Origin of the sequence: Pseudomonas sp. BSw22131, from assembly GCF_026810445.1 — a bacterium.
GTDB lineage: Bacteria > Pseudomonadota > Gammaproteobacteria > Pseudomonadales > Pseudomonadaceae > Aquipseudomonas > Aquipseudomonas huanghezhanensis.
This window is the reverse complement of record NZ_CP113949.1, coordinates 4,072,358-4,185,829: the sequence shown is the minus strand read 5'-3', so window position 1 is coordinate 4,185,829 and position 113,472 is coordinate 4,072,358. Positions and strand designations below refer to the sequence as shown.

The 113,472-nt window shown below is 59.2% G+C and carries 106 protein-coding genes, 5 pseudogenes and 1 riboswitch (2 of these 112 only partly in view); of the genes and pseudogenes, 81 read left to right on the top strand and 30 right to left on the bottom strand.

The genetic code is table 11. The annotated features are described in order from the left end of the window. Nucleotides 1–707, top strand: the 3' portion of a protein-coding gene (locus OYW20_RS18805; RefSeq protein WP_268797428.1) for a YihY/virulence factor BrkB family protein. Its footprint begins 280 nt before the window's first position; only the last 707 of its 987 coding nucleotides appear in the window; its start codon lies off the left edge, out of view; its stop codon occupies nt 705–707. A 78-nt stretch (nt 708–785) separates the two neighbouring features. Continuing rightward, entirely contained in the window at nt 786–1,325 is a 540-nt protein-coding gene (gene def, locus OYW20_RS18800) for a peptide deformylase (RefSeq protein ID WP_268797427.1), read from the top strand. A gap of 27 nt (nt 1,326–1,352) precedes the next feature. On the opposite strand, the gene OYW20_RS18795 is transcribed toward def, so the two are convergent. After that, nucleotides 1,353–1,754 carry a GNAT family N-acetyltransferase gene (locus OYW20_RS18795; protein WP_268797426.1) on the bottom strand — a complete coding sequence of 134 codons (402 nt, stop codon included), beginning with the start codon at nt 1,752–1,754 and terminating at the stop codon, nt 1,353–1,355. A 118-nt stretch (nt 1,755–1,872) separates the two neighbouring features. Here OYW20_RS18795 and OYW20_RS18790 point away from each other — a divergent pair. From OYW20_RS18790 to OYW20_RS18715, 16 genes and pseudogenes are all read left to right on the top strand, one after another. Continuing rightward, nucleotides 1,873–2,813: pseudogene (locus OYW20_RS18790) on the top strand (fatty acid desaturase). 16 nt (nt 2,814–2,829) lie between these two features. After that, nucleotides 2,830–3,609: a phosphate/phosphite/phosphonate ABC transporter substrate-binding protein gene (locus tag OYW20_RS18785; protein ID WP_268797425.1), complete on the top strand. Its 780-nt coding sequence runs from the start codon at nt 2,830–2,832 to the stop codon at nt 3,607–3,609. Nucleotides 3,610–3,685: 76 nt separating this feature from the next. Next, nucleotides 3,686–4,039, top strand: a pseudogene (locus tag OYW20_RS18780) (sigma factor-like helix-turn-helix DNA-binding protein); the annotation flags it as partial. Between the two features lie 77 nt (nt 4,040–4,116). Then, a complete protein-coding gene (locus OYW20_RS18775) occupies nt 4,117–5,130 on the top strand; it encodes an ABC transporter substrate-binding protein (protein WP_268797424.1) in 1,014 nt (337 codons plus the stop codon). Nucleotides 5,131–5,310: 180 nt separating this feature from the next. Continuing rightward, nucleotides 5,311–5,859: a GNAT family N-acetyltransferase gene (locus tag OYW20_RS18770; protein ID WP_268797423.1), complete on the top strand. Its 549-nt coding sequence runs from the start codon at nt 5,311–5,313 to the stop codon at nt 5,857–5,859. 105 nt (nt 5,860–5,964) lie between these two features. Further along, nucleotides 5,965–6,468: a hypothetical protein gene (locus tag OYW20_RS18765; RefSeq protein ID WP_268797422.1), complete on the top strand. Its 504-nt coding sequence runs from the start codon at nt 5,965–5,967 to the stop codon at nt 6,466–6,468. A 61-nt stretch (nt 6,469–6,529) separates the two neighbouring features. Further along, nucleotides 6,530–6,967: a nucleoside deaminase gene (locus OYW20_RS18760; protein ID WP_268797421.1), complete on the top strand. Its 438-nt coding sequence runs from the start codon at nt 6,530–6,532 to the stop codon at nt 6,965–6,967. A 174-nt stretch (nt 6,968–7,141) separates the two neighbouring features. After that, a complete protein-coding gene (locus OYW20_RS18755) occupies nt 7,142–8,356 on the top strand; it encodes a methyl-accepting chemotaxis protein (RefSeq protein ID WP_268797420.1) in 1,215 nt (404 codons plus the stop codon). A gap of 9 nt (nt 8,357–8,365) precedes the next feature. Next, nucleotides 8,366–8,734 carry a response regulator gene (locus tag OYW20_RS18750; RefSeq protein ID WP_268797419.1) on the top strand — a complete coding sequence of 123 codons (369 nt, stop codon included), beginning with the start codon at nt 8,366–8,368 and terminating at the stop codon, nt 8,732–8,734. Nucleotides 8,735–8,757: 23 nt separating this feature from the next. Next, nucleotides 8,758–9,042 carry an STAS domain-containing protein gene (locus OYW20_RS18745; RefSeq protein WP_268797418.1) on the top strand — a complete coding sequence of 95 codons (285 nt, stop codon included), beginning with the start codon at nt 8,758–8,760 and terminating at the stop codon, nt 9,040–9,042. Between the two features lie 43 nt (nt 9,043–9,085). Then, nucleotides 9,086–11,134 (top strand): annotated as a pseudogene (locus OYW20_RS18740) (chemotaxis protein CheA). A 29-nt stretch (nt 11,135–11,163) separates the two neighbouring features. Continuing rightward, nucleotides 11,164–12,822 carry a methyl-accepting chemotaxis protein gene (locus tag OYW20_RS18735; protein ID WP_268797417.1) on the top strand — a complete coding sequence of 553 codons (1,659 nt, stop codon included), beginning with the start codon at nt 11,164–11,166 and terminating at the stop codon, nt 12,820–12,822. Nucleotides 12,823–12,858: 36 nt separating this feature from the next. Next, nucleotides 12,859–13,398 (top strand): chemotaxis protein CheW, encoded by a 540-nt coding sequence (locus tag OYW20_RS18730; protein ID WP_268797416.1) that lies wholly within the window; start codon nt 12,859–12,861, stop codon nt 13,396–13,398. 9 nt (nt 13,399–13,407) lie between these two features. After that, nucleotides 13,408–14,217, top strand: a complete 810-nt coding sequence (locus tag OYW20_RS18725; protein ID WP_268797415.1) for a CheR family methyltransferase — start codon at nt 13,408–13,410, stop codon at nt 14,215–14,217. Further along, complete coding sequence (gene cheD / locus OYW20_RS18720) at nt 14,214–14,747, top strand: chemoreceptor glutamine deamidase CheD (protein ID WP_268797414.1); 534 nt, start codon at nt 14,214–14,216, stop codon at nt 14,745–14,747. Before OYW20_RS18725 ends, cheD begins: the two co-directional genes overlap by 4 nt. Next, nucleotides 14,710–15,792, top strand: a complete 1,083-nt coding sequence (locus tag OYW20_RS18715) for a protein-glutamate methylesterase/protein-glutamine glutaminase (RefSeq protein ID WP_268797413.1) — start codon at nt 14,710–14,712, stop codon at nt 15,790–15,792. The genes cheD and OYW20_RS18715 overlap by 38 nt, the downstream gene beginning before the upstream one ends. Nucleotides 15,793–15,823: 31 nt before the next feature. Here the strand turns inward: OYW20_RS18715 and OYW20_RS18710 are convergent, their stop codons facing one another. From OYW20_RS18710 to OYW20_RS18700, 3 genes are all read right to left on the bottom strand, one after another. Then, nucleotides 15,824–17,050: an MFS transporter gene (locus tag OYW20_RS18710; RefSeq protein ID WP_268797412.1), complete on the bottom strand. Its 1,227-nt coding sequence runs from the start codon at nt 17,048–17,050 to the stop codon at nt 15,824–15,826. Nucleotides 17,051–17,261: 211 nt separating this feature from the next. Beyond that, the gene (locus tag OYW20_RS18705; RefSeq protein ID WP_268801181.1) at nt 17,262–17,510 is read right to left on the bottom strand and encodes a hypothetical protein; all 249 of its coding nucleotides are present in this window, start codon (nt 17,508–17,510) and stop codon (nt 17,262–17,264) included. Nucleotides 17,511–17,620: 110 nt separating this feature from the next. Next, nucleotides 17,621–17,845, bottom strand: coding sequence for a DUF1203 domain-containing protein (locus OYW20_RS18700; protein WP_268797411.1), 225 nt, complete (start codon nt 17,843–17,845; stop codon nt 17,621–17,623). 212 nt (nt 17,846–18,057) lie between these two features. Here OYW20_RS18700 and OYW20_RS18695 point away from each other — a divergent pair, with 212 nt between their 5' ends. The 7 genes and pseudogenes from OYW20_RS18695 to OYW20_RS18665 all read left to right on the top strand — a co-directional run. Next, on the top strand, nt 18,058–18,678 hold the full coding sequence (locus OYW20_RS18695) for a polyribonucleotide nucleotidyltransferase (RefSeq protein ID WP_268797410.1): 621 nt from the start codon (nt 18,058–18,060) through the stop codon (nt 18,676–18,678). A gap of 339 nt (nt 18,679–19,017) precedes the next feature. Then, a complete protein-coding gene (locus OYW20_RS18690; RefSeq protein ID WP_268797409.1) occupies nt 19,018–19,686 on the top strand; it encodes a GntR family transcriptional regulator in 669 nt (222 codons plus the stop codon). 75 nt (nt 19,687–19,761) lie between these two features. Then, the gene (locus OYW20_RS18685; RefSeq protein ID WP_268797408.1) at nt 19,762–20,571 is read left to right on the top strand and encodes an ABC transporter substrate-binding protein; all 810 of its coding nucleotides are present in this window, start codon (nt 19,762–19,764) and stop codon (nt 20,569–20,571) included. A gap of 12 nt (nt 20,572–20,583) precedes the next feature. Then, nucleotides 20,584–21,360: an amino acid ABC transporter permease gene (locus tag OYW20_RS18680; protein WP_268797407.1), complete on the top strand. Its 777-nt coding sequence runs from the start codon at nt 20,584–20,586 to the stop codon at nt 21,358–21,360. A 2-nt stretch (nt 21,361–21,362) separates the two neighbouring features. Next, on the top strand, nt 21,363–22,142 hold the full coding sequence (locus OYW20_RS18675) for an amino acid ABC transporter ATP-binding protein (protein ID WP_268797406.1): 780 nt from the start codon (nt 21,363–21,365) through the stop codon (nt 22,140–22,142). A 22-nt stretch (nt 22,143–22,164) separates the two neighbouring features. Then, on the top strand, nt 22,165–23,775 hold the full coding sequence (locus tag OYW20_RS18670; RefSeq protein WP_268797405.1) for a gamma-glutamyltransferase family protein: 1,611 nt from the start codon (nt 22,165–22,167) through the stop codon (nt 23,773–23,775). Nucleotides 23,776–24,144: 369 nt separating this feature from the next. Continuing rightward, nucleotides 24,145–24,270: pseudogene (locus OYW20_RS18665) on the top strand (LysR family transcriptional regulator); the annotation flags it as partial. 155 nt (nt 24,271–24,425) lie between these two features. Here OYW20_RS18665 and OYW20_RS18660 read toward each other — a convergent pair. Then, entirely contained in the window at nt 24,426–25,103 is a 678-nt protein-coding gene (locus tag OYW20_RS18660) for a GntR family transcriptional regulator (RefSeq protein ID WP_268797404.1), read from the bottom strand. 265 nt (nt 25,104–25,368) lie between these two features. Between OYW20_RS18660 and OYW20_RS18655 the strand changes: the two genes are divergently transcribed. The 4 genes from OYW20_RS18655 to OYW20_RS18640 all read left to right on the top strand — a co-directional run bounded on the left by OYW20_RS18655 (nt 25,369) and on the right by OYW20_RS18640 (nt 30,148). After that, nucleotides 25,369–26,478 carry a phosphotransferase gene (locus OYW20_RS18655; protein ID WP_268797403.1) on the top strand — a complete coding sequence of 370 codons (1,110 nt, stop codon included), beginning with the start codon at nt 25,369–25,371 and terminating at the stop codon, nt 26,476–26,478. A 25-nt stretch (nt 26,479–26,503) separates the two neighbouring features. Beyond that, nucleotides 26,504–27,859, top strand: a complete 1,356-nt coding sequence (locus OYW20_RS18650; protein ID WP_268797402.1) for an aspartate aminotransferase family protein — start codon at nt 26,504–26,506, stop codon at nt 27,857–27,859. A 193-nt stretch (nt 27,860–28,052) separates the two neighbouring features. Beyond that, entirely contained in the window at nt 28,053–28,721 is a 669-nt protein-coding gene (locus OYW20_RS18645) for a haloacid dehalogenase type II (RefSeq protein ID WP_268797401.1), read from the top strand. 101 nt (nt 28,722–28,822) lie between these two features. Further along, complete coding sequence (locus OYW20_RS18640; RefSeq protein ID WP_268797400.1) at nt 28,823–30,148, top strand: NAD(P)/FAD-dependent oxidoreductase; 1,326 nt, start codon at nt 28,823–28,825, stop codon at nt 30,146–30,148. Between the two features lie 164 nt (nt 30,149–30,312). Here the strand turns inward: OYW20_RS18640 and OYW20_RS18635 are convergent, their stop codons facing one another. Then, complete coding sequence (locus OYW20_RS18635) at nt 30,313–31,218, bottom strand: LysR family transcriptional regulator (protein ID WP_268797399.1); 906 nt, start codon at nt 31,216–31,218, stop codon at nt 30,313–30,315. A 96-nt stretch (nt 31,219–31,314) separates the two neighbouring features. Between OYW20_RS18635 and OYW20_RS18630 the strand changes: the two genes are divergently transcribed. From OYW20_RS18630 to OYW20_RS18610, 5 genes are all read left to right on the top strand, one after another. After that, nucleotides 31,315–32,100, top strand: a complete 786-nt coding sequence (locus OYW20_RS18630; RefSeq protein ID WP_268797398.1) for an SDR family NAD(P)-dependent oxidoreductase — start codon at nt 31,315–31,317, stop codon at nt 32,098–32,100. Nucleotides 32,101–32,228: 128 nt separating this feature from the next. Further along, complete coding sequence (locus OYW20_RS18625) at nt 32,229–33,623, top strand: aspartate aminotransferase family protein (protein ID WP_268797397.1); 1,395 nt, start codon at nt 32,229–32,231, stop codon at nt 33,621–33,623. Between the two features lie 68 nt (nt 33,624–33,691). Beyond that, nucleotides 33,692–35,059 (top strand): glutamine synthetase family protein, encoded by a 1,368-nt coding sequence (locus OYW20_RS18620; RefSeq protein ID WP_268797396.1) that lies wholly within the window; start codon nt 33,692–33,694, stop codon nt 35,057–35,059. Between the two features lie 119 nt (nt 35,060–35,178). Further along, nucleotides 35,179–36,606 carry an aldehyde dehydrogenase family protein gene (locus OYW20_RS18615; protein WP_268797395.1) on the top strand — a complete coding sequence of 476 codons (1,428 nt, stop codon included), beginning with the start codon at nt 35,179–35,181 and terminating at the stop codon, nt 36,604–36,606. A gap of 106 nt (nt 36,607–36,712) precedes the next feature. After that, the gene (locus OYW20_RS18610; protein WP_268797394.1) at nt 36,713–37,627 is read left to right on the top strand and encodes an SGNH/GDSL hydrolase family protein; all 915 of its coding nucleotides are present in this window, start codon (nt 36,713–36,715) and stop codon (nt 37,625–37,627) included. 179 nt (nt 37,628–37,806) lie between these two features. Here OYW20_RS18610 and OYW20_RS18605 read toward each other — a convergent pair whose 3' ends face one another. The 4 genes and pseudogenes from OYW20_RS18605 to OYW20_RS18590 form a co-directional block, all read right to left on the bottom strand. Continuing rightward, a complete protein-coding gene (locus OYW20_RS18605) occupies nt 37,807–38,847 on the bottom strand; it encodes an alpha/beta fold hydrolase (protein ID WP_268797393.1) in 1,041 nt (346 codons plus the stop codon). Between the two features lie 216 nt (nt 38,848–39,063). Further along, nucleotides 39,064–39,465 (bottom strand): methyl-accepting chemotaxis protein, encoded by a 402-nt coding sequence (locus OYW20_RS18600; RefSeq protein WP_408005524.1) that lies wholly within the window; start codon nt 39,463–39,465, stop codon nt 39,064–39,066. A 207-nt stretch (nt 39,466–39,672) separates the two neighbouring features. Beyond that, the gene (locus OYW20_RS18595) at nt 39,673–40,335 is read right to left on the bottom strand and encodes a diaminopimelate epimerase (protein WP_328284790.1); all 663 of its coding nucleotides are present in this window, start codon (nt 40,333–40,335) and stop codon (nt 39,673–39,675) included. After that, nucleotides 40,280–41,011, bottom strand: a pseudogene (locus tag OYW20_RS18590) (hypothetical protein); the annotation flags it as partial. The gene OYW20_RS18595 and the pseudogene OYW20_RS18590, both read right to left, overlap by 56 nt. A gap of 249 nt (nt 41,012–41,260) precedes the next feature. Between OYW20_RS18590 and OYW20_RS18585 the strand changes: the two are divergent. Continuing rightward, nucleotides 41,261–41,635: a hypothetical protein gene (locus tag OYW20_RS18585; protein ID WP_268797392.1), complete on the top strand. Its 375-nt coding sequence runs from the start codon at nt 41,261–41,263 to the stop codon at nt 41,633–41,635. A 44-nt stretch (nt 41,636–41,679) separates the two neighbouring features. Further along, the gene (locus OYW20_RS18580) at nt 41,680–42,846 is read left to right on the top strand and encodes a PQQ-dependent sugar dehydrogenase (RefSeq protein WP_268797391.1); all 1,167 of its coding nucleotides are present in this window, start codon (nt 41,680–41,682) and stop codon (nt 42,844–42,846) included. Between the two features lie 605 nt (nt 42,847–43,451). Here the strand turns inward: OYW20_RS18580 and OYW20_RS18575 are convergent. After that, a complete protein-coding gene (locus OYW20_RS18575) occupies nt 43,452–44,090 on the bottom strand; it encodes a LysE family translocator (protein WP_268797390.1) in 639 nt (212 codons plus the stop codon). A 302-nt stretch (nt 44,091–44,392) separates the two neighbouring features. Between OYW20_RS18575 and OYW20_RS18570 the strand changes: the two genes are divergently transcribed. The 3 genes from OYW20_RS18570 (at nt 44,393) to OYW20_RS18560 (ending at nt 48,106) form a co-directional block, all read left to right on the top strand. Continuing rightward, nucleotides 44,393–46,567: a TonB-dependent siderophore receptor gene (locus OYW20_RS18570; RefSeq protein ID WP_268797389.1), complete on the top strand. Its 2,175-nt coding sequence runs from the start codon at nt 44,393–44,395 to the stop codon at nt 46,565–46,567. Between the two features lie 120 nt (nt 46,568–46,687). Beyond that, nucleotides 46,688–47,563, top strand: coding sequence for an NAD(P)-dependent oxidoreductase (locus OYW20_RS18565; RefSeq protein ID WP_268797388.1), 876 nt, complete (start codon nt 46,688–46,690; stop codon nt 47,561–47,563). A 60-nt stretch (nt 47,564–47,623) separates the two neighbouring features. Then, on the top strand, nt 47,624–48,106 hold the full coding sequence (locus tag OYW20_RS18560) for a GNAT family N-acetyltransferase (protein ID WP_268797387.1): 483 nt from the start codon (nt 47,624–47,626) through the stop codon (nt 48,104–48,106). Between the two features lie 289 nt (nt 48,107–48,395). Here OYW20_RS18560 and OYW20_RS18555 read toward each other — a convergent pair whose 3' ends face one another. Continuing rightward, entirely contained in the window at nt 48,396–51,149 is a 2,754-nt protein-coding gene (locus tag OYW20_RS18555; protein WP_268797386.1) for a response regulator, read from the bottom strand. Between the two features lie 233 nt (nt 51,150–51,382). Between OYW20_RS18555 and OYW20_RS18550 the strand changes: the two genes are divergently transcribed. From OYW20_RS18550 to OYW20_RS18520, 7 genes are all read left to right on the top strand, one after another. Then, the gene (locus OYW20_RS18550) at nt 51,383–52,651 is read left to right on the top strand and encodes a sensor histidine kinase (RefSeq protein ID WP_268797385.1); all 1,269 of its coding nucleotides are present in this window, start codon (nt 51,383–51,385) and stop codon (nt 52,649–52,651) included. A 206-nt stretch (nt 52,652–52,857) separates the two neighbouring features. Further along, nucleotides 52,858–53,319 (top strand): REP-associated tyrosine transposase, encoded by a 462-nt coding sequence (locus OYW20_RS18545; protein WP_268797384.1) that lies wholly within the window; start codon nt 52,858–52,860, stop codon nt 53,317–53,319. 273 nt (nt 53,320–53,592) lie between these two features. Then, nucleotides 53,593–54,495: a cysteine synthase CysM gene (gene cysM / locus OYW20_RS18540; protein WP_268797383.1), complete on the top strand. Its 903-nt coding sequence runs from the start codon at nt 53,593–53,595 to the stop codon at nt 54,493–54,495. Then, the gene (rlmD, locus tag OYW20_RS18535) at nt 54,495–55,850 is read left to right on the top strand and encodes a 23S rRNA (uracil(1939)-C(5))-methyltransferase RlmD (protein WP_268797382.1); all 1,356 of its coding nucleotides are present in this window, start codon (nt 54,495–54,497) and stop codon (nt 55,848–55,850) included. The genes cysM and rlmD overlap by 1 nt, the downstream gene beginning before the upstream one ends. Nucleotides 55,851–56,010: 160 nt before the next feature. Continuing rightward, entirely contained in the window at nt 56,011–58,254 is a 2,244-nt protein-coding gene (gene relA / locus OYW20_RS18530) for a GTP diphosphokinase (RefSeq protein ID WP_268797381.1), read from the top strand. Nucleotides 58,255–58,383: 129 nt separating this feature from the next. Next, nucleotides 58,384–59,217 (top strand): nucleoside triphosphate pyrophosphohydrolase, encoded by an 834-nt coding sequence (mazG, locus tag OYW20_RS18525; protein WP_268797380.1) that lies wholly within the window; start codon nt 58,384–58,386, stop codon nt 59,215–59,217. A 26-nt stretch (nt 59,218–59,243) separates the two neighbouring features. Beyond that, nucleotides 59,244–59,786: a DUF2058 domain-containing protein gene (locus tag OYW20_RS18520; RefSeq protein WP_268797379.1), complete on the top strand. Its 543-nt coding sequence runs from the start codon at nt 59,244–59,246 to the stop codon at nt 59,784–59,786. Nucleotides 59,787–59,923: 137 nt separating this feature from the next. On the opposite strand, the gene OYW20_RS18515 is transcribed toward OYW20_RS18520, so the two are convergent. From OYW20_RS18515 to purM, 4 genes are all read right to left on the bottom strand, one after another. Next, the gene (locus tag OYW20_RS18515; RefSeq protein ID WP_268797378.1) at nt 59,924–60,106 is read right to left on the bottom strand and encodes a DUF3110 domain-containing protein; all 183 of its coding nucleotides are present in this window, start codon (nt 60,104–60,106) and stop codon (nt 59,924–59,926) included. A 288-nt stretch (nt 60,107–60,394) separates the two neighbouring features. After that, nucleotides 60,395–61,111 carry a DUF3108 domain-containing protein gene (locus OYW20_RS18510; protein WP_268797377.1) on the bottom strand — a complete coding sequence of 239 codons (717 nt, stop codon included), beginning with the start codon at nt 61,109–61,111 and terminating at the stop codon, nt 60,395–60,397. 18 nt (nt 61,112–61,129) lie between these two features. Continuing rightward, nucleotides 61,130–61,783, bottom strand: a complete 654-nt coding sequence (purN, locus tag OYW20_RS18505; protein ID WP_268801180.1) for a phosphoribosylglycinamide formyltransferase — start codon at nt 61,781–61,783, stop codon at nt 61,130–61,132. Between the two features lie 11 nt (nt 61,784–61,794). Beyond that, nucleotides 61,795–62,853: a phosphoribosylformylglycinamidine cyclo-ligase gene (gene purM, locus OYW20_RS18500; RefSeq protein ID WP_268797376.1), complete on the bottom strand. Its 1,059-nt coding sequence runs from the start codon at nt 62,851–62,853 to the stop codon at nt 61,795–61,797. Between the two features lie 326 nt (nt 62,854–63,179). On the opposite strand from purM, the gene OYW20_RS18495 reads away from it, so the two are divergent. The 6 genes from OYW20_RS18495 to OYW20_RS18470 all read left to right on the top strand — a co-directional run bounded on the left by OYW20_RS18495 (nt 63,180) and on the right by OYW20_RS18470 (nt 68,470). Beyond that, nucleotides 63,180–64,235 (top strand): DUF2066 domain-containing protein, encoded by a 1,056-nt coding sequence (locus tag OYW20_RS18495; RefSeq protein ID WP_268801179.1) that lies wholly within the window; start codon nt 63,180–63,182, stop codon nt 64,233–64,235. 71 nt (nt 64,236–64,306) lie between these two features. Continuing rightward, nucleotides 64,307–65,380, top strand: coding sequence for an AI-2E family transporter (locus OYW20_RS18490; RefSeq protein WP_268797375.1), 1,074 nt, complete (start codon nt 64,307–64,309; stop codon nt 65,378–65,380). A 215-nt stretch (nt 65,381–65,595) separates the two neighbouring features. Beyond that, complete coding sequence (gene hda / locus OYW20_RS18485) at nt 65,596–66,300, top strand: DnaA regulatory inactivator Hda (RefSeq protein WP_268797374.1); 705 nt, start codon at nt 65,596–65,598, stop codon at nt 66,298–66,300. Continuing rightward, nucleotides 66,297–67,070: an NAD-dependent deacylase gene (locus tag OYW20_RS18480; RefSeq protein ID WP_268797373.1), complete on the top strand. Its 774-nt coding sequence runs from the start codon at nt 66,297–66,299 to the stop codon at nt 67,068–67,070. Before hda ends, OYW20_RS18480 begins: the two co-directional genes overlap by 4 nt. A 75-nt stretch (nt 67,071–67,145) precedes the next feature. After that, the gene (locus OYW20_RS18475) at nt 67,146–67,838 is read left to right on the top strand and encodes a C40 family peptidase (RefSeq protein WP_268797372.1); all 693 of its coding nucleotides are present in this window, start codon (nt 67,146–67,148) and stop codon (nt 67,836–67,838) included. Between the two features lie 95 nt (nt 67,839–67,933). Further along, a complete protein-coding gene (locus tag OYW20_RS18470; RefSeq protein WP_268797371.1) occupies nt 67,934–68,470 on the top strand; it encodes a C40 family peptidase in 537 nt (178 codons plus the stop codon). A gap of 120 nt (nt 68,471–68,590) precedes the next feature. On the opposite strand, the gene OYW20_RS18465 is transcribed toward OYW20_RS18470, so the two are convergent. After that, a complete protein-coding gene (locus tag OYW20_RS18465; RefSeq protein WP_268797370.1) occupies nt 68,591–69,937 on the bottom strand; it encodes a PQQ-dependent sugar dehydrogenase in 1,347 nt (448 codons plus the stop codon). Nucleotides 69,938–70,062: 125 nt separating this feature from the next. Further along, a riboswitch (cobalamin riboswitch) is annotated at nt 70,063–70,278 on the top strand. Between the two features lie 114 nt (nt 70,279–70,392). Here OYW20_RS18465 and cobO point away from each other — a divergent pair. From cobO to OYW20_RS18400, 13 genes are all read left to right on the top strand, one after another. Continuing rightward, entirely contained in the window at nt 70,393–71,004 is a 612-nt protein-coding gene (cobO, locus tag OYW20_RS18460) for a cob(I)yrinic acid a,c-diamide adenosyltransferase (RefSeq protein WP_268797369.1), read from the top strand. Between the two features lie 10 nt (nt 71,005–71,014). Then, nucleotides 71,015–72,310, top strand: a complete 1,296-nt coding sequence (locus OYW20_RS18455) for a cobyrinate a,c-diamide synthase (protein WP_268797368.1) — start codon at nt 71,015–71,017, stop codon at nt 72,308–72,310. Further along, nucleotides 72,307–72,957 (top strand): 5,6-dimethylbenzimidazole synthase, encoded by a 651-nt coding sequence (gene bluB / locus OYW20_RS18450; RefSeq protein WP_268797367.1) that lies wholly within the window; start codon nt 72,307–72,309, stop codon nt 72,955–72,957. Before OYW20_RS18455 ends, bluB begins: the two co-directional genes overlap by 4 nt. After that, on the top strand, nt 72,954–73,862 hold the full coding sequence (gene cbiB / locus OYW20_RS18445; RefSeq protein ID WP_268797366.1) for an adenosylcobinamide-phosphate synthase CbiB: 909 nt from the start codon (nt 72,954–72,956) through the stop codon (nt 73,860–73,862). Before bluB ends, cbiB begins: the two co-directional genes overlap by 4 nt. After that, nucleotides 73,855–74,865, top strand: a complete 1,011-nt coding sequence (gene cobD / locus OYW20_RS18440) for a threonine-phosphate decarboxylase CobD (RefSeq protein WP_268797365.1) — start codon at nt 73,855–73,857, stop codon at nt 74,863–74,865. Before cbiB ends, cobD begins: the two co-directional genes overlap by 8 nt. Further along, complete coding sequence (locus tag OYW20_RS18435) at nt 74,862–76,328, top strand: cobyric acid synthase (protein ID WP_268797364.1); 1,467 nt, start codon at nt 74,862–74,864, stop codon at nt 76,326–76,328. The genes cobD and OYW20_RS18435 overlap by 4 nt, the downstream gene beginning before the upstream one ends. After that, the gene (gene cobU / locus OYW20_RS18430; protein ID WP_268797363.1) at nt 76,328–76,849 is read left to right on the top strand and encodes a bifunctional adenosylcobinamide kinase/adenosylcobinamide-phosphate guanylyltransferase; all 522 of its coding nucleotides are present in this window, start codon (nt 76,328–76,330) and stop codon (nt 76,847–76,849) included. Before OYW20_RS18435 ends, cobU begins: the two co-directional genes overlap by 1 nt. After that, the gene (gene cobT / locus OYW20_RS18425) at nt 76,846–77,898 is read left to right on the top strand and encodes a nicotinate-nucleotide--dimethylbenzimidazole phosphoribosyltransferase (RefSeq protein ID WP_268797362.1); all 1,053 of its coding nucleotides are present in this window, start codon (nt 76,846–76,848) and stop codon (nt 77,896–77,898) included. The genes cobU and cobT overlap by 4 nt, the downstream gene beginning before the upstream one ends. Further along, nucleotides 77,895–78,467: an alpha-ribazole phosphatase family protein gene (cobC, locus tag OYW20_RS18420; RefSeq protein ID WP_268797361.1), complete on the top strand. Its 573-nt coding sequence runs from the start codon at nt 77,895–77,897 to the stop codon at nt 78,465–78,467. Before cobT ends, cobC begins: the two co-directional genes overlap by 4 nt. 1 nt (nt 78,468) lies before the next feature. Beyond that, the gene (locus tag OYW20_RS18415; protein ID WP_268797360.1) at nt 78,469–79,203 is read left to right on the top strand and encodes an adenosylcobinamide-GDP ribazoletransferase; all 735 of its coding nucleotides are present in this window, start codon (nt 78,469–78,471) and stop codon (nt 79,201–79,203) included. A 184-nt stretch (nt 79,204–79,387) separates the two neighbouring features. Next, nucleotides 79,388–80,596, top strand: coding sequence for an MFS transporter (locus OYW20_RS18410; RefSeq protein WP_268797359.1), 1,209 nt, complete (start codon nt 79,388–79,390; stop codon nt 80,594–80,596). Beyond that, nucleotides 80,593–80,715: a hypothetical protein gene (locus OYW20_RS18405; RefSeq protein WP_268801252.1), complete on the top strand. Its 123-nt coding sequence runs from the start codon at nt 80,593–80,595 to the stop codon at nt 80,713–80,715. The genes OYW20_RS18410 and OYW20_RS18405 overlap by 4 nt, the downstream gene beginning before the upstream one ends. Nucleotides 80,716–80,808: 93 nt before the next feature. Further along, nucleotides 80,809–81,360, top strand: coding sequence for a glutathione peroxidase (locus tag OYW20_RS18400; RefSeq protein ID WP_268797358.1), 552 nt, complete (start codon nt 80,809–80,811; stop codon nt 81,358–81,360). A gap of 183 nt (nt 81,361–81,543) precedes the next feature. Here the strand turns inward: OYW20_RS18400 and OYW20_RS18395 are convergent, their stop codons facing one another. From OYW20_RS18395 to OYW20_RS18385, 3 genes are all read right to left on the bottom strand, one after another. After that, nucleotides 81,544–82,824 (bottom strand): OmpP1/FadL family transporter, encoded by a 1,281-nt coding sequence (locus OYW20_RS18395; RefSeq protein WP_268797357.1) that lies wholly within the window; start codon nt 82,822–82,824, stop codon nt 81,544–81,546. 139 nt (nt 82,825–82,963) lie between these two features. Beyond that, nucleotides 82,964–83,455, bottom strand: a complete 492-nt coding sequence (locus OYW20_RS18390; RefSeq protein WP_268797356.1) for a hypothetical protein — start codon at nt 83,453–83,455, stop codon at nt 82,964–82,966. A gap of 276 nt (nt 83,456–83,731) precedes the next feature. Beyond that, nucleotides 83,732–83,956, bottom strand: a complete 225-nt coding sequence (locus OYW20_RS18385; protein ID WP_268797355.1) for a hypothetical protein — start codon at nt 83,954–83,956, stop codon at nt 83,732–83,734. A gap of 1,075 nt (nt 83,957–85,031) precedes the next feature. Here OYW20_RS18385 and rmuC point away from each other — a divergent pair. The 3 genes from rmuC to OYW20_RS18370 all read left to right on the top strand — a co-directional run bounded on the left by rmuC (nt 85,032) and on the right by OYW20_RS18370 (nt 88,489). After that, a complete protein-coding gene (gene rmuC, locus OYW20_RS18380; RefSeq protein WP_268801178.1) occupies nt 85,032–86,396 on the top strand; it encodes a DNA recombination protein RmuC in 1,365 nt (454 codons plus the stop codon). 333 nt (nt 86,397–86,729) lie between these two features. Next, nucleotides 86,730–88,181 carry an NCS1 family nucleobase:cation symporter-1 gene (locus tag OYW20_RS18375; RefSeq protein ID WP_268797354.1) on the top strand — a complete coding sequence of 484 codons (1,452 nt, stop codon included), beginning with the start codon at nt 86,730–86,732 and terminating at the stop codon, nt 88,179–88,181. A gap of 182 nt (nt 88,182–88,363) precedes the next feature. Continuing rightward, nucleotides 88,364–88,489, top strand: a complete 126-nt coding sequence (locus tag OYW20_RS18370; protein ID WP_268797353.1) for a PA1414 family protein — start codon at nt 88,364–88,366, stop codon at nt 88,487–88,489. 118 nt (nt 88,490–88,607) lie between these two features. On the opposite strand, the gene OYW20_RS18365 is transcribed toward OYW20_RS18370, so the two are convergent. Next, entirely contained in the window at nt 88,608–88,898 is a 291-nt protein-coding gene (locus OYW20_RS18365; protein ID WP_268797352.1) for a hypothetical protein, read from the bottom strand. A 351-nt stretch (nt 88,899–89,249) separates the two neighbouring features. Continuing rightward, nucleotides 89,250–90,200, bottom strand: a complete 951-nt coding sequence (gene speB, locus OYW20_RS18360) for an agmatinase (RefSeq protein ID WP_268797351.1) — start codon at nt 90,198–90,200, stop codon at nt 89,250–89,252. A gap of 286 nt (nt 90,201–90,486) precedes the next feature. On the opposite strand from speB, the gene OYW20_RS18355 reads away from it, so the two are divergent. Together OYW20_RS18355 and OYW20_RS18350 are read left to right on the top strand one after the other, a co-directional pair. Then, the gene (locus tag OYW20_RS18355) at nt 90,487–91,380 is read left to right on the top strand and encodes a LysR family transcriptional regulator (RefSeq protein WP_268797350.1); all 894 of its coding nucleotides are present in this window, start codon (nt 90,487–90,489) and stop codon (nt 91,378–91,380) included. 23 nt (nt 91,381–91,403) lie between these two features. Next, nucleotides 91,404–91,994, top strand: coding sequence for a tRNA-uridine aminocarboxypropyltransferase (locus OYW20_RS18350; RefSeq protein ID WP_268797349.1), 591 nt, complete (start codon nt 91,404–91,406; stop codon nt 91,992–91,994). A 32-nt stretch (nt 91,995–92,026) separates the two neighbouring features. On the opposite strand, the gene OYW20_RS18345 is transcribed toward OYW20_RS18350, so the two are convergent. Further along, complete coding sequence (locus OYW20_RS18345; protein WP_268797348.1) at nt 92,027–92,239, bottom strand: DUF6316 family protein; 213 nt, start codon at nt 92,237–92,239, stop codon at nt 92,027–92,029. Nucleotides 92,240–92,418: 179 nt separating this feature from the next. Between OYW20_RS18345 and OYW20_RS18340 the strand changes: the two genes are divergently transcribed. Beyond that, nucleotides 92,419–93,381 (top strand): DMT family transporter, encoded by a 963-nt coding sequence (locus tag OYW20_RS18340; RefSeq protein ID WP_268797347.1) that lies wholly within the window; start codon nt 92,419–92,421, stop codon nt 93,379–93,381. A 152-nt stretch (nt 93,382–93,533) separates the two neighbouring features. Here OYW20_RS18340 and OYW20_RS18335 read toward each other — a convergent pair whose 3' ends face one another. Continuing rightward, on the bottom strand, nt 93,534–94,148 hold the full coding sequence (locus OYW20_RS18335) for an NAD(P)H-dependent oxidoreductase (protein WP_268797346.1): 615 nt from the start codon (nt 94,146–94,148) through the stop codon (nt 93,534–93,536). After that, a complete protein-coding gene (locus OYW20_RS18330) occupies nt 94,141–95,535 on the bottom strand; it encodes a class II fumarate hydratase (RefSeq protein ID WP_268797345.1) in 1,395 nt (464 codons plus the stop codon). Before OYW20_RS18330 ends, OYW20_RS18335 begins: the two co-directional genes overlap by 8 nt. Nucleotides 95,536–95,783: 248 nt before the next feature. On the opposite strand from OYW20_RS18330, the gene OYW20_RS18325 reads away from it, so the two are divergent. The 7 genes from OYW20_RS18325 (at nt 95,784) to OYW20_RS18295 (ending at nt 103,912) form a co-directional block, all read left to right on the top strand. Beyond that, on the top strand, nt 95,784–96,317 hold the full coding sequence (locus OYW20_RS18325) for a DUF2059 domain-containing protein (RefSeq protein ID WP_268797344.1): 534 nt from the start codon (nt 95,784–95,786) through the stop codon (nt 96,315–96,317). Between the two features lie 15 nt (nt 96,318–96,332). After that, the gene (locus OYW20_RS18320) at nt 96,333–96,629 is read left to right on the top strand and encodes a BolA family protein (protein WP_268797343.1); all 297 of its coding nucleotides are present in this window, start codon (nt 96,333–96,335) and stop codon (nt 96,627–96,629) included. 255 nt (nt 96,630–96,884) lie between these two features. Further along, nucleotides 96,885–97,859, top strand: coding sequence for an oxygen-dependent tRNA uridine(34) hydroxylase TrhO (trhO, locus tag OYW20_RS18315; protein ID WP_268797342.1), 975 nt, complete (start codon nt 96,885–96,887; stop codon nt 97,857–97,859). Between the two features lie 3 nt (nt 97,860–97,862). Further along, entirely contained in the window at nt 97,863–98,498 is a 636-nt protein-coding gene (locus OYW20_RS18310) for a DsbA family protein (RefSeq protein ID WP_268797341.1), read from the top strand. 10 nt (nt 98,499–98,508) lie between these two features. Next, complete coding sequence (locus tag OYW20_RS18305; protein ID WP_268801177.1) at nt 98,509–100,323, top strand: ABC transporter ATP-binding protein; 1,815 nt, start codon at nt 98,509–98,511, stop codon at nt 100,321–100,323. A 284-nt stretch (nt 100,324–100,607) separates the two neighbouring features. After that, nucleotides 100,608–103,073 (top strand): EAL domain-containing protein, encoded by a 2,466-nt coding sequence (locus tag OYW20_RS18300; RefSeq protein ID WP_268797340.1) that lies wholly within the window; start codon nt 100,608–100,610, stop codon nt 103,071–103,073. Nucleotides 103,074–103,111: 38 nt separating this feature from the next. Continuing rightward, a complete protein-coding gene (locus OYW20_RS18295; RefSeq protein ID WP_268797339.1) occupies nt 103,112–103,912 on the top strand; it encodes a TenA family transcriptional regulator in 801 nt (266 codons plus the stop codon). A 4-nt stretch (nt 103,913–103,916) separates the two neighbouring features. Here OYW20_RS18295 and OYW20_RS18290 read toward each other — a convergent pair whose 3' ends face one another. The 5 genes from OYW20_RS18290 to OYW20_RS18270 all read right to left on the bottom strand — a co-directional run bounded on the left by OYW20_RS18290 (nt 103,917) and on the right by OYW20_RS18270 (nt 108,542). Then, complete coding sequence (locus tag OYW20_RS18290; protein WP_268797338.1) at nt 103,917–104,843, bottom strand: GGDEF domain-containing protein; 927 nt, start codon at nt 104,841–104,843, stop codon at nt 103,917–103,919. Nucleotides 104,844–104,989: 146 nt separating this feature from the next. After that, complete coding sequence (locus OYW20_RS18285) at nt 104,990–105,733, bottom strand: YciK family oxidoreductase (RefSeq protein WP_268797337.1); 744 nt, start codon at nt 105,731–105,733, stop codon at nt 104,990–104,992. 34 nt (nt 105,734–105,767) lie between these two features. Then, nucleotides 105,768–106,439 (bottom strand): N-acetylmuramic acid 6-phosphate phosphatase MupP, encoded by a 672-nt coding sequence (gene mupP, locus OYW20_RS18280; protein WP_268797336.1) that lies wholly within the window; start codon nt 106,437–106,439, stop codon nt 105,768–105,770. A 3-nt stretch (nt 106,440–106,442) separates the two neighbouring features. Further along, nucleotides 106,443–107,141 (bottom strand): bifunctional 2-polyprenyl-6-hydroxyphenol methylase/3-demethylubiquinol 3-O-methyltransferase UbiG, encoded by a 699-nt coding sequence (ubiG, locus tag OYW20_RS18275; RefSeq protein WP_268797335.1) that lies wholly within the window; start codon nt 107,139–107,141, stop codon nt 106,443–106,445. A gap of 63 nt (nt 107,142–107,204) precedes the next feature. Continuing rightward, complete coding sequence (locus OYW20_RS18270) at nt 107,205–108,542, bottom strand: TRZ/ATZ family hydrolase (protein ID WP_268797334.1); 1,338 nt, start codon at nt 108,540–108,542, stop codon at nt 107,205–107,207. 187 nt (nt 108,543–108,729) lie between these two features. Here OYW20_RS18270 and mtnA point away from each other — a divergent pair, with 187 nt between their 5' ends. The 3 genes from mtnA to serC all read left to right on the top strand — a co-directional run. Continuing rightward, nucleotides 108,730–109,806 carry an S-methyl-5-thioribose-1-phosphate isomerase gene (gene mtnA / locus OYW20_RS18265; RefSeq protein ID WP_268797333.1) on the top strand — a complete coding sequence of 359 codons (1,077 nt, stop codon included), beginning with the start codon at nt 108,730–108,732 and terminating at the stop codon, nt 109,804–109,806. A gap of 303 nt (nt 109,807–110,109) precedes the next feature. Continuing rightward, nucleotides 110,110–112,914: a DNA gyrase subunit A gene (gene gyrA / locus OYW20_RS18260; protein WP_268797332.1), complete on the top strand. Its 2,805-nt coding sequence runs from the start codon at nt 110,110–110,112 to the stop codon at nt 112,912–112,914. A gap of 72 nt (nt 112,915–112,986) precedes the next feature. Beyond that, nucleotides 112,987–113,472 carry the start of a 3-phosphoserine/phosphohydroxythreonine transaminase gene (gene serC / locus OYW20_RS18255; protein ID WP_268797331.1) on the top strand. 600 nt of this gene lie beyond the right edge of the window, so 486 of the gene's 1,086 nt are visible here — the first part of the coding sequence; the start codon lies at nt 112,987–112,989; its stop codon lies off the right edge, out of view.

Below are 113,472 nucleotides of genomic sequence, written 5' to 3'. Positions count from 1 at the left end.
GACTGCTGTCGATCGGTATCTTCATCGCGCTGTGGACCGCTTCGGCTGGCGTACGCTTGATGATGAGCGCAATGAACGCGGCCTACGACGTGGTCGAAGCTCGTCCGGTCTGGAAACGCATTCCCCTTTCTGTGCTTTACACCGTCGGCATCGCCGGCATGTTGCTCGCCGCCGCTGCGTTAATGGTCACCGGGCCGCAAGTCATGAGCTGGCTGGCCGCGCAGATCGGCATGGAAGATTTCATTGTCACGCTCTGGACGATCCTGCGGTGGCCGCTGATCATTCTGCTGCTCATGGTTTCGGTGGCATTGATGTATTACGTCATGCCCGACGTGCAGCAGGAGTTCCGCTTCATTACCGCCGGCTCGGTGCTTGCGGTCGTGGTGTGGATCATCGCCTCGCTGGGGTTTGCCTACTATGTGAAGACGTTCGCCGATTACAACGCCATGTACGGCAGCATTGGCGCGATCATCGTGCTGTTGCTGTACTTCTACATTTCAGCGGCGGTGTTGTTGCTGGGCGCTGAGATGAATGCCGTGATCGAGCACATGTCCAACGAAGGCAAGGACAAAGGCGAGAAGGTCGAAGGTGACGGTGGCGTCGATTCTTCGATCAACAAAAACGTATCCGGCCTTGGCCGCGATCACAGCCACGACCAGGACCACGACGCCGAACTGCATCCAGCACTCAAGGTCGAAAAAACCTGACAACTCTTGTGGCAGGATGGGCGCTCAACCGCAGCCGCCAGGCCGCGAAGCGCATCTTGACCACTGGTAAGGGCCACTATGATTCATGAAATTCTGAAGATGGGCGATGAGCGTTTGCTGCGCATCGCGCCGCCGGTGCCCGAGTCGATGTTCGGCTCGCCCGAGCTGAAAACGCTGATCGCCGACATGTTCGAAACCATGGAGAGCGTTGGCGGGGTTGGCCTCGCTGCTCCGCAGATCGGCGTCGATCTGCAACTGGTCATCTTTGGCTTCGAGCGCAGCGAACGCTACCCCGATGCCGAAGCCGTCCCTCAGACCATTCTGCTCAATCCATTGATCACGCCGCTGGAACAAACCGTTGAAGAGGGTTGGGAAGGCTGCCTTTCCGTCCCGGGTTTGCGCGGTGTGGTGGATCGCTACGAACACATCCGTTACGAAGGTTTTGACCCTGATGGCCAGCGCATTCAGCGAATCGCTCGGGGCTTTCATGCGCGGGTGGTCCAGCACGAATGCGATCATTTGATCGGCCGTCTGTACCCCTCGCGCGTGACCGATTTCAGCCGGTTCGGTTACATCGACGTCCTGTTCCCGGGCATGGACCCAAACTCAGACGAATAGTCTCGGGTTCCATCATTCTGAGCGACCTCAAAGCTGACGGCGTAGCGCGACCAGTGACTTGGTTCTGGTGTAACGCGCGAGCCGTCCTGCCAGCGCCTGCGGTAAATCCGATACGGATTCAAACCTCAGGCCTGCATAAAAGTCAGTCAACTGCGGATCGCAGAAGAGCCAGACGCTTCCACTCGCCTTAGCCACGGCTGCCTCCACCAAGCCCTTGGCGATCCCCTGTCCACGTCGATCCGGCGCAACGAAGAGCCCCGTAAGCCAATGCCCTTGCGCAACGGGCGTCAGGCACAGCGCCGCAATGATGTCGACATCTCTAGCCACCCACGCCTTCGCCTCGCCTTTGGCACGCATGGGCGATTGATGAGCGCGGTAGAACTTGTCCAGCAGCGGCCGGGAGATATCGGGCAATACACACATTTGCATGGGGAGACCGGTGCGCCTGGTATTTTGGGATTTCGTTCTACCGCCATAACCAATCGGTCCACAAGATTTTCCTGCATCAGGTCACAAGCCGGTATCGGCCCTGACGCAGGAACGCGCAATGCCCAACTACCTCGACGACCTCCAGCGGCAGGACATTGTGCGCCTGCGCGCCAGTTTCACCGGACGCACCGAGTGGCCAACGTGGTTGCTGCTGGCCGGCGTTTATGGCGGCTGGTTCGGGCTGTTGCTGTTGAGCCCCGGCATCGGTGTATGGCCAACCACGGTGCTGATGGTTCCGTTACTGGTGCTGTGGATGTCGTTGCAGCACGAATTGCTCCACGGTCATCCGACTCGTCATCTGTGGTTGAACAAGGCGCTGGGCTACGCGCCGTTCGCCGTCTGGTATCCCTACACGCTGTATCGCGACACTCATCTTGAGCATCACCGCGACGAGGACTTGACTGTCCCGGGCCGCGATCCAGAGAGCCGTTATCCGAGCCAGTCGCATTGGCTGGGCAGCCACGGCTTGACCCGACTGCTGCGCTGGCTCGACAAAACCCTACCCGGTCGGGTGCTGTTCGGTGCGCCGCTGGCGCTGGCCAGTCTGCTGGCGGGCGAGTCGAAACGGCTGCTGCGCGGGGAACGCCAGGCTTGGTCGATGTGGGTGACGCATGGCGCGATTGCGGCGTTGATGTTCGGGTTCATCGAGCATTACAGCGCGCTGTCGACGCTGCATTACCTGCTGTTGATAGCGCTGCCTGCGCTGGCTGTGTCGATGGTCCGCTCTTATTACGAGCATCGACCGAGCGAGTTACCGGAGCAGCGCACGGTGATCAATGAAGCTTCGTGGCCCTGGAGCTGGCTGTTCCTGCACCTCAATCTGCACCTGGTGCATCATGATCTGCCGGGGCTTTCTTGGTACCACATGCCAACGGTCTATCGCGCTCGCCGAGAGCAATGGCTGGCGCGCAGCGGCGGTTTTCTGGTGCAGGGGTAGGGGAACTGTTTCGTCTGCACAGCCTCAATCCTATCGACAGCCCACAACATCCCTTCGTCTGATCCGGAAAACGCCTACATGCACCAAGGTCTTGCAGAACTCCAGATGTACGTCGCGCCGCGTCGGGTGAGCGACGCGCAACAACGCTGGCTGGCGAGCATCCTTGAACGTCTGTCGGTCACACGTTTGCAGGCCTCTTTGGATCTTGAAATGCTGTGGCTCTCCGACGATTTGCTGCTGGCGCAAACCTGCGGTTATCCGCTGATGACCCGCTTGCGCGGGCGCGTGCAAGTGGTTGGGCGGCCTGTTTACCAGTTGCCACACAGTGGCGATGGCTCGCATTGCAGCCTGATTCTGGCGCGTGCTGACGACCCTCGTCGCGAGCTGATCGATTTTCGGGGCAGTCACGGCTTGATCAACAACGAGGATTCGAACTCGGGAATGAATCTGTTTCGCCACACGCTGGCGCCGTTGCAGCGCGACGGGCGATTTTTCGGGCGCGTGTCGATCACCGGTGGACACCGTGACAGCCTGCGCTGGTTGAAGGAGGGCCGGGGTGATCTGGCCGCCGTCGACAGCGTGACGTTCGATTACCTGGCGCGAGATGACAGCGAGGAGATCGCAGGTCTGAAGATCATCACTCAGACCGCGCTCAGCCCTTGTTTACCCTACATCACAAGGCCTGGAGTGGATGTCGAAAGCCTTCGTGGGGCCATGAATGAAACGCTTCGTGAAATGCCCGAGGTCGCCCGCGTGCTGGCGATTTCCGAAGTGGTCGCGGCCCGTGAAGACGATTACCGCGTGCTGCTGGATTACGAGCAGCACGCCAAGGATTTCGGATTGCCCATGCTGCTGTAGGCGGATCGGGAGCGCTGCCTGACACTGCCATCGCGAGCAAGCTCCCTCACACAGGATTTGCATCTGGCGTGATGTCGGGTTGTGGCAGATCAGCGTGGGAGGGAGCTTGCTCACGACCATCGCCCAGCGCTTGATTTACCAGCGCTGGCGGCGGCGCGATCTGGAACGCAGTCATTTCAATGAACCGAGCGTCATCGACGACAGTCAGAATCGGTCACCCGAGCGATTGGCCCAGACCATTGAAACCCTGAGCCGGATCGACCGGCGCCTTGACTGCTTGCCGGCCAAGGTCAAAGCGACGTTCCTGCTATCGCGTCGCAATGGCCTGACCTATCCGCAAATCGTTGCGCAACTTGGCATCTCCCAGCGTTCGGTCAGTGTTTATATGGATCAGGCTGAAACCTGCTGCAAACGCGCTTGTCTGGAATGACTGCGCTGCGCTGTAATGACCGGGATGCTGTGCTAAACCCATTGAGCCCTTTACGCTCTGAGCCACGAGAAACGACCATGACTTCAATCAAAAAATTGCTGGGCGGCTCGCTGCTGGCATTGGCTGTGCTGACTCAGTCGGCGCATGCGGCTGATAAAACGGCGCCAATCCTGTTTGGCGACATCACGTGGGAAAGTGGCAGCCTGATCACTGAAATTCTGCGCACCATCGTCGAGAAGGGCTACGGCTACCCGACCGACAAATTGCCCGGCAGCACCGTCAGCCTGGAAGCGGCGCTGGCCAAAAACGACATTCAGGTGATCGGTGAAGAATGGGCAGGGCGCAGTCCGGCATGGGTCAAGGCAGAATCGGAGGGCAAGGTCTACGGGCTCGGTAACATCGTAAAAGGCGCGACAGAAGGCTGGTACGTCCCTGAGTTCGTGATCAAGGGCGACGCCGCCCGCGGGATCAAGCCGCTGGCACCAGACCTCAAATCGGTCGCGGATCTGCCCAAATATAAAGACGTTTTCAAAGATCCGGAGTCGCCCAACCAAGGGCGCTTCCTGAACAGCCCGTCCGGCTGGACCTCGGAAATCGTCAACACGCAGAAGCTCAAGGCTTACAAACTGACCGACAGCTACGTCAACTTCCGGACCGGTTCCGGCGCGGCGCTGGACGCAGAAGTCAGCTCGTCGATTCGTCGCGGTCAGCCGGTGTTGTTCTATTACTGGTCGCCAACCCCGCTGCTGGGGCGTTTCAAGCTGATCAAATTGCAGGAGCCGCCGTTCAACGAGGCCGCCTGGAAAAGCCTGTCCGACGCGAGCAATCCGAATCCCATCGGCAGCGCGTCACTGGCAGCTCATCTGGCGATTGGTGTGTCCGAGCCGTTTCATAAGCAGTACCCCGAGCTGGTGGCGTTTTTCGAAAAGGTCGATCTGCCCATCGATCAGTTGAACAAAACCTTGGGTGAGATGAGCGAGAAGCGTCAGGAGCCAGCCGCAGTCGCCAAAAGCTTCCTGAAGGACCATCCGGAAATCTGGAGCGCGTGGGTGCCGGCCGATGTGGCCAAAAAGGTGACGGCAGGCCTGTAACTCACCGACCTGTAGCAGCCAGCTTGTTGGCGAAGCGGTTCTAGTCTGATGGACTGAAAAACCGCAAACGCTCGCCAACGAGTGGCTGCTCCCGCAACGCCCTCCAATCCCCGCTGGCAACACCGCGCGCCCTGCGCCATGATCGAGCCTGTCAATTCGACTGACGCCGAGGCGACTATCATGAGCATTCATCATCATGCGCTGCGCACCGATCGCCTGATCCTGCGCGAGCTCACCACCGACGACACGCCTGCACTTGCTGCGATTCTTGGGGATTCCGAGGTCATGCGGCATTCCGTGCGCGGGGTCATGTCAGAAAAATCCACGGGCGAGTTCATCGAATGGTGCCGACAGTCCTACCGCGAACATGGCTTCGGCCCGATGGCACTGGTGGATAAATCCACTTTAACGTTGGCCGGTTTCTGCGGTCTCAACGCTGAGCGTGTAGACGATGCCGACGAAGTGGAAATCGGCTATCGCCTGGCAACCGCGTGGTGGGGAAGGGGGCTGGCGACCGAAGCCGCCCGGGCAACCCTGACACATGCCTTTGGCCGTCTGGGCATCGATTCACTGATTGCCATCGTCGAGCCCACCAACGCGGCATCGGTCAAAGTGATTCAGAAGCTCGGGTTCAGTGGTTACGTGCACAGCCAGTATCACCGGCGCAGCGTAAGGATTTACCGGATGACCGAGCAACAATGGTCTTCGGCACGTGCACCGCTGGACTGACTTGGCGCATCAGAATGACCGATTAATGGGAAAACCCTTGCTCAGCTGCTAGGTTTCAGCGAGCAATCACTGGATTTGGCCCATGAAAAATCCCGGGGAGAGGACATGAGGTATCGCAGATCATCGGCGCTTAAGTTGATGAACGTGACGTGGAGTGCGTTGTTTTGCCTGGCGCTGAACGTGCCAGGCCAAGTCTTGGCCGAGGACTCAGTGCCAGAGCCTGCGTTAGTGTTCGTGCAGGACCATCATCTGGGCGAAAGCCTGGGCTGGCTTGGCTATCAGGTTGCCTCGCGCACCGTCACGTTCGCCACCATCGTCGACGCCGTTGGTCGCACTCAGGCGCAGACACTGGTGCAGGACGAGCTGCAAAGCCTGCAACCTCGCTATCAGCCTGAGTGGGACCGCAACCTGGCCGCCGCGTATGCGCAATCGTTTACGCCAGAAGAGTTGAAGCAACTCGACGTTGGGGAACCTGCGCAACCGCTGGCCAACAAATTTCGAACCAAACAACGCGATGTCGGCATGGACATGAAAGGGCGCTCCAGCGAGCTGCTCAAAGTGTACGTGTCGACTGCGCTGGACAGTGCGCTGAAGAAAGCCAAACCTTGAGCCGCCGCGCTGTGCAGCGCGGCCAAGACATATTTTTTTGAAGTAACGGGGAATCGAAACCATGGATGCATTCATGCAGGCGGCCATCGACGAAGCTAAAAAAGGACTGGCCGAGGGCGGCATACCGATTGGCTCGGTGATCGTGCACGACGGCAAGATCATCGGCCGCGGCCACAACCGCCGCGTGCAGGAGGGCAGTGCGATCAAGCATGGCGAAATGGACGCCTTCGAAAACGCCGGACGCCAGCCAGCCAGGGTTTACCGGGAGGCCACGCTCTACACCACCCTGTCGCCCTGTGCGATGTGCAGCGGCGCCATCCTGCTGTACGGCATTCGCAAAATCATCGTCGGCGAAAACCAGACATTCATGGGCGAAGAAGAGTTACTGCGCTCGCGCGGCGTGCAAGTGGACGTGGTGCACGACGCCAGCTGCGTGGAACTCATGACCCGCTTCATCGCCCAGAAGCCTGAACTGTGGAATGAAGACATCGGCGAGTGAGCTGTGTGGGTCCTCCTGCCCCCCGCCAACAGGATGGGAGGACCTAATACACTCGCCGGTAACACGCCTGTTATAAACCGGACAGAAGGCAACGGGAGTGACTAAAGTTGCGACGTGATGGGCAGATAACTCCTATGTCGTCTACATCAGCAACAGTGTTCAAGGATCGGACCCATGGCCCAGCCGCAAACCCCCCGCATTCCCCTTTCCGGTCATCCGCGCTTTCTCTGGTTCGCTTTCATTCCGGTTGTGCCCGCCGTTACATGGACACTTGTTCAGTCAACCTCTACGTCCAACCTCATTGTCTGCTCTGTACTGGTGCTGATCGGTCTCGGTGCTGGTGCCTGGAACGCTGTTTCGCAGCGTGACGCGGTGCTGCGAGCAACTGCTTGGGCACAGGCGGATCAGTCAGACGCGGACGCGGCGCACAACGCCATTGCCTCCCGGGCACAACTCGATGAAGTGTTGCTGGGCGCCATGCCGATCTGGGCCCGGCAAGTGGAAAGCTCGCGCCATCAGACCGAAGAAGCGATTGTGAGCCTGGCCAACCGTTTCACCGGGATCGCCGCGCGATTGCAGGAAACGGTTCAGGCTTCGCAGCACGCAGCCGGCGAACTCGACGGGCAGGCCGCCGACGGCGCGCCTGAGGTGCTGGCGCGCAGCGACAGTGAGCTGAGCCAGGTGATCAATTCGCTCAAGGCCACTCAAACCAGCCGTGACCAGACCCTGGCGCAAGTCCGTGGCCTGACCGCCTACACCGGTGAACTGCGCACCATGGCCGCCGACGTGGCGGCGATTGCCGCGCAAACAAACCTGCTGGCGCTCAACGCCGCCATCGAAGCTGCGCGTGCCGGTGAAGCCGGTCGTGGTTTCGCGGTTGTGGCCGATGCAGTGCGCAGCCTGTCGAGCAAATCCAGCGAAACCGGTCAGCAGATGTCGGCCAAGGTCGACATCATCAATAACGCCATCACCCAACTGGTGCACGCCGCCTCCAGCAGCGCCGACCAGGACAGTCACTCCGTGGCCGCGTCTGAGAACAGCATCCAAATGGTGCTTGAGCGCTTCCAGAACATCACCGGGCGCCTGGCCGAATCTGCTGACCTGCTCAAGCAGGAAAGCTACGGCATTCGGGATGAGATGACCGACGTGCTGGTCAACCTCCAATTTCAGGACCGTGTCAGTCAAATCCTCAGCCACGTGCGGGACAACATCCACGCTTTGCATGACCACCTCCTGCAGGCCAGTCAGTCGCCGGACCAGGCGGTGGCGATTGACGCCCGGCAGTGGCTGGCGCGCATGGACGCCACCTATGCCACCGATGAGCAACGGCGCACCCATAACGGAGAAGCGGCGGTGCAGCAGAGCTCTCAGGACATCACCTTCTTTTAGGAGTACAACATGGCGAAGAATGTATTAGTGGTCGACGACTCCAGCAGCGTGCGACAAGTGGTGGGCATTGCCTTGAAAAGCGCCGGTTACGACGTGATCGAGGCGTGCGACGGCAAGGATGCGCTGGGCAAGCTTACCGGGCAGAAAGTGCACCTGATCATCAGCGACGTGAACATGCCAAACATGGACGGCATCACCTTCGTCAAGGAGGTCAAGAAGCTGGCCAACTACAAGTTCACGCCGATCATCATGCTGACCACCGAGTCCCAGGAATCGAAGAAGGCCGAAGGTCAGGCGGCTGGCGCCAAGGCGTGGGTGGTCAAGCCGTTCCAGCCTGCGCAGATGCTGGCAGCAGTTTCTAAACTGATTCTGCCCTGAGCCCCGGCGCCAAGGAGGCCCCCATGCCGATAACCGCCGAAACACTCGACGACACTGCCCGCGTGTGCATTGACGGCGAGCTCACGATCTACACCGTTGCTGAACTGGCGGGGTCGCTGCTGCCGCAGATGGGCGCGGCGCCACGTCTGATGCTGGACCTCTCGCAGGTCACGGAAATGGATGGCGCCGGGCTGCAGTTGCTCGCAGTCATCCAGCGTGCAGCCGACAACACCGGCACAGTGTTGAGCGTGACCGGCCAGAGCCTGGCGGTTACGCAGGCACTGCAGCTGTGTCGCAGAACGGCCTGATACTCAGCGCCACCCCGTTCATTGATCGACAAGGAAAGTTCAGGTGAGCATCAATCTCGATCAGGCACAGCAGACATTCATCGTCGAGGCGCGCGAACTGTTGCAAGTCATGGAGCAATCCCTGCTGCAACTGGAAAGCGAGCCCGGAGACCAGGATGCCATCGGCGCGATTTTCCGCGCCGCACATACCATCAAGGGTTCCGCCGGCCTGTTCGGTCTCAAGCCTGTCGTAAGCTTTACGCATATCGTCGAGGACGTACTCGACCGTCTGCGCGATAGCAGTGTGGCCGTAGACGCCACGCTGATCGCGGTGCTGCTCAAGTGCGGCGATCATATGCTCGAGTTGATCGAGGTCGTCGCCAGTCGGGGGGAAGCGCTCCAGCCCGCAGCCCTTGAGCGTGAAGCTGCATTGCGTGAGGCGCTGAGTGCCTATCAGGCGCCGGACCAGGTGGCGGACACCGCCGCTCAACGCACAGAAGCTGCCGCCTGCACAGACACGCCCGCCGAGGTGCTGTGGCACATCTCCCTGCGCTTCGGTGTGGACGTGTTTCGTAATGGTATGGATCCGCTGTCATTTCTGCGCTACCTCGAGACCTTGGGGCAGATGACGCAGGTCACTACCCTGACCGACAGCATCCCGGCTCTGGACAGCTGGGACCCGGAAAGCTGCTACCTGGGTTTCGAGATCGACCTGCGCTCGACGGCCAGCCACGCCACCCTCAACGAAGTGTTCGATTTCGTGCGTGACGACTGTGAAGTGCGCATCGATGCAATCGACGTAGCGCTCGACAGCGCTGCGGCCATCGGTAGCGAGTTGGTCACCCAGACCGATCAAAGCCCGGTGACGGCTTCGCCGCAGCGTCTGCCGGCGGCCGGTGATGCGAAACCTCGGGACGGCAATTACGTGCGGGTCAACGCCGACAAGCTCGACTAACTGATCAACCTGGTCGGCGAACTGGTGATTGCCAGCGCCGGCGCGAGCCTGCTGGCCCGTTCCTGCAACAACGACCCGCTGCAAGAGGCGACCTCGACGGTATCGGGACTGGTGGAAGAGATCCTCGATGGCGCTCTGCACTTGCGCATGATCCCCATCGGAGACACGTTCAACCGCTTCCGCCGTGTGGTGCGCGACATCAGTCAGGAGCTGGGCAAGGACATCGAACTGACCATCAGCGGCGCGGAAACCGAACTGGACAAGACCGTCGTCGAGAAGATCGGCGACCCGCTGATGCACCTGCTGCGCAACGCCATGGACCACGGTATCGAAAGCGCCGGGGCCCGTCGTGCAGCCGGCAAGTCGGTCAAGGGGCATCTGAGCCTCAATGCCTACCACGACTCGGGAAGTATCGTGATCGAAATCGCCGACGACGGCGCCGGACTCAACCGCGAACGTATCCTGGAAAAGGCTCAGGAACGCGGTTTGGTGTCCAGCGGTGCGGTGCTCACCGATCAGGAGATTTACAACCTGATCTTCGAAGCGGGGTTCTCTACCGCCGAGGCGGTAACCAATCTGTCCGGGCGTGGCGTCGGCATGGACGTGGTCAAGCGCAACATCACTCTGTTGCGCGGGACCGTCGATCTGGACAGCCGCCCCGGCCAAGGCACCGTGGTACGCATTCGCTTGCCGCTGACCCTGGCGATCATCAATGGGTTTCTGGTCGGCATCGATAAATCCACCTACGTGATTCCGCTGGACATGGTCCAGGAATGCATCGAGCTGGACGAACACCAGCGCCAGTCCAGCCGCGACAAGGGCTATCTGGATCTACGTGGCGAGGTGTTGCCGCTGGTGTACCTGCGCGACCACTTCAGCCATGAAGGCAGTGCCGCTCGACGCCAGAATGTAGTGGTGGTGCGCTACGCCGAGCACAAGGCCGGGTTGGTAGTGGATGACCTGCTCGGTGAGTTCCAGACCGTGATCAAGCCCTTGGGCAAGTTGTTCGGCGCTCTGCGTGGCATCAGCGGCTCGACCATTTTGGGCAGCGGCGCGGTGGCCCTGATCCTCGATATACCGGCATTGCTCAACCAAATCGTACAACTGGAAGCCCGCACGCCCCAGGCGCCTTACTCGCCACCCGTCGTCGCTCGCTGACGTATTTGCAACACCATGGAGGTTCCACGATGAAATGGTTCTACGATCTTAAAATTTCCACCAAGTTGATCAGCTCATTCCTGGTGGTCCTGGCCCTCACTGCTGCGATGGGCGTCTTCGCCATCCACCAGCTCGGCGCCGTCAACCACGCGGCCCAGGACATCAGGGGTAACTGGATGCCCTCCATGCGCGCAGCGGCAGGCATGCGTTTTTTTGCCGCCAACTATCGCTTGAAAGAAAACCGCTACATCAGTACCGATATCGCCGAGGAAAAGGCCCTGGCCGGGCGTGATGCCGTCGAAGTCCGTCAACAGTTCGAAACCCGCATGGGCACCTATGAGCAGTTGCTGTCGAACGATGAAGATCGTCAGCTCCTGGCTGGTGCGAAAAGCGCCTGGGCAGGCTACCTGGCGATCAGCAATCAGCTGCTTGAACTTTCCCGGCAGAATCAGGAAGACCAGGCACGCGCCTTGCTCAGGGGGGAGTCCAAAACGCGTTTTGATGATTTGACCAACCGCCTGCAGAAAATGGTCGAGCTCGATGACGCCGGCGCCACCGTTGCAGGTGACCAAGGCTCGGCGTTGTATGAAAGCGCACGCCTGGCGATCATCGTTGCGCTGGTCGCTTCCCTGTTGATCGGCCTGGGCCTAGCAGTCTTCATCGCTCGGATCATTTCCCGCCCGCTGAGACAAGCCGCAACCGCCGCCGAGCAATTGGCCGAAGGCAACCTCAATGCCCACATCGAGCCGGGCACGAAAGATGAAACCGGCATGGTGCTCAACGCCATGCGCAATATGGTCGGCAAGTTGGGGCACATTATCGGCGAAGTGCGCAACGCTGCCGACAACCTGGCCAGCGCTTCCGAGCAGGTCAGCGCCACCGCTCAATCGATGAGCCAGGCCACCAGTGAGCAGGCGGCCAGCGTCGAGGAAACGAGCGCGTCGATCGAGCAGATGAGCGCCAGCATCAACCAGAACACTGAAAACGCCAAAGTCACCGATGGCATGGCCAGCAAAGCCGCCAAGGAAGCCACCGAGGGCGGCGAATCGGTACAGCAGACCGTGGTGGCGATGAAGAAAATCGCCCAACGCATCAGCATCATCGATGACATTGCCTACCAGACCAATCTGCTGGCCCTCAATGCCGCCATCGAGGCCGCTCGGGCCGGCGAGCATGGGAAGGGGTTCGCGGTGGTGGCAGCCGAAGTGCGCAAGCTCGCCGAGCGCAGCCAAGTGGCGGCCCAGGAAATCGGCGAGCTGTCTTCGAGCAGCGTCGACATGGCCGAGAAGGCCGGCAAGTTGCTCGGCGAAATGGTGCCCTCGATCAACAAGACTTCAGATCTTGTGCAGGAAATCAGCGCTGCATCCGAGGAACAGGCCGCAGGTGTGGCGCAGATCAATACGGCGATGACCCAGCTCAATCAGGTGACCCAGCAGAATGCCTCCAGCAGCGAGGAACTGGCCGCCACAGCCGAAGAAATGAGTAGCCAGGCAGAGCAGCTGCAACAGGCCATGAGCTTCTTCGTGCTTGATGCAACGCCCAGAGCCGCCGTTAAAAGCAGCAGCGTGGACAGCCCGGGCAGCAAGCCCGGCCGTCAGCCGCCACGGCCGATGCCGCAGGCGCCGCGCAAAGCGTTCGCGTACAGCATGGCCAGTGCCCCGGACGAATCCGAATTCACCCGCTTCTGATCACAAGAATCGATGCGGGCCTACAGGGAGAACGACATGGGCGCAGTGATGACGACTCGGCATACCGCAGTTGCGGTGGATGAGGACGCGCAGTACCTGACCTTCATGCTCGGCGGCGAAATGTTCGCCATCGGCATTCTGGGGATCAAGGAAATTATCGAATACGGCAGCCTGACCGTTGTGCCGATGATGCCCGCCTTCGTGCGCGGCGTGATCAATCTGCGCGGTGCGGTGGTGCCGGTGGTCGATCTGTCGGCGCGCTTTGGTCGTGCCAACTCGGCGATCACCCGGCGCTCCTGCGTGATCATCATTGAGGCGAGTACCGAAGAGGGGCAGGCGCAGGACATTGGTTTGCTGGTGGATACAGTGTCTGCCGTGCAGGAGATTCCGGCCGCTGAGATCGAGCCGCCGCCCAGCTTCGGCGCGCGGATTCGATCCGACTTCATCAGCGGCATGGCCAAGGTCGTCGGCAAGTTCGTGATCGTGCTGGACGTGGACAAAGTGCTGTCCATCGATGAGATGTCCAGCCTCGCCGAAGCCGGCCAGGCGCCGTCCCTCGACATCGAACCGCGTTGAGGTCTGAACATGCCAAACACCGCTTCCATCGATGATCGTGAGTTCAGTCAGTTCCAGAGCTGGCTGTACCGTGCGGCGGGCATCAACCTGTCGCCCGCCAAGAAAGCCCTGGTGGCCGGGCGCCTGTTCAAGCGCCTCAAGCACTACGAGCTGCAAAGCTATGGTGAGTATTTCAAGCTGATCATGAATGACCAGCGCAAGGGCGAGCTGCAAGTTGCCCTGGATTTGCTGACCACCAACGAAACCTATTTTTTTCGCGAGCCCAAGCACTTCGACTTCCTGCGCCAGCAGGTGCTGCCCAAGGCTTCGCCGGGCAAGGTGTTTCGGGTCTGGAGCGCGGCCAGCTCCTCAGGTGAAGAACCCTACAGCCTGGCGATGACCCTGGCCGAGAGCCTTGGCACTACCCCTTGGGAAGTGGTCGGCTCGGACATCAGCACCCAAGTGCTGGCCAAGGCGCGCAGCGGTCATTACGCCATGGAGCGTGCCGAGACATTGCCCCAGCCGCTGCTGGTCAAGTATTGCCTGAAGGGCATCGGCCGCCAGGAGGGCACCTTCCTGGTCGATAAGGCTTTGCGTAACCGCGTCAATTTTGTCCAGGTCAATCTCAACGAAGCGCTGCCCGCCCTTGGCGAGTTCGAGGTGATCTTCCTGCGCAACGTGATGATTTATTTCGATCAGCCGACCAAGACCCAGGTCGTCGCACGAATGCTGCCCCTGCTCAAGCCTGGCGGTTATTTGATCATCAGCCACTCGGAAAGTCTCAACGGTGTAAATGACACCTTGAAGCTGGTGGCACCCTCGATTTACCGCAAGCCATGAAAAAGCCTGTCGGCGCGGCCGAAGTGATATTGGCTCCCGGCCAGGTCAGTTTTGCTACGCGGCCGACGCGTTTGCGCACGTTGCTCGGCTCCTGCGTGGCGATCACCTTTTGGCACCCGCAACGGCGGATCGGCGGCATGTGTCACTTCATGCTGCCAGGGCGCCAGCGTAACGACCAGCCGCTGGACGGCCGATATGGCGATGAGGCGATGGAGCTGCTGCTTGGGCACGTCCTCGCCAATGGCACGCATGCACAGGATTACCAGGTCAAGCTGTTCGGCGGCGGCAGGATGTTTCCCGATCAGTCGCGCGATCTGCGCACGCGGGACGTAGCGAGCCTGAATATTAGCGCGGCGCTGGCCCTGGCCGAGCGCTACCACCTGCACCTGACTGCTCAGGACATGGGCAGCACCGGTCACCGCACGATCATGTTCGACGTGTGGAACGGCAATGTCTGGGTTCGGCACCAACCAATGGGAACACTTCAACAAGATGCCTACCAAAAAAATCAGTGTGCTACTAGTCGATGACTCGGCAGTGGTGCGGCAGGTGCTGCTGGCGATTCTCAGCGACACGCCGGATATTCACGTGATGGGCGCCGCTTCCGATCCGATTTTTGCCATGGACAAGCTCGCCCGGGAATGGCCGGATGTGATCGTACTGGACGTGGAAATGCCGCGAATGGATGGCATTACCTTTCTCAAAAAAATCATGAGCGAGCGGCCGACGCCGGTGGTGATCTGTTCCTCGCTGACCCAGAAAGGCGCGGAAACCTCCCTGCAGGCGCTGTCGGCGGGCGCTGTGGAAATCATCACCAAACCCACGACCGGGCTGAAGAATTTCCTGATTGAATCGGCCGCCGAGTTGGTCGCAGCGATACGCGCTGCGGCGAACTCCAACGTCAGAAACCTGGGAAAGCGCAGCGCCAGCCCCGCGCCGTTACGTGCCCCGGCCGGCAAGCTCAGCGCGGATGCGATTCTGCCTGCCGCCAATGGCCAGGCCATGGCTCAGACCACTGAACGTATCGTCGCCATCGGCACTTCCACGGGTGGTACTCAGGCGCTGGAAGCAGTGCTGACGGCGCTGCCGAGGGTCTGCCCCGGCATGGTGATCGTGCAGCACATGCCAGAGAAATTCACCGCCTCCTTTGCCGAGCGCCTCAACAGCATCTGTGAGATCGAGGTGCGTGAAGCGCGCAGCAACGACCGCATCCTGCCCGGCCTGGCGCTGATCGCCCCCGGTGGCAAGCACCTGATGGTCACCCGCAGCGGCGCCTACTATCACGCCCAGGTTATCGACGGTCCGCTGGTCAACCGGCATCGGCCTTCAGTGGATGTGTTGTTTCGCTCGGTGGCCAAGTTCGCCGGCAAGAACGCCACCGGCATCATCATGACCGGCATGGGCGACGATGGCGCGCGCGGGCTCAAGGAGATGCTGGATGCCGGAGCTGCCACCGTTGCCCAGGACGAGGCCAGTTGCGTGGTGTTCGGCATGCCCAAGGAGGCAATCAAACTCAATGCCGCCCAGCGCATCATGGCGCTGGAGAACATTCATCAGGCGATCTTGTACAAGTGAAGTGGAGCGCCAGCCTGCAAGAACTACCTGGTTAGCAGGATTGGGCGGCCAGGTGATTGCTGACATTACGCCCCAACACAAGCACCGTGACAAAGCCGCAGCCCACCAAGACCGTGGCCAGACTCAACAGCACCGAGCTGCCCAGTTGGTCGACGATCTGCCCGCCGAAGAACGAGCCCAACGCAATGATCACTTGGAATAAGGCGACGAACAGCGGCATGCCGCGTTCGACGTCCTTGGGCGCTACGACGAACATCCAGATACTGGCGCATGCCGGGAAGGCGCCGAACGCGAAGCCCCAGAGCGCGATCAACATCGCTGCGCCGGTCATGCCGGTGGCGAAATAGGGGAACAGCGCGGTGCTGATGCCGATCATCAGTGCGACCAGTAGCAGGGTGTTGCGCACGCTTCGGTTGGCGGCGAAACCGGCAAAGACATTGCCCATCACCCCGGCGATCCCGTAGAGCAGCAGCAGTGAGCCAATCGTCGGCCCATCGAAGCCGGCGCTTTGTTTGAAAAAGGGCGCGACATAGGTGTACGCGGCAAAGTGCGCAAGACCAATCAGCAACACCGCGATCAATCCCACCCGGGCTTGTGGATTGATGAACAAGGCCGGCAGGTCACTGATGCGAATGGCTTTGTCCGGGGTAAGCCGCGGCAGCAGGAAGATCTGCGCCAGCAGCACCGGTATGCCCACGATCGCGGTTACCAGAAAGGTCATGCGCCAGCCCATCAGGCCACTCAGCCAAGTGCCGACGGGCACGCCCAACACAGTCGCGAGGGTCACACCGACCATGATGATCGAGGTAGCCTGTGCGACACCCACGCCCTTGGGCGCCAGTCGGCCACTGAGGGCAATGGCCGTGGCCCAGAACCCGCCGATGCTGATGCCCAGCAGTACACGGCCGAACAGCAGCAGACTGAAGTCACTGGCGTAAGCCACCACCGAGTTGGCGATGATCATGAGCAGCGTCAAGGCAATAAGCAGATAACGTCGGTCCATGGCGCCAATGCCCACAGACAGCAAAGGGGCGGCGAGGGCGGCCATGATGCCGGGCAGGGTAATCATCAGCCCGGCGTGGCCTGCGCTGATGCCCAGATCGCTGGCGACATCGTTGAGCACGCCTACCGGGAGAAACTCACTGGTCACCAGGGCGAAGGCACCCACGGCGACCGAAAGAATCGCCAGCCACTGCTGTTTGACGCTCTGTTGACTGTGCTCGGGGGGGCTGTGAGGGGCTTGGCTGGCGCTGGGCATAAGTCTGGGTTCCAGAGGAGAATGTCGCCTGAAGGCAGGCGGAGAGAGCGGGGACAAATCGGGGGGCGATTATAGGAGGCGGCTCTGGCAACCACACAGGGGGGTATTTCGATAGTAATCATCAGTGCAATCGATGAGACGGGTCAGGCAGCGCTCCCGATCCGGGCAGCGTGTGGACGCTAGGGCGTAGAGCCCTAGCATACAGAAGATGTCACTTCTTCTTTTTCGCAGGCTTTTCTGCTTTCTCGGACTTCTTGGCCTTTTCTGGCTTGCTGTCCGCTTTCTTTTCAGACTTCTTTGGCTCAGCGTCTTTTTTCTTGTCTTTCTTTTCGGAAGATTTTGAAAGCGCTGAAGCGGCGGCTGATTTCTTTGCCGGGGATGCGTTTTTATCCTTCAAATCCTTGCTGGCTTTCGAAGCTTCACCTTTGCTTTTCTTGTCGTCTTTAGCCACGTGAACCACCTCTCGGAGTGTGCCGTCATTGGCACATGGCATGTGGGAATATCCACAAGCTGATCATTAGGCGAACGCGTTTAAAAGCGGTTCAATCTTTTTGATGCGTCAGGTGAGGACTAAGCCCTATCTATCCGTACGGCGTAACATCCTTGCCTGGCATGGTGAACGTGAAGGTGACTGACATTCGGATCGGCAAGCATTCGGACGACTACATGTTCTATTTCTGTCCCGGCGACAACCTCCGCATCAAGCATCATGCCGCTCCGGTTATAAGTGCGCCGTGAGAGGAGGCGAATTCGCATGGATTCAGGAACCTGACCGACTGCGTCATATTTTTGCATCGCGCGTTCCCGTAAGAAGATCGCGTGCGAGGCGCGGTAAGGCGTATCGGCCGGCTGGCACCAACCAGCACAATAGGGCCCGGGTCGCTGCAGACTCAGCGCTAACGTGAACGAACGTACAGAGCGCATGTCAGCTAATTCGCAAGCGCGGCTCTTACCGGCGTTTTGAATCGTGCGCGTCTTACCGTCATTATTTTTCCAGGAATTGAACGATGTTGAATAAATGGAATTTGCCTGCCATGACGAACCGACCTCTTAAAAACGCTGCATTGGGCTTGGCCCTGAGCTTTGCTGTATCCGTTAGCCTTGGTGCCTCGATAGCCCATGCCGCCTCGTCGCCTCCGGAGGCCAGTAGCAGCTACACCGCAGAACAGGCCTCGATGCTGGGGGGCAAGTTCTCGTTCAACATACCTGCCGGATATGCCAAAGACCCTAATCCACTGGACCCCAGAGCCATAGCGATGGGGGCAAAAGGTGCAAGCTACCTCAGCACTGCAGAAAAAAGTTTGCTGATCACCGCACAGATGCCGCTATTGGTGGACGCTGACTCCGACGATGACGACTTCACATTGAGCGCTATTGTGAAGGGCACAGAATTGGAGCAGAGCTCAAGCTACAAAGACTTTAAAAAACTAGGAGAAAAGAGCGTCTTAAAAGCCAATGGGCTGGGCTTGCGTCAGCTAGACACCTCTTTCAATCTGGGTGGTAAGCAGATGCTCGCGACCTCGGTTGTGGCAGCCTCCAGCACACAGTCTGCTGTGGTGACGGTGCTGACCAACGCAGACAACCCCAAAGCCCACGCCGCGCTGGTCAATACCGTTATCGGCGAATAGATACGGCTGAGTGAGTCAGGCATGACTGGCTCGCTCGCCCGACCCGTACTCGCTATCAGGGTCAATTCAGCATCAGCGATAACAACTCGGTCGATTAGGTAACTGCGGTAGTCCGGCAAAGCCAACATCTATCGCAACTCGCTACTTCCCTGCACAGAAACGGGCCGGCGCTGTGCCATCTGGTAGCACACGGCTCTATTTTCTTGCGACATCTCTCCCGCGTATCAACCAAAAATTGCATTTGAATCAGTCAGTTAACCTTCAACAAGGGTTATTGGCACGCACCATGCTTTGTTGCATTCATGGATAATTGGATACAAAAATACAAAGAGGCTGCCAATGCAATTTGCCCCCGCTTACGTTGACCGCCAGCCTCTCACTGCAGAAGAAGAGGCCTACAACTTCCTCCTCGATGCCATCTGCGGCGGCCGTTTCCGCAAAGGCGATCGCCTGATTGCCGAGGATATTGCCGGCGAAATCGGCATGAGTCGCATGCCGGTGCGCGAAGCATTCCGCCGCCTGGATGCTCAGGGCCTGGTAACGCTGCGGCCCAATCGCGGTGCCATCGTCAGCGGTCTGGATATCGATGAGCTGCAAGAGGTGTTCGAGATGCGTAGTGCACTTGAAGGCCTGGCGGTGCGCGTCGCGGTCAGCCGCATTGGGGAGCGCCAGATGGCGGCTCTGGAGCGGCTGTTGGACGAGATGGATGATTACCGCGACGAGAGCGCAGCGTGGGTCCGTCGCCACCGCGCCTTTCACGAATACCTGTGCGGGCTCAGCGGCCGGCCGCGCTTGCTGAAGCAGATTTCGGCGTTGTATTCGCTGGTAGAGGCTCCCATGCGCTTGTGGCTGCAGCACAGCGAAAAACCCCTCAGCGCGCGCCAGGAACACGCGGTAATCCTCGACGCGATCCGCGCCGGTGACGCCGCCCGCGCCGAAGCCGTGGTGTGCGAACACATCGAAAGCACCGTACCGCTGCTGATTCAATTTCTGCAATTGGAAAAATAAGAGAGGCGGGTCTGAACCCGCCCATGTTTCGACGTCGATCCTGCCCCGTTATTCAACGAAGTGGAGTGTCTGGTCATGCATAAACAACACCGCGCCTTGCTGGTGGCTGTAACCCTTGGCCTCTGCACACAATGGGCGTTTGCCGCGCCCCTGGTGCCGGAGCGTCTGCAAAAGGTCGACAAGCTCACATACTGCTCGGGGATGGATTCACCGCCGCTGGTTTCCTTCGACGAATCCCAGAAACCGCGTGGGCTCACGGTTGACCTGGGCCTGGAAATCGCCAAGCGCCTGGGCAATAAAAACGTGCAGTGGCGGGTCATTCCGTTTTCCGGCCTGGTGCCGGCGCTGCTTGCCCAGCAGTGCGACATGATCGTCGACCAGTTGTTCGACAAGCCCGAGCGCCGTCAGGTGATCGACATCGTCAACTACATGTACTCCAGCCAGGCGGTGGTGGTACCCAAGGGCAACCCCAAAGGCCTAAAGACCCTGGATGACCTGTCCGCGCATAAGGTGGCGGTGCTCAACGGTTCCACCATCAAGACCCTTCTGGACACCCAGAACGAAAGCCTCGCCAAGGCCGGCAAGCCACCGATGAAGATGGTGGTCTACAACACCGACACCGATGCCTTCCAGGCGCTGCGCATCAGCCAGGTCGACGCCTATGGCACCACCGTTGAAACCGCCGGTTACTACGCTGCGATGGCCCCGGATCTGTTCCAGGAAGGGGTGCCTGCATTCAGCCGCATCCTCACTGGCTTGGGCATGCGCAAGGACGACCCGCAACTGACCGCCGCCGTGCAGCAGATCATCAGCGACATGCGCAGCGACGGGAGCTATGCGCAATTGCTCAACAAATGGCATGTCAGCAGCGACACACTCGACTGAGGTTCTAAAACGATGAATTTCAATTGGGATGTGTTCTGGCAATACCTGCTGCAGCCCAGTGGGGTCTACCTCACCGGGTTGTGGCTGACTTGCCTGATCAGCGTGCTGGCGATGCTGCTCGGCTGTGCGCTGGGCTTGGCGGCGGCGCTGTTGCGCCTGTCGAAGAACCCGCTGCTGCATTTGCCGGTACGCCTTTACGTGTGGCTGATGCGCGGCACGCCGCTGCTGGTGCAGATCGTGTTTTTGTACACCGCACTGGCAGCGGGCGGGATCTTCCGCTTCGAGGACATCGAGCTGTTTGGGCTGATCATCCCCGGCAATATCCAGGCGGCGATCATCGCCCTTGGGCTGAATGAAGGCGCGTACATGGCCGAAATCATCCGCGCCGGCATCGGCGCGGTGGACAAGGGCCAGTACGAAGCCGGGCGTTCCCTGGGCATGGGGTTCGGCAAGCTGATGCGGCGCATTGTGCTGCCCCAGGCGTTTCGGGTGATCGTGCCGCCGCTGGGCAATGAGTTCAATGTGATGCTCAAGAACACCACGCTGGTCAGTGTGATCGGGGTGCAAGAGTTGTTGCTCAGCACGCAGATGGTGACCTCGGCGACGTTTCGCGTATTCGAGTTGTACCTGGTTGTCGCGATTTACTTCCTGACGTTGACCACCCTGTGGGGCTTTTTCCAGCGCTGGCTCGAAAACCGCTTCGGCCAGTCCGATCGACCTTCGTCGCCACCTCCGGCCGCCAGCCGAATGTTCGGTCGCAGCACCCTGAAACTGCTGAGGGGACGTTAACCATGGCGCACCAAAGTGAAGAGCTGATCATTGACGCACAGGATATCCAGAAGTCGTTCGGCGAGTTGCAGATCCTCAAGGGCATCTCCCTGCAAGTACGGCGCGGCGAAGTGGTGGTGCTGATCGGCGCCTCCGGCTCCGGCAAGACCACCTTTATCCGCTGCATCAACCTGCTTGAAGACATCCAGGGCGGGCGCATTCGCGTCAACGGCCGCGACATGGGTTATCGCGAACGCGCCGATGGCAGCCTGGTGCGCGATTCGGAGCGCAACATCGCCCGCCAGCGCCGCGACATCGGCATGGTGTTCCAGCGCTTCAATCTGTTCCCGCACATGACCGCGTTGGAGAACATCATCGAAGCGCCGATTCAGGTACTCGGCGTACCGCGTGCCGCGGCGCTGGAACAGGCTCGCGGCTTACTGGCGCGGGTCGGCCTGGCGGACAAGGCCAGCCATTATCCGTCGATGCTCTCCGGCGGCCAGCAGCAACGGGTGGCGATTGCTCGTGCGCTGGCGATGAAACCCCAGGCGATGCTGTTCGACGAACCTACCAGCGCCCTCGACCCGGAAACCGTCGGCGAGGTCCTGCAGGTTATGAAGGAACTGGCCGAGGAGGGCATGACCATGGTGGTAGTCACCCATGAAATGGGCTTTGCCCGTGAAGTGGCCGATCGCGTGGTGGTGCTTGATCAGGGCGAGCTGATCGAACAAGGACCGCCGGAGCAGATTTTCAGCCACCCCAGCCATCCGCGTACCCGGGCGTTTCTCAGCCGCGTGTTATGACCTTTTTTGAAGAGCCTTTGCCATGTTGAAATTTTCCGCTCACGAATACCCTTACCCGTCACAACGCCAGAGCGTATTTGCGCGTCGGGGCATGGTCGCGGCATCCCAGCCGCTGGCGGCCCAGGCCGGTATCCAGATCATGCAAAAAGGCGGCAACGCCATTGATGCCGCCATCGCCACAGCGGCGGCGCTCACCGTCGTCGAGCCCACTGGCTGCGGCATAGGCGGCGATGCGTTTGCCCTTGTGTGGTGCAGGGGTCAGTTGCATGGCCTGAACGGCAACGGCCATGCGCCGGCCGCCTTGAGTATCGAGGCGGTCAAGGCGGCGGGGCATCAACAGATGCCGCTATACGGCTGGACCCCGGTCACTGTGCCGGGCTGCCCATCGGCCTGGGCCGAGCTGTCTCAACGCTTCGGCAAGTTGCCGTTTGCCGATTTGCTGCAGCCGGCCATCAGCCTGGCACGCGACGGTTTTCCGTTGTCGCCGGTGGTTGCCCATCAATGGCAGATATCCTTGAACGAATTCAGCCCGCACCGCGACGAAGTGCTGCAAGCCTGGTTCGACACGTTCCTCATTGATGGACGCGCGCCCCAAGCGGGCGAGATTTTCCGCAACCCGGCCCAGGCCCGAACCCTGGAAGAACTCGCCGCCACTGGCTGCGAAAGCCTTTATCGCGGCGCTCTGGCTGAGCGCCTGGATGCACATTCGCGCGCCAGCGGTGGCTACCTGCGCGCCAGCGACCTCAAGGGTTACCGAGCGCAGTGGGTGGAGCCGATCCACATCAATTACCGTGGCGTGGATGTCTGGGAAATCCCGCCCAGCGGCCAGGGCCTGGTCGCACTGATGGCGCTGAAGATTCTCGAAGGCTTCAGCTTCGATCACCGCGACAGCCAGCAAACCTGGCATCGCCAGCTGGAAGCCATGAAGCTGGCCTACAGCGACGGCCTGCACTACATCACCGACCCAGCGCACATGCGCGTGGCGGTGGCCGACCTGCTGAGCGACGACTACAGCACCCGTCGCCGTGACCAGATCGGCGAGCAGGCCCAGCCGCCCAAACCCGGCGACCCCCACGCCAGCGGCACGGTTTACCTGGCGACCGCCGACGCCGAAGGCAATATGGTCTCGTTCATCCAGAGCAACTACCACGGCTTCGGCTCCGGGGTGGTGCTGCCCGGCAGTGGCATCGCCCTGCAGAATCGCGGGCAGGAATTCAGCCTCGATGAGGGGCATGCCAACTGCCTGGCGCCGGGCAAGAAAACCTTCCACACCATCATCCCGGGTTTTCTCAGCAAGGACGGCGAGGCCCTTGGACCGTTCGGCGTGATGGGCGGCTACATGCAGCCCCAGGGCCATGTGCAGATGGTGATGAACCTGGTGGACTTCGGCCTCAACCCCCAGGCGGCCCTCGACGCACCGCGCTGGCAATGGCTGGGCGACATAAAGGTCGGCATCGAACACGGTGCGTCCCGCGACTTGGTCAATGCGCTGACGCGGCGCGGGCATAAGGTGCAGACCGACAGCGACCTCACCGACTACGGGCGTGGGCAGATCATCCTGCGTGACCCGGTCACCGGCGTGTTGTGCGGGGGCACTGAGCCACGGGCGGATTCGCATATCGCGGCTTGGTAGCGGCTGCGCAAGCGATGAGCCCGACGGATGATATTGAGGGAGCAGTTCAGGGGCGGTGCCATAAGCATCAGTGATGAGTTGTTTGATCTTCGCGATGGTGGGTTGGCGTACGTTGATACAGGTATTGAAAGCGCCAACCCGGGCCTCCGTGCATCCGTTATTTGATCTTTCGACGTACTTGCTCGTGCAGCGTACGCCAAGAAAAAACGCCGACATAGTGACTGGTGCTTGGGTAATGCAGATCCTCTGCAGGCCAGCCTACATATTGAGCACTTACACCCCTTCACAACTGCCAGGGAAAGGCTCATCTCGGGACTTGCATAATGCTCAAAAAAACTAAGTATTTCGCAAAGCTATATCTCAGTTTCTTCGTTGATGAGCGTCCCGTTGATAGAGCCGGTTGTGAATCGCTCTTTGGGCTTGGTCTACCGTCGGGGATCATCGCTTTCGCCAGCGGCGAAAAACTTCGTCTCAATACTGCTTGAGCAATGGCCGCAATCAGCGGTTGATCGTCGGGTGAAACCAAATCGACACGCCGCTTCAGAACCCTTGGGGCCGGCCTGTTTGCGATCACGCGTACCTTTTCGAATCGATGCTTTCCCTGGGTAGGCCGCCTTTTTGTTGGGTCAAAAACCGGACCGCGATGATGCTCATCGCCGGCTGTCGAAGTTCGCGCGTAAGAGCTTCGTACTCAAATCCTCCCAGTGCTCGACAAACGCAGCTCGAGCCGTCTCGAAATCCCTGCTGCGCAAGCACTCTATCAAGTGCTCATGGTCGGCAACGATATCCTTTGGATCTTCATAGCAGGGCTGTTGCAGCACCAGCAGTAATTCGATCTCGCTCTCCAGCATCGCGTAGCTTCGCTGTAATCGCGGGCTGCCACTGGCACGGATAATTGCCCGGTGGAAGTCACCATCGGCGGTCACAACCTCCGAGCGGGGAGCGTCGGCAGGTGTATTGCGCAGTTTTGCCACGGCACTGAGTGCGTCCGCTGGAATAACCCCGCTCAGAATAATCATACGCACCGCTTCAGTTTCCAGCACGCCTCGCAACCTGGCGATATCCACGATTTCGTTCGGCCCGAACTCGGGTATGCAAAAGCCACGATGCGGCACCTTCAGCAGCAAGCCGAATGAAACAAGCAGCTGCGCGGCACTGCGGAACGTATTGCGTGCGACCTCGTATTCCTCCGCCATTTTGAGGTCCCTCAGGAATTCACCGGGCTCGAAGTCACCGTTCAAAATCCGGGCCTTGAGCTTTTTAGCCAGTACCTCGACCGCCGACAGGCTGGCTGAATGAGTGTCGATATTCGCGCTGGGAAAGGTCATTTATACAACACCAGGGTAGGGGCTCGGCTGAGGGGGAACTCTAATACGTTCGGTGAAAATTCACCAGTGACGTCATAGGGGATCTCAGGTTATTGTTCAACAATATCTAAAAACCATAAATATTTTTATCTAATTCAAATTCTTAAAAATCAATTATTTATGATTATTTTGTTTTTTTATTTCGTATTTTTGTCAAATATTCCCATTGTTATCTCTTACAATTTATAAGGTTGTAGCACAATCTTTGACTCATCAAACGCTTGCAATGGATGGTTTCAAGGCCTGGAGTTCAGTGATGCGACAGATGCGGAAAGACGAGGTCAGCCTTGCGACATTACAGTGCGATCTGGAGGCCACCTTTACCCCCGTTACACTGGAGGAGGGCGGGCGGATTCTGCTGGACCAGTTTGGTATCGAAGCCCATCTGACGCGCTTCGCGACAGAAAAAGACGATACATTTCGATGCGACAGTGCAAGCGGCACCTCCTACGTTCTCAAAATCGCCAACCCCCAGGAGGCGCCGATTGAGCTTTCGCTGCAAATTGAGGTCATGCGACATATTGCCCGCACGGCCCCCCAGCTTCCGATTCCCAAGGTTTATCAGTCGCTCGAGGGCCAATACCTGACGCCCATTGCGACAAACAATGGCGATTCAAGGCAAGTGCGGCTGATGAGCTTCATTCCGGGCACGCCATTGGATAAAACCAGTGTGAGCGCTCAAGGGCGTGAGCAAATTGGTGAATTGCTCGCTCGTCTCAGGCTGGCCACCGCCAATTTCTCTCACCCGGGGGATTTTCGAAAAGTGTGCTGGGACGTTCAAAACCTGCGCACGCTTGAACCCTTGCTTGAACACGTGTCCGAGCCCGCACGCCGACAATTGCTGGAAAGAGCGCTCGAACGATTCCTCGACGTCGAGGGCCGAATCGCCGGGTGTCGCACGCAGTTGCTGCATAACGACTTCAATACTTCAAATATCGTCGTTGACCCGCTCAACCCGACGCTGATCAGCGGCATCATTGACTTCGGCGACACCGTCAAAACAGCCATTGCCATTGATGTGTCCACGGCAATGATGAACCAGCTAGGCGTGGTTGGAGCAGGCAACGAAATAGATATCTTCGCTCCGGCAAAAGATGTTCTGACGGGGTATTTGCGTGTTGCCGATCTAACCGCCGAAGAACTCTCCCTTATCCCGCATCTTGCCATGGCGCGGTTGCTCGCGAGGGCATTGATAACCACCTGGCGATCACAGCTTTTTCCGCAGAACAGCGCGTATATCTTGAGGAATGCTGCGCCAGGCTGGGCACAGCTTGAATGGATACTCAGCCGATCACCGTCACACATGTCAGAGCTTCTGATGTCCTTCGCCGATTGATTCATCCTTGTTAGTGGGGATTTAAATGAGCAATTCAAAAATCGAGGCGGTCCGCGGTGACATGCCTAACGGCTTCAACCCTGCCAATACCGATCACCTGGACCCCTCGGCGCGCGAGCATATTCAGCGCCGCATCAACTTACTGGGGCCTGGTTATCGGCTGTTCTATAACGAGCCGGTCGGTGTGGTCCGCGCCAAAGGTGCATACCTGTACGACAAGGAGGGTAATGAGTACCTGGATGCTTACAATAATGTGGTGTCGGTGGGGCATTGCCACCCTCGAGTGGCCGCTGCGATTACCGAACAATTGAATACCCTGTGCAGCCATACCCGGTACATGCAGGAAGGGATTCTTGATTACGCCGAACAACTTCGTGCCACTACAGACGGTGAGATGGCGGTTGAGGGGCAGATGATGTTCACGTGCAGCGGTTCGGAAGCCAACGACCTGGCAATCCGCATTGCACGCCATCACACGGGTAACACCGGCGTCATCGTTACCGCCGAGGCTTACCACGGCAACTCGGCAACCGTGGCTGCTTTTTCACCGTCGCTGGGTGCCAATGCCAAGCTTGATCCCTTTGTTCGTTGCGTGCCCGCTCCAGATTCCTACCGTATCCCGCGTGAAGCAATGGGCCGCTATATGGCAGACCAGGTTTGCGCGCAGATTCAGGATATTCAGCGCCATGGTGGCGGCATCGCGGCATTTATCGCTGACTGCCTGTTTTCGTCCGATGGCGTGTTCTGTGATCCGGTGGACGTTTTCGGGCCGATTGCCGACGTGGTGCGCAAGGCCGGCGGCTTGTTTATTGCCGATGAGGTTCAGTCGGGTTTTGGCCGCAGCGGCACGCATTTCTGGGGCCATCAGCGTCATGGCGTAGAGCCCGACATCATCACCATGGGTAAACCCATGGGCAACGGCTACCCCGTTGCAGGGCTAATGGTACGGCCGGAGGTGGTTGCAAGCTTTGGGCGTGACATGCGTTATTTCAACACTTTTGGTGGCAACAGCGTCGCCATTGCCGCCGCCCAGGCAACCCTCGACGTCATCCAGCAAGAGCAACTCATGCCTAATGCCCGCCGCGTTGGGGGGCTGATCATGGCGGGTCTTCAAGACTTGGCCACCCGTTATGAGCAGATAGGTGATGTGCGCGGCACGGGTATGTACTTCGCCGTTGAGCTGGTCACTGACAGGGCCACGAAAACCCCTGATATGAAGACCGCGCTCCGTGTGGTCAACCACCTGCGTGAACAGCGTGTGCTCATTTCCGCAACGGGGCCGGATGCAAGCATTCTGAAAATTCGACCGCCATTGATCTGGACTGAAAGGGAGGCGGGGCGCCTGCTTGGTGCATTGGAAAGCGCTTTTGCCGACTTGTAAAAACACGCTCGCCTCGTTGGCAAATTCTGCCGAGGCGGGCCACTAATAAAGTGGTTTGTTTCAGATTGCCGATAGATTTAACCGTTTGTACGCGGCGTCTTGCTGTCCTAATAAACACATGAGGCCCCAATGCCTCAGCACCCAGTAACTGCTTGAACCGTCGTGACCTCATTACTCATTCAGGACTGCATTCATGAGCTTTCTTCGCCCCAAGTACATTACCTTCGACTGCTATGGCACGTTGACCAACTTCAAGACTGCTGCCCTGACGCGCGAGTTTTTCACCGATCGCGTTCCTGCCGAGCGCATGGATCAGTTCATCAAGGATTTTGCCGCCTATCGACTGGACCAAGTGATGGGTGATTGGCGGCCGTATGACGAGATTCTCAAGACGGCCCTGGCACGTAATTGCAAAAGGTGGGGTATCGAATACCGGGAAGAAGGTCAGCTGTACTACGACGCAGTGCCGAGCTGGGGCCCGCATCCTGATGTACCGGCTGGACTGGCAAAAATCGCTGACAAGATCCCCTTGGTGATCTTCTCCAACGCCATGGACGAGCAGATCATGTCCAACGTCGAAAAGCTCGGCGCGCCATTCCATAAAGTCTTCACCGCACAGCAGGCTCAAGCCTATAAGCCACGCCTGGCTGCGTTCGAATTCATGCTCGATAACCTGAACTGCGGGCCGGAGGATGTTTTGCATGTGTCCTCGAGCTTTCGTTACGACCTGATGTCTGCCCACGACATGAAGATCAAGCACAAGGCTTTCGTCGCCCGTGGGCATGAACAGCCGGCGAATGCCGCGTTCGGCTACCACCAGATCCCGGATATCGGAGGGCTGGCTGGGTTGGTCGGACTCTAGTCCCTTGACGCGCTTGCACCAAAAAACGGCCAGGCCAGGTTGAGACTGGCCTGACTTGATCTGATCTGTGCCATTCACGATGCTAAACGGGTACCCAAAACATGCCAGCTCCTTTAATTTTCGTAGAAACCTCACCTGATCTGCCGACAGAGGCTGATGCGGTCGTCATTGGCGGCGGCATTATCGGCGCGTTTACCGCCTACTACCTGGCTAAGCGCGGTATGAAGGTCGCCTTGGTGGAAAAGGGCCGTATAGGGGCGGAGCAGTCGAGTCGCAACTGGGGCTGGTGTCGTCAGCAAAATCGTGATGCGCGCGAGCTGCCAATGTCCACTAAAAGCTTGGAGTTGTGGGAGCAATTCAGTGCGCAAACGGGGCAGGACACAGGCTTTACTCGTTGCGGCTTGCTCTATCTGAGCAACAACGAGAATGAGCTTGATGGGTGGGCGCGCTGGGGCGAGTTTGCCAGGACCCTCAATGTTGAGACCCATATGCTCTCCCCGCAGCAAGCCGCAGAGCGTGGCAAGGCGACAGGCAAGCAGTGGAAAGGCGGGGTCTTTGCGCCCACCGATGGCATCGCCGACCCGTCCCGCGCAGCCCCGGCAGTCGCTCGCGCCATTATGGCCTTGGGCAGTACGGTGCATCAGGGCTGCGCCGTCCGTGGCGTCGAAACGGAGGGGGGGCGATTGTCTGCGGTGGTTACCGAGAAAGGCACTATCCGCACCCAGCTTGCGGTCCTCGCTGCGGGCGCCTGGGCCTCCTCGTTCTGTCGCCAATATGGCATTCGCTTTCCCCAGGCCACTATCCGTCAGACCGTGCTCTCGGTCTGCGCCCCCACTCAGCAAATTCCCAGTGCGCTTCACACGGCCGGCGCTTCCATGACGCGCCGCTCCGATGGCAGCTACACGCTGGCGATCAGTGGGCGAGGGCGTGTAGATCTCACGCCACAACTGCTGAATTTCGCCCATCAGTTCCTGCCGATGTTCCAGCGCAGATGGCGCAACCTTGCACCCGGTGGACTGGAGGGCCTGCGTTGCGGCCACGAGAGCCTCAAACGCTGGCGCCTGGACCAGCCGACGCCGATGGAGAGGATGCGTATCCTCGATCCGAAAGCAGACGGCTCGGCTGTTGCGCTGACCTACAAGCGCGCGGTGGAATTGGTGCCAGCGTTGAAAGATTCGAAGGTCACTGCCGCCTGGGCAGGTTATGTGGACAGTACGCCCGACGGCGTTCCAGGCATTGGTGAAATGGACAACCTACCGGGTTTGGTGTTGGCAGCAGGTTTCAGCGGACATGGCTTCGGTATTGGTCCAGGAGCGGGTCATTTGATTGCTGACATTGTCAGCGGCATGACGCCAATCGTTGATCCACGGCCCTATCACCCTGATCGCTTTCAGACGTCGGCCTGGGGCAAGGTTTCGAACTTCTGAGCGGGCACACAGTTTGAATGGCAGGAGGCTGAAACACCTTGACCAGGCTGCCCCTGCCGAGCCCCCGGCGGGCGGTCTTGTCATCAGTTTTGGATATGTAAACCCGCCGCGACGGCGCTGCCTTGTGATCGTCCGTTTCAAGCATTGCCAGTCATTTTTATTCCTCAAACACGACGCGGCTCGGCCTCGACTATCTTGCGTATCAGACTCAGGTAGCGACTCGCTGCAAGCCCCAGGGGGCGGTTCTTTACCCAGATGATATCGACCCATAACCGCATCTGACTCGGCATGTTGTCAAACACCACCTCCGTCAATGCGCCCGAAGTGATTAGAGGTTGTACCAGCGGTTGTGGAAGATAAGCCCAGCCCAATCCCTGCTGGACCAGATCCAGGGTTGCCAGGTAGCTGTCGCTGAGCCAAATCCGCCGCGACAGCACAACACGTGGGTCAGAGTCTGTAGGTCCTCCAGTAGCGACTATGATCTGTCGAACATTCACCAGCTGCTCTTCACTTAAAGGGCTTTTCTTGCCAGCGGCTGCAGGATGATCTGGAGAGGCAACGGCTACTAACAACTGGCTTCCCGCTTCAAGAAACGTTTCCCGCTCGTCAAGCCCTGGTCGTTCAAACCCAAGTGCCAATTGCACACGCCCTTCATGGAGCATGCGAATCGCCTCCGGATGGGAAGCGGAGCGAATCTCGATTTCAAGCGTGGGGAACTCGCTGGCAATAATGGACAGTGGACGACTCCATACGCCTGTTTGCAACTCCGGCGCCATCGCAAGGATCAAGCGCCGCTCCAACCCCTGATGAAGCTGGAGGGCATGGGCGTCCAGCAGGTTTATCTGGCTCGCGACCTGTCGTGCCTGGGGCTCAAGTGCTTTGGCAGCGGGGGTAGGAATGGCTTTGCGGGTTGATCGGTCAAAAAGCAATAAATCCAGCTCTGCTTCAAGCTGCGACACCGCCATGTTGATGGCCGAGGGTACCCGGCCCAATTTCCGTGCGGCGGCAGAAAAGGAGCCGCTGTCGACAACCGCAAGGAAAACTTTCAGTGACTCACTGGTAAACGCCATGGTGTTGTCAGATTTTCTGATGATGATCGTCTTTGTCTATCAGATTTATTAGCCTAATTTCCACTCCTATTACAAATTAGGTACGTGGGGAACACCATGTTAAATACTGATTTTAGGGGACATGTGGCACTTGTCAGTGGTGCCGGAAGTGAAGCAGGTATTGGTATGGCGATTGCTCGCAGGCTAGGTGCAGCGGGTGCGAGATTGATCATCACCGCTAGCAGCAACCGCATCGAGGATCGAATTAAAGAGCTACTCGCAGAAGGGTTTGAAGTTGAAGGTCGGCCAGCTGACCTCACTGATGAAAGTCAGGTGCGTGAATTCAGCCTGTGGGCCGAGTCGGTCTGGGGACGGGTCGATGTACTGGTAAATAATGCCGGTATGGCCATGCAAGGAAGCCCTGAGGTTTTCTCGGAGTTGGCGAGTATGGAGCTGCATGAGTGGGATCTTTCACTGGCCAGAAACTTAACGACCGCTTTTCTTCTGACTCGGGCTGTTTTGCCCGGTATGACGGCGCGCAATTACGGACGCATTGTCAATATTAGTTCCACCACGGGCACCCGGGGGAGCAATCCGGGCGAAGCCGCTTATAGCGCTGCCAAGGCCGCAATGGTTGGCATGAACATGGGACTTGCACTTGAAGTCGCCAAGCAGGGGATTACCGTCAACAGCGTGGCTCCCGGATGGATCACGACCGGGTCAACCACGCCCGTTGAAGCCGAGGCTGGGCGCTTTACCCCAATGGGCCGGGCAGGCAGTCCCCACGAAGTGGCTGCGGCGGTTGCATTTCTGGCGTCGCCTGAATCGAGTTACATCACCGGTGAAGTTATCGTGGTGGATGGCGGGAACTGTCTGATCGAGAACAAGGCTCCTCGATCCTGAGGTCAAGAAAGGAGGCGGTTTGTTCCCTATCCAGGAACCCATACAGCGTTAGTGCTGCGGCGGATAGTTACTGTCCGAGCGGCAAGGACTTTTAACCAGTTTTTGTAATTAACATAGGTTGTTTGATCATGTCGAAAAGTGGAATTAGTGAATCAGCGATTGCTGTTTTTACCGCCTCCGAGCGTGCCCGTTTTATAGAAAACAACCCAACTTCGATGGCGCTGGCCAAGCGTGCCAGGGCGAATCTGTTCAACGGGGTTCCCATGCACTGGATGAGCGACTGGTCGATGCCTTCGCCGCTCTTCGTCCAGCGCGCCAAAGGCGCACGCTTCACCGATGTTGACGATCATGAATACATTGATTTTTGTCTGGGCGACACCGGCACGATGTTCGGCCATTCACCTGATCCTGTTGCCCGCGCCATAGCCGAGCAGGCGAACAATGGTTTGACCACGATGCTGCCTGGCGAAGACGCGGTGGTTTGCGGCGAGTTGCTGGCCCAGCGATTTGATTTGCCTTACTGGCAGGTGACGGCCAATGCGACTGACGCCAACCGTTATGTGTTGCGCTGGGCGCGCGCCATCACCAAGCGCAATGTCTTGCTGGTATTCGACGGCTGCTATCACGGCACCGTGGATGACGTGATGGTGCGCTACCGCGACGGCAAGACAGTGCACCGTCCAGGTCTTGTGGGCCAGGCCTACGACTTGAGCCAGTACAGTCGATCCATCCCGTTCAACGATGTCGATGCACTGGAGGCTGCTTTGGCCCAGGGCGATGTCTGCGCGCTGATGTGCGAGCCGGCGATGACGAACATCGGCATGGTCCTGCCCGATCCTGGGTTCATGCAAAAGTGCCGAGAGTTGACCCGCCAATATGGCAGCCTGCTGGTCATTGATGAGACCCACACGATTTCCACGGGACTGGGTGGATGCACGCGCCAATGGGCGTTGGAACCCGACTTTTTCGTGGTGGGTAAACCGATCGCGGGGGGGATGCCTTGCGCTGTGTTTGGCGTGACCGAGGAAGTTGCTCAGGCCATGCGCGACGTGCAGATGAGCGCAGACGGCGGCGGCCATGGGCACAGCGGTATGGGAACAACGCTGTCTGCCAACTCGCTGGCGATGCGTTGCATGCGCGCCAGCCTTGAAGAGGTCATGACGGACTCTGCCTACGAGCACATGCTGTCCGTCGCCTCAAGATTGGCGCAGGGATTTCGAACGTTGTTCAAGCGGCACCAACTGAACTGGTCTGTCACAGAGTTGGGGGCTCGTTGTGAGTTTCAATTCTGCGCCACCTCGCCCAGAACCGGTGCGCAAGCCGAGGCGGCTTTTCATGACAGCCTTCAAATGGCGCTGCACCTCTACCTGATCAATCGCGGCATCCTGATCACGCCTTTTCACAACATGACTCTGTGCTGTCCGCAAACAAGTGATGCGGATATCGACAGGCTGATCGAGGAGTTGGATAGCGCGCTGACTACGTTGCTTGCTCTACCTGGCGCTCGGGTCATCCCTTCATGAATGGACGTCTGAAGCCCCCCACCCTTCTCAAATACTGCCAAGTCGCTGAATGAGCCAAGAGGTTTGACATGCAATTTGCCGATAAAAAAGAGGCCCGGGATTATCTGGCCGCTCACCCTGAAGTGCTGAGCATCGAGTTGTTCCTTATCGACGCGAATGGTGTTCCACGGGGCAAACTGTTGCATCGTGACGAGCTACTGGCGATCTACGAAAATGGTCGGCCACTGCCAAGTTCCATTCTGGCCTTGACCGTGCAGGGTGAGGACGTAGACGAGACTGGCCTGGTCTGGGATGTCGCTGACGCGGATTGCTGGACCTATCCCTTGCCGGGGAGCCTGACCCTGCAACCCTGGCGCACCAAACCCACCGGTCAAGTGCAGGTGAGCATGCACCCGACCCAAGGTCTTCCCGCCGCGCCCGTCGACCCGCGCCATGTACTGGTGAATACAATCGAGCGGCTGAAAGCCGATGGGTTCCATCCGGTAATGGCCGTTGAGTTGGAGTTCTATCTGCTGGACCAACAGCGCGACGTCAACGGTCGACCGCAGCCGGCGCTGCAAACCAATGGCGTACGTCCGGTTGCTCCGCAGGTGTATGGCGTATATGAACTCGAACAGGTTCAACCGTTTCTGGATGACCTCTACGCAGCGTGCGCGCTGCAGGGGTTACCGGTGCGTACGGCGATATCCGAGTACGCGCCCGGCCAGCTCGAGTTGACGCTGGAGCATCGTTTCGACGCACTCCAGGCCATCGATGAAGGCGTACGTTACAAGCGCCTGGTCAAAGGCGTGGCCAACAAACACGGGCTGCAAGCGTGCTTCATGGCCAAGCCATTCAGCGATCAAGCGGGTAGCGGTATGCATCTGCACGTCAGTCTGGCCGACGTGCAGGGCAACAACCTGTATGCGAGCGAAGACCCACAGGGCACGCCGCTGTTGCGTCACTCCATTGGAGGGATGATGGCAACCTTGTTTGACTCGCTGGCGATATTTTGCCCCCATGCCAACTCCTATCGCAGGTTCCAGACCGGCAGTTACGCGCCGCTGGCCAAAAGCTGGGGCGTCAACAATCGTACGGTGTCGTTCCGCGTGCCCGGCGGACCTGCGATCAGTCGGCACATCGAACACCGCATTTGCGGTGCCGATGCCAACCCCTATCTCGCTGCTGCTGCAGTACTTGCGGGCATTCACCACGGCATCACTCATCAAACCGATCCTGGCGCTGCGATTGTGGGTAATGGCTATGAACAGGCGACCGACTTTCTACCCACCGACTGGCTGACAGCGTTAAAGGCACTTGAACGTTCCACCTGGGCACGCGAGGCGCTGGGCGCTGAATTCCTGAAGGTGTTCCTGGCGATCAAGTGGCGCGAGTTCCGTACATTCAATGCTGAAGTCGGAGAGCAGGACTGGCGCTGGTACCTTACTCACGCATGAGTGTTGGCCCGTCAGGATGCCTTTAAATGGCCCGCTGACGGCAGCGACTTCTGAGTCATTTAGCTAATCGTGTGGGGGCCGAGGCTGCCACTCGGTCTCCAGTCAACGAGAGATCAACCATGAATAATGCGCTCAAGTTCTACATCGATGGCCAGTGGGTCGACACCCAGTCGGGAAACACGCTGGAGGTGATCGACCCTTCCACCGAGCAAGCCTTCATCAGCATCGCGGTGGGCAACGCGGCGGACGTGGACAGCGCGGTAAACGCTGCTGCCAAGGCGTTTCCCGCGTTTTCGGTGACCCGTGTCAGCGAACGCCTGGCGCTGCTCAAAAACATTCTGCGGGTCTACAACCTGCGCTACGAAGATTTGGTCAAGGCCGTCAGCCAGGAGATGGGCGCGCCGCTGCATTTCGCCCGTGACTCGCAAGTCTGGAGCGGTCGCGCGCACCTGGAATCGACCATCAGCGCTTTGGAGACATTTCAGTTCAGCGAAGTGCACGGCACCACTCAGGTGATGCGTGAAGCCATCGGCGTCTGCGCCCTCATCACGCCGTGGAACTGGCCGCTGAACCAGATCGTCTGCAAGGTCGCGCCCGCGATTGCCGCCGGTTGCACCGTGGTGCTCAAGCCCAGTGAAATTGCGCCGTTGACCGGAATCATCTTCGCCGAAATCATGCATGAGGCGGGTGTGCCAGCCGGGGTGTTCAACCTGCTTAACGGCACCGGGCCGGATGTGGGCCAATACATGGCCAGCCACCCGAAAGTCGACATGGTCTCGTTCACCGGTTCCACCCGCGCAGGCATCCTTGTCGCCAAGTCGGCTGCTGACACGGTTAAACGCGTGGCCCAGGAGCTGGGCGGTAAATCGGCCAATATCCTGCTGGAAGACGCGGACTTTGAAGTGGCGGTGGCTAAAGGGGTGAAGGGCTGCTTCTCGAACTCCGGACAATCCTGCAATGCGCCGACACGTATGCTGGTGCCTCGAGCGCAGCTTGCCCGGGCCATGCAAATTGCCAAAGCAACCGCCGAGCAGTTGGTGACCGGCAGCCCGCAGGATGCCAGCACGAATCTCGGTCCGGTCATCAGCGACACACAGTTCGCCAAGATTCAGAGCCTGATCGCTATCGGTATCGAAGAGGGCGCTACGCTGGTGACTGGCGGTCTGGGCCGTCCTGAAGGCCTGGACAAGGGCTACTACGTGCGCCCCACCGTGTTTGGCGACGTGACGGGGCAGATGACCATTGCCCGCGAAGAAATCTTCGGGCCCGTGCTGTCGATCATTGCCTATGACAGCGAAACGCAGGCTATCGAAATGGCCAACGACACCGTTTACGGCCTGGCGGCCTACGTACAGTCCGGCAATATCGAGCGTGCCCGCGCCGTTGCCAAACAGATGCGTGCCGGCTCGGTGTACCTGAACTACCCGAGCTGGGACACGTTCGCGCCGTTTGGTGGCTACAAACAATCCGGCAATGGCCGCGAGTACGCGGGCTGGGGCATTCACGACTTTCTGGAAATCAAGGGCGTGGTCGGTTGGAGCGAGTGACAACTGAACGGGCAACAGTTACGGCCTGAGCTAAGCCCGGGTCGTAACTGTTGCAAGGGAACACTTTATTTTCGGTAGTCTCGGCTCATCACTCAGGAGACTCACAATGATTAGACGCGCTTGCTTGACCGCTCTGTTGACACTGACTGTATCAAGTGCGTTTGGCGCCTCCCGCTACGATCATCTCTATGCCTTCGGTGACAGCTACTCCGACAATGGTGCGGGTGAACACTTTACGAAAGTATTGAGCCAGCAGAAGGTCAAGGACGCGCAAGAGCTACCCGGCCCTCTATATTGGAAGGGCCGCTGGAGCAATGGCCCCACAGCGGTAGAGGACTTGGCCCTCGCCCTGAAAGTGCCCTTGACCGATTACGCGATTGGCGGCGCCAAGAGCGGTAACGGGAATTACTATGCCTGGATGGCGCCCTCTCGCGACACCGGTGTTTTCGGGCAAATCGCCGAACATCTGGAAGCCGCTGAAGCACACAAAGCGGATCCGAATGCGCTCTATTTCATTTTCGTCTCAGCCAACGATTTTTTTGAATGGGCCGATTTGTCGCACCCGGAGTCGATTGAGGTGCTCAGCCAGAACAGCGTAGCGAACATACAGAAGGCGACTGAAATGCTCATTACAGCTGGCGCGAAGCATGTAATGGTTGTTGGAAGCACGGATTTGAGCCATGTGCCGGCCGTGGTGCAGGGCAGTCAAGTCAAGAGTGCGGCGCGATACCAACGCATACTCGAACAGAAACTGCCGGATGTGCTTACAAAAATGGCTAACACCCGTCACGTCAGTCTCATTTATTTTGACCACCTGGCCTTCAGCAACAAGCTGCGCGCGTCACCCGACAGTGCGGGGCTCAAGAATCTGGATTCCCCTTGCCAGACCACCTACCCGGATGTCGAACCGGTGTGTGCAGATCCAGATACTCATTATTACTGGGATGAGTGGCACCCAACTCGAAAAGTCCATTCCCTGGCCGCTGAAGCGATGCTTGAAACACTAAAAGCCAGCCGTTGAAATTCTTCATCAGGCCTAGCCGGAAAGCACGCGCTGGGCTGCGCGTGCAAACACTGTCAAGACAGTTGAGCACAATGGGTTGCCAGTCCTTAACTAGCACCTTACAAGCGCCACGATGAACGTCCGTGGTCCGCTGGCCCCAGCGAGACTGGCCGACGCTAATTACGTGCCCAATCTGGCTATTTTTTCAGTTTCCGCTGCAGGAATTCGCGGATGTGCTCCGCCACCTCAGGGGCATGGGTCTCCAGTGCGAAATGGCCTGCATCCAGAAGATGCACTTCAGCAGCCGGAATGTCCTTACGGTACGCCAGCGCACCAGGCGGGATAAAAGCCGGATCGTGTTTGCCCCAGACCGCCAGCAATGGCGGTTGGTGTTTGCGTAGATATGCTTGGAATGCGGGATAAGCGGCAACGTTAGTGCGGTAGTCCAGGATCAGATCCAGCTGGATTTCTTCTGCGCCTGGCCGTGACATGTACAGAATGTCCAGGTTGTAGCCGTCGGGCGAGAGCTTCTCAGGGTCAGAACCCGTGGCGTACTGCCAGTCACGGATCGTCTCTGGCGACAAAGAGGCGCGACAGGCTTCGCGATTGGCCGCGGAAGGATCGCGCCAGTAGGCCTGCCATGAATCCCATTGATCACTAAAGCCTTCCAGATAAGCGTTACCGTTCTGGGTGATGATTGCAGTCACCTTCTCCGGATTCGCCGCAGCAAGCCGCAAGCCGACAGGTGCACCGTAGTCGAATATGTAAAGAGCGTATGTCTTCAACCCCAAGGCCTCGGTAAAGCCCTTGATCACCTTATAAAGATTTTCAAATGTGTAGGCGAACTTCCCGCGCGGCGGCGCTTTGGTGTTGCCAAAACCCGGTAAGTCGGGCGCGATCAGGCGGTACTGGCTTGCCAATAAAGGCATCAGGTTGCGGAACATATGGCTGGATGTCGGGAACCCGTGAAGCAGCAGGAGCACCGGGGCATCCTTGGGCCCTACTTCGCGATAGAACACGTCCACATCGCCGACTTTCTGGGTGTGGAACGTGATATGGAACGAATCGTCGAAGACCGTGGCATTTTCCTGTGTTGAAGCAGTCTTGGTAGAGGAGGCAGCGCTTACGAGCGAAGCACCCAGAGCAGCGGCTGCACCGACGACAGAGGCTTGTAAAATCTTGCGCCGACTAACAGGTGAAATGGGCTCGTGAGTGATTGCTGGATCGAAATTGTTCATGGCAGAACTCGGGTTGGCAGAATTGGCACCCACTCTATTTGTTGCGTTTGCTAATCAGAATAACCAATAAACGCTATTCACCATTTCTGGTTATGCAACGCTGGCACCGTTCCCTCAGCAACCCATCACCCCATCTGCAACGTCGAATTAAACCGACTAATCGCATCCAGCACATGCCGTGCGCCTTGCTGAATCTCCAGAATCACGCCCCCAGCCTCATTCGCCAGCGCAACCCCTGTGCTGGTGCGTTCCAGACTCGACCAGCATGCTGGACACGGCGCTTTTCGCCAGTTCGTTGTTTTGCCGGACTACATCCACAATTTCCAGCGTCGCCTTGCTGGTTCTGGCCGCCAGGCCTCTGACGTCATCGGCGACTACAGCAAACCCGCGCCCGTGTTCACCCGCCCGGGCGGCTTCGATGGCGGCGTTCAGCGCCAGCAGGTTGGTCTGGTCGGCGATCCCGCGGATGGTTTGCACGATGATGCCAATGATTTCCGACTGCTTGTTCACCGCATCGATGCTGCGCGCGGCCTCGTCGAGGTCCGTCGAGATCAGCTTGATCACTGCCACCGTTTGCTGCACGACGCCGGAGCATCGACATGCTTGAACGAGGGTCATCGAAGCGACAGGCGGCAGCGAGGGGATGAGGTTAGCCTGACGGTCCATACGGTCCATACGGTCCATACGGTCCATACGGTCCATACGGCTCATGCGCGTTCCTTGCGGCGATTGCCGCTCGCCAATCAATATCCATATGGATGGTTTGGGGCGGGGTGTTGAGAGCATAAACAAAGAAGGGTCGGTTGCAACGGCGTGCTGGCACTTTCAGTCGGTTCTGCCATATGCCGCTTGCCTGCGGGCCGTCCCGAACAGCCGAACCTGCACCAATCGACCCTCTGCCTCATGCAACTCCAGCGGCGCCGTGCCGCCAGGCATTACGACCTCCACTCGGCCAGCCTTGACCCAGCCACTGAGCCAGGCCGCTGACGCGACTGCGCTGGCACTGGTCCCTGAAGAGGCTGTCGGGCCTTCGCCGCGTTCGAAGACTCGGGCCACGATCCGATTGCCCGACAGGTGAGCCGCCCATTGCAAATTGATCCCCTCCGGGCACGGATCGCCGCGGCCTTGATCACCGAAGGCAAACGCGATAGCCGTCAGGGCTTCATTGAGTGGTGATTCGTGCAGTTGCGAAAAACCTGGCAGCGCATCGACAGAAGGCACCAGCGTCACGCAGTGCGGGTTGCCCACCCGCACAACTACACTGCGATTCCAGTCAGGGTGCAGCTCGGACAAGCGCTCGACGCGGTGGGCGTGGGCACTCCCGAGATTCAACCTTGTCACGTTGGGGCCAACGACTCCGACTGTTTCCGGGCCAAAACCTGGCGTTCCGATATCCAGCCAGAACCCCGACACGCCCTCTACTTGGGCAGGATCAATGTGCGTGACAACGGGAGACGGTGAATCCCCGTGGTAATGATGAACGCGCAACGCGAAGCCCTCGGCGCTGTGGGTGCCGGCCCGCGTAATGCACGCGAGTGGTGAAGTTGCGGATCTGTTGTGCCCGGGTGATCGTGATGCTTGCGCCGGCCGCCAGTTCCAGGGTTTTAAGCTTGAACACCTTGGCTGACGTACCCCCTTATTTTTTAACGTAGTGAATCGCGTAATCGACGATCAGCTTCTGGCGTGAGCTGGCCGTCGAGGTCAGGGTGAACGACAGGCTGATTCGCTCGCCCAGACTGATGCGTGCAGGCGCGACGCTGAACCCATCGATACGCACCTGAGCTTTCTCGCCCGCGCCCATGATGGTCATCGCTCGGCTGTCGCCTTTTTTGATCAGAGAGCGTAAGGCGTGGCGGGCAATCCAGGCGGTATCGGAGTTGTCGAGCCGCCACGCTTCTATCGGGTCTAGCCCCCAGCCCGGATTGTCTTTGGTGATGTCGCTCAGGTGATTAGGCACCGACTTGCGCACGTAAGGGCTGTCATCGGGTTTGAGGTTGTCGAGAATCGCCAGCACGGGCGAGGGGTCCGCTACCCGTTTTTCCAGGCGAAACGACCACGGCAGGCGAGGCCTGCAGCCCTCACTGGCCAGACGCCGGAAGCGCGGGTCGTTGTCCAGCGACCAGTCGTGCATCAGCGCGAGCCCTTGATCCATATCGTTGCGCAGAATTAGCAACGAAGCTTGCAATCTCGTTGGAGGCTTGCCCGCGAAGCTGACGATGAGGAGTGTCAGGTAAAACCGAGGTGTCACCTTCGCGGGCAAGTCGGAATGCCGCCCACTCCAACAGGCTGCTTCCGACGATCCTTGTTACAAACGGAATCGTCCTACAGTTGCTCATCCGCCCGGCCTACGCGAACCTAGCTGCTCAATCGCTATCAAACACCCGAATCGTTACCGAATCACTTGAGGTACGAAATGAACAGTGTTCTGCGAAGTCTTGCGACCCTGACCCTTGGCAGTTTGCTGAGTGTCGGGCCTGCCTATGCCAGTGATCCTGGCGATCATCAGGCCCCCAATTTCAGCTCTGGGCAAGCGGCCTTAACGCTCGCCGCCGCCACGTATCCAAATGGCGCAGCCCGCAACAATTCCCCCGACAACGGCGCCATCCGCCGCGCAAACCCCAATAGCCGTCAAGGCACTCAGTCGATCAGCCCATCGGTACGTGGCCCTGCGACCGGGGTCAATCCTCGGCCTCCCACCCTGGAAAACGGCGGCATAGGTAATGGTTATCCGACACGCCAGCAAGCGCCCCGATCCTCCAGCGGCAGCGAACGGCGTAGTACCGATTGACGTTTCAGCACCAGAACTTTCCCGCTCTCGATAAGGAATCGTCCATGTTGCGCCACATCCACTTTCGTAAATCCCTGATCGCAACGTTCTGCGCCAGCCTTTTGCTTGGCTTGCCGTTCGCCGCCTCGGCGGCCAGCACGACTTACAAAACCGAAGAGGGCACGCTGACCGTCGATGAGGTCGCCAAGGGGCTTCAACACCCTTGGGCGCTGGCGTTTTTGCCAGACAAGCAAGGCATGCTCGTGACCGAAAAGCCGGGCAACCTGCGCATCGTGTCGGCCGACGGCAAGTTGTCGCAACCGCTGGGTGGCGTCCCTAAAGTCTGGGCGCAAGGGCAGGGCGGTCTGCTCGATGTGGTGCTGTCGCCTGATTTCAAGAAAGACCGCATGGTTTACCTGACCTACGCCGAGGACAGCGGCGATGGCGAAACCGGCGGCACCGCAGCAGGCCGCGGGCGTCTGTCGGACGACATGACGCGTCTGGAAAACTTCACGCGGATCTTCCAGCAGCAGCCCAAGCTGTCAGTGGGCAATCACTTCGGCTCACGAATTGTGTTTGATCGCGACGGTTACCTGTTCATCGCGCTGGGTGAGAACAACAACCGACCCACCGCGCAGGACCTCGACAAGCTGCAAGGCAAGATCGTGCGGCTCTATCCGGATGGCACCATCCCCCAGGACAACCCTTTTGTCGGCCAGAAAGACGTGCGCCCGGAGATCTGGAGTTTCGGTCATCGCAATCAACAGGGCGCAGCGCTGAACCCCTGGACCGGCACGCTCTGGACCAACGAACACGGGCCGATGGGCGGCGACGAAATCAACATCATCGAGCGCGCCGGCAATTACGGCTGGCCGATTGCGACCTTTGGCCTGGATTACTCCGGCAAACCGATTTCGGAGGCCAAGGGCAAAGTGGTTGAAGGCATGAAGACGCCATTCCACGTGTGGGAAAAATCACCGGGGATTAGCGGGATGGCGTTTTACGATTCCAGCACGTTCAAGCAGTGGGACCACAACCTGTTCATTGGTGCGTTGGCCTCCAAGGAGCTGATTCGTCTTGAGCTTAAAGACGACAAAGTGGTGCACGAAGAGCGCCTGCTGGGCGACTTGAATGCGCGCATTCGCGACGTGCGCCAAGGACCGGACGGTTACGTGTACGTGCTGACCGATGAAGATGACGGCAAGTTGTTTAAAGTCGGCCTGGCGCAGTAAATCCGCTTTCTGCAGGGGCCAACTTGTCGGCGAGGCGGCGTGATGGGTTGAATCAATTCCGCCGCCACGCGGATGAATTCGCGTCTACAGAGGCACACTTCGGTTCTGTAGGGGCAACTTGTTGGCGAGGCGGCGTAATGGGTTGAATCAATCCCGCCGCCACGCGAATGAATTCGCGTCTACAGAGGCACACTGCGGTTCTGTAGGAGCCAACTTGTTGGCGAGGCGGCGTAATGGGTTGAATCAATCCCGCCGCCACGCGAATGAATTCGCGTCTACAGAGGCACACTGCGGTTCTGTAGGAGCCAACTCGTTGGCGAGGCGATGTCATGGGTTAAACCAGTCCCGCCGCCACGCGAATGAATTCGCGTCTACAGAGGCACACTGCGGTTCTGTAGGAGCCAACTCGTTGGCGAGGCGATGTCATGGGTTAAACCAGTCCCGCCGCCACGCGAATGAATTCGCGTCTACAGAGGCACATTGCGGTTCTGTAGGAGCCAACTTGTTGGCGAGGCGGGGTGATGGGTTGAATCAATCCCGCCGCCACGCGAATGAATTCGCGTCTACAGATCGCCGGCGTTCAGGGCGTCGCTGATCGGTCCAGTCTACGGGCGGCGCGGCAGCAAACCCGGCACCGCATGCACCAGCGCATTGATCGCAAAGCCGATGAACATCACCCCGCAAATCCGCGTGATGGTCAGCTCATGGCGCTGATACAACCGGCGCACATGGCGTGCGCCGACCACGCTGACGATGATCGTGTAAGCGACGATTCCGCCCAGGGTGCTGACCAGAATCAACAGCGGCAGCATCGACCAGTTGAGCAGTTCGGCCCGGCTTGAAAGCAGGGCCGTGAAGGTCGCGACCGCCACCGGGTAGGCCTTTGGATTGGTCAGCCCGAACATGATGCCGTGCCAGAGTGGGTTGCGCGCCGACACGTTCTGATCGTCGCCGTTGCTGCGTTTTGCGGTGATCGCGCGAAAACCCAGCCAGAACAGAAACAGTCCGCTCATCACCCCGAGAATGTTGAACGTCGTGCTGCCAAAGACCTTGGCACCGATGATCGCGGCCAACGCCACGCTGCACCAGATCACATCCCCCAACAAATGGCCGCACAGAAACAACGCCCCGGCCCGACGCCCGCGAGCAGCCCCAATGCCGAACACCGCCAGTACGCCAGGCCCTGGAGAAATCCCGTAGATAAAGCCTGAGGCCAGCACCGCAATAAAAAGCGAAAGCGTCATTGATGATGTCCTTTTGGGGTCTGCGCACGCCAATGCGTTGGCGAACGGTGTGACGCAGTGTGCCGAGGTTGTAAAAAACCGGCAACAAACGTAAAAGATCCGCCGCCGGGGAGGTATTAGCTCGATAACAAGTTGGCGTTGCAACTGACGCTATCGCGAGCAAGCGCCCTCCCACAATGAGTCAGCGTCTTACGCCATTTCAGGCCTCACCCAGCTTCTGTGGGAAGAGCTTGCTCGCGATGACACTCGTTGAGCCGCCACTGAAACATGACTTTCACTATAAATCCGGGAATCGCTGCCCCATGACCATCCAACGCCGCCCCGCACCCGGCTTCACCCGACGTCTGCTGCCTTTAAGCATTGCCTTCGCTTCACCGCTGTTCGCCGCGCAGGAGACGGAGCCGTTGACGCTGGACGCGGTCCGGGTGTCGGGCGAGCAAGCGTCGGTGTATCAGGCAAACAGTGCATCGGTGGGCGGTTTGGGTGAATCACCGTTGCTGGACACGCCCGCGTCGATCAGCGTGTTCAGCAGCGAAATGCTCAAGAACCAGCAATCGAAACTGCTTAGCGACGTGCTGAAAAACGATGCTTCGGTGGGCGACAGTTATGCACCGGTTGGCTATTACGAGAACTTCGTGGTGCGCGGGTTCTCGCTGAACGCTGCCAGCAGCTATCGCATCAATGGCCGGACCATCACCGGCGAGCAAAACGTTGCGCTGGAAAACAAGCAACAGGTCGAGTTGCTCAAAGGACTGTCGGGCCTGCAAAGCGGCGTTTCCGAACCCGGTGGCTTGATCAACTACGTCACCAAACGCCCGGAAGACGTGCGCTCGGTCACGGTATCGACCAACGAACACGGCGAGCGCTACCTCGCCACTGACGTGGGCGGCTGGTTCGGCAGCGAGAAACAACTGGGCCTGCGGGTCAACCTGGCCCACGAAGACATTCGCTCCTACGTCGAACACGCCGACGGCCAGCGCGACTTTGCCTCGGTGGCGTTCGACTGGAACATCAACGAGCAATCGACGCTGCAACTGGACGTTGAATACCAGACCAAAGAGCAGCGCTCGGTCCCCGGTTATCAGTTGCTCAACGGCACTGAGCTGCCCCATGACGCCTCGCCGCGCAAGCTGTTGGGCTACCAGAGTGGGTCGAATCCGGTGGGCATCGACTCGCTGAACATGAATGGCCGCTACCAATTGCGCTTCAACGACGACTGGAAGGCCAGCCTCAGCGCCTCGCGCAGCCGCGTGGTGATCGATGACTACAGCGCGTTTGCCTACGGCTGCTACTTCCAGGCCGCCAATTGCCCGGCGGAACCGGTCACGGGGCATTTCAGCTCAGACGGCAACTACGACATCTACGACTTCCGCAGCCCCGACGACACCAAGCGTAACGATGAAGTCGAGGCGGCCATGACCGGGCTGTTCAATACCGGCTGGCTCAAACATGAGCTCACGTTTGGCACCAGCGCGTTTCGGCGCACGGTGGACACGCGGCCGTATTTCAGCGAGTACATCGGCTCCGGCAACATTCACGCGCCGGTCGAGACGTTCGCACCGTCTGATCTGTCTGTCGGGCACACAGAACGGCGCCTCGACAGTCGCCAGTACGGGCTGTTCGCCACCGACCGCATCAGTTTCAACGAGCACTGGCAGACTATCATCGGCGGGCGTCAGGTGCGTCTGGACGAATACGCGTACAACGAAGATGGCAGCGACAATCGACACACTCAGCGCTCGATTTTCCTGCCCCAGGCCGCGCTGATTTATAAGCCGGTAGACAACGTTTCGCTGTACACGAGTTACAGCAAGGGCCTGTCGCTGGGCGGCACAGCGTCGGTGTTCGACACCAACGTCGGGGAAATCCTCGCGCCGACGCTCTCTCGCCAGCTGGAGGCCGGGGTCAAGTACGACTGGCGCCGCATGAGCTTTGCTGCCGCGGTGTTTCAGACTCGGCAGGCGTACCAGTATTCCAGACCCAACGACGACGGCACGCTGACGTACGTGCAGCAGGGGCAGCAGAAAAATACCGGTATCGAACTCAGCGCCAACGGCTGGTTGACGTCGCAGTTGCAGATTTCCGCCAGCGCTGCCGTGATTCGCGCCCGTGTCGAGGACAGCGGCACTACTGCCTACGAAGACCACCAGCCGATCAACGTGCCTAAATTCCGGGCCAGTGTTTATGCCGACTACAGCCTGCCGGTTCCGGGACTCGCGCTGCTGGGTGGCGTGCAGTACAGCGCCAGTAAATACGCCAATCGCGAGGGCACGGTGAAGGTGGACGATTACGCAGTGTTCAACGCGGGCAGCCGCTACAGCACACGCCTTGATGGCTACGACACGGTGTTTCGTTTCACCGTCGACAACCTGTTCGATAAGCGTTACTGGCGCGATGCCGGGGAATACCTGGGCGACGATTATGTGTTCCTTGGCGCACCCCGCACCGCCCGCGTGACAGCGACGGTGAATTTTTAATACACCATCCCAGCGTGCTTGAGCGGCAGGGCGTCGGCGTTCGGCCCTTCATGCTTTCCATGTTCAGTTGCAAAAGTGCATCCTAAGGGCCTTTGTTTTTCGCTGCGGGAGCACTGATCCATGAAAATCGGTTTTGTCGGACTGGGCAATATGGGGCGGGCCATGGCCAGCAACCTGTTGAAGGGCGGTCACCAGTTGGTGGTCTGGAACCGCTCTCCTGACCCGGTGCAGGCGTTGGTCGAACAGGGCGCAGTCGCGGCGGCCGATCCCGCCGAGGCATTCGGCGCCGAGGTGGTGTTCAGCATGTTGGCCGACGACAAGGCGTTGCGTGAAGTACTGCTGGAGTCCGGCCTGATCAACGGCCTTAAAGGGCCGCTGATTCACATCAACATGGCGACCATCGCAGTCGATTTCGCTGATGACCTGACCGTCCGGCATCAGGAAAAAGGTATTCATTACATCGCCGCTCCGGTCCTCGGGCGGCCCAACTTCGCGGCCAGCGGCGAGCTGCAGATCCTCGCGGCAGGCCCCGGTGATGCCATTGACACCGTCCAGCCGCTGTTTGACCTCATTGGTCGCAAGACCTGGCGCATGGGCGATAAACCTTCCCAGGCCAACGTCATGAAGCTGGCGGTTAACTTCATGCTCGCCAGCGCCATTGAATCCATGGCCGAAGCTTCGGTGCTGGTCGGCGCGTATGGCCTGCAATCAAGCCAACTGATCGACCTCATTTCCAATAGCGTTTTCCCAGGTCCTGTGTATTCCGGGTACGGCAAGATGATCGCTGAGCGCAGCTATGAGCCGGCGGCGTTCAAGGCGTCGCTGGGGCTCAAAGACGTCGGCCTGGCGCTGGCTGCCGCAGAGCGCGAGCAAGTGCCGATGCCGCTCGCCGAACTGGTACGCGGCAACCTGCTGGACGCCACCGCTCACGACGAAGGCCACATGGACCTTGCTGTACTGGGTCGAGTGGCCGAGCGCAATGCCGGGCGCAACTGAAGCCATCATGCAGTGCGCGAACAGGTGTGTTCGCGCTTAACGAGGACAGGAAATAGCGCCGTGATCGAATACAAACCGGCAGTTATCGCCGACATTCCGAGGCTTTGGGCGCTGAGAACCCGGGCAGTGAGATTGACATGCGCCACTCACTACTCTTCAGAGCAGATTGATGTCTGGAGTGAATCTGCTGTGCCGCAGTCCTACACGCAGCTGGTCGTCGCCCAATGCGCCGTTTTGGCAGAGGAAGACGACCAGCTGTTGGGCTACGCGATTCTTGATCGGCAGAATGGTGAGGTCGTTGCGATTTTCGTCGAGCCGCACCAACATGGCAGGGGCATCGGCAAACAGCTGATGCGTCGGCTTGAGGCGATGGCAGTTATAGAGCACTTCACTCGCTTGCACCTGTTCTCTTCGCTCAACGCAGCGGACTTTTATAGAGCGATGGGCTTCATCGCCCTTCGCGAAGAAGCCTACGGACACCCCAGCGGCATCAGTTTGCGCAGCTTGTACATGGAGAAAACATTGGCCGGGCAGGCGCGTTAAATCCGATCAATGCGGTGTGTCAGATTTAACCGGAGAGGCTGATGTCAGGGCCGCTGCGCGTCCCATCGCGGCCTCGCCCAGGCTCGTCAACGGCTACAGATTTTTGCGGCGTTCGCTCGGCTCGGCGCCTAGCCTATCCCAGCGACTGGGCTGCGCCTTGGCGACGGGGCGACCCTTGCAGAATTTGAGCAGCGTTCACTTCCGAGCAAAATCAAACCTCACGAACCCCGCAAATCACTGTAGGAGCGCACGAGCAGCGCGAGGCCGCGATGGGCTGCGCAGCGGCCCCTCACGCATTCACCCGCGCTTCCATCGACACGCGGGCGATGGCTTTGTCCAGTTCGTCCAGCGCGGCGTCGATTTCCGGCGCGTCTTGTTTGAGCAGCGTCTCGCTGCGTTGGCAGGCTGCGCGCAACTGGGGAACGCCGCAGTAGCGGGTCGCGCCATGCAGGCGGTGGACGCGTTCAATCAGTGCAATGTGATCATCCACGTCACGTGCTGCACGAATCGCCTCGCGGTCGGTGTCCAGTGACGCCAGCAACATGGCGAGCATGTCCGCCGCCAAGTCGGCCTTGCCCGCTGCCAGCCGCAAGCCTTCTTCGTGATCGAGCACTTGCAGGTTGCCGCTGCCGCTGCTGATCTCCAGGTGACGCTCCGGCGCCTGATTACGCAACGCAAGGCCGGTCCACTTGAGCACCACTTGCGCCAGCTGCCGCTCGCTGATGGGCTTGGTCAGGTAATCGTCCATCCCGCTTTGCAGCAACGCACGTTTTTCGTTGGCCATCGCGTGTGCAGTCAGCGCCACGATCGGCAGCGATGTACTGTGTCGCTCCGCTTCCCAGGCACGAATCGCCTCGGTTGCCTGACGGCCGTCCATTCCCGGCATTTGCACGTCCATCAACACCAGATCGAACGCCTCGTCCTGCACGGCCTGCACGGCGGCATATCCGCTGTCGACCGCCATGACCTTGGCGCCCATATCCTCCAGCAGCGTTTGTACCAGCAACAGATTCGCCGGATTGTCGTCCACACACAGCAGGCGCGGCGGTCGGCTGTTCAGTGGCTCGGCAAGCTCGTTGCGCTGTTGTTTGGGTTGAATCAGCTCCGACAGGCTGCGTCGCAGCTTGCGCGTGCAGGCGGGCTTGGCCTGCAACTGGTTATAAGCGTCTGGCACCGACAATTGGTAGAGCGCTTGCTCGGTAGTCGGACACAGAACCAGCACCTTGCAGTCCAGATTTTCGAGGTCCCATATTTGCTGGCGCAGCCGCTCCGGTGGCAACTCATGAGCGGTTACGCCCAGCACTGCCAGATCAATCGCGTGTGGCGTCTGATGCACCACCGTTACCCCGTTGATCAGGTTCTCCAGATTGTTGAACACCATCGGTTGCAGCCCGCAATCTTCCAGCTGATGTTCCAGTGCCTGGCGTGCGAGGTCGTGGTATTCCAGCACCGCGACGCGGCGGCCCAGCAGCGGCGGGGCGGGCAGGTCTTCAATGTCGTCGCGGGTCTTGGGCAGGCTAAGGCTGATCCAGAATTCCGAGCCTTCACCCGGGGTGCTGTCGACACCGATTTCGCCGCCCATCTGCTCGATCAGCCGTTTGGAAATTACCAGCCCCAACCCGGTGCCGCCCGGCTGGCGGGACAGCGAATTGTCGGCCTGACTGAACGCCTGGAACAGCGCGCGCACGTCCTGATTGGACAGACCGATGCCGGTGTCCTGCACGCTGATGCGCAGTTGCACGTAATCGTCCTGATCGTCCTCGATCATCGCCCGGGCAACGATGGTGCCCTCGCGGGTGAACTTGATCGCGTTACTTACCAGATTTGTGAGGATCTGCTTGAGCCGCAACGGATCTCCCACCAGCGCCAGCGGCGTGTCGCGATACACCAGGCTCACCAGTTCAAGCTGCTTGGCGTGTGCAGCGGGGGCGAGGATGGTCAGTGTGTCCTGCAGCAAATCGCGCAGGTTGAACGGGATGGTGTCCAGCACCAGCTTGCCTGCCTCGATCTTCGAGAAGTCGAGAATCTCGTTGATGATGCTCAACAGGCTGTCGGCCGATTTTTCGATGGTGCCCAGGTAATCGTGCTGACGGGGCGTCAACTGGCTTTTCTGAAGTAAATGGGTGAAACCGAGAATACCGTTGAGCGGGGTGCGGATTTCATGGCTCATGTTGGCCAGAAACTCCGATTTGATCCGGCTCGCTTCCAGCGCCTCCTTGCGCGCCAGGTCGAGTTCGATGTTCTGGATCTCGATGGTTTCCAGGTTCTGCCGCACATCTTCCGTGGCCTGCTCGATGCTGTGTTGCAGTTCTTCCTGGGCGTTCTGCAGCGTGGCCGCCATTCGGTTGATGCCCGACGCAAGCTGATCCAGCTCATGACTGCCCATCGGCAGCAGCCGCGCTTCCAGATTGCCGTCCTTTAACTGCGCCACCACATGCTTGATCTGAGTGATCGGGCCGTTGATGGTGCGGCTCATGCGGATGGCGAGCAGGGCGGTCACGGCCAGTCCGGTCATGATCAGCAGCAAACTGGCGAACAGGCTGCGATAACCTCGCAGCAGAGTGCCGCTGTGCGACACCTCCAGTTCGACCCAGCCCAGCAGTCGATCTGCTTCTTCGGGCACGATGTCGCCGGTGAGATGGCGCTGGCGTCCGAACACCGGCATCAAATAGCGGGTGGCGTCGTTTTCCGAGCGCTGCAGCAAATGCGTGCCACCGCCCACGGGCGCCTGGTTGATCATGCTTGGGCCAGCATGGGTCAGGACGTTGCGGTCGGGGTCCAGAAAGGACACCGCGCGCACATCGGCCTGCTCCAGCGTCTGACCGGCAATGCGCTCCAGCAACGGTTTGTCGGCGCGGGCGAGGGCGCCGGCGGACAGTGGACCAAGCTCAGTGGCGATCATTTCGCCACGCTTGAGCAATTGAGCCTGCAACTCCGAGAGCTGCATCCAGGTGAAATAACCCCCCAGCAACGCCGCCATCAGGCAGGCGGGCACGAGGGTTAACAGCATGACGCGGCTTTTGATGCCAAGTTTGTTCAGCACACACTCTCTCCGGCAATCCTTGCACACAGGTAAGCAAACGCTGCGCCACCCGTGCTGATAACTGCGCAGTGTAGACAGTTGGAAGAGGGTAATCCCGGCAAATTAACCGCTGCTCAGGTTTGCTGCGCAGCGTGGCCGTCAGTCGCCTTGCTCATGGCGGGGCAATCTTGAATAATTGTCGCCTGAGAATCAGTCGCAGAAGCTAATGAATCCCGAATCCATCCACCGCCCGAGTGTGCTCGCGATCGAAGACGATCCCGTGCTCGGCGCCTGCGCGCACGACGCTCGCAGACTATGCCGCGCAGGCTGAGCACGCCTGGCAGCCAGGTGGCACACGCGGGATCGACGAATGGCTGGGTGAAGTCAGGCGCCGGGAGCCCGGTTGGGTGGGCGTGATCGGCAGCCATTTACAGTCGCTGGGCAGCACGCCGCTAAGCGAGGAACAGTATCAGCGGCTGACGTTTCTGCGCGGGCTGGACTGGCCGATGAGCCGTCGCCAGCACACGGCGCCCTGGCTGAAAATTCCGTTTCCACAGACGCCGGGCGCTGGCAGCCTGGTGACCGAATTGCCAGAGCGGTTCAAGCGCGGGCGTTACCTCATGGTTTGGCGACTGCTGACCAATGTGCTGATTCCCGCGCTGTTCACTTTCCTGCTGTGCGTGGGCTTGTACCGGTTGCTGATTCGCCCGCTCAATCAATTGCGCGAACAGGCCAACGACTGGCGCGGTGATCGCCTGTCGAACCGGCTCTCGCCACAGATGGTCAAGCGTCAGGAAGAACTGGGCGAACTGAACCGGGCGTTCGACCACATGGCCGAGCGGCTGCATTCAACGGTGCTGATTCAACAACAGTTGCTGCGCGATATGTCCCACGAGCTGCGCACGCCTCTGAGCCGATTGCGCGTGGCCTGCGACAGCGAACACGACGTGCGCCAGTTGCGCGAACGCCTCAGCCGCGAAATCGAAAGCATGCAGCGGCTGGTGGACGACACGCTGCAACTTGCCTGGCTCGACACCGAGCGTGAGGCATTGCCCGGCGAAGACATTCAGATCGTCGCGCTGTGGGAAATGCTGGTGGAAAACGCCTGTTTCGAGAGCGGCTGGTCGCCTGAGCAGTTGCCGTGTGATGTCGAGGCAGCATGTTGGGTTCGCGGCCACCTCAACACCTTGGCCCAAGCGCTGGAAAATATCCTGCGCAACGCCATACGACACTCCTCGGCCGGCGCGATGGTGCGCTTGAGCGGGTATCGGCAAGGCGAAAACTGGTTGCTGTGTCTGCAGGATCAGGGTGGGGGTGTGGAGGGACAGGATCTGGAACGCATCTTCGCGCCCTTCATCCGCCTCGACGGCGCCCGCCCCGGCAACGACGGTTTCGGCCTGGGCCTGAGCATCGCCCGCAACGCGCTGCGCCTACAGGGCGGCGACCTGTGGGCCGAAAACCGTGAACAAGGGCTGTGCATGAAAATGCGGCTGAGGGCGCGAGAAGCGAAAGGGCCTTACTGACACACCTCAGTGGGATGGTTTTTCAGGACTGCTGCGCAGCCCATCGCCTGCAAGCAGGGCTCCCACGCCCTTCGGGCAGAAGCGCGGTTATGGTGTTAACGCCGCTGAGCGCCAGCAGACCGGCCACATCTGGCAAAACTGTTCGTCGGCAGCCGTTGCCGATGTTCTCTACCGTTTGCTTCAGGGTAAATACCAGGAGCAACGGAATGCTTGAAGTCTCGCCACACTCTGCCCACCTGCGCACCGGAAGGTTTTCCGGTGAGCATCAACTGTATCTCCTGACGACGATCGTCAATAACCGGGAACCGCTGTTCCGCGATTGGCGCATGGGGCGCCTGGTGGTCGATGAGTTCAGGCTCGCGGAAGAGGAGGGTGCCGCCAGGTCCTTGGCTTGGGTGGTGATGCCCGATCATTTTCATTGGCTGGTCGAACTGCGAAGGGGTGACTTGCCACGCCTGATGCGACGAGCAAAATCCAGAAGTGCGCACAGCATCAATCGGGTACGAGGTAAAACCTGTCAGGTCTGGCAGAAAGGGTTTCACGATAGGGCTTTACGTAAAGAAGAGGACCTGAAGAACATCGCCCGTTGCGTTGTTGCCAACCCACTGCGGGCCGGTCTGGTGGAGCGCCTCGGCGACTATCCGCTTTGGGACGCTGTGTGGTTGTGATCATCACTTCGATAGGCAATCCATCCCTTGGAATGGAAGATTGATCCTTCTGCCATGAGATCGTTGCGGGGGATGGGGCATAGGCAAACCTGCTTCTGCCGAAGGCGTGGGAGCCCTGCTTGCAGGCGATGGGCTGCGCAGCGGCCCTGACATGGCTCAACCGAGCTCAGATGCTTATTCCTTTTTGCGCTATAGACCTCACTTTGCGTGATATGGGCTCGCGTCGATTGCCGGTATGATAGCGGCCCCCGCAGTCTGGATTGCGAAGACGCCATGACCCTGCAGTATCAAACCATCGCCGATTGCGTCGGCAACACACCGCTGGTGCGTCTGCAACGCATGGGCGGGAACACCACCAACACTCTGCTCTTGAAGCTCGAAGGCAATAACCCGGCCGGGTCCGTCAAGGATCGTCCGGCGCTGTCGATGATTACCCGAGCAGAGCTGCGCGGTCAGATTCACGCTGGCGACACGCTGATCGAAGCCACATCGGGTAATACCGGCATCGCCCTGGCCATGGCTGCGGCGATCAAGGGCTACAAAATGATCCTGATCATGCCGGACAACTCCAGCGCTGAGCGCAAGGCGGCGATGACCGCGTATGGCGCCGAGCTGATTCTGGTCAGCAAGGAAGACGGCATGGAAGGCGCTCGTGATCAGGCCGAGCGTATGCAGGCTGAAGGTCGCGGCAAGGTGCTCGATCAGTTCGCCAACGGCGACAACCCGCAAGCGCATTACGTCGGCACCGGCCCGGAAATCTGGCGGCAGACCGACGGCACCGTCACTCACTTCGTCAGCTCTATGGGCACCACGGGGACCATCATGGGCACCTCGCGCTACCTCAAGGAGCAAAATCCCGCTATTCAGATCGTCGGCCTGCAACCCATGGATGGCGCTTCTATTCCGGGTATTCGCCGCTGGCCGCAGGAATACCTGCCGAAGATTTATCAGGCCGACCGCGTCGACCGCATCATGGACATGGCCCAGCAAGAGGCTGAGGACGTGATGCGTCGACTGGCTCGTGAAGAAGGTGTTTTCTGTGGCGTCTCATCAGGCGGTTCAGTCGCCGGGATGTTGCGTTTGTCCCAGGAAGTCGAAAACGCGGTGATAGTCGCGATCATTTGTGACCGCGGCGACCGTTACCTGTCGACCGGCGTCTACGACGCGCCCAACTGATGGCCAAGCATGAGCGAGGCCTGCGCTTCCAGCCTACCGGCGGGACCAAGGCAACACAGATTCCGACCGGCAAGAAACAGCGCCTGACTATCGAGCGGCTGGCCAACGACGGACGCGGAATCGCGTTTGTCGAAGGCCGGACCTGGTTCGTCGCGGGCAGCCTGGCGGGCGAAGAAGTCGAAGCGCGTGTGCTCGGTGCTCACGGCAAAATCGTCGAAGCGCGCACCGAGCGCGTGTTCACTCCCAGCGCCATGCGCCGCCCTGCACCGTGCGTGCATTTCGGGCGTTGCGGGGGTTGCAGTGTTCAGCAGATGCCCCACGACGAACAGCTTGCCCTGAAACAGCGCATGCTCGCCGAGCAACTGCGCCGTGTCGCCGGCATCGAACCCGAAGAGTGGGCCGAGCCGCTGAGCGGGCCGGAATTCGCCTACCGCCGACGCGCTCGGGTCGCCGTGCGCTGGGACGTCAAGGCAAAACGGCTGGACGTCGGTTTCCGCGCTGCGTCCAGCCAGGACATCATCGGCATCAACGAATGTCCGGTGCTGGTACAGGCCTTGCAGCCAATCATGACAGCACTGCCCGAGATGCTCCGTCGTCTCGGCACGCCAAAAGCCCTCGGGCATGTGGAGTTGTTCAGCGGGTCATCCACGGCGATTCTGCTGCGGCACATGGCGCCGTTGGCCGAAAGTGATATAGCGATTTTGCAGGGGTTCTGTGAAGCTCATGACGCGCAACTCTGGTTGCACGGCGAGGAGGGGCCACAACCTTTTGATCCGTCCCAGACGTTGGGTTACCACTTGGCGCCGTGGGATTTGCGGCTCGCCTACCGTCCCGGCGACTTCGTGCAGGTCAATGAAGCGGTCAACACCGCCATGATTGAGCAAGCGCTGGAGTGGTTGGCGCCGCGTGAAGACGAACGAGTGCTGGACTTGTTCTGCGGGCTTGGTAACTTCGCCCTGCCACTGGCACAACGCACGCGTGAGGTGGTGGCAATCGAGGGCGTTGCGACGATGGTCGAGCGCGCTGCCGGGAACGCAGCCAGCAACAATCTGCACAATGTGAAGTTCTACCAGGCGGACCTTTCTCAGCCGCTCGACAAGGCTGAATGGGCCACAGAAGGTTTTTCTGCCGCGCTCCTCGATCCCCCGCGTGACGGCGCGTTCGAGGTGGTGGGCAAGCTCAAGTCTTTGGGCGCCGAAAGGTTGCTTTATGTGTCATGCAATCCGGCAACTTTGGCGCGTGATAGTGTCGAATTGATCCAACAGGGCTACCGATTAAAACGGGCCGGAATCCTCGATATGTTCCCGCAAACAGCGCATGTCGAGGCAATGGCGTTATTTGAAGCGAGTAAGTGAGGCGCGGCTTCAGGATTCACGCCGCATCTCACAGGGATTCTCGTTTAATCCGACTGGCCCTCGCACGTTAAGCGCTTGCTTTTGCCCTGCAGGCAACGTGCCCTCAAGAAGGCCAGCGACAGATGGCGCATTTCATCGCGCCGTAGGGAAGGTAAGCAGCATGGTACAGGTGAGAGCACACCAGCCGATCAACATAGACGGCAGTATCAATCTCGACGCGTGGCTGGACCACGTCGTCAGCGTCGATCTCGCGGTGGATCGACAAGCATTGAAAGAAGCCTGCGAATTCGTTCGACAGGCCGAGCAGCAGGACAACGCCGCCAAGAATCTCTGGGCGGAGGGCACGTCGAGTTTTCAGACGGGCCTGGAAATGGCTGAAATCCTGGCCGACCTCAAGCTCGATCAGGACTCGCTGATTGCCGCGGTTATCTACCGCAGTGTGCGTGAAGGCAAGATCCCGTTGCCTGACGTCAGCCAGCGTTTCGGCGCGACTGTCAGCAAGCTGATCGACGGCGTGCTGCGCATGGCGGCGATCAGTGCCAGCCTCAGCCCGCGACAATCGCTGGTGTTGGGCACCCAGGCGCAGGTCGAGAACCTGCGCAAGATGCTCGTCGCCATGGTCGATGATGTGCGGGTGGCCCTTATCAAGCTGGCCGAACGCACCTGTGCGATCCGCGCTGTAAAAAATACCGACGACGAAAAGCGCAACCGCGTTGCCCGGGAAGTCTTCGACATCTACGCGCCGCTTGCCCACCGCCTGGGGATCGGACACATCAAATGGGAGCTGGAGGACCTGTCCTTTCGCTACCTCGAACCCGAACAGTACAAACAGATCGCCAAGCTGCTGCACGAGCGTCGGCTAGACCGCGAGCGCTTCATCACCGACGTGATGTCGCAGCTGGAAAACGAGTTGCTGGCCACCGGCGTCAAAGCCGACATCAGTGGCCGGGCGAAGCACATCTATTCCATCTGGCGAAAGATGCAGCGCAAAGGTCTGGAATTCAGCCAGATCTACGACGTACGTGCTGTGCGTGTGCTGGTCCCGGAAATGCGCGATTGCTACACCGCGCTCGGCATCGTCCATACCTTGTGGCGGCACATTCCCAAGGAGTTCGACGACTACATCGCCAACCCCAAGGAAAACGGCTACCGCTCGCTGCACACCGCCGTCATCGGACCGGAAGGCAAGGTGCTGGAGGTGCAGATCCGCACTCACGCCATGCACGAAGAAGCCGAACTGGGCGTCTGCGCGCACTGGCGTTACAAGGGCACTGACGTCAAGGCCAGCTCCAGTCACTACGAAGAGAAAATCTCGTGGCTGCGTCAGGTCCTGGAGTGGCATGAAGAGCTCGGTGATATCGGCGGCCTGGCTGAACAGCTGCGCGTCGACATCGAGCCGGACCGGGTTTACGTCTTCACCCCTGACGGCCACGCCATTGACTTGCCCAAGGGCTCGACGCCGCTGGATTTCGCCTACCGCGTGCATACCGAGATTGGTCACAACTGCCGTGGGGCCAAGATCAACGGGCGCATCGTGCCGCTCAACTACAGCCTGCAGACCGGCGAACAGGTCGAGATCATCACCAGCAAGCACGGCACGCCGAGCCGCGACTGGCTGAACTCCAACCTGGGTTACATCACCACCTCGCGGGCCCGTGCGAAGATTGTTCACTGGTTCAAATTGCAGGCGCGCGACCAGAACGTCGCAGCCGGTAGAACGCTCATCGAGCGTGAATTGGCGCGCCTGGCGCTGCCGCAGGTGGACTTCGACAAGTTGGCGGAAAAAGCCAATTTCAAGATAGCCGAAGACATGTTCGCGGCCTTGGGTGCGGGCGACCTGCGCCTGGCGCAACTGGTCAATCTGGCGCAGCAACTGGTCGAGCCTGAGCGTGGCAACGAGCAGCTTGAGCTGATCCCGCGCAAAGCCACTGGCTACAAGCCTGGCAAGCGCGGCGATATCCAGATTCAGGGTGTCGGTAATCTGATGACGCAAATGGCCGGCTGCTGCCAGCCGCTGCCAGGCGATGCGATTGTCGGTTACATCACCCAAGGGCGTGGCGTGAGCATTCACCGCCAGGATTGTGCCTCGGTGTTGCAGCTGGGTGGGCGCGAGCCAGAGCGGATCATTCAGGTCAGTTGGGGCCCGGTGCCGGTGCTCACCTACCCGGTGGACATCATCATTCGCGCGTACGACCGTTCCGGCTTGCTGCGTGACGTCTCGCAGATCCTGCTCAACGAACGGATCAACGTGCTGGCGGTCAACACTCGCTCGAACAAGGAAGACAACACCGCGTTGATGTCGCTGACCATCGAAATCCCCGGGCTGGACGCGCTGGGACGGTTGTTGGGCAGAATTTCCCAGCTGCCGAATATCATCGAAACGCGGCGTAATCGGACGCCTTGAGGCGTAGCTACAAGCTTTAAGCTACAAGCTACAAGCCAGGAGATAGCCGTTGCTTTTTAGCTTGAGGCTTGAGGCTTGCAGCTCAAAGCTCAAAGCTCAAAGCTCAAAGCTGTGACCGAAGGTAACCCCATGTACACACTACTAGACCTGCTGCATCTCATGGCCCGCTTGCGCGACCCGGAATTCGGTTGCCCGTGGGACGTGAAGCAGAACTACGCGACCATCGTTCCTCACACCTTGGAAGAGGCCTACGAAGTAGCCGACGCTATCGAGCGCGGCGATTTTGATGACTTGCGCGGCGAGTTGGGCGATCTGCTGTTTCAAGTGGTGTATTACAGCCAGTTGGCACGCGAGGAAGGGCGTTTTGAGTTTGATGGCGTGGTCGATGGCATCACCCGCAAATTGATTCGTCGCCACCCCCATGTATTCCCCACGGGCGATTTGTACGCGCCGCTGGAAACCCCGCGTCTGAGCGAAGACCAGGTCAAGCAACGCTGGGAAGAGATCAAGGCAGAGGAGCGTGCAGCCAAGGCTCATGCGCCTGAACAGCTGTCGCTACTCGATGATGTGCCAGCGGTATTACCCGCCTTGTCGCGCGCGGCCAAATTGCAGAAGCGCGCCGCGCAGGTTGGTTTCGACTGGCCGGACGCGTTGCCCGTGGTGGACAAGGTTCGCGAGGAGCTGGACGAGGTACTTGAGGCGATGGCCGATAACGACCGCGAAGGGATTGCCGAAGAAGTCGGCGACCTGCTGTTTGTAGTGGTCAATCTTGCGCGTCATTTGAAAGTCGACCCCGAAAACGCTTTACGCGCAGCGAACGGCAAATTCGAGCGTCGCTTCCGTTTCATCGAACAGGCATTGCGCGACACCCGGCGTCCCATAGAAGATTGCACCCTCGAAGAAATGGACGCGCTCTGGGGCGAAGCCAAACGTCAGGAAAAGAACACGCCCAGTTGCGGCTGAGTGGTTGCTAAAGAGAGAGAGAAAAGATGGCGGGTATTTCACTTCGCGACCAGTTGCTCAAGGCAGGTCTGGTCAACGAAAAGCAGGCCAAACAGGTCTCCAAGAGCAAACAGAAGGAGCAACGCCTGGTCCATAAAGGCCAGGCGGTGGCGGACGACACTCAAAAGCGTGCGGCGCAGGAAGCGATGGCAGAAAAGGCTAAACGCGATCAGGAGCTTAACCGCCAGCAGCAGGAAAAGGCTGAGCTCAAGGCCCGTACCGCGCAGGTCAAGCAATTGATCGAGGCCACGCGGTTGCCGAAGCTGACCACTGAGGATTACTACAACTTCGTTGATGACAAGAAGGTCAAGCGCCTGTCGGTCAACCCGCTGATGCGCAGCAAGTTGAGCAATGGCTCGCTGGCGATCGTGCATCACGGTGGCGGATATGAGGTCATCCCGCGCGAGGCTGCGCTGAAGATTCAGGAGCGCGACCCACGGCGCATCGTCATGCTCAGTGAGCCTACGGAAGAGGTCGATGGCGATGATCCGTACGCGGCTTACAAGATCCCTGATGATTTGATGTGGTGAGTGCAGTTGCAGGCTGATGGGATAGGGATTCTGGCCGGAGGCCAAGCTCCCACGCCCTCCGGGCAGAAGCTGAACGTTGCCATAAAACAAAACCCGCCGAGGCGGGTTTTGTTTTGGCAGCAATTCGCAAAAGTGTTTTATACAGATAGACGTTTCTTTTCCTGCTCTTCCAGCTCTGCTGCGTAACGCTGTGCGTCCGATTCGTGGTGGAACATCCCTACCAGCTGGTCTTGTTGGCGTACGTCCCAGATCTGAATGCTATCTGCAATGGTTTCATGGGAGATATGGGCGTCGTCGCGTTCACTCACAGTTACCGTCATATTGAAAACTCCTGAATCTCTTTGAAATCTGCGGCAGGGCGTCGCAGGACTCTTTTATAGAATTTGGTAGCTTCCTAAGTAAACGGTCGGTTTTGGTAAAGGTTAATTGCTCAGAATGCAAGAGTCGCTGAAAGGCTTACATTTGAAGGGTGTGCGGCGTTTTGTCACACTCAGTTGAGGGCAATGAAGAAAGTTTCATGTTGCTTTCGGGAACATGACGCCCGGCATTTGCCCATAAAAAACCCCGCCATTGGCGGGGTTCTTGTACGGCTAAAAGGCGAGTCTGAATCAGCTGCCCTTGACCGTTTTGCCGTTGACGTTGCCGTCTTGCAGCATGATGTTGTATTCCTTGCCGTCGGTTTCGACCTGTTGCAGGCGAACCAGCAGGTAATCCCAGTCTTTGGCGAACCACATCACTGTGATGCGTTTGTTCTGCGTTGGATCACGCACGCGCTCGACCTTGATGGCATCGACCGAGCCGACTTTGGTCTCGACCTTTTCCGGACCCAGCACGCGGAAGTCGTAGGTATCAACCTCGTCACCATCGACTACCTGATAACTCATGCTCTTCTTGCCGGCAGCCACGTCATGCTGCAGCGCGAGCTGGTAGGTGGACTTGTCGAGAACGCCGGTGTTGAGCGGGATTTTCACCGCATCGCCACGATCCGTCCCGGTGATGAACTTGGTGGGCCAGTCGAACACCAGATCAACCGTTTTGCTTTTGCCCAAGCCGCCACGTTCGAAGTGGTAGGTCTGTGGCATCAGCGTGTCCTTGTCGACCTTAATGGTGCTGACTTCGGTGAGGCTGGCAATCATCATCGATGCCTTGAAGCTCAGGCTCCAGGTGCCGTTGGCATTCTTTTCGAGGCTACGCGAGGCGCTGCCGCCACTCATCGGCAGCTGTTTCCAGTCGGCGGTGTAGCTGGCGGAGAAGGGTTGAAGGTCTGCCGCGTTGACCGCAGGAAGTGCGAGCAGAGCGAAAGCGAAGAGCAAAGCGCGACGCATAATATCTCCCGTTTTAAGTTAAATAGCCGGAATCAAGTGGCCGTTAGGCCCTAACAGCTGACCGTCCAATAATGCACCTTGTTCGCCAAGACTCAACCGGCCTTCTGCGAACCAGCGTACGGCCAGTGGATAAATCCGGTGTTCCAGGGCATGAACCCGTTGCGCCAAGGTGCCGGGCGAGTCGCTCGACTGTACACAAACAATAGCCTGTACGACCAGAGGCCCACCGTCGAGTTCCTCGGTGACAAAGTGCACGCTGCAGCCGTGCTCTGCATCGCCGGCCTCCAGCACGCGTTGATGCGTGTGCAAGCCTTTATACAGCGGAAGCAGTGAAGGGTGGATGTTCAGCAGGCGACCCTGATAGTGGCGAACGAAGTTCGCGCTGAGGATCCGCATGAAGCCGGCAAGGACAACCAGTTCAGGTTTGAACGCGTCGATCTGGTCGATCAACGCTGCGTCGAAGGCCTCGCGACCTTCGTACGCCGTGTGATCCAGCACTCGGGTGTCGATCCCCGCGTTGCGTGCGCGCTCAAGCCCGTAGGCATCAGCGCGGTTGGAGATCACTGCACGGATGCGGGCAGGGCTGGCGGCACTCTGAAAGCTGTCGATCATCGCTTGCAGGTTGCCGCCGGTGCCGGATAACAGCACCACGACATTACAGGTGTCGTGCATCGGCTCAGGCATCAATGAGCCTTGATGTTTTTCAGCTCTACTTGCGCAGCGCCTGCCGCGGCAGTGCCGATCTGGCCGATGACCCAAGGCTGCTCGCCCGCGTCACGCAGCGACTGGAGGGCCACTTCAACGTGTTCCTGGGCTACGCAGATGACCATGCCGACGCCGCAGTTGAGCACGCGGTGCATCTCGTGTTCGTCGACGTTGCCTTGGGCCTGCAGCCAGTCGAACACAGCAGGACGGGTCCAGCTGGCCACGTCGACCACTGCCTGAGCGCCTTCTGGCAATACACGCGGAATGTTGTCCAGCAGACCGCCGCCGGTGATATGGGCCATCGCCTTGACGGCGCCGGTGTCCTTGATCAGCTTGAGCAGTTGCTTGACGTAGATGCGGGTCGGGGCCATCAGCAGTTCGGTCAGCGGTTTGCCGTCGAGCTGGATGTTTTCGATGTCGGCGCCTGCCACTTCGATGATTTTGCGAATCAGCGAGTAGCCGTTGGAGTGCGGGCCGGAAGACGGGAGGGCGATGAGCGCATCGCCAGCCATGACTTTGGAGCCGTCGATGATCTCGGCTTTTTCAACGACGCCGACGCAGAAACCTGCCAGGTCGTAATCTTCGCCTTCGTACATGCCAGGCATTTCAGCGGTTTCGCCGCCAACCAGCGAGCAGCCTGCCAGTTCGCAGCCTGCGCCGATGCCGGTTACAACCTGGGCGGCCGTGTCGACATTCAGCTTGCCGGTGGCGTAGTAGTCGAGGAAGAACAGCGGCTCGGCGCCGCATACCACCAGATCGTTGACGCACATGGCGACCAGGTCGATGCCGATGGTGTCGTGTTTGTTGAGGTTCAGTGCAAGGCGCAGCTTGGTGCCAACGCCGTCAGTACCGGATACCAGCACCGGCTGTTTGTAACCGGCCGGAATCTCGCAGAGCGCGCCGAAGCCCCCAAGGCCGCCCATCACTTCCGGGCGCTTGGTGCGCTTGGCAACGCTCTTGATGCGTTCGACCAATGCTTCACCGGCGTCGATGTCTACACCGGCGTCTTTGTAGCTCAGGGAGGGTTGCTTGCTCATGATCCAGGCCTTTAGGGGGGATTCGGGGAACGACCGAAGTGGGTACGGCTCGTGGCCGTTGTCACAGCCGGTCTGCGAAGGCGCGCGATTTTATCAGGCTTGGGCCGCAGCGGCCATCCTTGGGCCGACAGGCAGGGCATGATGAAGAAAAAATAACCGCCATTCACGAGGCTGGCCCGTTCGTCGACAGCTATATAAGGTGTAACTTTGTCGCCAGCGGGAGTGATTCACGCTCCGGTGCGGTCTGAATCTCGCCATTCATTTTTACGCGGCTGTTTATGCGGCTGTTTGCCCTTCGGGAATTTTTCATGCGTCTACCCCCTTCCATGCGTCTGACCCGCTTTCTGTTCGCAGGCTGCCTTTCTGTATTCAGCTTGCCCGGCTTTGCCGAAACGGTGAGCAATCTCTATCAGGTCCGCGAGCCAGTGAGCGGGCAATCTCCTGACGAGAAAGCCCGCGCCACTCAAGCCGCGCTCGAAACCCTGGTCATCCGTCTTACGGGCGATGCCAAGGCCGCGCAAGGTTCCGGGTTGGCGGCGGTTCGCACCGATCCGCAAAAAATCATCAGCCAGTACGGTTATGAGGCAGGCCCGCCAGAGTCATTGTTGGTGGACTTCGATCCATCGAGCACCGACCGCACGCTGCGCGCCGCAGGTTTGTCGCTGTGGGGCAGTAACCGCCCGGTGATCCTCGCCTGGTGGTTGAACGACACCACCGACGGCTCCAATCTGGTGGGTGATGGTCAATCTTCCGCCGACCCTCTGCGACGTGCTGCGCAACACCGGGGCTTGCCGCTGCGGCTGCCGTTGGCGGACCTTGGCGAACAAGGCATGGGCAACGCCAAAGCGCTGGAAAGCAATGACGTAGGACCGTTGAAAGAGGCCTCCGAGCGCTACGGTTCCGACGCGATTCTGGCGGTGCACGCGGTCGAAAACGGCGGTCAGTGGCAAGGTAAGTGGCACTTGTGGCTGGGCGATCAACGCGAACAGGGTACGGCTACGGGCACCAGTTCCGAGACCTTGGCCGATGCTGTTCTCTTGGGCGTAAGCCAGCGGCTCGCGCCAAGGTTTGTAGTCAAGCCCGGCGCATCGTCAGGCATGGCGATTGAGGTTCAGGGCATGACCCTTGAGCATTATGCGCAACTGACACGATTGCTGGAGCCATTTGGTGGACGTTTGAATTCCGCCAGCGGCGACCGTGTGGTGTTCGACGTGTCCGGGAGTCCTGATCAGGTGCGTTCCCAGTTGTCGCTGGCCAAGTTGCAGGAAGTGCCTGCCGACCCGGTTCCAGCGGAACCGGTCGCGGGCGATCAACCGCCGGTTCCGGGCGCTGCTCCAACTGTTCAACCGGTTTCAACGCCGCAGTTGCACTTTCGCTGGTAGCGGCGTTCATAACGACGTTGTAAAAAAGGCATTCATTTTGGGCCACGGTATGAGTGGCGGTAGAGGCGGTAATGACTGATACGCGTCGTTGGTTCTGGATCGGTGGGATTGTCCTGCTGTGCCTGTTCGTATTTTTGCTCCACTCGATCCTGACGCCGTTTCTAGTGGCGCTGCTGTTGGCATACATGGGGGATCCGCTGGCGGATCGTCTCGAGAAACTCGGGTTGTCGCGCAGTGTGAGCGTGGTGTCGGTGTTTTTGGTGTTCACCCTGATTCTGCTGGGTTTGCTGCTGGTGCTGGTGCCCATGCTCGCCAAGCAGTTGTACCGCTTATACGAACTGGCGCCGCAGATTCTCGACTGGTTGCAACACACGGCAATGCCGTTGACGCAAGCAAAGCTGGGGCTGGCGGACGGGTTCTGGAAGTTTGACAAGGTCAAGGCGGCGATCTCGGAGCACATGGGTCAGACGGGCGACATCGTCGGCATCGTCCTCGCGCAAGCCACCACTTCGACGCTGGCGTTGATTGGCTGGTTGACCAACCTGGTGCTGATTCCGGTGGTGTGCTTCTACTTGCTGCGCGACTGGGACGTGATGATGGCCAAGCTTCGCAGTCTGCTGCCGCGTCACCGCGAGGGCAAAATCGTCGCGCTGGCAGGTGAATGCCATGAGGTTCTGGGCGCTTTCATTCGTGGGCAGCTGCTGGTGATGGTGGCGCTGGGTGTGATTTACGCTGCTGGCCTGATGCTGGTGGGCCTGGAGTTGGGGCTGTTGATCGGCGTAATTGCGGGTCTCGCGGCGATCGTGCCGTACATGGGGTTTGTGATCGGCATCGGGGCGGCGATCATCGCCGGTTTCTTCCAGTTCGGCGGCGACCTGTATCCGATGTTGGGCATTGTCGCGGTGTTCATGGTGGGTCAGGCGCTGGAAGGCATGGTCCTGACGCCGTTGCTGGTGGGTGATCGCATCGGGCTGCACCCGGTGGCGGTGATTTTCGCCATCCTGGCGGGCGGCGAGTTGTTCGGGTTCACCGGCATTCTGTTGGCGCTTCCGGTGGCTGCGGTGATCATGGTTCTCGTGCGTCACGTGCATGACCTTTATAAGGACTCGGACATTTACGGCGGCTCGGAAGACCTGAAGTTGTAAACGCTTAAAAAGTGAAGGGCGTCTGGCGTTTGAAGCGCCAGACGCCTTTTTTATGGCTGTGTTTTGACCCGCAAACCGAGGCCCGCCGGGGAGCCTGCGCAAGCCTTTGATTTTGCAGGGGGTCTGCTGCATTGTGCGGCCCGGCTCACCGGTATAAACTTTGCGCACTTTACATAGAGGCCCCTTGGCGGCTCTTCACTAGCCGTTCAGCCAGCATGAAACCTATTCAGCTGCCCCTGAGTGTGCGTCTGCGTGATGACGCCACCTTCGTCAATTACTATCCAGGCGCCAATGCCGCAGCACTCGGCTATGTCGAGCGGCTGTGCGAAGCCGACGCCGGCTGGACTGAAAGCCTCATTTACCTCTGGGGCAAGCATGGGGTAGGGCGCACTCATTTGTTGCAGGCCGCTTGCTTGCGTTTCGAGCAACTGGGTGAGCCTGCGGTCTATCTCCCGCTGGCTGAAGTGATTGATGAGGGCATCGAGCTGTTCGACCATCTGGAACAATACGAGCTGGTGTGTCTGGATGATATTCAGGCCATCGTCGGCAAGCCTGAATGGGAAGAAGCCTTGTTTCACCTGTTCAACCGCCTGCGCGACAGCGGCCGGCGGTTGCTGATTGCTGCTTCATGCTCACCCCGTGAACTGCCGGTGAAGCTCGCCGATTTAAAGTCCCGTCTGACCATGGCGCTGGTGTTCCAGATGCGCTTGCTTTCGGATGAGGAAAAACTCCGCGCCCTGCAACTGCGTGCTTCGCGTCGCGGCCTGCACCTGACCGATGAGGTCGGGCACTTCATCCTCACCCGCGGCACCCGCAGCATGAGTGCATTGTTCGACTTGCTCGAACAGCTCGATCAGGCCTCGTTACAGGCCCAGCGCAAATTGACCATCCCCTTCCTTAAAGAGACCCTCGGCTGGTGAACCCCAGTGTCGACCGGTCGTTGGTGCTGCAAACCGCGGCAGCATTGCGCCACGCCAATCGCATCCTGATCATTACCGGGGCCGGACTTTCGGCAGACTCGGGATTGCCGACGTACCGTGGCGTTGGCGGGCTTTACAACGGGCGTACCGACGACGGCTTACCGATCGAAGTCGCGCTGTCCGGGCCTATGCTGCGCCGTGACCCTGCCTTGTGCTGGAAGTACATTGCCCAATTAGGCAGCGCCTGCCTGGGTGGACAGCCCAATGAGGGGCACTATGCTATCGCCGAGTTGCAGCGTCGCAAGCCTGGTTGCTGGGTGCTGACGCAAAACGTAGATGGCTATCATCGTGCGGCGGGCAGCCCACCGGAACGGCTGATAGAAATCCATGGGCAGCTCGCACCGCTCTACTGTCAGTCTTGTGGCGCCATAGATCCGCAACTGCGTGAGCATTTGCAGCGGACGCTGCCGCCTTTGTGCGGCAAATGCCAAGGCGTGCTGCGACCACCGGTGGTGTTGTTCGAAGAAATGTTGCCAGAGCTGGCACTGAATATGCTGTACGAAGAGATGGCAAAAGGCTTCGATGCTGTTTTAAGTATTGGCACCACCGCCAGCTTTCCGTATATTCACGAGCCGATCTTTCGGGTGAGGGTATCGGGAGGCTTTACCGCCGAGATAAACCCTTCGCAAACCGATCATTCTGCGCAAATGGACGTGTTCCTGAAGTGCAGGGCCTTAGATGTGATGGGGGACCTCCTAAGTCACATTTGATTCGATTGAATTTGCAAATGAGGATGATTGAGGGCATAGTCTCGGCTTCTTTACACATCCGCCACGGTCGTGCCCATGCTAAATCGCTTCGCACCCCTCGTGCCCCTCGCACTGGTTACCCTGTTGTTCGGCTGCGCGGCCCAGATGCCAGCGTCGCAACAGCAGGCTCAGAATCAGCACATGCAGAATTCTGTTACCGCCCAATCCGCTGCACACAGAGCCGACTACGCCTCCGTGCTGCAGGACGAAATCGCCACCGAAGATGAACTGGCACAGTTTGCAGACAGCAAGCCGTATCAGCTGCCAGCGTTGGCCGACAGCATCCTTGAGCGTGGCAAAGCCCTGATCGGTACGCGCTACCGTTTCGGCGGCACTTCGACTTCCTCGGGTTTTGATTGCAGTGGCTTTATCGGTTATCTCTTCCGCGAAGAGGCCGGCATGAGTCTTCCGCGCTCAACGCGTGAAATGATCAACGTCGATGCACCCCTCGTTAAGCGTAACGACCTCAAACCAGGCGATCTGCTGTTTTTCAGCACTGCCGGTCGCGGTCGCGTCAGCCATGCGGGTATCTATCTGGGTGATGATCAGTTCATCCACTCAAGCAGCCGCCGCAGCGGGGGTGTTCGTGTAGACAGCCTCGACGATGCCTACTGGTCGAGGACTTTCATTGAAGCCAAACGCGCGTTGGCGATGGCACCTGCCCAGACTCAGGTTGCAGAAACAACGACAGCGTTGAATTCGACTACACTCAAGCGCCAACATCGTTGAATACCGGGCGCGCAACAGGTTAATCCTGATTGTGCGCAGTTCCAGCTCCTCTCAGGCAGGGGCTTAGGCCGCATCCGTTGCAGGTTGTTGTATCCATGTCGCTACCGGTTCGCCTGATTGTCGTATCAATGGCCGTATTGCTGGCGGCGTGTGCCAGCACTCCACCGCCTGCCCCTAAACGGGTTGCCCCCAAGCCCATCGTTTCCGCTCCTTCCGACTTTACCTCCCCCGTTGCAGACGACGTGCTCGTCCGCGCCATCGGGCTTGTGGGCACACCTTATCGCTGGGGCGGCAACACACCGGATTCCGGGTTCGATTGCAGTGGCTTGATCGGCTACGTGTACCGTAATGCGACGGGCATCAGCTTGCCGCGTTCGACCCGCGAGATGATTACCCTGCGCGGCCCGGACATCAATCGCAGTCAACTGCAGACGGGTGATCTGGTGTTCTTTGCTACGTCGGGCGGTTCCAACGTCAGTCACGCCGGGATTTACGTCGGGGAAGGGCGTTTTGTGCATGCACCGGCCACCGGTGGCACGGTCAAACTGGACAGCCTCGACAAGCCCTATTGGCAGAAAGCCTGGCTCAACGCCAAGCGCGTCATCCAGCCTTCGAGCCTCGCGCGGCAGTAGCACGTTGAGTGTGTTGCTGCGGGAGGGAGCTTGCTCGCGATTGCAGTGTGTCAGTTGGCACATTCAGCACTGACATTCCCCCATCGCGAGCAAGCTTCCTCCCACAGATTTATCGACGAATCATTTTGCCGCGTTAGAAGCCTGTGCGGTTTTCGCTGCCGTCACTCGCCATATCTTGTTGCCGACGTCATCGGCGACCAACAGCCCGCCGTTATTGTCATTGATCACGCCCACTGGACGGCCTTGCGCCTTCTCATCCGAATTCAGGAAGCCCGTCAACAGGTCGACAGGGGTTCCGCTCGGCTTGCCATCCTTGAACGGTACGAACAGCACCTTGTAGCCACTGTGGGGTTTGCGGTTCCAGGAGCCGTGTTGCCCGATGAACAGGCCCTCAGTAAACGGAGCAGGCAGTGTTTTGCCGTCTGCGAATGCCAGGCCGAGGGACGCGGTGTGCGGGCCAACCGCGAAATCGGGCGCAATCGCCTTGGCCACCAGTTCCGGATTTTGTGGTGTGACTCGAACATCGACGTGTTGCCCGTAATAGCTGAAGGGCCAGCCGTAGAAAGCGCCGTCCTTGACCGACGTCACATAGTCCGGCACGAGGTCGCTGCCGATTTCGTCACGTTCGTTGACTGCCGTCCAGAGCGCGCCGGTGTGTGGTTCCCAATCCATGCCGTTGGGGTTGCGCAGGCCCGAGGCAAAAATGCGATGTGCTCCGGTGGCGGGATCAACTTCCCAGATGGCTGCACGGTCTTTTTCCTGATCCAGGCCGTTCTCGCCGACGTTGGAGTTGGAGCCGACGGTGACGTAGAGCTTCTTGCCGTCTTTGCTGGCAATGACGTTTTTGGTCCAGTGATGGTTGAGCGTACCGCCCGGCAGATCGACGACTTTGGTCGGCTGGCCGGTGATCGACGTCTGGCCGGGCTCGTAGTTGAAGCTGATTAACCGATCAGTGTCAGCCACGTAAAACTTGTTGCCGACCAGCGCCATGCCGAACGGCGAATTGAGGTTTTCCAGAAACACGGTGCGGGTTTCTGCCACGCCATCGTGGTCCTTGTCGCGCAGCAGGGTGATGCGGTTCGGGCTGGGCACGCCGGCACCTGCGCGGCCCATCACCTTTTCCATGACCCAGCCGCGGATGCCCTTGCTGTCGTCAGGTTTTGGCGGCGAATTGGTCTCGGCCACCAGTACATCGCCGTTCGGCAAGACGTACAGCCAGCGCGGGTGGTCGAGGTTCTCGGCGAACGCAGCGACCTGCGTGCCCGGCGCGGCGACAGGTTTGGCGCCGGCGGCCCAGCCGACTGCCGGAGCGATGTTCACAGTAGGGATCAGCGTTTTATTGGGTTCAGGCAGCTTGGGCGATGCCCCCATGCCGTCACTGACTTGCAAGGTGGAAGACTCGCCGCAAGCAGCAAGGCCACCGGTAACCAACAGCAGCAGGACAAATTGAGGTCTGAGCTTGAACATCGTCGATCTCCATTTCGGGTGCAGTTTGTATTTTTGTGTATCTAGGTAGAGGCACCTGAGCCTTCTTAGGTTCAACCGGCGGATCAGACGCTGCGTTGATTGACGCTCAAACCCCAACCCTCTACCCTTCGCCACTTGTTTCAGGTGCCCATCGAGCAAGGCTCGACAGGGTGAAACAGGGAAGCCGGTGAGAATGCCTCGCGCTTTGATCCCGGCACTGCCTCCGCAACGGTAAATGAGAAGGCCGCGCACGATGCCACTGTGTTCATTGAGCATGGGAAGGCGCGTGGCCAGAAAGTTCGCTCATGAGTCCGGAGACCGGCCTGATCCAATTCAACAGCATCACGGAGGGCGATGCTCTGCGCAGCGGCCCGGGTCTTTGATCTGCGTCGTGCTGCCAGTGCCTGCCTTTGCTCTTCGTCTGCGTTTACCTGCCCCTCAAGCGGAGAGCCGAGATGAGCGAATCCCCCGAACGTGACGAACGCCATCTGGCGCGCATGCTGCGCAAAAAAGCCGTGATGGACGAGCGTATCGCCAGTTCACCCAACGAATGCGGCCTGCTGCTGGTGCTGACCGGCAACGGCAAAGGCAAAAGCAGCTCGGCATTCGGCATGTTGGCCCGCGCCATGGGCCACGACATCCAGTGTGGCGTGGTGCAGTTCATCAAGGGCCGTAACAGCACCGGCGAGGAGATGTTTTTCCGTCGTTTCCCGGAACAAGTCCGCTACCACGTCATGGGCGAAGGGTTCACCTGGGAAACCCAGGACCGTCAGCGCGACATCGCTGCTGCAGAATCCGCCTGGGCCGTCACGCAAGAGATGCTCCGTAATCCCGAGATTGGCCTGGTGATCCTCGACGAGCTGAACATCGCGCTCAAGCATGGCTATCTCGATCTTGAGCAAGTGCTCAGCGACTTGCAGGCGCGCCCGCCGATGCAGCACGTCGTCGTGACCGGTCGCGGCGCCAAACAGGAATTGCTCGACCTGTCGGACACTGCTTCCGACATCAGCGTGATCAAGCATGCGTTCCAGTCCGGTATCCGCGCGCAAAAGGGTATTGAGCTGTGAGTAAGCGTTCATGAGCGAGGCAAGGCACTGCCCGGCGGTATTGATCGCCGCACCCGCCTCCGGACAGGGCAAAACCACCGTGACCGCCGCGCTCGCCCGATTGCACCGCAATCAAGGGCGCAAGGTCCGCGTGTTCAAGTGCGGCCCTGACTTCCTCGATCCGATGATCCTCGAGCGCGCCAGCGGCAACCCGGTGTACCAACTGGACATGTGGATGGTGGGCGAGGACGAAAGCCGACGCCTGTTGTGGGAAGCTGCCGCCGACGCTGACCTGATCCTGATCGAAGGTGTGATGGGGCTGTTCGATGGCACCCCATCCAGCGCAGATCTGGCACGACGTTTTGGCGTGTCGGTGCTGGGCGTCATCGACGGCACCGCCATGGCCCAGACGTTTGGCGCCTTGGCGCTGGGGCTCGCGCGTTATCAGCCGGACCTGCCTTTTGCCGGCGTACTCGCCAACCGGGTGGGCACGGTCCGTCATGCGCAGTTGCTGGAGGACAGCCTCACTGAAGGCATGCGCTGGTACGGCGCATTGTCCCGCGAGACCGGTATCGAACTGCCCAGCCGCCATCTGGGGCTGGTGCAGGCCAGCGAGCTGAATGATCTTGACGTGCGACTCGACGCAGCAGCGAACTCGCTGGCCAGTACCTGTGAAGTGGCGCTGCCGCCGGTCGTGACGTTTGAAGCGCCTGACGTCGTGCCCGCCGAGCGCTTGCTCGAAGGGGTTCGGATTGCCATCGCCCATGACGAAGCATTTGCGTTCATCTATGGCGCGAGCCTTGATTTGCTGCGGGCGATGGGCGCCGAGTTGTCGTTCTTTTCGCCCATTCGCGACCAGCAATTGCCGGAAGCAGACAGCTTGTACCTTCCTGGCGGTTATCCGGAGCTTCACCACGTGGCTCTGGGCGAAAACACCCCGATGCTCGACGCGATCCGTCAGCATCACGCCGCCGGTAAACCGCTGTTGGCGGAGTGTGGCGGCATGCTGTATCTGCTGGACGCTTTGACCGATGTCGACGGCGTGCGCGCGGACCTGGTCGGACTGCTCAGCGGCGAGGCCGTCATGCAAAAGCGTCTCGCCGCCCTGGCGCTGCAAAATGTCGAGCTGCCGGAAGGCACGTTGCGTGGCCACACCTATCACCATTCGCTGACCAGCACTGAGCTGCAACCGATCACCCGTGGCATCAGCCCCAATGGCGGGCGAGGCGCCGAAGCGGTCTACCGCGAAGGCCGGATGACGGCTTCCTATGTGCACTTCTATTTCCCTTCCAACCCCCAGGCGGTGGCGGCGCTGTTTTTGCCATGAGCGACCAGGCTTTCAGTGACGCCGAGCGCGCTGCGGTTTATCGGGCGATAGCAGAACGACGGGACATGCGTCACTTCAGCGGCGGCTCAGTTGAGCCTGCGTTGTTGGCGCGTTTGCTTGAAGCGGCCCATCACGCGCCCAGCGTCGGGCTCATGCAGCCCTGGCGTTTCATTCGTGTCACGGACCGGCAGTTGCGTGCACGTATCCGCGCCCACGTTGAGCTTGAGCGCATCCAGACCGCAGAGGCCTTGGGCGAACGTTCCGATCACTTCATGAAGCTCAAAGTCGAGGGCATCGAGCAGTGCGCCGAAGTGCTGGTCGCAGCGTTGATGGATGATCGTGAAAAGCACATTTTTGGCCGCCGGACGTTGCCGGAAATGGACATGGCGTCGTTGTCCTGCGCAATCCAGAACCTGTGGCTGGCCGCCCGCGCCGAAGGGCTGGGCATGGGCTGGGTTTCGATGTTCGAGCCTCAGGCGCTGGCCGAGGTGCTGGGCATGCCGGTCGGGGCCAAGCCGCTGGCCATCTTGTGTCTGGGGCCGGTCGCCGAATTTTATCCACAGCCGATGCTGGTGATGGAAGGCTGGGCGCAGGCCCGCCCGCTCAGCGAGCTGGTTTACGAAAATACCTGGGGAGTGCATCCATGAGCGTGGCGTTGTTGAGCATCGCCGGGGTTGCGCTGGACGCGCTGCTTGGCGAGCCAAAACGAAACCACCCGCTGGTGGCCTTCGGTCGTTTCGCTGATCGTCTCGAACAACGCTTCAACCCCGGTGGACGCGGCTGGCGCAGTCATGGCGTGACGGCATGGTTCATCGCTGTCATTCCGCTCACCGTGCTGGCTATGTTGCTGAGCGGGCTGCCTTACATCGGCTGGCTGATCGAAATTGCCGCGTTGTACTGCGCGCTGGGCATGCGCAGTCTTGGCGAGCATGTTCAGCCAGTGGCGCAAGCGCTGCGCACCGGCGATCTGGACGAAGCACGGCGCCGCGTCGGATATCTGGTCAGCCGACAGACCACTGAGCTGGATTCAACCGAAGTGGCGCGCGCCGCGACCGAGTCCGTTCTGGAAAACGGCAGTGATGCGGTGTTTGCTGCGATTTTCTGGTTCGTGCTGCTGGGTGCGCCCGGCGTGGTGTTGTATCGCTTGAGCAACACGCTGGACGCTATGTGGGGGTATCGCAATGCCCGCTTTGAACGCTTCGGCTGGGCGGCGGCAAAAATCGATGACGTGCTGAATTACATACCGGCGCGGCTGGTGGCGTTGACCTACGCGCTGCTGGGGAAAACCCGACTGGCCTTGCGCTGCTGGCGCACGCAGGCACCGAAGTGGGACAGCCCCAACGCAGGGCCGGTGATGGCGGCAGGTGCAGGTGCCTTGGGTGTTGAGTTGGGAGGCCCGGCGATTTATCACGGCGAGCTGCACGAACGTCCGCAGTTGGGTGAGGGCACGCCTGCCGATGCCGATGCCATTGATCGTGGCTGGCAATTAGTGCAGCGTGGCGTCTGGCTTTGGTTGCTGATCTTGTGCGCAGGGGCTCAATTCTATGCTTGAACACGGCGGCCGATTGCGCGGCGCGATCAGAGATTACGGTATCCCCGAAGTGGAATGGCTCGACTTGTCCAGCGGCATTTCCCCGTGGCCGTGGCCCATCCCGCAGATCCCTTTGACTGCCTGGGCGCGTCTGCCCGAGACCGATGACGGCCTTGAACTCGCTGCCAGTGATTACTACGGTGCGCCCCACGTGTTACCCGTCTCGGGTTCGCAAGCGGCGATTCAGGCGTTGCCGCGGCTGCGTCACGCCGGCAAGGTCGGCGTGCTGTCGCCCTGTTATGCCGAGCACGCAGAAGCGTGGCGCAGCAACGGGTTCCTGGTGCGCGAGGTGCTTGAGCATGAAGTCGATTGCTTCATCAATGCGCTCGACGTGCTGGTGGTCGTCAACCCCAACAATCCAACAGGTTTGAGTCTACCGCCGCAGCGCTTGCTGGCATGGCACGCCCGACTTGCTGAGCGCGGCGGCTGGCTGGTGGTGGACGAAGCGTTCATGGATAACACGCAGGCGTTGAGCCTCGCGTCGCATACTGATCGCGTTGGCCTGATCGTGCTCCGCTCGTTCGGCAAGTTCTTTGGGCTGGCAGGCGTCCGGCTCGGTTTCGTACTGGCCGAACCGCGGTTTCTGGCTTCCATGGCCCAACAGATCGGGCCGTGGGCAGTCAACGGGCCTACGCGGGTGTTGGGGCAAATCTGCCTCAATGATGCAGAAGGCCAACGCGTGCAACGTGAACGTACAGAACGCGCCAGCCAGCGCCTTGCCGCGCTGCTAAGCCGGCACAATTTGGCCCCGCTGGGCGGTTGCGCGCTGTTCCAGTGGCTGATCACACCCTACGCCGTCGCGCTGCATGACTTCTGCGCCCGGCGAGGGATTTTGCTGCGACTGTTCATGAACAACGGCCCTCATAACAGCAGCCTGCGCTTTGGCTTGCCGCGTCAAGAGGCAGACTGGACGCGCTTGAACGCAGCCCTCGAAGCCTTCTTTCTGGAAGCGAAACCCGCATGAACAGCAAAACCCTGATGATTCAGGGCACGACGTCCGACGCGGGCAAAAGCACGCTGGTGACCGCCGTGTGCCGATGGTTGACCCGGCAAGGCGTGCGTACCGTGCCGTTCAAGCCGCAGAACATGGCGCTCAACAGCGCGGTGACGGCGGACGGCGGCGAGATTGGCCGTGCCCAGGCGGTGCAAGCCCAGGCCTGTGGTCTGGCGCCGCACACCGACATGAACCCTGTGTTGCTCAAGCCCAACAGCGACACCGGTTCGCAAGTGATCATCCATGGTCGCGCCGTCACCACCATGAACGCCGTCGCGTACCACGACTACAAATCCATCGCCATGCGGGCGGTGCTTGAGTCGCATCGGCGCCTGAGTGATGCCTATTCGGTGGTGATGGTCGAGGGCGCAGGGTCGCCTGCCGAGATCAACCTGCGTGCAGGCGACATCGCCAACATGGGCTTTGCCGAAGCAGTGGATTGCCCGGTGTTGCTGGTGGCGGACATCAACCGTGGTGGCGTGTTTGCTCATCTGGTGGGGACGCTGGAATTGCTGTCGACCAGTGAGCAGGCGCGCGTGAAAGGCTTCATCATCAACCGGTTTCGGGGCGACATCGCTTTGCTGCAACCCGGTCTGGACTGGCTTGAGCAGCGCACCGGCAAGCCGGTCGTGGGCGTTTTGCCGTACGTGATGGACCTGCACCTTGAGGCAGAAGACGGTCTTGATCAGCGCCAGACTGATAAGGTTGAGCGCGTACTTAACGTGATCGTTCCGGTGCTGCCGCGCATCAGCAATCACACCGATTTCGACCCGCTACGCCTGCATCCTCAGGTCAATCTGCAGTTTGTGGGGCCGGGTCAGGTGATCCCTGCCGCAGATCTGATTATTTTGCCCGGCTCGAAAAGTGTCCGCAGCGACCTCGCTTATCTGCGCAAAAACGGCTGGGACGGCGCCATCAGCCGGCATTTGCGCTACGGCGGCAAGGTCATCGGTATCTGCGGCGGCTTGCAGATGCTGGGTACCCAACTGCACGATCCGCTGGGGCTTGAGGGCGACGCCGGGTCCAGTGCTGGCCTGGGTTTGCTCGACATGAGCACCATGCTCGAACAGGAAAAACAGCTGCGCAATGTGCGTGGACGTCTGACGCTTGAGGGCGCTGAAGTCGCCGGTTACGAGATTCACGCGGGCGTGACCACCGGCCCCGCGCTGGAGCTTGCCGCCGTGCAATTAGACGATGGCCGTTGCGACGGCGCGCAAAGTGCCGATGGGCAGGTCCTTGGCACTTACCTGCACGGCCTCTTCGAAAGTCCGGCCGCTTGCAGTGCCTTGCTGCGCTGGGCAGGTCTTGAAAACGTCGAGCCGGTGGATTACCACGCCCTGCGTGAGCGGGATATCGAGCGTTTGGCCGATCTGGTGGAAAACCATCTGGACCGCGCGCTGTTACGCACACTTTGCGGTCTGGAGAACGTCTGATGCAGCAATTGATCCTCGGCGGTGCGCGCTCCGGTAAAAGCCGTCTGGCAGAAAAACTGGCGACTGATAGCGGCCTCGACGTGGTTTATATCGCCACCAGCCAACCCTTGGATGGCGAGATGAATCAGCGCGTGGCGTTGCACCGCAAACGGCGACCCGAAGAGTGGGGGCTGGTCGAAGAACCCCTCGAACTGGCTCGCGTCTTGAAAGAACACGCGCAGCCCGAACGCTGCCTGTTGGTGGATTGCCTGACCTTATGGCTGACCAATCTGCTGATGCTTGAAGATTCCCAGCGCCTGAGCCACGAGCGTGATGCCTTGCTGGAAGGCCTGGCAGCGTTGCCGGGCGAGATTATTTTTGTCAGCAACGAAACCGGGATGGGTGTGGTGCCCCTCGGTGAGCTGACCCGCCGTTATGTCGATGAAGCCGGTTGGCTGCATCAAGCGCTGGCAGAGCAATGCCAGCGCGTGGTGCTGACCGTGGCCGGTTTGCCGATGACCCTTAAAGGATCCGCGTTATGAGTAATGTCTGGTGGCTCGCGCCTGCCGTCGAAATCGACCCGCACAGCCTTGAGCAGGCGCAGGCCCGGCAGCAGCAATTAACCAAGCCGGCGGGCTCGCTCGGACGGCTTGAGGGCACGGCCGTGCAGTTGGCGGCGTTGCAGGGGCGCGTCAAACCGCACGTCGACAACGTCTGGATCGCTATCTTTGCGGGCGATCACGGGGTTGTGGCCGAGGGTGTTTCAGCGTTCCCTCAGGAAGTTACCGGGCAAATGCTCCACAACTTTGTTATGGGGGGCGCTGCCATTAGCGTCCTGGCCCGACAATTGTCCGCGCAGTTGGACGTTGTCGACCTGGGGACTGTTTCACCCCTGAATTTGCCGGGCGTGGTGCATTTGAACATTGCCGCGGGCACGGCAAACTTTGCCAAGGGGCCGGCGATGACCCATGAGCAGGGTCTGCTGGCGCTGCAAGGCGGCCGCGACAGCGTGCTGCGGGCCAAGGCGAGTGGCGCGCAGTTGTTTGTCGGCGGCGAGATGGGCATCGGTAATACCACGGCAGCGAGCGCCATGGCGTGTGCGTTGTTGAGTTGCCCGGCGACGTTGCTGGTGGGGCCGGGTACTGGTCTCGATCCGCATGGCGTCAGTCATAAGGCCCAGGTGATCGAGCGGGCGCTCGCGCTGCACGCTGATCAGAAGGACGATCCGTTGGGCATTCTGTTTTGCCTGGGAGGCTTTGAAATCGCCGCGCTGGTCGGGGCCTATCTGGCGTGCGCGCAGGAAGGCATTGCAGTGCTGGTGGACGGTTTTATCTGCTCCGTGGCCGCGTTGGTCGCGGTTCGCTTGAACCCTGCTTGTCGCCCCTGGCTGTTTTTCGCTCACAGTGGTGCGGAACCGGGTCACCGGCATGTGCTGGAGGCACTGCAGGCCGAACCGTTGCTGGATCTGGGCTTGCGCCTGGGTGAGGGCAGTGGTGCGGCGCTGGCGGTGCCGCTGTTGCGGTTGGCGTGCGAACTGCACAACGGCATGGCGACCTTTGCCGAAGCGGCTGTGGCGGACCGACCTGCATGAGCCTGCGACTGGATTTGTTGCGTCACGGCGAAACCGAACTCGGCGGCGGCTTGCGTGGCAGCCTCGACGATGCCCTGACGGATCTCGGCTGGCAGCAGATGCGTGCGGCGGTAGCCGGGGCGGGGCCTTGGGACCGGATCGTCAGCTCGCCCTTACAGCGTTGTGCCCGGTTCGCCGAAGAATTGGCCGCACGTCTTGAGTTGCCGATGCACTTGGAGCGCGACCTGCAAGAATTGCATTTCGGGGACTGGGAAGGGCACAGCGCGGCTCAATTGATGGAGACCGATGCTGAAGGGCTCGGACTGTTCTGGGACGATCCTTATGCATTTACGCCGCCCAACGGTGAACCCGTGACTGCGTTTTCGCAGCGCGTACTCGGGGCTGTTGAGCGTTTGCAGGAAACCTGGGCAGGCGAGCGCGTGTTGCTGATCAGTCACGGGGGCGTCATGCGATTGCTGCTCGCCCACGCGCGTGGTCTGCCTCGTGCGCAGTTGCTGCAGGTTGAAGTGAGCCATGGTGCGTTGTTCGCGCTGGAAGTGGACGCGGGCAGCGTGTTGAAGGAGATTTAGCGTGTTGCCGTTCTGGATCGCCCTGCAGTTTCTCTCTAGCTTTCCGGTACGTCTGCCGGGCATGCCCACCCCTGAGCAATCGGGTCGCTCGCTGTTGTTTTATCCGTTGGTAGGGCTGCTGTTCGGCATCGTATTGACCGCGTTGAGCACCATTTTGCAGGGCGCGCCCTTGCTGCTGCACGCCGCCTTGGTGTTGGCGGCGTGGGTGCTGCTCAGCGGCGGTTTGCACCTGGACGGCCTGGCTGACAGCGCAGATGCATGGCTGGGCGGCTTTGGTGATCGCGAACGCACGCTGACTATCATGAAAGACCCGCGCAGCGGCCCCATCGCGGTGGTCACGCTGGTGATGTCATTGCTGCTCAAGTTCGCCGCGATTGTCGCATTGATTGATCAGCATCACAGCTCCGGTCTGTTGCTTGCGCCGGTGATCGGCCGCGCTGCGATGCTTGGCTTGTTTCTCAATACGCCTTACGTGCGCAAGGGCGGCTTGGGGCAGGCGTTGTCAGATCATCTACCCCGTCGCTTGAGCCAGCAGGTCTTGCTTACGGTGTTCGTCGGTTGCGCGGTGTTTGCAGGCTGGGCGGGCTTCGTCGCGCTGATGGCAGCTGTAGCAGGGTTTTACTGGCTGCGGCACTTGATGGTCCGTCGTCTGGGCGGCACCACTGGCGATACGGCCGGTGCGATGCTTGAGCTGCTTGAAATGGCCGTGCTGGTGACGCTGGCGCTGCTTCTGTAGCCGCCAACGCGTTCGAGTCTGACAGGACGCAAGATCCCCCCGCCACATAGCCCCTCCACATACCCTGGCCACATCCCGTTACATTCGTTGACACCGCAAACCCTCGGGCGTAGTTTCCGACGATTCTGAGATACGGGCATATCCGCCTATTCGCGTGCACGGTGACCGAGCCGGGGGAAAAACGATGACGTCAGTTTGGCGAAGCAGCGGGTGGATACTGTTGGGCGCCGCGCTGATCCTTGCGTTGTCGCTTGGAACGCGTCACGGCTTTGGGTTGTTTCTGCCGCCCATGAGTGCGCAATTTGGCTGGGGCCGTGAAGTCTTCGCTTTCGCCATCGCGTTTCAAAACCTGATCTGGGGCCTGGCGCAGCCGTTTGCCGGTGCGCTGGCCGACCGTTTCGGTGCGGCTCGGGTGGTGTTCATCGGCGGCATTCTCTACGCCGCTGGTTTGATCTGCATGAGCATGGCCGACTCGCCGCTGAGCCTGTCGCTGAGCGCCGGATTACTGATTGGCATTGGCCTGTCGGGCACCAGTTTCTCCGTCATTCTGGGTGTGGTCGGCCGGGTCTTGCCCGCCGAGAAGCGCAGCATGGGGATGGGGATCGCCAGCGCCGCAGGCTCATTTGGTCAGTTTGCGATGCTGCCCGGCACCCTCGGCCTGATCGGCTGGCTGGGTTGGTCGATGGCCCTGTTGGTGCTCGGCGTGCTAGTGGCGTTCATTTTGCCGCTGGTGGGCATGCTCAAAGACAAACCGCTGCCGCTAAACGGTGGCGAACAGACGTTGCGCGAGGCGCTGCATGAGGCGTGTACGCACTCAGGTTTCTGGCTGCTGGCATTCGGGTTTTTCGTCTGTGGGTTCCAGGTGGTGTTTATCGGCGTTCACTTGCCGGCCTATCTTGTGGATCAGCATCTGCCAGCCAAGGTCGGAACCACTGTGCTGGCGTTGATTGGTCTGTTCAACATCTTTGGCACCTACACAGCGGGCTGGCTTGGCGGACGCCTGTCAAAACCCCGGTTGCTTACCGCGTTGTACCTGATGCGTGCCGTGGTCATCAGCCTCTTCCTGTGGGTTCCACTGTCCGAAACCACTGCTTATTTATTCGGCGTGGCGATGGGTCTGTTGTGGCTCTCAACCGTGCCGTTGACCAATGGAACCGTCGCGACGCTGTTTGGCGTGCGTAACTTGTCCATGCTGGGCGGCATCGTGTTTCTGTTTCATCAGTTGGGTGCATTTCTGGGCGGTTGGCTCGGCGGTCTGGTTTACGACCGTACGGGCAGCTACGACTTGATCTGGCAGGTTTCCATCGTCCTGAGCCTGGTAGCTGCGGCGCTTAACTGGCCGGTGCGTGAGCGGCCGGTGGCGCGGTTGCAGGCGTTGAGTGCAGCGCTGTGATCAGAGTGCTTGCGTGGGTGGGCGCGGCAATGCTTGTCGTCGCGCTGCTGGCCGCTGCGTGGTGGGGCTGGCAGCACGTTGGGCTGCGGGCGTTGCAGCTCGGCATGAGTGCCTGCTGAGACGCGGTCATGGCTGCGTCTAGGCATTCGTGGGCTCATGGAGTAGCGTATCGTCAGACACTAACTGCTGCGCGTGAAGCGATGGATGCCGTCATGAGAGTTCGCTGGATAGCTGTGCCAACCCTGTTTCTTGCCATGACCGGCACCGTGCTGGCTGCCGATTGCCCCCCGCTGTTACAGGGAGATCTGCCCAAGCTGCGGGCCAAGCAGAATATCGACCTGTGCAAGCAGTTTGCAGGCAAGCCGCTGGTGGTGGTCAATACGGCCAGTTTTTGCGGTTTCGCGCCTCAATTCAAAGGCCTTGAGGCGCTGAATCAGCGGTTCAAAGGTCAGGGGCTTGAAGTGCTCGGCGTTCCCTCGGACGACTTCAAACAGGAGTCCAATGATGCCGCAGAAACCGCCAAGGTGTGTTACGTCAACTACGGCGTGACCTTCACCATGACCGAGCCGCAACCGGTTCGGGGCGACGACGCCACGCATCTGTTCAAAGTCCTGGCGGAGCAAAGCAATCCACCGCGCTGGAATTTCTACAAATACGTGGTGGACCGTAAAGGCAACGTCATCGCCAGTTTTGCGAGCACCACCAAACCGGATGACCCTGAATTGATTGCTGCCGTGGAGAAGGCCATAGCGTCCAAACCCTGAGCACAGTTGTAAGAGCGAACCTGTTCGCGAGCCGGCGTGCTGAAACATCGCGCCATGCTTATAGCCAATAAGTTGGCTCCTACAGAAAGGCTAACCGATTAAACGAAAAACCCCCGCCTCCATTGCTGGAGGCGGGGTTTTTGTTTTCGGCTAACCTGCTTGAAGCCCGATGTGCCTACTGCATCAGAAGCGGTAGGTCATGCCCAGGCCGAAACCGTTGGCGCTGTTGTCGTAGGTCGCCGCGTAGGATTGGCGCAAAGCGTTGGTCCGGTTAACGGTGACTTTTTCTTCGTCAAGGTAGGAATACGCCACATCGATCGTGAGGTCTTCCGTTGGGCTCCAGCCAGCGCCAACACTGAAGATCGTACGGTCACCGGTAGGGATGCGTGGCGAACGATCAGTGTTGTTGGTAGGCGACTGGTCCCAGGTCAGACCGGTGCGCAATACCCACTGCTTGTTGAGCTGGTAGGAGGTGCCGACGGCGTACGCCCAGGTGTCGTGCCAGTTTTGTTCTTCGGTGATAGTGCTGACCAGCGGCGTGGAGATAGCCCCTGTAACGCCGGAGTTACGCACGGTGATGTCTTTCAGACGGCTCCAGCGCGTCCAGGTGGTGCCACCGTAAAGCTTCCAGTCGTCGGTCAGCTTCTGAGTCACCGAGAAGTCCACCGATTCAGGGGTGTCGATACTCAACTCGGCGTCATAACGTCCGCCCAGTGCTAGTGCAGGAACACCTGCGCCACGGGTCACTTCAGTGTGACCTTCAAGGTTGTAGCTGACTTTCGAATGGTAGGTCAGACCCAGGTTGGTGGTCTCGGTCGCTTGGACCATCAAACCGATGTTGTAGCCATAGCCAACGTCATCGCCCTTTACCTGAACACGCCCGTCACCGGTCGGTCTGCCAAGCGCGCCACTGACGTTCAGCGCCGATTCCAGCACGCCGGAGATGCGGTTGATGGTCGGACCAAAACCGATCGACACCTTGTCGTTGAAGGCATAGCTGACGGTTGGCTGGAAGGTGACAACCTTCACTTGGCTCTTGCTGCCGAAGTTGCGGCCCTGGAAGCCATTTTCGTAGTCGGTCACCAGACCGAAGGGTGCATAGACGCCCAGACCAAACGCCCAGTGATCATCGATAGGGTTGACGTAGAAACCCATCGGCACCGCAGTGAAAGGCACCATGTCGCCTTTATTGGTACCGGCTGCAGTGCCGCGAGTATCGGAGAGATCAGTTTTTGCATCGATTGCCGCTACACCAACGGTGACTTGTTGGCGCTTGATCCGCGACATGCCCGCAGGGTTGCCGAACACGATGCTTGCATCATCGACTGAAGAGGAACGGCCCGCAAAACCGGTCCCCATGCCGCTGATACTTTGTTCATTGAGGGCGAAGCCCGATGCGAAGAGTTGGGTAGATGCAAGTGTAACGGCGAGACTTAGGCTGGTTTTGATCATTACTTTTTTCATTATTAGAACTCCTTGTTGATCACCGCGCGGAAATTACCAACATTTTCCACAACGCGCTATAGGCCGCATCACCCGAGCTAGAGCTGTTTTTGTAGGACAATCTGTAAAATTCGTTGCCATCTACTGCAAAACCGTTTGGTCACGAAATGGCTGTCGAGACTTGATACAGGGGGCGAACCGAAGTTTGCCAGGCAGTGGCGAAATCTTTCAGTTGGCCTTGCGGCTGAAATATTTGGCGCCATATTCGCGCCATACCCAGCAAATCATGCTCTGCGGGCAGCTCAAGTCGGCTGGCCTCCACCATCAGCCATGCAATGGCTGTTGAGTAACGCAGGTTTACCGTGAGTTCCACATTGGGGCCTGTGAGAAACGCATGCTGGCTGGCCAGGCCACGAACCAGGCTGGCCAGGTCGGGATCCTTGGCCAGAAACTCGTCCCATAGCCGACAGTGCCGGTTGCCGTTGATGCTGTAAAGCCCATGACCCCGCTGGGTGTCGAGCTTGGTACCCAGTGCCGACTGGCTGGCGGCGACGCCTACCAGAAATAGCTCGGCGGTCGGGTCGTGGCGTCCGAGGTAGAGCAGGGTTGGGCGGATCACATAGCGGCGGAGTTCACTGGCGGCGATTCCCATAGCATCCTCGGCGCAAGAATGGTCCGGTGAGCCTGGCGCTTGGCAGCTGTGAATCGGGCGGCTCACCGGAAGCGGCGCAGGCCGCTCAAGTTCAAGTGTAGTGTCATAACTCGCGGGTAAAGGGCTGTTTTTAAAATCTTTCCTGGCAAGCCGCCTTGCGCAGCGATCAGGATTTCACGCACCCAAGCGGAATTTCATAAGAAAAACAGGCACAAAAAAGCCCCGCCGTTTAGGGCGAGGCCTGGTTGTATAGGTCGTGTTACGCGACGGACGGTATCAGGCGGTGAGCGCCTGACGGGTCCGGTCAATCACTGCCTGCAGCGGTTCTGCGCTGGAGTACTGATCTGGATACAAACGTTCACTGTGACGCGCGATGCCGTGTTCATTGACGATGGTGAAGCTGAAGCAGCCTTTGCGAGCGGCCATGATCAGGCAGTTCATTGGTGCGAAGGCGTTAGTGAGGGTGCGGATAGCATCCTGAGTATGAATATGAGCAGTCATGGTTATGGTGTTTCCTAAAACGACACGGAATAGAACCGTGCAAAATTAAAACGTTCCAGAAAACGCGGGCCATTGCTCGAATGCGAGTCAGGGGCAGGGCGAAGAACCTGTCTGGAACAAAAGCAGCCAGTTAAAGCGCAGTTAACATGTAGCGCTGGGCTGACCGGTAGGTACTTAGGAGGGCAGGCATCACAACAAGAGCTAAGGTTCGAGGCTCGGGGTGAAGATCCTGATCAATTTGCAGGCTGGTTCTTGGCAGGCTATTAGCGTCTACAGCATCCTTCCAGTCTTTGGGGAAGGCCATGCGGGTGAGCGTTAATGTCTGGAAACCATCGAGGTGGTCGATCCCTTTTTTCAGCCTGCCATCGTTGGATGAGCTTGGCTGTGAGATTTGGTCGACCAGAATTGACTTTCAGCTTGGTACTAACGGCGAGGATGCTAACTCAACCGTAATCGAGATGGAAGAGGGGGATTACAAAAACAATCGGATGGTTCGGCCTGTTGAGGTTACATGCCGAGAATCGGGAGATGAATATTACGCCCATGTCCAGGCTTGTCACGTGAAATGTACCCAGCGAGAGTGCGACGTGTAGGTGGCAAATTGACTTGTGCACATTAGCGCATGTAGTTGCCATCTCACTGTCACATACGCACCTAACAGGTTGATTTAACGTGTCGATTTATTAAGTCAATGAAAACCATCGCTTTTTTTCACTGGTGAAAAAATCGTCAGTTTGAACGCAGGCCCCATTCTGCCTGCGTTTGCGAAGGTTCAAGGAGTGTTGTCCACTGAGTTATCCACAGCTTCTGTGGATTGTCCCGAGCGCCAGCTCTATCGCGAGGGTCATGGCCTTTGCATGCTGCGATTGGTGCGGGCGCCGTCGCTGGCAATCGGAATCTGACGTCTGCCCCGGTTCTGCGCATAATGCCGCGAGCATGAATCGGTAGACGGGGAAAATGTATGGCTTTGGACCTGACCAGCCTGTTGCTGGGTCTTGGGGCGGCGGCGCTGCCGTTGTTGGCACTGGCGTGGCAGTTGCAGCGAAAACTGTCCCGGCGCGAAGCCGACGCAGCGCTGCTGGACGAGCGTTTAAGCACTGCGCAGATGGCGCAGGACGGGCTGAACGCCCAGCTCGACGCCAGTCGCGACGAGATCAGCGATCTGAGCCAGGCCAATGCGGTGAAGCAGGCGGATCTGGCCGCGTTGCGCAGGGAAGTCGAGCTGCTTCGCCAGCAACATGAGGTGTCAACGCATGCGCTGGATGACTCCAATCAGGAACGTACGCTCAAAGAAGCAGAGCTGCGAAGGCTGGACTCTCAATGTGCGTCGCTGAGTGCTGAGTTGCGCGAGCAGCAGGAGAGTCATCAACAGCGCCTGACCGATCTTCAGGGATCGCGGGACGAGTTGCGGGCTCAGTTTGCCGAGCTGGCAGGCAAGATTTTCGACGAGCGTGAACAGCGTTTTGCCGAAACCAGTCAGCAACAGCTAGGGCAATTGCTCAACCCGCTCAAGGAGCGCATCCAGTCTTTTGAAAAACGCGTTGAAGAGAGCTACCAGCAGGAGGCTCGCGAGCGGTTCTCCTTGAGCAAAGAACTGGAGCGTCTGCAGCAGCTCAATCAGCGCCTGAGTGACGAGGCCACCAACCTGACGCGCGCCCTCAAAGGGCAGAAAACCCAAGGCAACTGGGGTGAACTGATTCTCGAGCGGGTTCTGGAGCACGCGGGCCTGGAGAAGGGCCGCGAATACCAGACGCAAGTCAGCCTGAAAGGGCCTGACGGCGAGCGTTTTCAGCCGGACGTGCTAATCATGTTGCCCGGCGACAAACAGGTGGTGGTGGACGCGAAGGTCAGTTTGACCGCCTATCAGCAGTACGTGTCAGCTGACGATGACGTGATCGGCCAACTCGCCCTCAAGCAGCACGTGCTGTCGCTGCGCAACCACGTGAAAGGCCTGTCAGGCAAGGATTACAAGCGCCTGGAAGGCTTGCACAGTCTGGATTTCGTTTTGCTGTTTGTGCCGATTGAGGCGGCGTTCTCGGCGGCGCTACAGGCCGAACCCAACATGTTCCAGGAGGCGTTTGACCGCAATATCGTCATCGTCAGCCCGACCACGTTGCTGGCGACGCTGCGCGTGATCGATAGCCTATGGAAGCAGGAACGGCAAAGCCAGAACGCACGCGAGATCGCCGAGCGCGCGGGTTGGCTCTATGACAAATTCGTTCTGTTCATTCAGGACCTGGACGAAGTAGGAAACCGTCTTCAGCAACTGGACAAAGCCTATGGCGCTGCGCGCAACAAGCTGACTGAGGGGCGGGGCAACCTGGTCAGTCGCAGCGAGCAACTGAAGCTGCTCGGCGCCCGGGCGAGTAAATCCCTCCCGGCAGAACTACTTGAACGCGCATTGACCGATGAAGGCGGCTTGGCTGAGGTGTCGGATTAGCTGTGCTGCGGTTTTTAAAAACAATATCTTTATAAATTGTATACATATTTTCTGAGCCCTTGAGCGTTACCCCATCGCACGTTCGGCATGCACTTTCGTTAAGCATTGCTGCACCTCCAGCGTGCACGGTCGGATCTCGCTGGCTGATATTCAAATGCCAGCCGCTGACGCGGAAGCCCCCGAATACATCGTCCGACCGAAAAGTTGCACACACTTAAATCGGTATGGCACGCATTCTGCCTATCCATTCGTATACAACTCACGCGTGCTCCCGTACGCAGGGTGTTTTAACGCATGACTCGGGAGCACGTCGTCCTATAAGGGAGACATGCGATGACCGAGCCAACGCCCCAAGGGTACAGCCCACGTTTATACAATCAGGACCTTGGTCCGCTTCCGCAAAAGTGGACGTGGTACAACATTTTTGCGTTCTGGATGAGTGACGTGCACAGCGTTGGCGGTTACGTCTTCGCCGCCAGCCTTTTTGCGTTGGGGCTTGCCAGTTGGCAGGTACTTATCGCGCTTCTGGTCGGCATCTGCTTTATTCAATTGATCGCCAACCTGCTGGCCAAACCCAGTCAACAAGCCGCCGTGCCCTACCCGGTGATTTGTCGACTGGCCTTTGGTGTGTTCGGGGCCAACATCCCTGCGGTGATTCGCGGCCTGATCGCCGTCGCCTGGTACGGGGTGCAAACCTATCTGGCGTCCAGTGCACTGATCATCGTGGTTCTGCGGTTTTTTCCGCAAATGAGTGTCTTCGCCGAACCGCATTTCGCTGGTTTGTCCTACCTTGGGTGGTTAGGTTTCCTGGCGCTGTGGGTGGTGCAGGCCGCTGTGTTCTGGACCGGAATGGATTCAATTCGGCGTTTTATCGACTGGGCCGGGCCTGTTGTCTACGCCGTAATGTTTTTGCTTGCCGGGTGGATTGTCTGGAAGGCCGGTTGGTCGAGCATCAGTTTTACCTTGGGAGAAAAGTCGCTAAGCGGCTGGGATGCGTTTACGCAGGTGGTCATGGCAACCGCTTTGGTAGTGTCCTACTTCTCCGGCCCCACACTGAACTTCGGCGACTTCAGTCGATATTGCCGCAGCATGGCTGACGTCAAAAAGGGCAACTTCTGGGGGCTACCGGTGAACTTCCTGGCGTTTTCTCTGGTGACGGTAGTGATTGTTTCGGGCACGTTGCCAGTGTTCGGCGAAATGCTGCATGACCCTATCGCCACCGTTGCCCGGATCGATAACGACGTTGCCGTGCTCCTGGGTGCATTCGCTTTCGTAACAGCCACCATTGGCATCAACATCGTGGCCAACTTCGTTTCACCTGCTTTCGATTTTGCCAACGTCGCACCCAGCAAGATCAGTTGGCGGGCAGGGGGCATGATCGCAGCGGTCGCTTCGATTTTCATCACGCCCTGGAATCTGTTCAATAACCCGCAGGTGATTCACTACACGCTCGATGTGCTGGCGGCGTTTATCGGTCCTTTGTTCGGCATCCTGCTGGTGGACTATTACCTGATCAAGAAACAGCAAATTGACGTCGATGCGCTGTTCAACGATGGCCCGACAGGACGTTATTGGTACACCGGTGGCATCAACTATACGGCGGTCAAGGCGCTGGTACTGGCCACACTGGTGGGGGTCGCGATTACCTTTGTGCCTGCGTTGCAGCCCATGGCGAACTTCGCATGGTTTACCGGATGTTTCCTGGGCGGCGCGCTGTTTTTCATACTCGCTCGCCGAACCCAAGCCCATGAATCCGCGGCGTTGACGCCTGCGATACCGGGGTAGGGATAGCGCCGTTTGTCGCCAAGTGGATGCCGAAATGCTGTTCAATGTGTCGGATAGGCTATGACGGAAAAAAATTTTTGCCGCGACACTCGGTAGCAGGCGTAAAGTGCTCACAGGCACTATGATCTGCATCTAGCGGCTCAGAAGTTCGCTGCCGGGAATTTCCCTGAAGGGGGCGTTAAATGAACAGCAAATTGCAAGAATGGCTTCACGATGCAGGCGTTGCGCTGGGCTTGATCGAGCGTCCCAAGTTGCAACCCATTCCCGTTCGCGCCAACGACGACAAACGTCGCCAGTCGCGTCGCTGAGTTAAACACTCGGTATAACGGCGCTACCTCCTGGTAGCCCGTTCGTCTCTTGCTCGCCGGTCCCGGCCTGAGCAACCTCCTGTCTGTTACCTCTTTTTTTGCTTCTGTCGCCAGCGCATTACCGCTTGGCCAATCTCTTCTCTTTCATTTCTTTGGCAATCACGTCTACGAATCCGTCGAGCGTCATTTGATGGTAGTCAGCGCTGTCGGGTAGATCGGACAGTTCCGATTTGATTCGCAGCGGCAGCGCGATGCCAAAGTCGGTTTGCAGGTCGCTGAAAAACTGTTCGAAATCCTGCGTGTCCAGAAACAGTTCGGTAATCAGCGCATCATCACGAATCGGGTCCTTGTCGACGAGTATCCTGCCGAGGGCATCAATCACGTGTTGGTAGATTTCAGGACGTTCCATGAAGGCCTCTGCGTGGTTGTTGAGGCTGGTTGGGGTTCTTCGCTTCAGAATGAGCCAGTCTGGCGACTTAATATAGAGCTCAACTAAAAAAGGATGCCCTGAGGCATCCTGATTTTTGCGCGCATGCGATCGCCGTCACTGCCAGCCGCTTGGGCGCAAACAGGCTGACCAGCACGAACGCCATCAGTCAGGCCGTCAGTGGATGAGCGTTTTGTTGTGCTGTGTTGCTGACGCTTTGTGGGAGGCAGCTTGCTCGTGATCGCGTCGTGTCAGTCGACGGATTCGACATAGTCGTGCCGCAAACGCGAGCAAGCTGCCTCCCGCATTCGGCCGTGCATTAGGAGTTTCGTGTTAACGGTGCGCCACACCCGGCAGCACGCAGAGCATTTCGTAAAGCAGGTTGGCGCCTAGCAATGAGGTATTGCCGGTGGTGTCATAAGGCGGCGAGACCTCCACCAGGTCGCAGCCAATCAGGTCAAGGCCTTGGCACCCACGAATGATTTCGATGGCCTGGATCGTGGTCAGCCCGCCGATTTCCGGGGTGCCGGTGCCAGGCGCCCAGGCAGGATCGATGCCGTCGATGTCGAAACTCAGGTAGACCGGACCGCCGCCGACTTTCTCGCGCACTTCGGCCATCAGTGGTGCCAGGGATTTGTGCCAGCACTCTTCTGCCTGCACCACACGGAAGCCCTGCTGGCGACTCCAGTTGAAGTCCTCGGCGGTGTAACCCTGCGCGCGCAAACCTATCTGCACCACACGATCACAGTCGAGCAGGCCTTCTTCCACTGCGCGGCGAAAGGTCGTGCCATGGGCGATTTTCTCGCCGAACATGTGGTCGTTGACGTCCGCGTGGGCGTCGATGTGAACCAGACCGACCTTGCCGTGCTTTTTGTGAATGGCACGCAGGATGGGCAGCGTGATGGTGTGGTCGCCGCCCAGTGTCAGCGGAATGATGCCGTGAGCCAGGTAGCCGTCGTAGGCCTCTTCAATAATCCGTACGGCGTCCAGCAGATTAAAGGTATTGATTGCCACGTCACCAATGTCTGCAACGGACAGTGAGTCAAACGGCGCAGCGCCGGTGGCCATGTTAAAGGGTCGAATCATCACCGATTCGGCGCGTATTTCCCTCGGACCGAAGCGGGTGCCTGGGCGCAGAGAGGTGCCGATGTCCAGAGGGACGCCGACAAACGCAGCGTCCAGACCTTCGGCCGTTTGCAGGTGGGGCAGGCGCATCATGGTGGCGATGCCGGCGAAGCGCGGCATTTCGTTGCCGCCCAGTGGTTGGTGGAAAATCTTGTCCACGGGATTGCCTCATCGGTGAGTTCAAGGGGATCAAAGCTTGAAGTGGATTCTGCAAATCAAGGGCTATAGAAACAATCGGTGAGGCAAAATACTTAGTTCAGATATTTCTGAAGTATCGAGTGTTTCGGTTAAGCTCCCGGCCACTGCATTCCATGTGGGAGGGAGCTTGCTCTCGATTGCATTTCTTGACAGTAGCGTTTGTAGAAACTGACACGCCGTCATCGCGAGCTGGCTCCCTCCCATCGATTGCTTTGCGTAGCATCTGTGGCATTTTCTCGGTACTCCCATGGCCAGCGCATTACCTGACCTCAAACTGCTCCGTATTTTTGTCTGCGTGGTGCGCCACCAGGGTTTTGCCAGTGCGCAACAGGAACTGAATCTTTCGACTTCCGCCATCAGCACTTACATGAGCCAACTTGAAGCTGCGCTAGGGATCGTGCTGTGCCATCGGGGGCGAGGCGGTTTCAGCCTGACCAGCAAGGGCGAGCTGTTCCACCAGGAAACATTGCGCCTGCTGGGTGAACTCGAGGGATTCGAGCTTTACGCCGCCGCGCTCAAGGGTGAGCTTCGGGGCACGCTGAACCTTGGTGTGCTCGATTCCACGGTCAGTGATCCGGCCCTGCCGTTTGCCGAAGTGATCGGTGCCTACAGCGAAGAACACCCGGCCGTGCATTTGCATTTGTCAGTCATGAGCCCCTATGAATTGCAACTTGGCGTACTGGATAACCGGCTGGATCTGGCGATCGGTTCGTTTTCAACGCGCATGAATGGGCTGCTTTATCAGCCGCTTTATCGCGAGCAACATTGGTTGTATTGCAGCAGCCGTCACGCGCTGTTCAGCGAGCGACGCATCCCGGAACCGGTCATCACCCAGCAGCGCATGGTAGGTCGCGGTTACTGGAGCCAGGCTGAGCTCGCCCGACACGGCTTCAAACACAGCGCGGCGACCGTGGAAAGTATGGAGGCACAGCTGATTCTGGTGTTGTCAGGCGCGTACATCGGTTACCTGCCGGAGCATTACGCGCAGTCATGGATCGATTCGGGGCAATTGCGTGTGCTGTTGCCCGCGACGTTTGGCTACCAGGCGCCGTTCTCCATGATTCTGCGTCGAGGCCGCAGTCGTGAGCCATTGATCCAGACGTTTCGCGACCTGCTTAAGGCCCAACTCAACCCACTGTGATGCTGCTTCTGGAGGAATGATCCATGGCCCGTTTGCGCTGCGAGCGTTGCTTGCGACCTCAGAACCACTGTCTATGCGCGCTAATTCCGGGCCTCGACAGCCAGACGCGGGTGTTGATTTTGCAGCACCCGAGTGAAGTCGGTCATGCGCTGAACACGGCGCGGCTGGCGGCGATGGGGCTCAAGCAGGCGCAATTGGTAGTGGCCGAGGTGTTCGAGGATTTGCCTGCGTTACTCAACGTGCCGGGTTATCAGACCCGATTGCTGTTTCCGGGTGAAGGCGCGGCAACACTGACTCTGGAGGATGGGGCGTCGTTGCCCATGCTGCTGGTGGTGCCAGACGGGACGTGGCGCAAGGCGCGAAAGTTGCTGCACCTCAATCCGCTTCTGGCGGCGCTGCCGAGGGTGACGCTGAGTAATGCGCCGTTGTCGCGTTATCGTTTGCGCAAAGCGCCTGGCCCGGATGCCTTGTCAACGCTGGAAGCGATTGTCCATGCGCTTCATACGCTAGAGCCGCAAACATCCTTTGACGCATTGTTTGCACCGTTCGATGCGCTGATCGAAGGGCAGATAGCCGCGATGGGCGAACAAACGTTTCAACGCAATCATTGTTGAAGCCTTCGCTCCAGACAGCGACTACCGCCGGGTCAGCCGTTCAGTTCGGCGGATTGCTCAGGGTTATGGCCTTGCATGCGCTTGATGTAGGCCTCGGTTTCCCTGGCCGCTTCGTCGCGACTGGGGAAAGGCCCTTCCAGCGTGTTTTCACGGGTACTGAAGAAATACATGCCGTTGACCAGCGAGACGCGGTCTGCGCGGAAATGCAACGTGGCGCTTGGATCTTGTTCACGTTTGCCTAACATAACCTTCCCCGGAAATTGCACTGGTGTGGTGGGTCCGCACAGGTCGTTGCGCCTGTAATTATTGCTACGCATAAATGGCCGCCGCGCACTTTACTCTGATCTGCGGGGTGAACTGTAGCTGTGTCGCCGGCAGATCAAGGCCTAGAATGGCGCCCTTGTCATTTTTATCAGGAATCTTCATGCATATTTCGTCTGGCCGCTGGTTATACGGCCTGTCACTTGCACTGTTGACTGCTTTGCTCTGGGGCATTTTGCCCATCAAACTCAAACAGGTGCTACTAGTGATGGACCCGGTCACGGTGACGTGGTTCCGACTTTTTGTTTCCGGCGCGCTGCTCTTTATATGGCTTGCCTCTGTGGGCAAGTTGCCCAGCTTCAAAGTGCTCGGGCGCAAGGGCAAAGTACTGGTGGCAATGGCTGTCCTTGGCCTGGTCGGCAATTACGTACTCTATCTGATCGGCTTGCGTTTGCTCAGCCCCGGCACGACCCAATTGATGATTCAGATGGGCCCGATTTTACTGCTGATCAGCAGCATCTTCGTGTTTAAGGAGCGCTTTGGTCTGGGGCAGTTTCTCGGGCTGCTGGTGTTGTTGACGGGCTTCGCGTTGTTTTTCAATCAGCGTTTGGTGGAGCTGTTCACCTCGCTGAGCGATTACACGGCGGGTGTGCTGACGGTCTTTCTCGCTGCTGCCGTGTGGACGTTCTACGGCTTGAGTCAGAAGCAGCTGCTGACGGTGTGGAATTCCTTGCAGGTGATGATGGTGATCTACCTGTTTTGTGCATTGCTGGTTTCGCCTTGGGCGCATCCCGCGCAAGCGCTGCAACTCTCGACCTTGCAAGGCTGGCTGCTGCTGGCGTGTTGTCTGAACACACTGGTGGCGTACGGCGCGTTTGCCGAGGCGCTGGCGCATTGGGAAGCATCGCGGGTTAGCGCCACCCTTGCGTTGACGCCGCTGGTGACCTTTGCGTCGGTGGCGGTCGCCGCTTGGCTGTGGCCCGATTATGTGAAGGCTGAGGAGATAAACGCGTTGGGCTACGGCGGAGCGGTTATGGTGGTGGCGGGGTCCGCGTTGACCGCGCTGGGGCCCTCATTGATCGCCGGGATGAAAGCGAGAAAAGCGCGGATGGCGGCACGGGTCTGACGGGACGTAATCAATGTAGGCGCGCGCGCAACGCGAGGACGCGATGGGCTGCGCATTCGCCCTGAACCCGGACAGCCTGCCTTACCTGACAAACCGAATTCGCAGGAATCGCTGTGACTAACCAATAGCAAGGCCTGCGCCTGCGGTGAACCTCACTTTTTACCCAGCGATTCCGCAAGCCGGATCCATTGCTGGCGCTGTTCTTCTGTTGAGGTGCGCACCGGGGCAAATTCGGTGAGGCGCTTGGTTTTGATCCCGCAAAACTCAAGAATGGTGCGGGTCATCTGCCGATGTGCCGGGGCGCCGTAGATCCAGCGGAAGTAGCGACGCGGCGTGTCCATGGTCACGAGTAGCTCGGCGGTCCGGCCGCGCAGCAATTCGTTGGAGGGGTGTTTGCGGCCATGGGTTTTGAACGCAAAGCCTGGCATTAACACCCGGTCAAAGAAACCGCTGAGCAGGCTTGGCAAGCCGCCCCACCAGACCGGATAAACAAACACCAAATGCTCGGCCCAGTGAATCTCGCGCTGTGCCTGCAACAAATCATGCTCCAGCGTTTGGCTTGAGTCGTATCCGCCGTGCAGCACCGGGTCGAACTCCATTTCGTCAAGTTTGAGCATGCGCACCACATGCCCCTCGCTGCGCGCGCCCTGGGCGTACGCTTCGCCCAATGCGTGGCAGAGGCTGACGCTTTTCGGCGTGCCGAAAATCATCAGGATGCGCTTGCCGTACCCTTCCAGTGGGGTGGCGCCACTGATCGGATCAACCATTGCTTCCGGCCTCTAGCATCTTCTCGGGACGGACCCAGGTGTCGAACTCCTCATCAGTCAAAAAGCCCAAAGCCAGAGCCGCTTCACGCAGCGTCAGGCCTTCGCTGTAAGCCTTTTTTGCAATGAGGGCAGACTTGTCGTAACCGATGTGCGGGTTAAGCGCGGTGACCAGCATCAGGCCTTGCTCCAGGTGCTCGGCCATTTTGCCTGCATCCGGCTCCATGCCAGCGATGCAGTGCTCATTGAAGTTTCTGCAGCCGTCGCCCAGCAGGCGGATCGATTGCAGAATGTTGTGAATGAGCACCGGTTTGTAGACGTTCAGTTGCAGGTGTCCCTGACTTGCCGCAATACCGATGGTCACGTCGTTGCCCATCACCTGGCACGCAAGCATCGACAACGCTTCACACTGAGTCGGGTTGACCTTGCCCGGCATGATAGAACTGCCCGGCTCGTTGGCCGGAAGCCTGACCTCGGCCAAGCCTGCCCGAGGGCCTGATCCCAGCAGGCGCAGGTCGTTGGCGATTTTCATCAGCGTCACGGCAAGGGTTTTCAGCGCACCTGACATCGCCGTCAGCGGTTCATGCCCGGCGAGGGCGGCGAATTTGTTGGGTGCCGTTACAAATGGCAACCCGGACAGCGCGGCGAGTTCCGCAGCAATGGCTTCAGCAAAACCGTGAGGTGAATTCAGCCCCGTGCCGACAGCCGTGCCGCCTTGGGCCAGCTCGTAAACGGCGGGGAGTGCGTTACGGATGGCTTTTTCGGCGTAGTCCAGTTGCGCGACGTAGGCGGACAATTCCTGGCCGAAGGTGATCGGCGTCGCGTCCATCATGTGCGTGCGGCCGGTTTTGACCAGCCTCATGTGGCGCGAGGATTGTTCAGCGATGCCTGCCGACAGCTCGGTGACGGCGGGCAGCAGTTGGTCTTTGATCGCTTGGGCCACGGCGATATGCATGGCTGTGGGGAAGCAGTCGTTGGAGCTTTGCGAGCGATTGACATGGTCGTTGGGGTGGACCGGGCTCTTGCCGCCGCGGCCTTTGCCTGCAAGCTCGTTGGCCCGTCCGGCGATCACTTCATTGACGTTCATGTTGCTCTGTGTGCCACTGCCGGTCTGCCAGACTACGAGTGGGAACTGGTCGTCGAGCTTGTTGCCCAGCACCTCATCAGCCGATTGCTCAATAAGGCGGGCGATGTCCGCAGGCAGATCTCCGTTACGGTCGTTGACGCGCGCCGCGGCCTTCTTGATCAGTGCCAGTGCATGCAGCAGTGGCAGTGGCATGTGTTCCTGACCAATTGCAAAATTGATCAACGAACGTTGGGTCTGTGCGCCCCAGTAAGCGTCTTCCGGGACTTCGATCGGACCTATGCTGTCGGTTTCGGTACGGCTCACTGGTCTCTCTCCTTAAGGTCGATTGCGAGATTTAGGCCCTGAGAACCCAAGCGGGTTCCCCGCAGGTTTACTTGAAAAGAATGCGCGCCGACATAGTGCGTCAAAACCGTGTCTGAAGGGGTGCAAAAACAGGGCTGGATCGACAGGCGATTTAACCGCTCGTAGGGTCGGGGGTTGAGCGCAATGCAAAAAGGGGCGCAGAATAACCGGTCTTGGGGTTCTGCCTCGTAAGCTAGAAAGGAAACTCGATGACCCGTATTCGTGCCATCTGTGCTGCGGTTGCGCTGGTATGTGCCAGCGGCCAGGTTCTCGCCGATACCGCCAGCCATGAAGCCAGCGCTATGACGTTCCTCAAACTGGCTCACGCCGACAAGTTGGGCACGCCGGTCTACATGCAAGTGCAGCAAATGTTCGCTCAGCGCTTTGCCGAAACCAAGGCGCCTGCCTCCAAGCAAGCGACCCTGGAAACCTACCAGGCCAAGGCCAACGCTGCGCTGGACCAAGCCATTGGCTGGAACAAGCTGCAACCGGACATGGTCAAGCTCTACACCTCCAACTTCACTGAGAAAGAGTTGAAGGATCTGGTGGCATTCTACGAGTCGCCACTGGGCAAGAAAGTGCTGACCAAAATGCCTGAGCTGACTCAGCAATCGGCCCAACTGACCCAGAGCAAGCTCGAAAGCGCTGTGCCTGTTGTCAACAAGCTGCTGGCTGACATGACCACTGAACTGGCGCCTGCTGGCAAACCTGCCGCAGTGCCTGCTCCTGCCAAAAAGCCATAAGTAGCGAAGTCCTCCATGAGCATGCAACAGCGAATCGAATCTGCGCTGTCGGTCTTTCAGCCGCAGCACCTTGAGGTGCTGAATGAAAGCCACATGCACAGCCGTGGTGATGAAACTCACTACAAGGCGATTCTGGTCAGTGACCAGTTTGCAGGGCTCAACCTCGTGAAGCGGCACCAGAAGGTCTATGGCCTTTTGGGCGGCCTCATGGGCGAGTTCCATGCCTTGGCGCTGCATACTTACACCCCGCAGGAGTGGTCGGAAGCCGGCATCGTGCCGACGTCCCCAACCTGCGCGGGCGGGCATGCGTAACGAGTGGTGATTGTGTAGGAGTGCGGTTGCCCGTGAAGGGGTCGGATCTTTCGATGTAAATCTATCGAACGTACCGACGCTATTGCGGGCAAGTGCGCTCCTGCAGCCGCTTGCGATCTATTGCGCTGATCACCCGCCTGTCTGAATCCCCTTCGTTTTTGCTAGAATCCGCGCCGCGTTGCCGCTAGGGCACGTTTATTCCCGAATCACTCATCCGGTAGGCCCTTTGCGAGGGTCACCACCTGGAGACGCAACATGACTCAAACCGCCCCCATCGTCGTCGCGGCGTTGTACAAATTCGTCACCCTCAGTGATTACGTCGCATTGCGAGAGCCGCTGCTCCAGGCCATGGTCGACAACGGTATCAAAGGCACCTTGCTGATCGCTGATGAAGGCATCAACGGCACGGTTTCCGGTAGCCGCGAAGGCATCGACGGGCTTATGGCCTGGTTGAAAAAAGACCCGCGCATGGTCGATATCGATCACAAGGAATCCTATTGCGAGGATCAGCCGTTCTACCGCACCAAGGTCAAGCTCAAAAAAGAGATCGTGACCCTTGGCGTTGAGGGTGTTGACCCGAACAAAAAGGTCGGCACCTATGTGGAGCCAACTGACTGGAATGCCCTCATTTCGGACCCTGAAGTTCTGTTGATCGACACCCGCAATGACTACGAGGTGTCCATCGGCACGTTCGAGGGTGCCATTGACCCCAAGACCACCAGTTTCCGTGAGTTCCCGGATTACATCAAAGCCCACTTCGACCCCTCGAAACACAAGAAGGTGGCGATGTTCTGCACCGGCGGCATTCGCTGTGAAAAAGCTTCCAGCTATATGCTGGGCGAGGGGTTTGAAGAGGTGTATCACCTCAAGGGCGGCATCCTCAAATATCTGGAGCAAGTGCCGCAGGAAGAAACCCGCTGGCGCGGCGACTGCTTCGTCTTCGACAACCGGGTCACCGTGCGTCATGACCTGACCGAAGGCGACTACGATCAATGTCACGCCTGCCGCACGCCGATCAGCGCGCAAGACCGTGCCAGTGAGCATTACACGCCCGGCGTCAGCTGCCCGCACTGCTGGGACAAGCTGAGTGAGAAAACCCGCCGCAGCGCCGTTGACCGACAAAAGCAGATCGAACTGGCGAAAGCGCGCAACCAGCCGCATCCTATTGGTCGTAACTATCGCTTGCCGGACGCTGAGTCCAAGAACGAAACCCCTTCCAACGAGGCTTGAATCATGCCCGCCCGCCTGCTCTATGTGATGGACCCGATGTGTTCCTGGTGCTGGGGTTTTGCGCCGGTTGCCGATGCATTGGTCGAGCAGGCGAGGGCGGCCGGGCTCCCGCTGCACCTGGTTGTGGGCGGGCTGCGTACCGGCAGCGGGGCTGCGCTGGAGCCTGGCACGAAACGCTACATTCTCGAGCACTGGCAGGCAGTCAAAGACACCACCGGTCAGTCCTTTCGCTTTGAAGACGCGCTGCCCGAGGGTTTTGTGTACGACACCGAGCCCGCCTGCCGCGCCGTCGTTGCAGCCCGCAGCCTCGATCCTGATATCGCCTGGAAACTGGTGAAGGAAATTCAGCAGGCCTTTTACCTGGAAGGGCGCGATGTGACCCGAGGATCAGTATTGGCCGAGCTTGCCGAGAAGGCAGGTTTGCCGCGAATCGTCTTCGCCGAAGCATTCGACAATCCAGAGCAAATAGCCGCCACTGCCTCGGACTTTAGCTGGGTCCAGGACCTGGGCATCGCCGGGTTTCCCACCTTGCTCGCCGAGCGTAAAGGACAGCTCGCGCTACTGACTAATGGCTATCAGCCGGTGGAAGAATTGGCGCCGCTGCTTGATCGCTGGCTGGAGCGTGCAGCCAGTGCCTGATCCGATGAAAATGCCGGACGCCATCGAGCCGCAACCTTCACGCAGTGTCGATCATCTGAGCTGGGCCGAAATCCGCCGCCTTGCACTGCACCACAAGAAGTCCCTGTGGATCGCCAACGGCGTGGCCGCGCTTGCAGTGCTGTGCTCGGTACCGATTCCTCTGTTACTACCGTTGCTGGTGGACGAAGTGTTGCTTGGTCAAGGCGACCGTGCACTGAAGTTCATGAATCATCTGTTACCCGACAGCCTGCAAAAGGCGGTGGGCTACATAGGCTTGATGCTGCTCGTCACCTTGACCCTGCGCCTGGCTGCGCTGGTGTTCAACGTTGTTCAGGCGCGGCTGTTTGCACGCCTTGCCAAGGACATCGTCTACCGCATTCGCGTGCGGCTGATCGAGCGTCTCGAGCGTATCTCTCTGGGTGAATACGAAAGTCTGGGTAGCGGGACCGTGACAGCACATCTGGTGACCGATCTCGATACGGTGGACAAATTCGTCGGTGAAACCCTGAGCAAGTTTCTGGTGGCCGTACTGACGCTGGCCGGTACCTCGGCGATTTTGCTGTGGATGCACTGGCAGCTGGCATTGCTGATCCTGCTGTTCAATCCGCTGGTGATCTTCTCCACAGTGCAATTAGGCAAACGCGTTAAAAACCTCAAGAAGCTCGAAAACGACAGCACATCGCGCTTTACCCAGGCACTGACTGAAACCCTGGATGCCATTCAGGAAGTTCGGGCAGGCAATCGGCAGGGTTATTTCCTTGGAAGACTGGGCTTACGGGCGCAGGAAGTACGTGACTTTGCCGTCGCGTCTCAGTGGAAAAGCGACGCGTCCAATCGTGCAAGTGGTCTGCTGTTCCAGTTTGGCATCGACATCTTCCGCGCCGCAGCCATGCTCACTGTGCTGTTTTCGGACCTGTCTATCGGCCACATGCTCGCCGTGTTCAGTTACCTGTGGTTTATGATCGGGCCGGTCGAGCAGCTGCTTAATCTGCAGTACGCGTTTTATGCTGCAGGCGGCGCGCTGACCCGCATCAATGAATTGCTGTCGCGGGCCAACGAGCCGCAGTACCCCGGTGGCGTCGATCCGTTTACGGCTCAGTCGACAGTAGGGATTGATGTGCGCAATTTGCGCTTCGGGTATGGGGACGAGCCGATACTCGATCAGTTGAACCTGTCGATTGCCCCGGGAGAGAAGGTTGCAATCGTGGGCGCCAGCGGCGGCGGCAAGAGCACGCTGGTGCAACTCCTGCTGGGCCTGTACACCGCCGAATCGGGCAGCATCCGCTACGGCGGCGCCACCCTTCAAGAAATAGGCCTGGAAACCGTTCGTGAGAACGTTGCAGTGGTGTTGCAACATCCCGCCTTGTTCAACGATACCGTGCGCGCCAACCTGACCATGGGCCGTGAGCGCAGTGACGAGGCGTGTTGGCGGGCGCTGGAAATCGCTCAACTGGACATGACCATTCGCGAACTGCCCGCGGGGCTGGACAGCGTGGTCGGGCGTTCCGGTGTGCGGTTGTCTGGCGGACAACGCCAGCGGTTGGCAATCGCGCGAATGGTGCTCTCCGACCCCAAGGTCGTCATTCTCGACGAAGCCACTTCGGCACTGGACGCCGCCACGGAATACAACCTCCATCAGGCGCTGGCACAGTTTCTGGAAGGGCGAACCACTTTGATCATTGCCCACCGCCTGTCGGCCGTGAAGCAGGCTGATCGGGTGTTGGTGTTCGACGCAGGCAGCGTCGCAGAAGACGGCGGCCATCAGCAGTTGATTGCAGATGGAGGGCTTTACGCGCGTCTTTATGGTCATTTGCAGGGAGTTTGATACTGCTTTTCGGTTATTGAGGATGGGCGGCTTAAATGGCGGAGTGCCATTGGAACCCGTTAATTCTTGAACTATGCTTGAAATTCACCCCCAAACGGTCACTTCCAAGTGCCAGGAGTACATCCTTGTAAGCAACATCCGACGGATCAACAGGTAAGGCCGTGGTTGTGTTCCCCACGTGACGAGCCCTCGCTGCATTGTGGAAATTAGCCGGTTCCCCTCAGGCTCAAAATGGAGTGCCTGAGCAGGGAGAATGATCTGGCAGTGCTGATGAAAGGGACCCCATGAAGCAAAAGCGGATTCTCGAGAAGCCCCGTCTTCTGGGTATTGTGTGGCCATTTATAGCGGTTGTGCTATTGCAGGCACTACTGGGCGGGGTGAGCCTGTACATGATGTCCGCTGTGCGCAGTTACGTGGGCGGTGAAAGCCTCTGGTCCAAAGGCCAGAAGGACGCGATTTATTACCTCAACCTCTATGCGAACAGTCGCGACGAACTTAACTACCTCAAGTATCAGCAAGCGATCATCATCCCTCAGGGCGGCCACAATCTGCGTGTTGCGCTGGATCAGCCTGTGCCTGACATCGAGGGTGCCCACGCCGGGATTCTTCAAGGTGGTAACGATCCTGACGATGCTGAAAGCATTATCTGGCTGTATCTCCATTTCAGGCATTTCAGTTACCTGGAAAAGGCCATCGACCTTTGGAAAATCGGCGACGAATATCTCCTGCAGCTCGATGACCTGGCGCGGCAGATCCACGCGAGCGTTACCGATGGCAGCGCGACCGACAGTGATCTGCTGAGCTGGCGTGCGCAAATCAACCAGATCAATGAAAGCGTCACCCCCGCGGCCATGGCGTTCAGCAACGCCCTGGGAGAGGGCTCGCGGGTAATCCTGCGAATCCTCTTGGTCACCAACCTTGCTACCGCCCTGTGCCTGATCATTCTGGCCTTGCTGCGCACTCACAAACTGCTCGAGCAGCGGCACGCATTCGCTAGCGCCTTGCAGGCCGAGAAGGAGCGGGCGCAGATTACCCTTGAGTCCATCGGCGACGGTGTAATCACCACCAATGTCGAAGGCTCGATTGCCTACATGAACCCCGCCGCCGAGCAACTGACTCACTGGAAGACCGAGCAAGCGGCAGGCCTGCCACTGGCCGCGCTGTTCAACCTGCTGGACGAAAACGATCACAAAGACAGCTCGACGCTGATCGAGCGTATTCTGAGTGGCACGCTCCAAGGCGGCAGTGAGCACTCGAAACTGATCCAGCGGCTGGATGGCAGCACTGTGTCGGTGACGTTGACCGGCTCGCCCATCCGCACCGAGGGTCAAGTCAGTGGCACCGTGCTGGTGCTGCACGACATGACGCAGGAGAGCCAGTACATCGCCAATCTGTCGTGGCAGGCGACCCACGACGCCTTGACCGGGCTGGCCAATCGAAGGGAGTTCGAGTACCGCCTGGAGCTGGCGCTGGCGAGCCGGTCGCATCAGCCGGGCAATCATGCGCTGCTGTTTCTGGATCTGGATCAATTCAAACTCGTCAACGACACCAACGGCCATGCTGCCGGGGACGAGCTGCTGCGTCACATCTGCGCCTTGCTGCAACAAGGCATCCGGGAGGGCGACACGCTGGCACGGCTCGGTGGAGACGAGTTCGGCATTCTGCTTGAGCACTGCTCGGCGGACGCAGCGGAAAGGATCGCCGAGGGCCTGCGACAAACCGTTGAGGGCTTGCACTTCATCTGGAAGGGCCGGCCGTTCGTGACCACTGTCAGTATCGGCCTGGTGCATATTTCCAGTGCTCCTACCACTCTTGAGGCATCGCTGCGCTCGGCCGACATGGCGTGCTATATGGCCAAGGAGAAGGGTCGCAACCGGGTTCAGGTTTACCATGATGATGATTCGGATCTGTCCACCCGGTTCGGCGAAATGGTGTGGATCCAGCGCCTGCACATGGCGCTTGAAGAGAACCGTTTCTGTCTGTACTCCCAGGAAATCGCCGCGCTGGGTTGCAACGCTGACACTCATAACGGGCACGTCGAGATTCTGCTGCGCCTGCGTGATGAGTCAGGCCGGATGATTCTGCCGGACAGCTTTATCCCTGCTGCCGAGCGTTACGGAATGATGACCACGCTGGATCGGTGGGTCGTGCAGAACGTCTTCAAGATCATCTCCGATTGCCTCAGTGACGAGCATCGGCAAGGACCGCTGGCCGTATGCGCCATCAACTTGTCCGGGAGCAGCATTGGCGACGATGCGTTTCTCGAGTATTTGCGCCAGCAATTTCAGCTTTATGCCATCCCGCCCGAGCTCATCTGTTTCGAGATTACCGAAACCAGTGCCATCGCCAATCTCGGCAGTGCCATCCGGTTTATCAACGAACTGAAAGGTCTGGGATGTCGGTTTTCTCTGGATGATTTCTGCGCAGGCATGTCCTCATTTGCCTACTTGAAGCATTTGCCTGTGGACTTTTTGAAAATTGATGGCAGTTTTGTAAAGGACATGCTCGACGATCCGATCAATCGGGCGATGGTGGAAGTGATCAACCATATCGGTCATGTCATGGGCAAAAAGACGATCGCCGAGTTCGTCGAAAGCCCGCAGATTGAGCAGGCGTTATTGGAAATCGGTGTGGATTACGCTCAGGGGTACGTTATTGAGCGACCGCAATTATTCACCTGCGAACGTCTGCATGCACGGCCCGCGAGGCAGCCCCCAAAGTTGTTCAGCGCCCCCGGGACATTCCGCTGAATGAAACCGATGCGTCACATATCATAAGGAGCTAAACAGTGATCGATATGTTCATTAGAACCGGTCCGCTGATGGATGCCAGCAGTTACCCCGCCTGGGCACAGCAATTGATTGAAGATTGCAGTGGCGCGAAGTCCAGGGTGGTAGGGCATGAGCTTTATCAACGTATGCGAGATGGAACACTGAGCTCCAAGACCATGCGCCACTATCTGGTGGGCGGTTGGCCGGTGGTGGAACAGTTTGCGGTCTACATGGCGCACAACTTGACCAAGACCCGTTTTGCGCGGCATCCGGGTGAAGACATGGCGCGTCGCTGGCTGATGCGCAATATTCGGGTCGAGCTCAATCATGCCGATTACTGGGTTAACTGGAGTGCGGCCCACGGGGTCACTCTCGAAGACCTGCAGGCACAACGCGTATCCCCGGAGCTTCATGCGCTGAGTCACTGGTGCTGGCACGCCTGCACCTCTGAGTCGTTGGTGGTGGCAATCGCGGCGACCAACTACGCCATTGAAGGGGCGACGGGGGAGTGGTCAGCGGTAGTCTGTTCGCAAGACACCTATGCCGATTTCTTCCCTGCCGAGCAGCGAAAGCGCGCCATGAAGTGGCTGAAAATGCACGCGCAATACGATGACTCTCATCCTTGGGAAGCGCTGGAAATCATCTGCACCCTGGCAGGCAATAATCCAGGTGAGCAGCTACAGACCGACCTCAGAAAGGCGATCTGCAAGAGCTATGAGTACATGCATCTGTTTCTCGAAAGCTGCATGGCGCTTGAGCACCCGCAGGAGGAGATGAACACGCCGATACGCGAACGGCGGGTCGCGCTGGTGGAGTAGCGCTCTAGCAGGCTACTTCAAGTCGATTGCGCCCTTGGCGCTTGGCCACATACAGCGCCGCATCCGCACGACATATCAGGCTGTCGGTGGATTCCCCCGGCAGCAGGGTCGAGCACCCGATGCTGACGGTGAGCGCCAAAGGGTTTCCCTCAACCGGATAGTTGAGTTGCAGTGCCGCGTAACGCAGGCGTTCGCCTACTAACGCGGCGGGCTCACGACCGGTGTTCGAGAGCACGATCAAAAACTCCTCGCCGCCAAACCTGAACACCTGATCAATGTTACGCATCCGGGCCTTTAGGTCGTTTGCAACGGCTCTGAGCACTTGGTCGCCGGTCGCATGTCCGTAGGTATCGTTGATGCCCTTGAAGTGGTCGATGTCGAGCATCAGCACCGACAGCGGACGTTTCTCACGTCGGGCAATTTCGGCCTCGCGGGCCAGGGTCTGGTCCATGGCCACACGATTGCCCGCACCGGTCAACGGGTCACGCAGTGCGCTCAACATCGCCGCGCGGTACATCAGCGCGTTGCGCATGGGGTGCAGCAGGCACGCCAGGAAAGATTCCAGCTGAGAAAGCTCATCGTCGGTGAACCTCTCGTCGCGCTGGAACAGCACTTCGCCCATGTGCTCGCCTTGCAGGCTCATGTCGTAGCTGGCACGGTGCCTGGCGCGTGTGCCCAGCTCCAGACGCAGGTCAGTTTTCTTGTGTTTGAACTGCAGAGCACTGAAGGGAACGAGCCGCTGAACGCTACGAAAGAACAGCCCAAGGATTTTCTCGGCTTCGAGGCTGGTTTGCAGTTGGAGACCCAGTTGACGCCGCAGTTCTTCGACATCGACAGGTTCATTCGCCGCATTCAGCGGCGGTACGAAACCAAGTCGTTGCAACTTGGCACTGTCAAAATCAATTGCGTTGGTGCGGGTAGGAAAACTCAAGTTTTCTCTCCTCTGTGCATCGCTGCTGGCTTGGATGTCTTAGAGCAGAGAGTTGCCATCGCGTTCAGACCGTCCATCGCTATTAGAATATCGAGCCAGATGCACCGCCAGGAAAGCGGGGTCATGGCCCTGTATTCAAATGAGATTCACTGCTGGGCATCGAACGCTTGTCCGTTTACTTCGCTGCTGTCAGGGCCCATCAGGTAGAGGTAAACCGGCATGATTTCCTCGGGCGTCGGGTTGTTCAGGGGGTTCTCCGCTGGATAGGCCTGAGCGCGCATGCTGGTTCGGGTCGCGCCCGGATTGATGCTGTTGGCGCGAACCGGCGCCACGCTGTCCAGTTCATCAGCGAGGGTTTGCATCAAACCCTCTGTGGCAAATTTGGACACGCCGTACGCGCCCCAATACGCCCGTCCTTTGCGCCCGACGCTGCTGGACGTAAACACCACCGAGGCATTGCTGGAGCGTTTGAGCAGTGGCAGCAGGGCCGACGTCAGCATGAACGTCGCGTTGACGTTGATGTGCATGACCTGCATGAAGTGCTCGCCTGAGAGTTGTTCGAGCGGCGTGCGCGGCCCGATGATCGAGGCATTGTGCAGCAACCCGTCAAGGTGCCCGAATTCGCTTTCAATCATGGCGGCCAGTTCATCGTATTGATGGGGCAGGGCAGTTTCGAGATTGAACGGAATGACCGCAGGCTTGGGGTGACCCGCTGCCTCGATCGCGTCGTAGACCTGTGTCAGATTGGCTTCGGTCTTGCCCAGCAGCAGCACGGTAGCGCCATGCGCCGCGTAGGTAGTTGCAGCTGCGGCACCAATGCCACGGCCAGCGCCAGTGACCAGAATGACCCGGCCCCTGAGCAGGTCGGGACGTGCTGAATAGTTGAACATCGAGATACCTCATGTAAATGCTTCGAAGGGCTGATCAGCGCCCGGATATCGCGCTGTGGAGGACCTTGCGCAGTTCCAGCGGGTGATCGACCACCACGTCGGCACCCCAGTGATCGGGGTTGTCGTGCGGATGGATATAGCCGTAGCGCACGGCGGCCGTTTTGGTACCGGCGTCACGACCCGATTCGATGTCCCGCAGGTCATCGCCGACAAACAACACGCTGCCCGGATCCAGGTCGAGCATCTTGCAGGCCAGGATCAGGGGCTCCGGATCAGGCTTGCTCTTTGTCACGTGATCGGGGCAGATCAGCACTGCCGAGCGCTGCGCCAACCCCAACTGCTCCATTATTGGCTGGGCAAAGCGCACCGGTTTGTTGGTCACCACGCCCCAGATCAGCCTGGCGCTTTCAATGTCGGCCAGCAACTCGGCCATGCCGTCGAACAGCTTGCTATGGACTGCACAGTCTTTTTGATAGCGCTCCAGAAATTCCAGGCGCAGAGCTTCGAATTCTGGCGCGGTGGGAGAGAGCGCGAACGCCGCCGAGACCATGGCTTTCGCCCCGCCGGAAACTTCGTCCCGGATCAGTTTGTCGGCGACTGGCGCAAGACCGCGCTCGGCCAGCATCGCCTGACAGATGGCAATAAAGTCCGGCGCGGTGTCGAGCAGCGTGCCGTCCATGTCGAAAAGAACGGCTCTCAGGTGCATGAATCAGGCCTCCCGCAACGTCTGGACCATGTAGTTGACGTCAACATCAGAAGCCAGCTTGTAATGCTTGGTCAGCGGATTGTACGTCAGGCCGATGATGTCCTTGACGTTGAGGCCGGCGCTGCGGCTCCAGGCGCCGAGCTCTGACGGGCGGATGAATTTCTTGAAGTCATGAGTGCCGCGTGGCAACAGGTTCATGATGTATTCGGCGCCGATAATGGCGAACAGATACGCTTTCGGGTTGCGGTTGATGGTGGAGAAAAATACTTGGCCGCCTGGCTTTACCATCTTGTAGCAAGCGCGGATCACCGACGAAGGATCGGGCACGTGTTCGAGCATCTCAAGGCACGTGACGACGTCGAACTGCTCGGGCATTTCCTCGGCCAGCGCTTCAGCTGTGATCTGACGGTATTCCACGCTGACGCCGGATTCGAGCTGGTGCAACTGCGCGACGGCCAGCGGCGCCTCGCCCATGTCGATCCCCATCACCGTCGCACCGCGCAAGGCCATTGCCTCGCTTAGAATTCCGCCACCGCAGCCGACATCCAGCACCTTCTTGCCAGCCAGATTGACTCGCTCGTCGATCCAGTTGACGCGCAATGGATTGATATCGTGCAGCGGCTTGAATTCGCTGTTGCGGTCCCACCAGCGATGGGCCAGGGCTTCGAATTTTGCGATTTCGGCGTGGTCGACGTTGCTCATGGGTGATCCCTCTTGAATCTTGAAAGGCGATTGTCCGGTTTCGACACTTGGGCCGAAACGGCACTAATTGAGTTCTGGCTGACCGGCTATGCGTCGGCCCCAGGCCTTGGCGGTTTCGGTCAGCGCGTGTTCGTCCATCCGGGTCAGACGCTTGTCGTGCAGCAATTGCTTGCCAGCCACCCACACGTGGCTCACGCAGTCGCGGCCAGTGGCGTAGATCAGCTGTGAAACCGGGTCGTAGATTGGCTGTTGAGCCAGCCCCGACAGATCGAACGCGACAATGTCGGCGGCCTTACCCAGCTCCAGCGAGCCCGTTTCAGCTTCGATCCCCATTGCCCGCGCACCGTTCAATGTTGCCATGCGCAGCGCGCGATGAGCGTCCAGTGCGGTGGCAGAACCCGCCACGGCTTTGGCCAGTAATGCTGCGGTGCGGGTTTCGCCCAGCAAGTCCAGATCATTATTGCTGGCGGCGCCATCGGTGCCGATGGCCACGTTGACGCCAGCCTGCCACAAGCGTTCGACCGGACAGAATCCGCTGGCGAGTTTCAGGTTCGATTCCGGGCAATGGATCACGCTGGAGTTGCTTTCCACCAGCAGCGCCATGTCATCATCGTTGATCTGGGTCATGTGAACCGCCTGGAATCTTGGACCTAGCAGGCCCAGGCGGTTCAAGCGGGCCAGCGGCCGCTCCCCGGTTTGCTCGACCGCCTGATGCACTTCGAATGCGGTCTCGTGCACATGCATGTGAATCATCGCGTCCAGCTCGTCGGCGATGACCCGGATTTTCTCCAGATTGTCGTCGCCGACGGTATACGGTGCGTGTGGGCCAAGGGCGATTTTGATACGCGGGTGATGAGCCAGGTCGTTGAACAATTCGACGCCGATGTGCAGCGACTCGTCGGCATCACGCGCGCCGGGTATCGGGAAGTCGAGCACCGGCACCGTAATCTGTGCGCGAATGCCACTGTTGTGGACGCGGTCGCATGCGATTTTTGGAAAGAAATACATGTCGGAGAAGCAGGTGATGCCGCCCTTGAGCTGTTCCGCGATCGCCAGATCCGTGCCGTCACTGACAAATGCCTCGTCGACCCATTTGGCTTCAGCGGGCCAGATGTGGTTCTCAAGCCAGTTCATCAGTGGCAGATCATCCGCCAGGCCGCGAAACAGCGTCATGGCCGCATGCCCGTGAGCGTTGATCAATCCCGGGCTGATCAGCATGCCCGGCAGTTCGCGAACCTCTGTGGCGTTGAGCCTCAGGGCATCTGCGCGCGGACCGATATACGCGATAACGCCGTTACGGATGCCCAGCGCATGCTCCTTGAGCACAACGCCTGCGGGTTCGACCGGCACCAGCCAGGCGGGCAGGAGCAAGAGGTCGAGCGGGGCAGCGGGATCCGGCATGGCGGGGGTATCCAGTGACTTGATACGGGGACGCTGAAGTATACCCGAGCGTCTTCGCGGTCGGCTCGCTATAATCGGCCGCTTTTTTAGCTGCTGGCGATTTGCCTATACGGTTGACTGCCTGGCAGCAGCGCGCAGGTTGCGGTGTCTGGCGTTTGGTTTTTCAAATCATCATGTGGGGTGTGCAATGCGCGATCGACTATTGGCTGCGGAGAAGGTGAAGGCCATCGATTGGCGGGACGGCACCTTGTATCTGCTGGATCAGCGGGTTCTGCCCTTCGAAGAAACCTGGTTGGCGTACACCACGGCCGAAGGCGTTGCAGAAGCCATCCGCTCGATGGTAGTGCGCGGCGCCCCGGCCATCGGGATCAGCGCCGCGTACGGCATGGTGCTGGCGGTGTCTGCCCGCTTCGCAGCGGGTGCAGACTGGCGCACAGCGCTTGAGCAGGATTTCGAACTGTTGGCCAGCTCCCGGCCTACGGCGGTCAACCTGTTCTGGGCGCTGAACTGCATGCGAGAACGCCTGCAACGGCTAAAGGATCAACAAGACCCGCGTCCGGCCATGGAAGCCGAAGCTGTCGCCATCCATCTCAGCGACCGCGAGGCTAACCTCACCATGGCCCAGTTGGGCGCAGACCTGATTCGCAAGCACCAGGGCAACCTGCAAACCGTATTGACGCATTGCAATACGGGCGCGCTGGCCACCGGTGGCTTCGGCACGGCACTGGGAGTGATCCGTGCTGCACATATAGAAGGCATGATCGAACGTGTTTACGCCGACGAAACCCGGCCGTGGCTGCAAGGCTCGCGTTTGACGGCATGGGAGCTGGTCAACGAAGGCATCCCGGTGACGCTCAACGCAGACTCCGCTGCCGCCCACCTGATGAAGACCAAAGGCATTACCTGGGTCATCGTTGGCGCCGACCGCATCACCGCCAATGGCGACGTGGCAAACAAGATCGGCACCTATCAACTGGCCGTCGCCGCCATGCATCATGGCGTGCGTTTCATGGTGGTCGCGCCCAGCTCCACCATCGACATGGCGTTGGCCAGCGGGGACGACATTCCCATCGAGGAGCGTGACGGACGCGAGTTGCTGGAAATGGGTGGCCAGCGCGTTGGTGCTGATGTCGATGCGTTTAATCCGGTGTTCGACGTAACACCCGCTGATCTCATCGATGTAATCGTGACCGAGAAGGGCATCGTCGAGCGTCCGGACACCGCCAAGATGACCCAATTGATGTGCCGAAAACGCTTGCATTGACCGTGCCGGTTTCATCGTTGTCGGTAAGCGCGCGATCGCTATCGGCCCCTGTAGGCGCTTCTCAGGCGTCTATTGACGAAATGGCCCATATTCAGCGCTTTCAAAGGCTTCGTGCCTGACGGCGATTGTGGTAACATCCGGCGCTTTCCAAGAGGGCTAAATACAGCCCTCTTTACTGCGCAAATCCATGGCATAACTCGCTGATTTGTCGTAAGTCGCTGTCAGGCAAAAGCCGGCAGCGGCGAGCTTCGTTCGTCCCGCATGGATGTGACGAAGTTTCACCAGAAAAAGGAATCAGGCTTCATGGGCGAACTGGCCAAAGAAATCCTCCCGGTCAATATCGAAGACGAGCTCAAGCAGTCCTACCTTGACTACGCGATGAGCGTCATCGTCGGACGAGCTCTGCCGGATGCGCGCGATGGCTTGAAGCCCGTGCACCGGCGTGTACTGTTCGCGATGAGCGAGCTGAACAACGACTGGAACAAGCCGTACAAGAAATCCGCTCGTGTGGTCGGTGACGTAATCGGTAAGTATCACCCCCACGGCGACACGGCTGTCTACGACACCATCGTTCGTATGGCACAACCGTTCTCGATGCGTTACCTGCTGGTAGACGGCCAGGGCAATTTCGGTTCGGTCGATGGCGACAACGCCGCGGCGATGCGATACACCGAAGTGCGTATGACCAAGCTGGCCCACGAGCTGCTGGCTGACCTTCACAAGGAAACCGTGGACTGGGTGCCGAACTACGATGGCACCGAGATGATCCCGGCTGTGATGCCGACGCGCATCCCGACGTTGCTGGTCAACGGTTCCAGCGGTATCGCGGTCGGCATGGCCACCAACATACCGCCGCACAACCTGGGCGAAGTCATTGACGGCTGCCTGGCACTCATCGACAACCCCGAGTTGACCATTGATGAGTTGATGCAGTACATCCCTGGCCCCGATTTCCCTACCGCCGCGATCATCAATGGTCGCGCTGGTATCGTCGAAGCCTACCGCACCGGTCGTGGCCGCATTTACATGCGCGCGCGCTCCTTTGTCGAAGACATCGACAAGGTCGGTGGCCGCCAGCAGATCGTTATCAGCGAACTGCCGTACCAGCTCAACAAGGCCCGTCTGATCGAGAAGATCGCCGAGCTGGTTAAAGATAAGAAGCTCGAAGGCATTACCGAGCTGCGTGACGAATCCGACAAAGACGGTATGCGCGTCGTGATCGAGCTGCGCCGTGGCGAAGTGCCGGAAGTGGTGCTCAACAATCTCTACGCCCAGACCCAGCTGCAAAGCGTGTTCGGGATCAACATCGTTGCCCTGATCGATGGCCGTCCGCGCATCCTGAACCTCAAGGATCTGCTGGAAGCTTTCATTCGTCACCGTCGTGAAGTCGTCACCCGCCGCACCGTATTCGAGCTGCGCAAGGCACGCGAGCGCGGCCACATTCTTGAAGGTCAAGCGGTTGCGCTGTCGAACATCGACCCGGTCATCGCCCTGATCAAAGCCTCGCCGACGCCGGCAGAAGCCAAAGAAGGCCTGATCACCACAGGGTGGGAATCGAGTGCCGTGATGGACATGGTTGAGCGCGCTGGCGCTGAATCATCCCGTCCGGACAACCTTGATCCACAGTACGGCCTGCGTGACGGCAAGTATTTCCTGTCGCCAGAACAGGCGCAGGCGATCCTGGAGTTGCGCCTGCACCGTTTGACGGGCCTGGAACACGAAAAGCTGCTCACCGAGTATCAGGAAATCCTGATCCAGATCGGCGAGTTGCTGCGCATCCTCAACAGTGCCGTGCGTTTGATGGAAATCATCCGCGAAGAGCTGGAACTGATCCGTGCCGAATACGGCGATGTGCGCCGCACCGAGATTCTCGATGCGCGCCTGGACCTGACCCTCGGCGACCTGATCACCGAAGAAGAGCGCGTCGTTACCATTTCCCACAGCGGCTATGCCAAGACTCAGCCTTTGGCGGTCTATCAGGCACAGCGTCGTGGCGGTAAAGGTAAATCGGCCACCGGCATCAAGGATGAGGACTACATCGCTCACCTGCTGGTTGCCAACAGCCACACCACGCTGCTTATGTTTTCAAGCAAGGGCAAGGTCTACTGGCTCAAGACCTACGAGATTCCGGAAGCCTCCCGCGCTGCCCGTGGTCGTCCGCTGGTCAACCTGTTGCCACTGAGCGAAGGCGAATACATCACCACCATGCTGCCGGTGGACCTTGAGGCCATGCGCAAGCGGGCTGACGAGGAAGAAGGCGACGCTGTTGAAGGCGAAGTCGACGACGCCGATGTGATCGAAGCGGACAACGAAACCGAAGAAGATCGCAAGGCGCGCATCAAGGCTGCAGACAAGAAGAAGGCTCCGTTCATCTTCATGTCCACGGCCAACGGTACGGTCAAGAAGACGCCGCTGGTGGCGTTCAGCCGTCAGCGCAGCGTCGGTTTGATCGCGCTGGAGCTGGACGAAGGCGACATTCTGATTTCGGCCGCCATTACTGACGGCGAACAGGAAATCATGTTGTTCTCCGACGGCGGCAAAGTGACTCGCTTCAAGGAATCCGACGTTCGCGCCATGGGCCGTACGGCCCGCGGTGTACGCGGGATGCGTCTGCAGGAAGGTCAGAAACTGATCTCCATGCTGATCCCTGAAGAAGGCAGTGAAATCCTCACGGCGTCCGAACGCGGCTTCGGTAAGCGCACCGCGATCTCCGAGTTCCCTGAGTACAAGCGTGGCGGTCAGGGCGTAATCGCCATGGTCAGCAACGACCGTAACGGCCGACTGGTCGGCGCGGTCCAGGTGCAGAACGGCGAGGAAATCATGTTGATTTCCGACCAGGGCACACTGGTTCGTACCCGTGTTGACGAGGTATCCAGCCTGGGTCGAAACACGCAGGGTGTCACGTTGATCAAGCTGGCGAAGGACGAGAAGCTGGTCGGTCTCGAGCGCGTTCAGGAGCCTTCGGAAGTGGAAGGCGAAGAGCTTGAAGGTGAGGAAATCGACGGCGAAGTCGTAGAAGGCGAAGTCCTCGAGGGCGGCGACGCTGACGAGTCCGGCGCGGATATGCAAGCTGACTCAGTCTCAGGCGAAGATGAGCCCAGGGACTGACGTGTGAAAGAGGGGCTGCCAACAGCCCCTCTGCTGGTAAAGAATTCAACGAATTGCATGACGAGAGTGGATATGAGCAAGCGAGCCTTTAACTTCTGCGCCGGCCCTGCCGCGCTTCCTGAAGCTGTTCTGCTGCGCGCCCAGGCGGAACTCCTCGATTGGCACGGCAAAGGTCTGTCGGTCATGGAAATGAGCCACCGCAGTGATGAGTTCGTTTCCATTGCCAACAAGGCCGAGCAAGACCTGCGCGACCTTCTATCCATTCCCTCGAACTACAAAGTGCTGTTTCTGCAGGGCGGCGCCAGCCAGCAGTTCGCCCAGGTGCCGCTGAACCTGTTGCCGGAAGGCGGCACTGCCGATTACATCGACACTGGCATCTGGTCGCAGAAGGCAATCGAAGAGGCATCGCGATACGGTCACATCAATGTCGCCGCAAGTGCAAAGCCGTACGACTATTTCGCGATTCCTGGCCAGAACGAGTGGAAGCTGTCAAAGGACGCTTCCTACGTTCATTACGTGCCCAACGAAACGATCGGCGGCCTCGAATTCAACTGGATT

What these genes read in the sequence shown, in the direction of transcription:
- gyrA (WP_268797332.1), top strand. Translation starts at nt 110,110, where the DNA reads ATGGGCGAACTGGCCAAAGAAATCCTCCCGGTCAATATCGAAGACGAG.
- OYW20_RS18605 (WP_268797393.1), bottom strand. Translation starts at nt 38,847, where the DNA reads ATGAACAATTTCGATCCAGCAATCACTCACGAGCCCATTTCACCTGTT.
- OYW20_RS18690 (WP_268797409.1), top strand. Translation starts at nt 19,018, where the DNA reads ATGCAATTTGCCCCCGCTTACGTTGACCGCCAGCCTCTCACTGCAGAA.
- cobC (WP_268797361.1), top strand. Translation starts at nt 77,895, where the DNA reads ATGAGCCTGCGACTGGATTTGTTGCGTCACGGCGAAACCGAACTCGGC.
- def (WP_268797427.1), top strand. Translation starts at nt 786, where the DNA reads ATGATTCATGAAATTCTGAAGATGGGCGATGAGCGTTTGCTGCGCATC.
- OYW20_RS18660 (WP_268797404.1), bottom strand. Translation starts at nt 25,103, where the DNA reads ATGACCTTTCCCAGCGCGAATATCGACACTCATTCAGCCAGCCTGTCG.
- OYW20_RS18715 (WP_268797413.1), top strand. Translation starts at nt 14,710, where the DNA reads ATGCCTACCAAAAAAATCAGTGTGCTACTAGTCGATGACTCGGCAGTG.
- OYW20_RS18785 (WP_268797425.1), top strand. Translation starts at nt 2,830, where the DNA reads ATGCACCAAGGTCTTGCAGAACTCCAGATGTACGTCGCGCCGCGTCGG.
- OYW20_RS18795 (WP_268797426.1), bottom strand. Translation starts at nt 1,754, where the DNA reads ATGCAAATGTGTGTATTGCCCGATATCTCCCGGCCGCTGCTGGACAAG.
- mupP (WP_268797336.1), bottom strand. Translation starts at nt 106,439, where the DNA reads ATGCACCTGAGAGCCGTTCTTTTCGACATGGACGGCACGCTGCTCGAC.
- OYW20_RS18510 (WP_268797377.1), bottom strand. Translation starts at nt 61,111, where the DNA reads ATGCGTCGCGCTTTGCTCTTCGCTTTCGCTCTGCTCGCACTTCCTGCG.
- mtnA (WP_268797333.1), top strand. Translation starts at nt 108,730, where the DNA reads ATGCGCGATCGACTATTGGCTGCGGAGAAGGTGAAGGCCATCGATTGG.
- OYW20_RS18730 (WP_268797416.1), top strand. Translation starts at nt 12,859, where the DNA reads ATGGGCGCAGTGATGACGACTCGGCATACCGCAGTTGCGGTGGATGAG.
- OYW20_RS18435 (WP_268797364.1), top strand. Translation starts at nt 74,862, where the DNA reads ATGAACAGCAAAACCCTGATGATTCAGGGCACGACGTCCGACGCGGGC.
- OYW20_RS18325 (WP_268797344.1), top strand. Translation starts at nt 95,784, where the DNA reads ATGACCCGTATTCGTGCCATCTGTGCTGCGGTTGCGCTGGTATGTGCC.
- OYW20_RS18600 (WP_408005524.1), bottom strand. Translation starts at nt 39,465, where the DNA reads ATGACCCTCGTTCAAGCATGTCGATGCTCCGGCGTCGTGCAGCAAACG.
- OYW20_RS18350 (WP_268797349.1), top strand. Translation starts at nt 91,404, where the DNA reads ATGGCCCGTTTGCGCTGCGAGCGTTGCTTGCGACCTCAGAACCACTGT.
- purN (WP_268801180.1), bottom strand. Translation starts at nt 61,783, where the DNA reads ATGCACGACACCTGTAATGTCGTGGTGCTGTTATCCGGCACCGGCGGC.
- OYW20_RS18775 (WP_268797424.1), top strand. Translation starts at nt 4,117, where the DNA reads ATGACTTCAATCAAAAAATTGCTGGGCGGCTCGCTGCTGGCATTGGCT.
- OYW20_RS18400 (WP_268797358.1), top strand. Translation starts at nt 80,809, where the DNA reads ATGAGAGTTCGCTGGATAGCTGTGCCAACCCTGTTTCTTGCCATGACC.
- OYW20_RS18670 (WP_268797405.1), top strand. Translation starts at nt 22,165, where the DNA reads ATGTTGAAATTTTCCGCTCACGAATACCCTTACCCGTCACAACGCCAG.
- OYW20_RS18300 (WP_268797340.1), top strand. Translation starts at nt 100,608, where the DNA reads ATGAAGCAAAAGCGGATTCTCGAGAAGCCCCGTCTTCTGGGTATTGTG.
- OYW20_RS18610 (WP_268797394.1), top strand. Translation starts at nt 36,713, where the DNA reads ATGATTAGACGCGCTTGCTTGACCGCTCTGTTGACACTGACTGTATCA.
- relA (WP_268797381.1), top strand. Translation starts at nt 56,011, where the DNA reads ATGGTACAGGTGAGAGCACACCAGCCGATCAACATAGACGGCAGTATC.
- OYW20_RS18495 (WP_268801179.1), top strand. Translation starts at nt 63,180, where the DNA reads ATGCGTCTGACCCGCTTTCTGTTCGCAGGCTGCCTTTCTGTATTCAGC.
- OYW20_RS18455 (WP_268797368.1), top strand. Translation starts at nt 71,015, where the DNA reads ATGAGCGAGGCAAGGCACTGCCCGGCGGTATTGATCGCCGCACCCGCC.
- OYW20_RS18320 (WP_268797343.1), top strand. Translation starts at nt 96,333, where the DNA reads ATGAGCATGCAACAGCGAATCGAATCTGCGCTGTCGGTCTTTCAGCCG.
- hda (WP_268797374.1), top strand. Translation starts at nt 65,596, where the DNA reads ATGAAACCTATTCAGCTGCCCCTGAGTGTGCGTCTGCGTGATGACGCC.
- OYW20_RS18470 (WP_268797371.1), top strand. Translation starts at nt 67,934, where the DNA reads ATGTCGCTACCGGTTCGCCTGATTGTCGTATCAATGGCCGTATTGCTG.
- OYW20_RS18475 (WP_268797372.1), top strand. Translation starts at nt 67,146, where the DNA reads ATGCTAAATCGCTTCGCACCCCTCGTGCCCCTCGCACTGGTTACCCTG.
- OYW20_RS18735 (WP_268797417.1), top strand. Translation starts at nt 11,164, where the DNA reads ATGAAATGGTTCTACGATCTTAAAATTTCCACCAAGTTGATCAGCTCA.
- OYW20_RS18575 (WP_268797390.1), bottom strand. Translation starts at nt 44,090, where the DNA reads ATGACGCTTTCGCTTTTTATTGCGGTGCTGGCCTCAGGCTTTATCTAC.
- OYW20_RS18710 (WP_268797412.1), bottom strand. Translation starts at nt 17,050, where the DNA reads ATGCCCAGCGCCAGCCAAGCCCCTCACAGCCCCCCCGAGCACAGTCAA.
- OYW20_RS18270 (WP_268797334.1), bottom strand. Translation starts at nt 108,542, where the DNA reads ATGCCGGATCCCGCTGCCCCGCTCGACCTCTTGCTCCTGCCCGCCTGG.
- OYW20_RS18365 (WP_268797352.1), bottom strand. Translation starts at nt 88,898, where the DNA reads ATGGAACGTCCTGAAATCTACCAACACGTGATTGATGCCCTCGGCAGG.
- ubiG (WP_268797335.1), bottom strand. Translation starts at nt 107,141, where the DNA reads ATGAGCAACGTCGACCACGCCGAAATCGCAAAATTCGAAGCCCTGGCC.
- cheD (WP_268797414.1), top strand. Translation starts at nt 14,214, where the DNA reads ATGAAAAAGCCTGTCGGCGCGGCCGAAGTGATATTGGCTCCCGGCCAG.
- rlmD (WP_268797382.1), top strand. Translation starts at nt 54,495, where the DNA reads ATGGCCAAGCATGAGCGAGGCCTGCGCTTCCAGCCTACCGGCGGGACC.
- cobT (WP_268797362.1), top strand. Translation starts at nt 76,846, where the DNA reads ATGAGTAATGTCTGGTGGCTCGCGCCTGCCGTCGAAATCGACCCGCAC.
- OYW20_RS18635 (WP_268797399.1), bottom strand. Translation starts at nt 31,218, where the DNA reads ATGGCGTTTACCAGTGAGTCACTGAAAGTTTTCCTTGCGGTTGTCGAC.
- OYW20_RS18355 (WP_268797350.1), top strand. Translation starts at nt 90,487, where the DNA reads ATGGCCAGCGCATTACCTGACCTCAAACTGCTCCGTATTTTTGTCTGC.
- OYW20_RS18310 (WP_268797341.1), top strand. Translation starts at nt 97,863, where the DNA reads ATGCCCGCCCGCCTGCTCTATGTGATGGACCCGATGTGTTCCTGGTGC.
- OYW20_RS18725 (WP_268797415.1), top strand. Translation starts at nt 13,408, where the DNA reads ATGCCAAACACCGCTTCCATCGATGATCGTGAGTTCAGTCAGTTCCAG.
- OYW20_RS18625 (WP_268797397.1), top strand. Translation starts at nt 32,229, where the DNA reads ATGTCGAAAAGTGGAATTAGTGAATCAGCGATTGCTGTTTTTACCGCC.
- OYW20_RS18745 (WP_268797418.1), top strand. Translation starts at nt 8,758, where the DNA reads ATGCCGATAACCGCCGAAACACTCGACGACACTGCCCGCGTGTGCATT.
- mazG (WP_268797380.1), top strand. Translation starts at nt 58,384, where the DNA reads ATGTACACACTACTAGACCTGCTGCATCTCATGGCCCGCTTGCGCGAC.
- OYW20_RS18650 (WP_268797402.1), top strand. Translation starts at nt 26,504, where the DNA reads ATGAGCAATTCAAAAATCGAGGCGGTCCGCGGTGACATGCCTAACGGC.
- OYW20_RS18620 (WP_268797396.1), top strand. Translation starts at nt 33,692, where the DNA reads ATGCAATTTGCCGATAAAAAAGAGGCCCGGGATTATCTGGCCGCTCAC.
- OYW20_RS18750 (WP_268797419.1), top strand. Translation starts at nt 8,366, where the DNA reads ATGGCGAAGAATGTATTAGTGGTCGACGACTCCAGCAGCGTGCGACAA.
- OYW20_RS18390 (WP_268797356.1), bottom strand. Translation starts at nt 83,455, where the DNA reads ATGGGAATCGCCGCCAGTGAACTCCGCCGCTATGTGATCCGCCCAACC.
- OYW20_RS18760 (WP_268797421.1), top strand. Translation starts at nt 6,530, where the DNA reads ATGGATGCATTCATGCAGGCGGCCATCGACGAAGCTAAAAAAGGACTG.
- OYW20_RS18615 (WP_268797395.1), top strand. Translation starts at nt 35,179, where the DNA reads ATGAATAATGCGCTCAAGTTCTACATCGATGGCCAGTGGGTCGACACC.
- OYW20_RS18630 (WP_268797398.1), top strand. Translation starts at nt 31,315, where the DNA reads ATGTTAAATACTGATTTTAGGGGACATGTGGCACTTGTCAGTGGTGCC.
- OYW20_RS18395 (WP_268797357.1), bottom strand. Translation starts at nt 82,824, where the DNA reads ATGAAAAAAGTAATGATCAAAACCAGCCTAAGTCTCGCCGTTACACTT.
- OYW20_RS18685 (WP_268797408.1), top strand. Translation starts at nt 19,762, where the DNA reads ATGCATAAACAACACCGCGCCTTGCTGGTGGCTGTAACCCTTGGCCTC.
- OYW20_RS18565 (WP_268797388.1), top strand. Translation starts at nt 46,688, where the DNA reads ATGAAAATCGGTTTTGTCGGACTGGGCAATATGGGGCGGGCCATGGCC.
- cobO (WP_268797369.1), top strand. Translation starts at nt 70,393, where the DNA reads ATGAGCGAATCCCCCGAACGTGACGAACGCCATCTGGCGCGCATGCTG.
- OYW20_RS18410 (WP_268797359.1), top strand. Translation starts at nt 79,388, where the DNA reads ATGACGTCAGTTTGGCGAAGCAGCGGGTGGATACTGTTGGGCGCCGCG.
- OYW20_RS18585 (WP_268797392.1), top strand. Translation starts at nt 41,261, where the DNA reads ATGAACAGTGTTCTGCGAAGTCTTGCGACCCTGACCCTTGGCAGTTTG.
- OYW20_RS18675 (WP_268797406.1), top strand. Translation starts at nt 21,363, where the DNA reads ATGGCGCACCAAAGTGAAGAGCTGATCATTGACGCACAGGATATCCAG.
- OYW20_RS18490 (WP_268797375.1), top strand. Translation starts at nt 64,307, where the DNA reads ATGACTGATACGCGTCGTTGGTTCTGGATCGGTGGGATTGTCCTGCTG.
- OYW20_RS18305 (WP_268801177.1), top strand. Translation starts at nt 98,509, where the DNA reads ATGCCGGACGCCATCGAGCCGCAACCTTCACGCAGTGTCGATCATCTG.
- OYW20_RS18580 (WP_268797391.1), top strand. Translation starts at nt 41,680, where the DNA reads ATGTTGCGCCACATCCACTTTCGTAAATCCCTGATCGCAACGTTCTGC.
- OYW20_RS18385 (WP_268797355.1), bottom strand. Translation starts at nt 83,956, where the DNA reads ATGACTGCTCATATTCATACTCAGGATGCTATCCGCACCCTCACTAAC.
- cobU (WP_268797363.1), top strand. Translation starts at nt 76,328, where the DNA reads ATGCAGCAATTGATCCTCGGCGGTGCGCGCTCCGGTAAAAGCCGTCTG.
- OYW20_RS18545 (WP_268797384.1), top strand. Translation starts at nt 52,858, where the DNA reads ATGCTTGAAGTCTCGCCACACTCTGCCCACCTGCGCACCGGAAGGTTT.
- OYW20_RS18770 (WP_268797423.1), top strand. Translation starts at nt 5,311, where the DNA reads ATGAGCATTCATCATCATGCGCTGCGCACCGATCGCCTGATCCTGCGC.
- OYW20_RS18570 (WP_268797389.1), top strand. Translation starts at nt 44,393, where the DNA reads ATGACCATCCAACGCCGCCCCGCACCCGGCTTCACCCGACGTCTGCTG.
- OYW20_RS18755 (WP_268797420.1), top strand. Translation starts at nt 7,142, where the DNA reads ATGGCCCAGCCGCAAACCCCCCGCATTCCCCTTTCCGGTCATCCGCGC.
- OYW20_RS18465 (WP_268797370.1), bottom strand. Translation starts at nt 69,937, where the DNA reads ATGTTCAAGCTCAGACCTCAATTTGTCCTGCTGCTGTTGGTTACCGGT.
- OYW20_RS18340 (WP_268797347.1), top strand. Translation starts at nt 92,419, where the DNA reads ATGCATATTTCGTCTGGCCGCTGGTTATACGGCCTGTCACTTGCACTG.
- OYW20_RS18700 (WP_268797411.1), bottom strand. Translation starts at nt 17,845, where the DNA reads ATGCAAAAATATGACGCAGTCGGTCAGGTTCCTGAATCCATGCGAATT.
- OYW20_RS18520 (WP_268797379.1), top strand. Translation starts at nt 59,244, where the DNA reads ATGGCGGGTATTTCACTTCGCGACCAGTTGCTCAAGGCAGGTCTGGTC.
- bluB (WP_268797367.1), top strand. Translation starts at nt 72,307, where the DNA reads ATGAGCGACCAGGCTTTCAGTGACGCCGAGCGCGCTGCGGTTTATCGG.
- OYW20_RS18640 (WP_268797400.1), top strand. Translation starts at nt 28,823, where the DNA reads ATGCCAGCTCCTTTAATTTTCGTAGAAACCTCACCTGATCTGCCGACA.
- OYW20_RS18375 (WP_268797354.1), top strand. Translation starts at nt 86,730, where the DNA reads ATGACCGAGCCAACGCCCCAAGGGTACAGCCCACGTTTATACAATCAG.
- purM (WP_268797376.1), bottom strand. Translation starts at nt 62,853, where the DNA reads ATGAGCAAGCAACCCTCCCTGAGCTACAAAGACGCCGGTGTAGACATC.
- OYW20_RS18345 (WP_268797348.1), bottom strand. Translation starts at nt 92,239, where the DNA reads ATGTTAGGCAAACGTGAACAAGATCCAAGCGCCACGTTGCATTTCCGC.
- OYW20_RS18655 (WP_268797403.1), top strand. Translation starts at nt 25,369, where the DNA reads ATGGATGGTTTCAAGGCCTGGAGTTCAGTGATGCGACAGATGCGGAAA.
- OYW20_RS18765 (WP_268797422.1), top strand. Translation starts at nt 5,965, where the DNA reads ATGAGGTATCGCAGATCATCGGCGCTTAAGTTGATGAACGTGACGTGG.
- cysM (WP_268797383.1), top strand. Translation starts at nt 53,593, where the DNA reads ATGACCCTGCAGTATCAAACCATCGCCGATTGCGTCGGCAACACACCG.
- OYW20_RS18695 (WP_268797410.1), top strand. Translation starts at nt 18,058, where the DNA reads ATGTTGAATAAATGGAATTTGCCTGCCATGACGAACCGACCTCTTAAA.
- cobD (WP_268797365.1), top strand. Translation starts at nt 73,855, where the DNA reads ATGCTTGAACACGGCGGCCGATTGCGCGGCGCGATCAGAGATTACGGT.
- OYW20_RS18680 (WP_268797407.1), top strand. Translation starts at nt 20,584, where the DNA reads ATGAATTTCAATTGGGATGTGTTCTGGCAATACCTGCTGCAGCCCAGT.
- OYW20_RS18285 (WP_268797337.1), bottom strand. Translation starts at nt 105,733, where the DNA reads ATGTTCAACTATTCAGCACGTCCCGACCTGCTCAGGGGCCGGGTCATT.
- OYW20_RS18515 (WP_268797378.1), bottom strand. Translation starts at nt 60,106, where the DNA reads ATGACGGTAACTGTGAGTGAACGCGACGACGCCCATATCTCCCATGAA.
- cbiB (WP_268797366.1), top strand. Translation starts at nt 72,954, where the DNA reads ATGAGCGTGGCGTTGTTGAGCATCGCCGGGGTTGCGCTGGACGCGCTG.
- trhO (WP_268797342.1), top strand. Translation starts at nt 96,885, where the DNA reads ATGACTCAAACCGCCCCCATCGTCGTCGCGGCGTTGTACAAATTCGTC.
- OYW20_RS18645 (WP_268797401.1), top strand. Translation starts at nt 28,053, where the DNA reads ATGAGCTTTCTTCGCCCCAAGTACATTACCTTCGACTGCTATGGCACG.
- OYW20_RS18335 (WP_268797346.1), bottom strand. Translation starts at nt 94,148, where the DNA reads ATGGTTGATCCGATCAGTGGCGCCACCCCACTGGAAGGGTACGGCAAG.
- OYW20_RS18370 (WP_268797353.1), top strand. Translation starts at nt 88,364, where the DNA reads ATGAACAGCAAATTGCAAGAATGGCTTCACGATGCAGGCGTTGCGCTG.